The 114,835-nt window shown below is 59.7% G+C and carries 101 protein-coding genes, 2 tRNA genes, 4 pseudogenes and 1 riboswitch (1 of these 108 only partly in view); of the genes and pseudogenes, 50 read left to right on the top strand and 57 right to left on the bottom strand.

Annotated features, from left to right (window positions below; all coding sequences use genetic code 11):
* Window positions 1-132: 132 nt before the first annotated feature.
* The 3 genes from G3A56_RS03180 to G3A56_RS03170 form a co-directional block, all read right to left on the bottom strand.
* Window positions 133-1,443, bottom strand: coding sequence for a homoserine dehydrogenase (locus G3A56_RS03180; RefSeq protein WP_003495869.1), 1,311 nt, complete (start codon window positions 1,441-1,443; stop codon window positions 133-135).
* Between the two features lie 61 nt (window positions 1,444-1,504).
* On the bottom strand, window positions 1,505-2,725 hold the full coding sequence (locus G3A56_RS03175; RefSeq protein WP_003495867.1) for an LL-diaminopimelate aminotransferase: 1,221 nt from the start codon (window positions 2,723-2,725) through the stop codon (window positions 1,505-1,507).
* Between the two features lie 301 nt (window positions 2,726-3,026).
* Window positions 3,027-3,986 (bottom strand): nucleoside hydrolase, encoded by a 960-nt coding sequence (locus G3A56_RS03170; protein WP_003495865.1) that lies wholly within the window; start codon window positions 3,984-3,986, stop codon window positions 3,027-3,029.
* A gap of 183 nt (window positions 3,987-4,169) precedes the next feature.
* Here G3A56_RS03170 and G3A56_RS03165 point away from each other — a divergent pair, with 183 nt between their 5' ends.
* Window positions 4,170-4,973, top strand: a complete 804-nt coding sequence (locus tag G3A56_RS03165) for a TSUP family transporter (RefSeq protein ID WP_082184689.1) — start codon at window positions 4,170-4,172, stop codon at window positions 4,971-4,973.
* Window positions 4,974-5,030: 57 nt separating this feature from the next.
* Here the strand turns inward: G3A56_RS03165 and G3A56_RS03160 are convergent, their stop codons facing one another.
* The 8 genes and pseudogenes from G3A56_RS03160 to hemN form a co-directional block, all read right to left on the bottom strand.
* Window positions 5,031-5,729: a nitrogen regulation protein NR(II) gene (locus G3A56_RS03160; RefSeq protein ID WP_082184293.1), complete on the bottom strand. Its 699-nt coding sequence runs from the start codon at window positions 5,727-5,729 to the stop codon at window positions 5,031-5,033.
* 281 nt (window positions 5,730-6,010) lie between these two features.
* Window positions 6,011-6,940, bottom strand: coding sequence for a lipid A biosynthesis lauroyl acyltransferase (locus G3A56_RS03155; protein ID WP_035242794.1), 930 nt, complete (start codon window positions 6,938-6,940; stop codon window positions 6,011-6,013).
* Window positions 6,941-6,945: 5 nt separating this feature from the next.
* Entirely contained in the window at window positions 6,946-7,974 is a 1,029-nt protein-coding gene (locus tag G3A56_RS03150; RefSeq protein ID WP_082184294.1) for a zinc-binding dehydrogenase, read from the bottom strand.
* 149 nt (window positions 7,975-8,123) lie between these two features.
* Window positions 8,124-9,407 (bottom strand): beta-ketoacyl-ACP synthase, encoded by a 1,284-nt coding sequence (locus G3A56_RS03145; RefSeq protein WP_082184295.1) that lies wholly within the window; start codon window positions 9,405-9,407, stop codon window positions 8,124-8,126.
* Window positions 9,408-9,419: 12 nt separating this feature from the next.
* Window positions 9,420-10,616 carry a beta-ketoacyl-ACP synthase gene (locus G3A56_RS03140; RefSeq protein ID WP_082184296.1) on the bottom strand — a complete coding sequence of 399 codons (1,197 nt, stop codon included), beginning with the start codon at window positions 10,614-10,616 and terminating at the stop codon, window positions 9,420-9,422.
* Window positions 10,617-10,823: 207 nt separating this feature from the next.
* Entirely contained in the window at window positions 10,824-11,303 is a 480-nt protein-coding gene (locus tag G3A56_RS03135) for a 3-hydroxyacyl-ACP dehydratase FabZ family protein (protein ID WP_082184297.1), read from the bottom strand.
* Window positions 11,304-11,392: 89 nt separating this feature from the next.
* A complete protein-coding gene (locus G3A56_RS03130) occupies window positions 11,393-11,677 on the bottom strand; it encodes an acyl carrier protein (RefSeq protein WP_003495848.1) in 285 nt (94 codons plus the stop codon).
* A gap of 114 nt (window positions 11,678-11,791) precedes the next feature.
* Window positions 11,792-13,140 (bottom strand): annotated as a pseudogene (hemN, locus tag G3A56_RS03125) (oxygen-independent coproporphyrinogen III oxidase).
* 213 nt (window positions 13,141-13,353) lie between these two features.
* On the opposite strand from hemN, the gene fnrN reads away from it, so the two are divergent.
* The gene (gene fnrN / locus G3A56_RS03120; protein WP_082184299.1) at window positions 13,354-14,079 is read left to right on the top strand and encodes a transcriptional regulator FnrN; all 726 of its coding nucleotides are present in this window, start codon (window positions 13,354-13,356) and stop codon (window positions 14,077-14,079) included.
* 586 nt (window positions 14,080-14,665) lie between these two features.
* On the opposite strand, the gene G3A56_RS03115 is transcribed toward fnrN, so the two are convergent.
* Window positions 14,666-15,091, bottom strand: coding sequence for a hypothetical protein (locus G3A56_RS03115; protein ID WP_246231129.1), 426 nt, complete (start codon window positions 15,089-15,091; stop codon window positions 14,666-14,668).
* A 139-nt stretch (window positions 15,092-15,230) separates the two neighbouring features.
* On the opposite strand from G3A56_RS03115, the gene G3A56_RS03110 reads away from it, so the two are divergent.
* The 6 genes from G3A56_RS03110 (at window position 15,231) to G3A56_RS03085 (ending at window position 22,150) form a co-directional block, all read left to right on the top strand.
* Window positions 15,231-17,090, top strand: coding sequence for a PHA/PHB synthase family protein (locus tag G3A56_RS03110; protein ID WP_082184300.1), 1,860 nt, complete (start codon window positions 15,231-15,233; stop codon window positions 17,088-17,090).
* Window positions 17,091-17,397: 307 nt separating this feature from the next.
* A complete protein-coding gene (gene sfsA / locus G3A56_RS03105) occupies window positions 17,398-18,117 on the top strand; it encodes a DNA/RNA nuclease SfsA (RefSeq protein WP_003495842.1) in 720 nt (239 codons plus the stop codon).
* Between the two features lie 31 nt (window positions 18,118-18,148).
* On the top strand, window positions 18,149-18,988 hold the full coding sequence (gene map / locus G3A56_RS03100; protein WP_164056166.1) for a type I methionyl aminopeptidase: 840 nt from the start codon (window positions 18,149-18,151) through the stop codon (window positions 18,986-18,988).
* A gap of 14 nt (window positions 18,989-19,002) precedes the next feature.
* Window positions 19,003-19,839, top strand: coding sequence for a RadC family protein (gene radC, locus G3A56_RS03095; protein WP_082184301.1), 837 nt, complete (start codon window positions 19,003-19,005; stop codon window positions 19,837-19,839).
* A 147-nt stretch (window positions 19,840-19,986) separates the two neighbouring features.
* On the top strand, window positions 19,987-20,409 hold the full coding sequence (locus tag G3A56_RS03090) for a TadE/TadG family type IV pilus assembly protein (protein WP_035242473.1): 423 nt from the start codon (window positions 19,987-19,989) through the stop codon (window positions 20,407-20,409).
* Window position 20,410: 1 nt separating this feature from the next.
* Complete coding sequence (locus tag G3A56_RS03085) at window positions 20,411-22,150, top strand: TadG family pilus assembly protein (RefSeq protein ID WP_082184302.1); 1,740 nt, start codon at window positions 20,411-20,413, stop codon at window positions 22,148-22,150.
* 65 nt (window positions 22,151-22,215) lie between these two features.
* On the opposite strand, the gene G3A56_RS03080 is transcribed toward G3A56_RS03085, so the two are convergent.
* The 4 genes from G3A56_RS03080 to rpiA form a co-directional block, all read right to left on the bottom strand.
* Complete coding sequence (locus G3A56_RS03080) at window positions 22,216-23,592, bottom strand: class II 3-deoxy-7-phosphoheptulonate synthase (protein WP_082184303.1); 1,377 nt, start codon at window positions 23,590-23,592, stop codon at window positions 22,216-22,218.
* 251 nt (window positions 23,593-23,843) lie between these two features.
* Complete coding sequence (gor, locus tag G3A56_RS03075) at window positions 23,844-25,232, bottom strand: glutathione-disulfide reductase (RefSeq protein ID WP_082184304.1); 1,389 nt, start codon at window positions 25,230-25,232, stop codon at window positions 23,844-23,846.
* A 146-nt stretch (window positions 25,233-25,378) separates the two neighbouring features.
* Window positions 25,379-25,945: a DUF2059 domain-containing protein gene (locus G3A56_RS03070; protein WP_003495829.1), complete on the bottom strand. Its 567-nt coding sequence runs from the start codon at window positions 25,943-25,945 to the stop codon at window positions 25,379-25,381.
* 16 nt (window positions 25,946-25,961) lie between these two features.
* Window positions 25,962-26,657 (bottom strand): ribose-5-phosphate isomerase RpiA, encoded by a 696-nt coding sequence (rpiA, locus tag G3A56_RS03065; RefSeq protein WP_003495827.1) that lies wholly within the window; start codon window positions 26,655-26,657, stop codon window positions 25,962-25,964.
* A gap of 190 nt (window positions 26,658-26,847) precedes the next feature.
* Between rpiA and G3A56_RS03060 the strand changes: the two are divergent.
* Window positions 26,848-27,548, top strand: a pseudogene (locus tag G3A56_RS03060) (HAD family hydrolase).
* A gap of 312 nt (window positions 27,549-27,860) precedes the next feature.
* Here G3A56_RS03060 and G3A56_RS03055 read toward each other — a convergent pair.
* On the bottom strand, window positions 27,861-29,768 hold the full coding sequence (locus G3A56_RS03055; RefSeq protein WP_484573240.1) for a L,D-transpeptidase family protein: 1,908 nt from the start codon (window positions 29,766-29,768) through the stop codon (window positions 27,861-27,863).
* A 466-nt stretch (window positions 29,769-30,234) separates the two neighbouring features.
* On the opposite strand from G3A56_RS03055, the gene fumC reads away from it, so the two are divergent.
* Together fumC and G3A56_RS03045 are read left to right on the top strand one after the other, a co-directional pair.
* A complete protein-coding gene (gene fumC / locus G3A56_RS03050; protein ID WP_082184306.1) occupies window positions 30,235-31,626 on the top strand; it encodes a class II fumarate hydratase in 1,392 nt (463 codons plus the stop codon).
* Window positions 31,627-31,823: 197 nt separating this feature from the next.
* Window positions 31,824-32,594, top strand: a complete 771-nt coding sequence (locus G3A56_RS03045) for a hypothetical protein (protein WP_082184307.1) — start codon at window positions 31,824-31,826, stop codon at window positions 32,592-32,594.
* A gap of 74 nt (window positions 32,595-32,668) precedes the next feature.
* On the opposite strand, the gene pyrG is transcribed toward G3A56_RS03045, so the two are convergent.
* From pyrG to G3A56_RS03025, 4 genes are all read right to left on the bottom strand, one after another.
* A complete protein-coding gene (pyrG, locus tag G3A56_RS03040) occupies window positions 32,669-34,297 on the bottom strand; it encodes a CTP synthase (RefSeq protein WP_082184692.1) in 1,629 nt (542 codons plus the stop codon).
* Window positions 34,298-34,456: 159 nt separating this feature from the next.
* Window positions 34,457-34,915 carry a preprotein translocase subunit SecG gene (secG, locus tag G3A56_RS03035; RefSeq protein WP_035223455.1) on the bottom strand — a complete coding sequence of 153 codons (459 nt, stop codon included), beginning with the start codon at window positions 34,913-34,915 and terminating at the stop codon, window positions 34,457-34,459.
* Between the two features lie 115 nt (window positions 34,916-35,030).
* Window positions 35,031-35,801, bottom strand: coding sequence for a triose-phosphate isomerase (gene tpiA, locus G3A56_RS03030; RefSeq protein WP_082184308.1), 771 nt, complete (start codon window positions 35,799-35,801; stop codon window positions 35,031-35,033).
* Window positions 35,802-36,013: 212 nt separating this feature from the next.
* Complete coding sequence (locus tag G3A56_RS03025; protein WP_082184309.1) at window positions 36,014-36,895, bottom strand: alpha/beta hydrolase; 882 nt, start codon at window positions 36,893-36,895, stop codon at window positions 36,014-36,016.
* A 207-nt stretch (window positions 36,896-37,102) separates the two neighbouring features.
* Between G3A56_RS03025 and parE the strand changes: the two genes are divergently transcribed.
* Both parE and G3A56_RS03015 read left to right on the top strand, forming a co-directional pair.
* Window positions 37,103-39,223, top strand: coding sequence for a DNA topoisomerase IV subunit B (gene parE / locus G3A56_RS03020; RefSeq protein WP_082184310.1), 2,121 nt, complete (start codon window positions 37,103-37,105; stop codon window positions 39,221-39,223).
* Between the two features lie 67 nt (window positions 39,224-39,290).
* Window positions 39,291-40,181 (top strand): NAD-dependent epimerase/dehydratase family protein, encoded by an 891-nt coding sequence (locus tag G3A56_RS03015; protein WP_082184311.1) that lies wholly within the window; start codon window positions 39,291-39,293, stop codon window positions 40,179-40,181.
* Between the two features lie 10 nt (window positions 40,182-40,191).
* Here G3A56_RS03015 and G3A56_RS03010 read toward each other — a convergent pair whose 3' ends face one another.
* Genes G3A56_RS03010 through G3A56_RS03000 form a run of 3 tightly spaced genes read right to left on the bottom strand, consistent with a single transcriptional unit; the run spans window position 40,192 to window position 41,514 of the window.
* Complete coding sequence (locus G3A56_RS03010) at window positions 40,192-40,800, bottom strand: ATP-dependent Clp protease proteolytic subunit (RefSeq protein WP_082184312.1); 609 nt, start codon at window positions 40,798-40,800, stop codon at window positions 40,192-40,194.
* 43 nt (window positions 40,801-40,843) lie between these two features.
* The gene (locus tag G3A56_RS03005; RefSeq protein WP_082184313.1) at window positions 40,844-41,203 is read right to left on the bottom strand and encodes an SRPBCC family protein; all 360 of its coding nucleotides are present in this window, start codon (window positions 41,201-41,203) and stop codon (window positions 40,844-40,846) included.
* Window positions 41,200-41,514 (bottom strand): ArsR/SmtB family transcription factor, encoded by a 315-nt coding sequence (locus G3A56_RS03000; RefSeq protein WP_082184314.1) that lies wholly within the window; start codon window positions 41,512-41,514, stop codon window positions 41,200-41,202. Before G3A56_RS03000 ends, G3A56_RS03005 begins: the two co-directional genes overlap by 4 nt.
* A 278-nt stretch (window positions 41,515-41,792) precedes the next feature.
* Here G3A56_RS03000 and G3A56_RS02995 point away from each other — a divergent pair, with 278 nt between their 5' ends.
* Window positions 41,793-44,072 carry a methyl-accepting chemotaxis protein gene (locus G3A56_RS02995; protein ID WP_082184315.1) on the top strand — a complete coding sequence of 760 codons (2,280 nt, stop codon included), beginning with the start codon at window positions 41,793-41,795 and terminating at the stop codon, window positions 44,070-44,072.
* A 151-nt stretch (window positions 44,073-44,223) separates the two neighbouring features.
* Window positions 44,224-45,780 (top strand): phospholipase D family protein, encoded by a 1,557-nt coding sequence (locus G3A56_RS02990; protein ID WP_164056165.1) that lies wholly within the window; start codon window positions 44,224-44,226, stop codon window positions 45,778-45,780.
* 13 nt (window positions 45,781-45,793) lie between these two features.
* Here the strand turns inward: G3A56_RS02990 and G3A56_RS02985 are convergent, their stop codons facing one another.
* From G3A56_RS02985 to G3A56_RS02965, 6 genes are all read right to left on the bottom strand, one after another.
* On the bottom strand, window positions 45,794-46,627 hold the full coding sequence (locus G3A56_RS02985) for a response regulator (RefSeq protein WP_003495796.1): 834 nt from the start codon (window positions 46,625-46,627) through the stop codon (window positions 45,794-45,796).
* Window positions 46,628-46,783: 156 nt separating this feature from the next.
* Window positions 46,784-49,297, bottom strand: a complete 2,514-nt coding sequence (locus G3A56_RS02980) for a GcvT family protein (protein WP_082184316.1) — start codon at window positions 49,295-49,297, stop codon at window positions 46,784-46,786.
* A gap of 260 nt (window positions 49,298-49,557) precedes the next feature.
* Window positions 49,558-49,878, bottom strand: a complete 321-nt coding sequence (locus G3A56_RS02975; RefSeq protein ID WP_164056164.1) for a hypothetical protein — start codon at window positions 49,876-49,878, stop codon at window positions 49,558-49,560.
* The gene (locus tag G3A56_RS28730; RefSeq protein WP_246231117.1) at window positions 49,875-50,411 is read right to left on the bottom strand and encodes a hypothetical protein; all 537 of its coding nucleotides are present in this window, start codon (window positions 50,409-50,411) and stop codon (window positions 49,875-49,877) included. The genes G3A56_RS02975 and G3A56_RS28730 overlap by 4 nt, the downstream gene beginning before the upstream one ends.
* Window positions 50,411-51,127: a hypothetical protein gene (locus G3A56_RS28725; RefSeq protein WP_246231115.1), complete on the bottom strand. Its 717-nt coding sequence runs from the start codon at window positions 51,125-51,127 to the stop codon at window positions 50,411-50,413. Before G3A56_RS28725 ends, G3A56_RS28730 begins: the two co-directional genes overlap by 1 nt.
* Before the next feature lie 256 nt (window positions 51,128-51,383).
* Window positions 51,384-53,942, bottom strand: a complete 2,559-nt coding sequence (locus G3A56_RS02965; protein ID WP_425503356.1) for a mechanosensitive ion channel family protein — start codon at window positions 53,940-53,942, stop codon at window positions 51,384-51,386.
* Between G3A56_RS02965 and G3A56_RS02960 the strand changes: the two genes are divergently transcribed.
* From G3A56_RS02960 to G3A56_RS02950, 3 genes are all read left to right on the top strand, one after another.
* Window positions 53,923-54,150, top strand: a complete 228-nt coding sequence (locus G3A56_RS02960) for a hypothetical protein (protein ID WP_003495785.1) — start codon at window positions 53,923-53,925, stop codon at window positions 54,148-54,150. The two genes, G3A56_RS02965 and G3A56_RS02960, sit on opposite strands and share 20 nt — an antisense overlap.
* A gap of 26 nt (window positions 54,151-54,176) precedes the next feature.
* Window positions 54,177-54,431: a GlsB/YeaQ/YmgE family stress response membrane protein gene (locus tag G3A56_RS02955; RefSeq protein ID WP_035223217.1), complete on the top strand. Its 255-nt coding sequence runs from the start codon at window positions 54,177-54,179 to the stop codon at window positions 54,429-54,431.
* 155 nt (window positions 54,432-54,586) lie between these two features.
* Window positions 54,587-54,662, top strand: a tRNA-Lys gene (locus G3A56_RS02950).
* Window positions 54,663-54,815: 153 nt separating this feature from the next.
* On the opposite strand, the gene G3A56_RS02945 is transcribed toward G3A56_RS02950, so the two are convergent.
* Window positions 54,816-55,175 (bottom strand): energy transducer TonB, encoded by a 360-nt coding sequence (locus tag G3A56_RS02945; protein WP_246231113.1) that lies wholly within the window; start codon window positions 55,173-55,175, stop codon window positions 54,816-54,818.
* Between the two features lie 518 nt (window positions 55,176-55,693).
* On the opposite strand from G3A56_RS02945, the gene G3A56_RS02940 reads away from it, so the two are divergent.
* The 4 genes from G3A56_RS02940 to G3A56_RS02925 all read left to right on the top strand — a co-directional run bounded on the left by G3A56_RS02940 (window position 55,694) and on the right by G3A56_RS02925 (window position 57,297).
* On the top strand, window positions 55,694-56,026 hold the full coding sequence (locus G3A56_RS02940; RefSeq protein WP_003495781.1) for a hypothetical protein: 333 nt from the start codon (window positions 55,694-55,696) through the stop codon (window positions 56,024-56,026).
* A 150-nt stretch (window positions 56,027-56,176) separates the two neighbouring features.
* Window positions 56,177-56,428 (top strand): hypothetical protein, encoded by a 252-nt coding sequence (locus G3A56_RS02935; RefSeq protein ID WP_003495780.1) that lies wholly within the window; start codon window positions 56,177-56,179, stop codon window positions 56,426-56,428.
* Between the two features lie 202 nt (window positions 56,429-56,630).
* Window positions 56,631-57,074: a hypothetical protein gene (locus G3A56_RS29575; RefSeq protein WP_246231111.1), complete on the top strand. Its 444-nt coding sequence runs from the start codon at window positions 56,631-56,633 to the stop codon at window positions 57,072-57,074.
* Window positions 57,075-57,108: 34 nt separating this feature from the next.
* Window positions 57,109-57,297, top strand: coding sequence for a hypothetical protein (locus tag G3A56_RS02925; protein ID WP_020012681.1), 189 nt, complete (start codon window positions 57,109-57,111; stop codon window positions 57,295-57,297).
* A gap of 147 nt (window positions 57,298-57,444) precedes the next feature.
* Here G3A56_RS02925 and G3A56_RS02920 read toward each other — a convergent pair whose 3' ends face one another.
* Window positions 57,445-57,696, bottom strand: a complete 252-nt coding sequence (locus G3A56_RS02920; protein ID WP_003495777.1) for a hypothetical protein — start codon at window positions 57,694-57,696, stop codon at window positions 57,445-57,447.
* Between the two features lie 151 nt (window positions 57,697-57,847).
* Window positions 57,848-58,006 carry a hypothetical protein gene (locus tag G3A56_RS28370; RefSeq protein WP_167373899.1) on the bottom strand — a complete coding sequence of 53 codons (159 nt, stop codon included), beginning with the start codon at window positions 58,004-58,006 and terminating at the stop codon, window positions 57,848-57,850.
* Window positions 58,007-58,435: 429 nt separating this feature from the next.
* Between G3A56_RS28370 and G3A56_RS02915 the strand changes: the two genes are divergently transcribed.
* Window positions 58,436-58,870: a PACE efflux transporter gene (locus tag G3A56_RS02915; RefSeq protein WP_082184317.1), complete on the top strand. Its 435-nt coding sequence runs from the start codon at window positions 58,436-58,438 to the stop codon at window positions 58,868-58,870.
* A 33-nt stretch (window positions 58,871-58,903) separates the two neighbouring features.
* On the opposite strand, the gene G3A56_RS02910 is transcribed toward G3A56_RS02915, so the two are convergent.
* From G3A56_RS02910 to G3A56_RS02890, 5 genes are all read right to left on the bottom strand, one after another.
* Complete coding sequence (locus G3A56_RS02910) at window positions 58,904-59,872, bottom strand: alpha/beta hydrolase family protein (RefSeq protein WP_082184318.1); 969 nt, start codon at window positions 59,870-59,872, stop codon at window positions 58,904-58,906.
* A gap of 104 nt (window positions 59,873-59,976) precedes the next feature.
* A complete protein-coding gene (locus tag G3A56_RS02905) occupies window positions 59,977-60,570 on the bottom strand; it encodes an ABC-type transport auxiliary lipoprotein family protein (protein WP_425503355.1) in 594 nt (197 codons plus the stop codon).
* Between the two features lie 27 nt (window positions 60,571-60,597).
* Window positions 60,598-61,968, bottom strand: a complete 1,371-nt coding sequence (locus tag G3A56_RS02900) for an MlaD family protein (protein WP_059760131.1) — start codon at window positions 61,966-61,968, stop codon at window positions 60,598-60,600.
* An 8-nt stretch (window positions 61,969-61,976) separates the two neighbouring features.
* Window positions 61,977-62,813, bottom strand: a complete 837-nt coding sequence (locus tag G3A56_RS02895; RefSeq protein ID WP_003495768.1) for an ABC transporter ATP-binding protein — start codon at window positions 62,811-62,813, stop codon at window positions 61,977-61,979.
* A gap of 10 nt (window positions 62,814-62,823) precedes the next feature.
* Complete coding sequence (locus G3A56_RS02890; protein ID WP_082184320.1) at window positions 62,824-63,984, bottom strand: ABC transporter permease; 1,161 nt, start codon at window positions 63,982-63,984, stop codon at window positions 62,824-62,826.
* 143 nt (window positions 63,985-64,127) lie between these two features.
* Between G3A56_RS02890 and dgcA the strand changes: the two genes are divergently transcribed.
* A complete protein-coding gene (gene dgcA, locus G3A56_RS02885) occupies window positions 64,128-65,111 on the top strand; it encodes an N-acetyl-D-Glu racemase DgcA (protein WP_082184321.1) in 984 nt (327 codons plus the stop codon).
* A gap of 566 nt (window positions 65,112-65,677) precedes the next feature.
* Here dgcA and G3A56_RS02880 read toward each other — a convergent pair.
* Window positions 65,678-66,517 (bottom strand): UDP-2,3-diacylglucosamine diphosphatase, encoded by an 840-nt coding sequence (locus G3A56_RS02880; protein ID WP_003495762.1) that lies wholly within the window; start codon window positions 66,515-66,517, stop codon window positions 65,678-65,680.
* A 228-nt stretch (window positions 66,518-66,745) separates the two neighbouring features.
* Between G3A56_RS02880 and G3A56_RS02875 the strand changes: the two genes are divergently transcribed.
* Window positions 66,746-69,061: an NADP-dependent malic enzyme gene (locus tag G3A56_RS02875; RefSeq protein ID WP_082184323.1), complete on the top strand. Its 2,316-nt coding sequence runs from the start codon at window positions 66,746-66,748 to the stop codon at window positions 69,059-69,061.
* A gap of 135 nt (window positions 69,062-69,196) precedes the next feature.
* Window positions 69,197-70,303, top strand: a complete 1,107-nt coding sequence (locus tag G3A56_RS02870; protein WP_164056162.1) for a DUF2865 domain-containing protein — start codon at window positions 69,197-69,199, stop codon at window positions 70,301-70,303.
* Window positions 70,304-70,531: 228 nt separating this feature from the next.
* Here G3A56_RS02870 and bluB read toward each other — a convergent pair.
* Both bluB and G3A56_RS02860 read right to left on the bottom strand, forming a co-directional pair.
* Window positions 70,532-71,232: pseudogene (bluB, locus tag G3A56_RS02865) on the bottom strand (5,6-dimethylbenzimidazole synthase).
* 73 nt (window positions 71,233-71,305) lie between these two features.
* A riboswitch (cobalamin riboswitch) is annotated at window positions 71,306-71,490 on the bottom strand.
* A 197-nt stretch (window positions 71,491-71,687) separates the two neighbouring features.
* A pseudogene (locus G3A56_RS02860) lies at window positions 71,688-72,517 on the bottom strand (TolB family protein).
* 185 nt (window positions 72,518-72,702) lie between these two features.
* Between G3A56_RS02860 and G3A56_RS02855 the strand changes: the two are divergent.
* Window positions 72,703-73,080: a glyoxalase superfamily protein gene (locus G3A56_RS02855; protein WP_082184326.1), complete on the top strand. Its 378-nt coding sequence runs from the start codon at window positions 72,703-72,705 to the stop codon at window positions 73,078-73,080.
* 253 nt (window positions 73,081-73,333) lie between these two features.
* On the opposite strand, the gene G3A56_RS02850 is transcribed toward G3A56_RS02855, so the two are convergent.
* A complete protein-coding gene (locus tag G3A56_RS02850) occupies window positions 73,334-75,013 on the bottom strand; it encodes an NAD+ synthase (RefSeq protein ID WP_082184327.1) in 1,680 nt (559 codons plus the stop codon).
* A 244-nt stretch (window positions 75,014-75,257) separates the two neighbouring features.
* Between G3A56_RS02850 and G3A56_RS02845 the strand changes: the two genes are divergently transcribed.
* The 3 genes from G3A56_RS02845 to sthA all read left to right on the top strand — a co-directional run bounded on the left by G3A56_RS02845 (window position 75,258) and on the right by sthA (window position 79,994).
* Complete coding sequence (locus G3A56_RS02845; protein ID WP_164056161.1) at window positions 75,258-77,198, top strand: LTA synthase family protein; 1,941 nt, start codon at window positions 75,258-75,260, stop codon at window positions 77,196-77,198.
* A gap of 112 nt (window positions 77,199-77,310) precedes the next feature.
* The gene (locus tag G3A56_RS02840) at window positions 77,311-77,844 is read left to right on the top strand and encodes a DUF1003 domain-containing protein (protein ID WP_082184328.1); all 534 of its coding nucleotides are present in this window, start codon (window positions 77,311-77,313) and stop codon (window positions 77,842-77,844) included.
* 746 nt (window positions 77,845-78,590) lie between these two features.
* A complete protein-coding gene (gene sthA / locus G3A56_RS02835) occupies window positions 78,591-79,994 on the top strand; it encodes a Si-specific NAD(P)(+) transhydrogenase (protein ID WP_003495743.1) in 1,404 nt (467 codons plus the stop codon).
* Window positions 79,995-80,352: 358 nt separating this feature from the next.
* On the opposite strand, the gene G3A56_RS02830 is transcribed toward sthA, so the two are convergent.
* The 3 genes from G3A56_RS02830 to G3A56_RS02820 form a co-directional block, all read right to left on the bottom strand.
* Window positions 80,353-81,003, bottom strand: a complete 651-nt coding sequence (locus tag G3A56_RS02830) for a hypothetical protein (protein ID WP_003495742.1) — start codon at window positions 81,001-81,003, stop codon at window positions 80,353-80,355.
* 514 nt (window positions 81,004-81,517) lie between these two features.
* The gene (gene tig / locus G3A56_RS02825; RefSeq protein ID WP_082184330.1) at window positions 81,518-82,996 is read right to left on the bottom strand and encodes a trigger factor; all 1,479 of its coding nucleotides are present in this window, start codon (window positions 82,994-82,996) and stop codon (window positions 81,518-81,520) included.
* A gap of 238 nt (window positions 82,997-83,234) precedes the next feature.
* A tRNA-Leu gene (locus tag G3A56_RS02820) sits at window positions 83,235-83,317 on the bottom strand.
* A 643-nt stretch (window positions 83,318-83,960) separates the two neighbouring features.
* Here G3A56_RS02820 and G3A56_RS02815 point away from each other — a divergent pair.
* The 3 genes from G3A56_RS02815 to trmFO all read left to right on the top strand — a co-directional run bounded on the left by G3A56_RS02815 (window position 83,961) and on the right by trmFO (window position 86,714).
* On the top strand, window positions 83,961-84,107 hold the full coding sequence (locus tag G3A56_RS02815; protein ID WP_065115811.1) for a DUF1127 domain-containing protein: 147 nt from the start codon (window positions 83,961-83,963) through the stop codon (window positions 84,105-84,107).
* A gap of 479 nt (window positions 84,108-84,586) precedes the next feature.
* Entirely contained in the window at window positions 84,587-84,730 is a 144-nt protein-coding gene (locus G3A56_RS02810) for a DUF1127 domain-containing protein (protein WP_003495735.1), read from the top strand.
* Window positions 84,731-85,256: 526 nt separating this feature from the next.
* Window positions 85,257-86,714: a methylenetetrahydrofolate--tRNA-(uracil(54)-C(5))-methyltransferase (FADH(2)-oxidizing) TrmFO gene (trmFO, locus tag G3A56_RS02805; RefSeq protein ID WP_164056596.1), complete on the top strand. Its 1,458-nt coding sequence runs from the start codon at window positions 85,257-85,259 to the stop codon at window positions 86,712-86,714.
* A 46-nt stretch (window positions 86,715-86,760) separates the two neighbouring features.
* On the opposite strand, the gene G3A56_RS02800 is transcribed toward trmFO, so the two are convergent.
* From G3A56_RS02800 to G3A56_RS02790, 3 genes are read right to left on the bottom strand one after another with little or no spacing between them, the layout of a single operon-like run.
* Complete coding sequence (locus G3A56_RS02800) at window positions 86,761-87,339, bottom strand: TadE/TadG family type IV pilus assembly protein (RefSeq protein ID WP_137067540.1); 579 nt, start codon at window positions 87,337-87,339, stop codon at window positions 86,761-86,763.
* The gene (locus G3A56_RS02795; RefSeq protein ID WP_082184332.1) at window positions 87,336-87,875 is read right to left on the bottom strand and encodes a TadE/TadG family type IV pilus assembly protein; all 540 of its coding nucleotides are present in this window, start codon (window positions 87,873-87,875) and stop codon (window positions 87,336-87,338) included. Before G3A56_RS02795 ends, G3A56_RS02800 begins: the two co-directional genes overlap by 4 nt.
* A complete protein-coding gene (locus tag G3A56_RS02790) occupies window positions 87,856-89,130 on the bottom strand; it encodes a pilus assembly protein (protein WP_246231109.1) in 1,275 nt (424 codons plus the stop codon). The genes G3A56_RS02795 and G3A56_RS02790 overlap by 20 nt, the downstream gene beginning before the upstream one ends.
* 516 nt (window positions 89,131-89,646) lie before the next feature.
* On the opposite strand from G3A56_RS02790, the gene G3A56_RS02785 reads away from it, so the two are divergent.
* The 6 genes from G3A56_RS02785 (at window position 89,647) to G3A56_RS02765 (ending at window position 94,980) form a co-directional block, all read left to right on the top strand.
* The gene (locus G3A56_RS02785) at window positions 89,647-90,774 is read left to right on the top strand and encodes an S-(hydroxymethyl)glutathione dehydrogenase/class III alcohol dehydrogenase (RefSeq protein ID WP_003503003.1); all 1,128 of its coding nucleotides are present in this window, start codon (window positions 89,647-89,649) and stop codon (window positions 90,772-90,774) included.
* Between the two features lie 219 nt (window positions 90,775-90,993).
* Complete coding sequence (locus tag G3A56_RS28715; RefSeq protein ID WP_246231102.1) at window positions 90,994-91,566, top strand: hypothetical protein; 573 nt, start codon at window positions 90,994-90,996, stop codon at window positions 91,564-91,566.
* On the top strand, window positions 91,476-91,841 hold the full coding sequence (locus tag G3A56_RS28710; protein WP_246231100.1) for a hypothetical protein: 366 nt from the start codon (window positions 91,476-91,478) through the stop codon (window positions 91,839-91,841). The genes G3A56_RS28715 and G3A56_RS28710 overlap by 91 nt, the downstream gene beginning before the upstream one ends.
* An 85-nt stretch (window positions 91,842-91,926) precedes the next feature.
* Window positions 91,927-92,190: an acyl carrier protein gene (locus G3A56_RS02775; RefSeq protein ID WP_003495720.1), complete on the top strand. Its 264-nt coding sequence runs from the start codon at window positions 91,927-91,929 to the stop codon at window positions 92,188-92,190.
* A complete protein-coding gene (locus tag G3A56_RS02770) occupies window positions 92,187-93,719 on the top strand; it encodes an AMP-binding protein (protein ID WP_082184333.1) in 1,533 nt (510 codons plus the stop codon). The genes G3A56_RS02775 and G3A56_RS02770 overlap by 4 nt, the downstream gene beginning before the upstream one ends.
* On the top strand, window positions 93,703-94,980 hold the full coding sequence (locus G3A56_RS02765) for a type III PLP-dependent enzyme (protein WP_164056160.1): 1,278 nt from the start codon (window positions 93,703-93,705) through the stop codon (window positions 94,978-94,980). Before G3A56_RS02770 ends, G3A56_RS02765 begins: the two co-directional genes overlap by 17 nt.
* A 255-nt stretch (window positions 94,981-95,235) precedes the next feature.
* Here G3A56_RS02765 and G3A56_RS02760 read toward each other — a convergent pair whose 3' ends face one another.
* The 6 genes from G3A56_RS02760 to coaD all read right to left on the bottom strand — a co-directional run bounded on the left by G3A56_RS02760 (window position 95,236) and on the right by coaD (window position 100,593).
* Window positions 95,236-96,393: an aminodeoxychorismate synthase component I gene (locus tag G3A56_RS02760; protein WP_082184335.1), complete on the bottom strand. Its 1,158-nt coding sequence runs from the start codon at window positions 96,391-96,393 to the stop codon at window positions 95,236-95,238.
* 36 nt (window positions 96,394-96,429) lie between these two features.
* Complete coding sequence (tgt, locus tag G3A56_RS02755) at window positions 96,430-97,560, bottom strand: tRNA guanosine(34) transglycosylase Tgt (protein WP_082184336.1); 1,131 nt, start codon at window positions 97,558-97,560, stop codon at window positions 96,430-96,432.
* Complete coding sequence (queA, locus tag G3A56_RS02750) at window positions 97,560-98,642, bottom strand: tRNA preQ1(34) S-adenosylmethionine ribosyltransferase-isomerase QueA (RefSeq protein ID WP_082184337.1); 1,083 nt, start codon at window positions 98,640-98,642, stop codon at window positions 97,560-97,562. The genes tgt and queA overlap by 1 nt, the downstream gene beginning before the upstream one ends.
* A gap of 311 nt (window positions 98,643-98,953) precedes the next feature.
* The gene (locus G3A56_RS02745; protein WP_003495709.1) at window positions 98,954-99,463 is read right to left on the bottom strand and encodes a peptidylprolyl isomerase; all 510 of its coding nucleotides are present in this window, start codon (window positions 99,461-99,463) and stop codon (window positions 98,954-98,956) included.
* Window positions 99,464-99,499: 36 nt separating this feature from the next.
* Window positions 99,500-100,069 (bottom strand): peptidylprolyl isomerase, encoded by a 570-nt coding sequence (locus G3A56_RS02740; RefSeq protein ID WP_035223126.1) that lies wholly within the window; start codon window positions 100,067-100,069, stop codon window positions 99,500-99,502.
* A gap of 29 nt (window positions 100,070-100,098) precedes the next feature.
* Window positions 100,099-100,593, bottom strand: a complete 495-nt coding sequence (coaD, locus tag G3A56_RS02735; RefSeq protein ID WP_003495706.1) for a pantetheine-phosphate adenylyltransferase — start codon at window positions 100,591-100,593, stop codon at window positions 100,099-100,101.
* A gap of 417 nt (window positions 100,594-101,010) precedes the next feature.
* Between coaD and G3A56_RS02730 the strand changes: the two genes are divergently transcribed.
* The 8 genes from G3A56_RS02730 to G3A56_RS02695 all read left to right on the top strand — a co-directional run bounded on the left by G3A56_RS02730 (window position 101,011) and on the right by G3A56_RS02695 (window position 108,842).
* Window positions 101,011-101,190: a hypothetical protein gene (locus G3A56_RS02730; RefSeq protein ID WP_003495704.1), complete on the top strand. Its 180-nt coding sequence runs from the start codon at window positions 101,011-101,013 to the stop codon at window positions 101,188-101,190.
* Window positions 101,191-101,230: 40 nt separating this feature from the next.
* Complete coding sequence (locus G3A56_RS29285; protein ID WP_003495703.1) at window positions 101,231-101,365, top strand: hypothetical protein; 135 nt, start codon at window positions 101,231-101,233, stop codon at window positions 101,363-101,365.
* A 407-nt stretch (window positions 101,366-101,772) separates the two neighbouring features.
* The gene (locus tag G3A56_RS02720) at window positions 101,773-103,665 is read left to right on the top strand and encodes a peptidyl-prolyl cis-trans isomerase (RefSeq protein WP_082184339.1); all 1,893 of its coding nucleotides are present in this window, start codon (window positions 101,773-101,775) and stop codon (window positions 103,663-103,665) included.
* Between the two features lie 15 nt (window positions 103,666-103,680).
* Window positions 103,681-104,715, top strand: a complete 1,035-nt coding sequence (trpD, locus tag G3A56_RS02715; RefSeq protein ID WP_082184340.1) for an anthranilate phosphoribosyltransferase — start codon at window positions 103,681-103,683, stop codon at window positions 104,713-104,715.
* Window positions 104,716-104,734: 19 nt separating this feature from the next.
* Entirely contained in the window at window positions 104,735-105,550 is an 816-nt protein-coding gene (trpC, locus tag G3A56_RS02710; protein WP_082184341.1) for an indole-3-glycerol phosphate synthase TrpC, read from the top strand.
* Window positions 105,551-105,557: 7 nt separating this feature from the next.
* Window positions 105,558-106,049, top strand: coding sequence for a cyclic pyranopterin monophosphate synthase MoaC (moaC, locus tag G3A56_RS02705; RefSeq protein WP_082184342.1), 492 nt, complete (start codon window positions 105,558-105,560; stop codon window positions 106,047-106,049).
* On the top strand, window positions 106,050-107,267 hold the full coding sequence (locus G3A56_RS02700) for a molybdopterin molybdotransferase MoeA (protein WP_082184343.1): 1,218 nt from the start codon (window positions 106,050-106,052) through the stop codon (window positions 107,265-107,267).
* A gap of 504 nt (window positions 107,268-107,771) precedes the next feature.
* Window positions 107,772-108,842 carry a GGDEF domain-containing protein gene (locus G3A56_RS02695; RefSeq protein WP_082184344.1) on the top strand — a complete coding sequence of 357 codons (1,071 nt, stop codon included), beginning with the start codon at window positions 107,772-107,774 and terminating at the stop codon, window positions 108,840-108,842.
* 234 nt (window positions 108,843-109,076) lie between these two features.
* Here the strand turns inward: G3A56_RS02695 and G3A56_RS02690 are convergent, their stop codons facing one another.
* The 3 genes from G3A56_RS02690 to G3A56_RS02680 all read right to left on the bottom strand — a co-directional run bounded on the left by G3A56_RS02690 (window position 109,077) and on the right by G3A56_RS02680 (window position 112,159).
* Window positions 109,077-109,685: a pyridoxamine 5'-phosphate oxidase family protein gene (locus G3A56_RS02690; RefSeq protein WP_082184702.1), complete on the bottom strand. Its 609-nt coding sequence runs from the start codon at window positions 109,683-109,685 to the stop codon at window positions 109,077-109,079.
* 46 nt (window positions 109,686-109,731) lie between these two features.
* A complete protein-coding gene (locus tag G3A56_RS02685; protein ID WP_035223115.1) occupies window positions 109,732-111,543 on the bottom strand; it encodes a monovalent cation:proton antiporter-2 (CPA2) family protein in 1,812 nt (603 codons plus the stop codon).
* Between the two features lie 247 nt (window positions 111,544-111,790).
* A complete protein-coding gene (locus G3A56_RS02680) occupies window positions 111,791-112,159 on the bottom strand; it encodes a gamma-butyrobetaine hydroxylase family protein (protein WP_082184345.1) in 369 nt (122 codons plus the stop codon).
* A 112-nt stretch (window positions 112,160-112,271) separates the two neighbouring features.
* Between G3A56_RS02680 and moaA the strand changes: the two genes are divergently transcribed.
* The 3 genes from moaA to G3A56_RS02665 form a co-directional block, all read left to right on the top strand.
* Window positions 112,272-113,321: a GTP 3',8-cyclase MoaA gene (gene moaA, locus G3A56_RS02675; RefSeq protein ID WP_082184346.1), complete on the top strand. Its 1,050-nt coding sequence runs from the start codon at window positions 112,272-112,274 to the stop codon at window positions 113,319-113,321.
* A gap of 153 nt (window positions 113,322-113,474) precedes the next feature.
* A complete protein-coding gene (locus G3A56_RS02670; protein WP_082184347.1) occupies window positions 113,475-114,443 on the top strand; it encodes a DMT family transporter in 969 nt (322 codons plus the stop codon).
* 1 nt (window position 114,444) lies between these two features.
* Window positions 114,445-114,835: the beginning of a multidrug effflux MFS transporter gene (locus tag G3A56_RS02665; protein ID WP_082184348.1), read on the top strand. It continues 809 nt past the right edge of the window; 391 of the gene's 1,200 nt are visible here — the first part of the coding sequence; its start codon is at window positions 114,445-114,447; the stop codon falls past the right edge of the window.

Here is a 114,835-nt window from a genome sequence, read left to right as displayed (position 1 = left end):
CATCCTCGGGCTTGACCCGAGGACCCACCGCCACAAGAAACTGGATCCTCGGGTCGAGCCCGAGGATGACGTCGCGTTTGACGAGAGGCTGTCGTGTCCGGCATCAGACACGACGCTATCTTTTCTGATTTATCAGGTCCGCTCGATGCGGATGACCTGCGGCTCGCTGACGAGATATTTCTCGTTCTTGATCGCCTTCACGGCCTTGCGGATCGCATCTTCCATCGTTGCATGGGTAACGAGGATGATCGTCTGCGGCGCGCCTTCCACATGCACGCGCTGGCGCTGCACGATGGATTCCAGCGAGATGTTGTTGTCCGCCATGCGGCTGGCGATGGAGGCGAAGACGCCGGCCTGATCCTTCACCGTCAGGCGAATGAAATACCCGCCCTCATGGCTCTTCATCTTGGCGCGACGATATTCCGTCAACGACTTCGCTGGGCGGCCGAGCACCGGGACCTGCTGGGCACCGGGACGGCTCTTGGCGATATCGGCGATGTCGCCGAGCACGGCCGAGGCCGTGGCGTTGCCGCCCGCACCCGGACCGACCATCAGCAGCTCGCCGAGAATATCGGATTCGATTGCGACCGCATTGGTCACCCCATCAACCTGGGCAATGACGGAATCGAGGGGAACCATGGTCGGATGCACCCGTTGCTCGATGCCGGATTCGGTCACCTGCGCCACGCCGAGAAGCTTGATGCGATAGCCGAGGTCGGCTGCCGCCTGAATGTCCTCGCTGGAGATGTTGGTGATGCCTTCCAGATAGATGTCATCGGCCGAAATCTTGCTGCCGAAGGCAAGCGTGGTCAGAATGGCAAGCTTGTGGGCGGTGTCGTTGCCCTCGATATCGAAAGCCGGATCGGCTTCCGCATAACCCAGCCGCTGCGCTTCCTTCAGACAGGCCTCGAACGACAGCCCTTCCTTCTCCATCTTGGTCAGGATGTAGTTGCAGGTGCCGTTCATGATGCCGTAGATGCGCGACACATGGTTGCCGGTGAGAGACTCGCGCAGCGCCTTGATGACGGGAATACCGCCGGCCACAGCCGCTTCGAAATTGAGGAGCGCGCCCTTCTCTTCGGCAATCGTCGCCAGTTCCACGCCGTGCTTGGCAAGCAGAGCCTTGTTGGCAGTCACCACATGGAGACCGCGCGCAAGTGCGGAGCGGACGGCATTTTCCGCCTGCCCGGAAGCGCCACCGACGAGTTCGACGAATACGTCGATATCGGCTTCGCTCGCCATCTGCTCGGGCGTGTCGAACCAGGTAATACCCTTGAGATCGATGCCGCGGTCGCGCGAACGGTCACGCGCGCTGACGGCAATAATCTCAATCGCGCGTCCGCAGGTGTTTGCAAGTTCGTTGCTTCTCTGCTGGAGGATGCGCACGAGCGAAGCGCCGACAGTGCCGAGCCCCGCTATGCCGATTCTCAATGAATCTGCCATGGGTATGTTCCTGATTTGCTGATGATGGTGGCGGCCGGGACCCGGCCGCCTTCGGTTGCCCTTATCTGTGGGCGTTGAGCGAAACGACATTGTGCATCGTTTCGTCTGCGCTCGACAGGAAACGCTTCAGATTGCGCGCTGCCTGACGAATTCGATGTTCGTTCTCCACGAGCGCGAGGCGGACGTAATCATCGCCCATCTCGCCAAAGCCGATGCCGGGAGCAACGGCGATATCTGCCTTCTCGACGAGGATCTTGGAAAACTCAAGGCTGCCGAGATGACGGAACTTTTCCGGAATTTTCGCCCAGGCGAACATCGTCGCCGCCGGCGGCGGAACCTCGAAACCGGCCTTGCCGAAAGTATCGACCATGACGTCGCGGCGGCGGCGATAAACGCTGCGCACTTCCGCAATGTCGGAGCCGTCACCGTTCAGCGCATGCGTCGCCGCAACCTGGATCGGCGTGAAGGCGCCGTAGTCGAGATAGGACTTCACGCGGGTCAGCGCCGCGATCAGCCGCTCGTTGCCAACGGCAAAGCCCATGCGCCAGCCGGGCATGGAGAAGGTCTTCGACATCGAAGTGAATTCGACCGCAACGTCGATCGCGCCCGGGACCTGCAGCACGGAAGGCGGCGGGTTGTTGTCGTCGAAATAGATTTCCGAATAGGCAAGGTCGGACAGCACGATGATCTCGTGCTTCTTCGCAAACGCGATCACGTCCTTGTAGAAATCGAGCGAGGCAACATGCGCCGTCGGGTTAGATGGGTAATTGACGATCAGCGCAAGCGGCTTCGGAATGGAGTGGCGCACAGCCCGCTCCAGAGGCCCGAAGAAGCTTTCATCCGGCTCGACATTCATCGAACGGATAACGCCGCCCGCCATCAGGAAGCCGAAGGCGTGGATCGGATAGGTCGGGTTCGGACACAGGATCACGTCACCCGGCGCCGTGATGGCCTGCGCCATATTGGCGAAACCTTCCTTGGAACCGAGCGTGGCAACAACCTGCGTATCCGGGTTCAGCTTCACGCCGAAACGGCGGGCATAATAGGCTGCCTGCGCGCGGCGAAGACCGGGAATGCCCTTGGACGAGGAATAACGATGGGTGCGCGGATCCTGAACGACCTCGCAAAGCTTGTCGACGATCGCCTTGGGGGTCGGAAGGTCGGGATTGCCCATGCCGAGATCGATGATATCGGCCCCGGCCGCTCGCGCGCTCGCTTTCAAACGGTTGACCTGTTCGAAGACGTATTGCGGCAGACGCCGGACCTTATGAAACTCTTCCATCTCTTTCCTCATGGGAATGGACCGGTTCTTCCGGTCCATAACGAAGGTTCGTTTTTTGTTTTTAAACGCCGCCGACACGAACCGATCCGGCAGGCGTTATTCATTGTAGCGCAAAGCACGGGAAAACCTACAGGGCTTTTCTCGGTCTACGCGGCATCGCGATCATCCACCCGTGCCTTCGGCACGGCCTTTTCGGCCCTCCAGCAAGGCGGATCGCGCAACATGATCAGGAAACCTGCATAACGCCAGATTCTTGGAAAATGCAAGGCAAGCCATGCTCAAGAACGGCCATTCCTGGCGATCAGCCGCGCTCGCCCTTCACAATTGCTGCGCGGATGACCGAAAGCACCCGTTCAGGCTTGATATCCGTGCAGACCAGCTGGCTTGGATGCCCGTCCCAGTCGCCCGGCGGAAAGGCGCGGCCATCTGGTTTCTGAATGGTCTGTCCGTCGGCAAGCCCGCCGCAGACGACGCGGATAGGCCCGCTGCGGGTCTCGAACAAATCAGGCGCCACGAGATAGACGCAGGCGCAGCTGTCATGCACCACCATGCCATCGCCGGTCCGGGTCTTGTAGAAATCAATATAGAATTGCGACAGATCGGAAAGCAGCTGCACCGGCTTGCCGCCAGCCTCCGCCATTTCCGCCATGAAGGCGCTGGTCATCACCGTTTTCGTCGTCACGTCGAGGCCGACCACGACCACGCGCCAGGGTGCGGTGAAGACCAGATCGGCCGCTTCCGGATCACCGTGAATATTGGCCTCGGCCGCCGGCGAAACATTGCCGTTGATGTCGAAGGCGCCGCCCATGACGATCACCTGCTTCACCAAGGCCGCAAAATCCGGCTCCTCGCGCAGCGCCAGCGCCAGATTGGTCATGCGGCCGACTGCAATCAGGGTCACCTCGCCGGGATTGGCCTTGACCGTCTCGATGATGAAGCGGTGCGCCGGACGCAGATCGAGCGGCAGATCGACGGTCTCGGGGATGTCGATATCGCCAAGACCATTTTCGCCGTGGATGAATGTCGGCCAATGGCCTTCCTTGCGGGCAGGATCGAAGGTCACGCCCGCGCCCCTGGCGACCGGCGCCGTCATCTGCCATTCCCGTTTCAGGAAAAGCGCATTGCGGGTGGTGATATCGATGGGCGCATTGCCGAAGACCGTGGTGACGCCGATCAGATCGATATCGGGGTGGCGATGCAGGAACAGAAGCGCCATCGCGTCATCCACACCGGGGTCCGTATCGAATATCACTTTATGCATAATGCCCTCATCCGTATGTCCTGAGCCTCACCGCCGCTCCTGGCGATGCGCCACGGAAACATACCCATAAGCGGCAGCACCGCAATCCCCCCGACTGCAGCAGATCAGAGAGAAAAATATTGCGTGGCAGTCTTTTCGGTGAAAGAAGAGGTCCTCTCCCTTCCGCCTGCCCGGACATGCCAAGTGCAAGACATCGCCCTCAACGTTTTCCTCGTCCTTTTCTGCGTCGCCATCTTTGCCGGATTTATTGATTCCATCGCCGGCGGCGGCGGTCTCATCACCATTCCGGCCATGCTGATCATGGGAATTCCGCCGCTCGACACGCTCGGCACCAACAAGCTGCAATCGCAGTTCGGCTCGGCCTCCGCCACGCTTGCCTATGCAAGGCGCGGCCATGTCAATCTCAGGGAGCAATTGCCGATGGCCATCATGGCCATGGTCGGCGGAGGGCTCGGCGCTGTCACCGCCGCCTTCGTGCCGTCGGATCTCCTGCGCACCATCATGCCGTTTCTGCTGATCGCCATCGCCCTTTATTTCGCCTTCAAGCCGCAGCTCAGCGATATCGATAGCCACCGCCGTATCACGCCCTTCGTTTTCGGCCTGACGGTCGCACCGCTGGTGGGCTTTTATGACGGCGTTTTCGGCCCCGGCGCGGGTTCGTTCTACATGTTGGCCTTCGTGGCGCTTGCCGGGTTCGGCATGCTGAAGGCAACCGCCCATACCAAGCTTCTGAACCTCGGTTCGAACTTCGGCGGTTTCGTTGTTTTTGCAATTGGCGGCGCGGTTCTGTGGAAGCTCGGCCTTGCCATGGGTGTCGGCCAGTTCGTCGGCGCGCAGATCGGATCACGCTTTGCGATGAAGAACGGCGCAAAGATCATTCGCCCGCTGCTGGTTCTCTCCTGCCTGGCCATGGCGACGAAGCTTCTTGTGGATGCCTCATCTGCATGGTCGATCGCCACGATCTGGGATACGATTTTTTCGAAATGACAGGAAGCGGGAGCGTTTCCGTCCAAACCGGAAACGCATTCATTCTCAAGCGCTGGCTCAAGCGCTGGCGCGGCCACGTCTGCGGTCGGCGATTTCCCTGATCACCACCATCGCACCGACGAGCTTGTAGGTGGAGGAATAGCAGGGCGACATTTCCAGCGACTTCACGATCGTGTTGCCGTCGTGGTCTTCCGCATAGGTATATTTCGACGTGTCGCCCTTGAAGCAATTGTCGAGTTTCTCACGCAGGTCGTTCTGGAAACGGTGGACGCCGACAAGCTCGGCAATATGGCAGCCGACAATATCCTCCGGCGCGTTGCGCTGGAAGGCGTCGAGAGCGTTGGCGAAGGATACCCGGTAGCCGGGGGAAACGATGACAACGGGCTCGTCGAGATCGTTGAGCATGTCCTCATCGAGGACCAGATGCCTGTGGTGCCACTCCAGAGTGTCCTCGTCCTCGTCGCCGATGACCTTTGACTTGAGCGGCATGCCGACATATCGGTCAACCAGAGTTCTCAGAAGCTCGGAGTTGCGCTGCACGCAGCCGAGATCTTCCGCCTCATGGTTGAGGAGATCAATGGCGAATCGAAACTGCTCGCGAATGTCCTCGGAACTTCCAGTCTGACGCCCGACAACCCGCTCGAGAAGCTGCTCCAGTTCACGCTCCAGCACCGCGATCTTGTCGGCCTCGTTCTTACCAACGGCAGATTGCAGTTCCGTGTAACGCAGCCAGAACAGCTCAATCAAATCTTTCAACCCAACTCTCCCTGAACGGGCAAACACACACCGTTCCCGATCCGAACGGATGGACCCTTTATCCCCTTATTGTAGCGTCCGCGCCTTTAAAAATGAGGTAACGAAGCGCGCAAACGCCGCAGGGATTGTTGTCCAAAATATCACAGCCGCCTCTATTTTTTCAATTTCGATAATCCATGAGCGAAAAATGAGGTTCCACTAATATGGAAAAATATCGAAATATACAAATTCGCGGCCGAACTTTGTGAAAATCAAGCGCAAACAGGGATGCGGCAAACGCCTCAGATCTGGTGTTTGACGTCCCAGCGGTCGTGATACCAGAGCCATTGGCCGGGATATTCGCGGACCCAGCTTTCCACCTTGTCGTTCAGAAGCTGCGCCGTCGCCTGGATGTCGACATTGCCCTTTTCATCGCGCGGGATCTCGACCTTCGGCTCGATTTCCAGCCGGTACCGATTATCCGGCAGACGGATGCAGCGGGCGGGATAGACATCGCAGTTGAACTGCCGCACCAGCTTGGCAAGCAGCGGATTGGTGCGAACCTCAAGGCCGAAGAACTTCGTCGTCAGCCCCTTGCTGAACTTCTGGTCGACGAGCACGCCGACACCGCCGCCCCTTTCCAGCTGCCGCGCAAGCGCGAAGGACGAGCCGGCATGCGACGGCACGAGATTGCCCATGCGTTCCTTGCGGAACTTGAACACCTTGTCGGCCACAAAAGGATTGTTCGGCGGCCGGAACAGCACGGTCACATCGAGACCAAAGGCGGAACTGGCCACCGGCAACAGTTCGAAATTGCCGCTATGGGCGGTAAAGACGATGAAGGGCCGCGGATTGTCGCGCAGTTCGAGAAAAGTCGGAATGCCCTCGACCTGAATGCGACCGGGCTCGTTTTTCTCCGGATCGAAATCGAACAGCCGGTCGAGAAAGACATATTCCGCCGCAAGCCGACCCATATTGGCCCAGCTGTCCATGGCGATGGCGAGGCGCTCCTCCTCGGATTTTTCCGGAAAGGCGCGAGCGAGATTATACAGCATCAACCGGTGGCGGCCGGTTTTAGGCCCCACGAAGCGCGCCAGCCGGTCGGCAGCGCGAATGCCCGCATCCGCCGGAAAAAGCTTCAGCAGGTTGAGAAGGCCGAAGGCAAATGTCGCAATCAGCCATTGCCGGAAATGGTCCAGTTTCAGGACGATCCGCGTGAGGAATAATTTCACGATGGTCAATCCATCCGCAGAACGATCTTGCCGAACACCTGGCGCGTTTCCATGCGTTCCAGCGCCCGGTCGATATCATCGAAGGTGACTTCGGTGTCGATAACAGGATGAACGATGCCACGCGCCATCTTCTGCATGGCATTGGCCATGTTTTCCATGCGGCAGCCGAAGGAGCCGAGCAGCTTCAGCTGCTGCTGGAACAGCATCATCAGATTGATATCGGTGGAGACGCCGGAGGTGGAACCGCAGGTGACGAGGCGGCCGCCGCGTTTCAGCGAGAACATCGAGGCGACGAAAGTGTCCTTGCCGACATGTTCGAACACCACGTCGACACCCTTCTTTTTCGTCAGCTTGCGCACGACGCCTTCGAAACGGTCTGTCCGGTAGTTGATGACGTGATCGGCGCCAAGCGCCTTCGCCCGTTCGATCTTGTCGTCGGAACCGACCGTCGTGATCACGGTGCAGCCCATCTTCTTGGCAAGCTGGATCGCCGCCGTACCGATGCCCGAGCCGCCCGCATGCACGAGGATGGTTTCGCCGGGCTCAAGCTTGGCATTGTCGAACAGCATGTGCTCAACCGTGCCGAAGGTCACCGGGGCAAGCGCCGCGCCGATGGCATCCACGCCATGCGGAGCCGGAACGAGCTGGCGCGCGGGAATATTGATCTTTTCCTGCGCAAAACCGTCGAGATGGAAACCGTGCACGCCCTGAACATGTTCGCACAGATTGTCACGGCCTTCGCGACAGGGCTTGCAGAGCCCGCAGGTGCGCGCGCCGTAAACCGCGACGAGCTGGCCCGGCAGCACGTTCGACACGCCGGGACCGATGGCTTCCACCACGCCGGAGGCCTCGGCACCGATGGTGAGCGGCATCTTGCGCTTGGCGAAAGCCATGCCGCGCCAGCCCCACACGTCGATGTGGTTGAGCGCCACGGCCTTGACGCGCAGCGTCACCTCGCCCGGTCCCGGTGCGTCCGGTTCGGGCAGGTCCACTTTTTCGAGCTTCCGGTCGTCGACGAGTTGAAGAGCGCGCATGTTTCAGTCCTTCGCCCGAGGGCGTTTATCTCAAGAGTAATTCCAGCAAAACTCTGTAACGGTTTTGCGGTCGGAATGCGTAATCAAAGAAGCGAGAGCGTTTCCGGACGTCCGTTCGGGCCGGAAACGCTTCTGTCTGGCGGAACCGATTATGCCGGTTCCCGTGTCATGACAAGGCTTGCATTCTGCCCGCCAAAGCCGAAGGAGTTGGAAAGCACGGCATTCACCGTCGCGTCCCGCTTCACATTCGGCACCACGTCGAGCGAAATGGTGGGATCGGGATTGTTGTAGTTGATCGTCGGCGGCAGGGTGCCGGTCAGCATGGTCTGCAGCGAGAATACCGCCTCAACCGCGCCTGCAGCCGTCAATGTGTGCCCGATCATCGACTTGTTGGACGACAGCGGAATATTCTTCAGGCCCTCACCGAAGACGGCAAGCATCGAGCCATATTCCATCTTGTCGTTCTCCGGCGTCGAGGTGCCGTGGGCGTTGATGTAGCCAATATCGCTTTCAGCCACGCCTGCATCGGCCAGCGCCGCGCGGATCGTCGCAATCGCGGGTCCGCCATCGGGTGAGGAACGTGTGCGGTGGAAACTGTCGGCCTTTTCACCGGCACCCTTGATGATGCCGAGAACCTTGGCGCCGCGTGCGACGGCGGCTTCGAGCGATTCCAGCACCAGCGTGGCTGCACCTTCAGCGATGACGAAACCATCGCGATCCTTGCTGAACGGCTTGGAAGCCTTTTCCGGCGGGTCGTTCTGGGTCGACAGCGCCGACAGCAACGAAAAGCGGATCAGCGCCTCGGCGCTCACCGAACCGTCGGTCGCAACCGTCAGTGCCCGCTCGGTGCGGCCCTGCCGAATAGCCTCGACGCCGAGCTGGATCGCAGTCGCGCCGGATGCACAGGCGGTCGAGAGTGTTACCGGCAGGCCGCGGGTGCCGAAACGGTCGGAAAGACGTTCGGAAATCGCGCCGAAAAGTGCAGCTTCCTGGAACGCCGGATCGGGACGCTGACGGAAGGCCGTCAGGAAACGTTCATAGGCGTCACCCGGCTGGGCGGCCGGCGGAGACCGGTCTGCAAGCTCGAAACGTGCACTCCATTCCGGCTCGATCGGCGGCGCTGCCAGAAACAGCGGTCCGTCGAAATCGCCGGAGATACCGGCCTGCGCAAGCGCCTCGATGGTCGTCTCGCGCGCAAAGGCATAGGAGCGTTCGACGGAATTCGGTGCGGGAACGTCGATGAAATCGACCGTGCCGCTGATACGGGTGGAAAGCCCCTCCGTGGGGAAACGGGTGATCTTGTGGATACCCGATTTGCCTGATGTCAGCGCCGCCCAGTTATCGGCAAGCCCCTGCCCCAGCGAGGTGATGATGCCCATGCCGGTGACGGCGACGATCGGGCGACCGAGATGATCCTTGAAATTGGAAGTCATGGTCTTTTCTCCTCAAACGTCACGGGACAGAACGGCGACACCTTCGCCGCGCACATGGCCGACGGTGGTGACGACCGCTTCGCTAGCCGCCTCGCCCATCGGCTTTTCCGCGCCGGCATCGAAAGCCGGAACCTTCGCGCCGCTTTCAAGCGTCAGGGCAGCCAATGCGAGCCCAAGCGGAAACTGCGCCTCAAGCCCATGGCCGGTGACACCGCCAAAACCACGAATGACGGCCTGCGGCAGAGCCTTTTCGAGAATATCCTTCTCGCGCTGGGTAACCTCGTCATAACCGCTTGCGCCGGAAAACACGACGGTCGCCGCACTATCCTTTGCCGGAGCGAGGAGACGCTCCATACGCTTCTCCATCTTACCTTCGTCACGGCTGCCGCGATCGCCCTCGATGGCGTCGATGCGGGCATAGATCCGGGCGCCACGTTCCTGGGCGTGCTTGCGCGATTCCAGCACGAGGAAGGCGCCGAGCGAGCCGGAAATCATACCGCCACCGTCCTGGTCACCACGCGACCACAGCGGCTGCCAGCCCCCCTGCGCATGTGCGCCGATGGCTTCGAACAGCAGGATCATGTCGGGACGCTCGGCCGAGAAGGCGCCACCCACCAGCGCGTGGCTGGATTCGCCGGAGCGGATGCGGTGAAACGCGGTTTCAACGGCGGAAATGCCGGCCGCTTCCTCGCCCATGAAAGTGCGCGAAGAGCCGGTAACCTTGTGCACGATGGAAATATTGCCGGCCATCAGGTTGGAAAGCTGGGCGAGAAACAGCGTCGGACGCAGTTCGGTCGTCAGCTTCTCGTTCAGCAGCTTTTCGCGGTCATTGCGCTTCAGCGCCTCGTCGACGATCAGCGTATCGACATTGATGTCGCGCTCGCCGCCGCCGGCAGCAACGATCATGTCCATGGTGGCGCAGGCTTCGGCATTTTCCTTCAGCCCGGCATCGTCGAGCGCCAGACCAGCGGCGAACACGCCGAGACGCTGCCAGTTTTCCATCTGGCGCTGGTCGCCGCGCTTGGCGATCTGCGCGGACCAGTCGATTTCCGGCATGGGGTGAACCGGATAGGGTTTGAACTTTTCGGTCTCGACCACCGTCTCAGGCACCGCCGTTCCCGAAAGAAGCGCGACATGCGCCTGGCTTCCGACGCCGTGACAGGTCACGATGCCGACCCCTGTTATCACCACATCATTGTCAGATTTCATCGTCTGTCATCCTTTGCAGCCGGCCCCATCGAAACGGTCGCGGCTATCCAACAGCGGTTGCGAACAACCACTTCATGCGTTGCGGAATAAAGCGCGCGGTGCGGATTGGCAATGGTGAAGGCCCGATCCGCTGTCGCGAGCCCACGATTTTCATGCTTCGAAACCAGGCCGGTGGGAAAACGTCCTGCATCGAAGGGCCGGAAACGCTTATTTCTGCGCGTCCGCGGCGATTGCCGCCATCAGGCCGACTTCCTCAGCCCGCTTCTTCACGATGGGACCGAGCGGAATGTCGCTGAAGGGCATGGTCCTGAGTTTCAGCTGCGCATCGCAGACCTTCTTGCCGCCGGAAGTAATCTTCGCCTTGGTGACGGCGAAACCGGAACCGTCATGCTCAAGCACCGCCTCGATATCGAGAACGGCACCCGGCTCCACGAAGGTCCGCATCTTGGCGCCATCGACCGACATCAGGAACGGCATGGACGCAAAATCGCTGAATGCCAGAACCATCATGCCGGAGGCCTGCGCCATGGTCTCGATCAGAAGCACACCCGGAACCAGCGGCATGCCGGGGAAATGTCCCTCGAAAACCGGGCTCTTGTCGGGAACGACCGATTGCGCCTTCAACGTGCGCGTCGCCATGTCCACGGCCTCGACCTTGTCGATCATCTGAAAATATTCAAGCAGCATCCGTCCGGCCCGTTTCTGGTCGGTTGCGACCCGCCTCTAAAGGCAGGGTCCAGAAAGAGAAATGCCCGCGTGACGCGGGCATCGTCGCCTCAGCCCTTGGCTGCGCGCAATTCGTCGATCTTGGCGCAGAGGTTCTTCAGCACGAAATATTCTTCGGTGGAAACCTTGCCTTCGTTGACTTCCTGAGTCCACTGCTCGAGCGGAATCTTGATGCCGAATTCCTTGTCGATGGCGAAAACGATATCCAGAAAGTCGAGGCTGTCGATGCCCAGATCGTCGATCGTGTGGCTCTCCGGCGTAATGGTTTCGCGGTCGATTTCGCTGGTTTCGGCGATAATGTCGGCAACCTTGTCGAATGTAGCTGTCACGCCCATAATCCTTATTGTCGTTCGTATGAATTATCCTGTCTGACGCACCACATAGGCAAGTCGCACAAAAAAGCCAATGGTTTCGTGACGTAACTTTGAAATTTGCCTTGAAACTGTTGCCTAAACAGCAACCGAATGGCGGCCGCGTCCATTGCCGAGATAGGTGTCGAAGATTGCCGCGATATTACGGACGAAAGGCTTTCCCGCCTCCGTCACCGCAAAAATATCGGCGTCCAGCTGCACGACGCCATCCCTGTCGATTGCGGCAAAATGCTGCGCCTGCGTTCTCACCGACTGGCTGACCTTGCCGAAGCGATGCCGCAAATCCGCAAGATCAATCGAGAAATCGCACATCAGCCGTTCGATGACATGCGAACGCAGATGATCATCCTCTGAGAGCTCTATCCCTTTGACGACGGCAAGACCGCCCTCGCCCGCGAGACGCTGATATTCCCCGGTCGCCACCATGTTCTGCACATAGCCCTGCGGCAGCCGGCCGATCGAGGACGCGCCAAGCCCGATCAGCGCATCGGCCGTATCGGTGGTGTAGCCCTGAAAATTCCGCCGCAGCTCTCCCGCCTCCGCCGCCTGGCAGAGCGTATCGGCCTGCTTGGCGAAATGGTCGATCCCGATTGCCCTGTAACCCGCCTCGCCAAGCATCACCGCCACCATCGTCATCTGGCGGTAACGCTCGGCAATATCGGGAAGCGCCTGTTCGGGGATCAGCGACTGGTGCTTTTTCATCCAGGGAACATGGGCATAACCGAAAAGTGCGACCCGGTCCGGATCGAGCGAGACGATCTGCACCACCGTCTTTCGCAATGTCTCGCAGGTCTGGAATGGAAGCCCATAGAGAATGTCGCAATTGACGGAATGAACACCCCTCGCCCGCACGGCATCTACCACCGATTGCGTCTGCTCGAAGCTCTGTATCCGGTTGATGGTTTTTTGCACTTTGTCATCGAAGTCCTGAACGCCAAGGCTTGCACGCGTCATGCCGATGGCGGCAAGCGCATCGTATCGGCAGTCGTCCAGGTCGTTCGGGTCCATCTCCACGCTGATTTCCGGTGCCAGCCCAAAGGTGAAATGGCGTCTCAGACAATCCATCAGGCTCACCATGTCCTCAGGTCTCAACATGGTGGGCGAACCGCCGCCGAAATGCACCGCGCTTACCACCGCATCGGGGAAACCAGTGCTCCAACAGCTGCTATCTCCCGCTTAAGTGCCTCAAGATAAACGGCAATCGGTTCGTATTTCAGCGTGTGCCTGGTGTGACAGGCACAGAACCAGCACAGCCGGTCGCAATAGGGAATGTGGAGGTAAAGGGATATCCGATTCCTGTGGCCGAGCTCGCCCAACCATTGCCGGTAGGTGACGCTATTGACCGCTTCGTGAAAATGCGGCGCAGTCGGATAGCTCGTGTAACGCGGAACGGCACCTGAATATTTGCGAAGAAGTTCGGTATTCATCACCCGATTTGCCTTTTATCAAGAAAATGTCGATTTCCTCTCTTTCAGTAACGGCTGCGACAGTTTGCAACTTTGACTTCAATCAAATTGCGCCTTAAGTTCTTGCTAAAGTAGACGCTGGGGCGACGGCTACGCGGCGCAAGCCTTCGAAGAGACCGGATTTTAAACCCGCGGTCGCAATCGTTCCGAAAAAGCCAGCATTGGAAAAGGCTTATGGATACGCTGCAGAAGACCATCCACAATTCGGAAGATCCCGTCGTGTGCCGCTCCTGCGAGGCACGTCACGGCGGTCTTTGCAGCACGCTGACGCCACAGCAACTCTGCGACCTCAACCGCCACTCCAGCCGCAAAAAGCTGGAAGCGGGCAATGAGCTGCTGGGCCAGGGCGAACTCGTCACCTCCTACGGCAATATCCTTAATGGCGTGGTCAAGCTCTCGAAAATGATGTCGGATGGCCGCCAGCAGATCGTCGGCCTGCAATTCGCACCGGATTTTCTCGGCCGCCCGTTCATGGCGGAAAGCAAGATGACGGCGGAAGCCGCAACCGATGTGGAAATCTGTCTCTTCCCGCGCCGCATCGTCGATCGGATGATTTCAGAAGTTCCGGACATGGAGCGCAAGCTTCACAGCCAGTCTCTGAAGGAACTGGATGAAGCGCGTGACTGGATGCTGACGCTTGGGCGTAAATCCGCGCAGGAAAAGGTTGCCAGCTTCCTTTATATGATCGCCACCCATATCGACCCGGAAAACGACGATAAATCGTCCTTCGACCTGCCGCTTTCCCGCGCCGATATCGCCGATTTCCTTGGCCTCACCATCGAAACGGTGAGCCGGCAAATGACCAAGCTGCGCAAGGAAGACATCATCCGCATCGAGAACAACCGCCATATAACGGTGCCCGATCTCGATGTACTAAGCGACGCCGCCGGCAACGACTGACCGGCATCCCGCAAAGTTTTCATCGGCCCTGAAGGGCTGGTGTTCCGATGTTGATGTAAGGCGCCCGCGCCTGAGCGGGTGCGAGCGCAAAACCGGCAAGAACCAGCAAAGCAGCGATGCATCTCATGATATTTCACCCTGTATGCCGCCTTTTCAGCGGCCTGTTTGTTATGTCTGCATAATAGTCGGCAAACTTCATCCATCCGCTTAACAACTTGGGTAAGCGGATGGTTCAAATGCAGGGTAAAGAAGGGGTTATGATCGCCGCGCCGAGATGGCCCGTCAGCCGTAAATATCGCTGTAGAAACATCGGCATCGCGGCTTGTTTCTTCTCCCCACCGGGGAGAAGGTGGCCCGAAGGGTCGGATGAGGGGGCAACGTTGCCGTATCTCACGACCCTTGCCCCCCTCATCCCGCTGCCGCGACCTTCTCCCCGGCGGGGAGAAGAGGCACGACGCACGCGCTCGCTCCATATGCAGCCTCCTGGCTCATATGAGGCCGCCGTTTATGAGGCAGGTCTCGTCAGTTAAATGATTGTAGATGCTCGGGATAATCCCCGTGTCCGCACATCAGGCGCGGAGGAACCTCACTGCGAAGCAACAGGCGTCGCAACCGGCTTCTGATTTTCGCCAAGCGCCCGCAGTTCCGCGACCCGGCGCTTGTATTCGGCTTCCGAAATCTGGCCGTTGCGGCGTGCAGCACCGAGGCGCGACAGGTTTGATTCCATGGTGGAGGCCTCGTCGTCGCCCATCTGGGTGCCGGCGGCCGTCATCGGCGCTGAGAAGGTCGGATAGGTACCGGTGTCGCGCTTCTGGCTCACCGCATTGTCGCTGACGGGGCGCGGACCGACGATTTCGGCGGTCGGGCGGCGCATATGCGCGGGGGCGACGATCGGCTCCGGCGCCTTGCAGGCGGCAAGCGTTGTGACGAACATTGCGCCGGACAGCGAAAGAACGGCGATTCTTGCGGCGTTTTCCGCATATGTTCCCCATGTGCCCATCTGCTTGCCCATCGTCATGTTCCGCCTGTAAGGATATCTGCCGATATCGAATTCGACTGCGGTTCGGCCCTTTGCGGCCTCCCCTTGCTGGTGGAACTTGTATTCGTTTTCATGCAGAATGTGCAAACACAAATTTGGTGGAGGATGACGCATGGCAGGTGTTGACGGCGGGCCTAAGAAAAAGGGCGGCAAAACGCCCGGTTTCGATGCCAGGGCCGCCGAAGCCTACCTGATCCGCGATCCCGAAGCCTTCGCGGTCAACATCGCCCGCGCGCTGGAGAATCTCGGCAAGGCCGCGTCCGAATGGCTTGCTCCCCGAGAGCGTGGCGAAATTCCCCAGACGAGCGCCGATCCGGTGACCGATCTCGTCAAGACGCTGTCCGATGTCGCCGAATACTGGATGGCGGAGCCCAAGCGCTCCCTTGAAGCGCAAACCCATCTTCTGTCGAGCTACTACGATCTCTGGGCGAAGTCGGTGGCGCAATTTTCCGAGGATACCGATTCTGCCTCGGCAAAAAGTGCTGAAACCGGCTCTGCGGAGCGCAGGAACAGACGCTTTGCCGATGCGGACTGGCAGGCCAATCCGTTTTTCGATTTTCTCCTGAAAGCTTATCAGACCACCGCCGGTTTCGCCGACCGGATGGTGACGGAAGCCGAGGGGCTGGACGAACACACCCGCACCAAGGCGCTGTTTTACATGCGCCAGGTGACGGAGGCGCTCTCGCCGGCCAATTTCGTCTTCACCAATCCGCAGGTCTTCCGCGAGACGGTCGCCTCCAGCGGCGCCAACCTCGTCAAGGGCATGGCGCAGCTGGCAGAAGATGTCGCGGCCGGCCATGGTCACCTGAAACTGCGCCAGACGGATTACAGCAAATTTGTCATCGGCCAGAATATCGCCGTTACCCCCGGCAAGGTTGTTGCCAGAAGCCCGCTCTGCGAAATCATCCATTACGCGCCGACGACGAAAAAGGCCTTCAAACGGCCGCTGCTCATCGTGCCGCCATGGATCAACAAATTCTACATCCTCGATCTCAACCCGCAGAAATCCTTCGTCGGCTGGTGCCTGGACCAAGGCCACAGCGTCTTCATGGTCTCGTGGATCAACCCCGATGCGCAACTGGCCGAAAAAGGCTGGGACGACTATATCCACGAAGGCATCGATTTCGCCCTCGACACCATCGAGGAAAGAACCGGCGAAAAGGAAATCAACGCCATCGGCTATTGCGTGGGCGGCACGCTTTTGTCCTCGGCACTGGCGCTGCATGCGCAGGAAGGCAATGAGCGTATTCGGAGTGCGACGCTTCTCGCCGCCCAGACGGATTTCGTGCATGCGGGCGACCTCAAGGTTTTCATCGACGAAGGCCAGCTTGCGGCGCTCGACAGGCACATGCAGGCAGTCGGCTATCTCGACGGATCGGTCATGGCGACCGTGTTCAACATGCTGCGTGCGTCTGATCTCATCTGGCCCTATGTGGTCGATAATTACCTGCGCGGCACGGAACCCCTGCCCTTCGATCTCCTCTACTGGAATTCCGATTCGACGCGCGTGACCGCCGCCTGCCATTCCTTCTATCTGCGCAATTGTTATCTCGACAACAATCTCGCCCGCGGGCTGATGCGCGTGGCGGACAAGCGGATCAATCTCGGCGACATCACAATCCCGGTCTATGATCTTGCCACCCGCGACGATCATATCGCGCCGGCAAAATCGGTCTTCACGGGTGCAGCCCTGTTCGGTGGTCCGGTGGAATTCGTGCTCGGCGCTTCCGGCCATATAGCGGGCGTCGTCAATCCGCCGCAGCTTGAAAAATATCAATATTGGACAGGCTCATCACCGGCCGGAGACTTCGATGCCTGGCAGTCCGCCGCCACCGCCCATAAGGGCTCCTGGTGGATGCACTGGCAGAACTGGATCGAAAGCCAGAATGGTGAAAAAGTGAAGGCGCGGAAGCCGGAAGACGGCAAGCAGCCGGTGATCGGCGATGCGCCGGGAACCTATGTCCTTTCTTAGAATATCGGCGCAAAAGTGACCCATACGCGACAGCCCCCTCCCTCATTCCTGTGCTTGTCACAGGAATCCAGTCGACGCGCGTCGGCGCGGAGGAGAGGAGTTCTTTCAGCCCAAGGACTTGGGCTGGCTGGATCCCTATGACAAGCACAGGGATGAGAAACGGAACCGAATCGCGAAAAAGAAGAATTCTTTACCGACGCACCCGAGCACGAACCTCTGTATTATACCAATGAAATCAAAAGTATTTTTGTAAAAATCCTGTGCTCCAAAACGCGCAAGCCCACCCACCTCTCACCTTTCTGGCCCCATGCTCTTCACGCCCCCGCTCATTCCCGCCACGCTGATCGCCCGCTATAAACGTTTCCTCTTCGATGCCGTTCTGGAAGACGGTACGGAGATTACCGGTTCGTGCCCCAATACCGGCTCGATGCGCGGGCTCACCGCACCGGGTTCACGCATCTGGCTGTCCGAACATGACAGTCCCACCCGCAAGTACCGGCACATGCTGGAAATGGTCGAGGCCGACGACACCGTGGTCGGCATCAATACCGGCATGCCGAACCGGCTGGCGGAAGAAGCCATCATCAACGGACGCATCCCGCAGCTGATGGGATATTCGACGATCCGGCGCGAACAGAAATACGGTCGCAACTCCCGTATCGATTTCCTGCTTTCGCAAATCGGCCGGCCGGACGCCTATGTGGAAGTCAAGAACGTGCATTTCATGAGGGAAAAAGGTCTGGCCGAATTCCCTGATACCGCCACCAAACGCGGGGCCAAGCACCTTGAGGAACTGGGAGATGCTGCGGAAGCCGGTTACCGCGCGGTGATGCTCTACCTCATCCAGCGAAATGATTGCGACCGCATGCGCATCTGCGACGATCTGGACCCGGTCTATGCCATGGCATTCAACCGGGCCATGGCGCGTGGTGTCGAGGCCTATGCGGTGAAATGCGAGGTCTCTCCGGCACAAATTTCGGTCAGCGGAACGGTTGCGATGGACGAATGGCGTCCCGCTGCTTTATGAACGAAGATGTAAAAAGACAGAAAGCACGATCATGGTCACCTATATCGACGCGGCATCCGCTCCCTTGAAGAATACCGGCGTCATCCGCCTCTACACGGCGGAGGATTTCACGGGAATGCGCAAGGCGTGCCAGTTGACGGCGCGTTGCCTCGACGAGCTGGCCGCAATCGTCAAGCCGGGTGTTACGACGGATGCTATCGACCGTTTCGTGTTCGAATTCGGTGCCGACCATGGCGCGTTGCCGGCAACACTGAACTATCGCGGTTATACGAAGTCCGTCTGCACCTCGATCAACCACGTGGTCTGCCATGGCATTCCGGACGAGAAGCCACTGCGCGAAGGCGACATCGTCAATATCGACGTGACCTATGTACTGGATGGCTGGCACGGCGATTCGAGCCGCATGTATCCGGTCGGCCAGATCAAGCGCGCCGCCGAGCGCCTCATGGAAGTGACCTACGAGTGCCTGATGCGCGGCATCGCAGCGGTAAAGCCCGGTGCGCGCACCGGTGCGATCGGCGCGGCCATACAGGCCTATGCCGAGGCCGAGCGATGCTCGGTGGTGCGTGACTTCTGCGGCCACGGTGTCGGACGCCTCTTCCATGACACGCCCAATATCCTGCATTACGGCCGCCCGGACGAAGGCCCGGAAATCCGCGAGGGCATGATCTTCACCATCGAGCCGATGATCAATCTCGGCAAGCCGCATGTGAAGGTGCTCTCCGACGGCTGGACGGCGGTGACACGCGACCGCTCGCTCTCCGCACAATACGAACATGCCGTCGGCGTCACGGCCACCGGCTGCGAAATCTTCACGCTCTCGCCCGGCGGCTTCGACCGGCCGGGCCTGCCGCCGCTTCCCCCCGCATAAGGCCAGACCCGCCTATGGCAAAACGCCCCGCCCCGCCTTCCGCCGATCCTTCCCAAACGTCCGGCTTTCAGGCAGGCGAAGGCGATCTTTTCGACGGAGCGGATGAGCGCGGCTTTTTCGCCGAACCAAGAAGCGCCCCGAAAAAACCGGCCGCGGCCGTTGGGGAACAGGAAGCGGATGCCGCCCATTTTCACGGCCACCGGGACCGGTTGCGGGCGCGCTATCGCGATGGCGGCGACACGGCGCTTGCCGACTATGAATTGCTGGAACTTTTGCTGTTCCGGCTCATCCCCAGACGCGATACCAAACCCATCGCCAAGGCGCTGATAGCCCGCTTTGGAACCCTGGGCGGCGTGCTCGGCGCGTCGCTGCCGCTGTTGCAGGAGGTGAAGGGCGTGGGCGAGGCCGTGGCACTCGATCTGAAGCTCGTCGCCTCGGTTTCGCAGCGCATGCTGAAAGGTGAGATCCGCAACAAGCAGGTTCTCGGCTCCTGGTCTTCTGTCATCGATTATTGCCACGCGGCCATGGCCCATGAGACACGCGAACAGTTCCGCATCCTGTTCCTCGACAAGCGCAATGTGCTGATCGCCGATGAGGTACAGGGCCTGGGAACCGTCGACCACACCCCGGTCTACCCCCGGGAAGTCGTTCGCCGCGCGCTTGAACTTTCATCTACCGCCTTGATTTTAATCCACAATCACCCAAGTGGAGACCCCACCCCCTCGCGTGCGGATATCGAGATGACCAAAACCATTATCGATACGGCAAAGCCGCTCGGCATCGCCGTGCACGACCACATCATCATCGGCAAGGACGGCCATGCAAGCTTCAAAGGGCTTCGGCTGATCTGACATTGACTGACGCTGACGCGAAGATTCTTTCTCGCCTGCAACCCATAAGAGCGACATCAATACAAAATTAATACCTATAAATTAGCATTTCCGAAAATAATAAATCAAGGCATCGAACCTTGGTGCCTGAAGAAACGGGGGTGCTTTATGCGTAATGCAATGCGTTTCCTTCGCGATCGGTCCGGCTCGAACGCTGTCGAGTTCGCCATCGTCGCGCCGATCTTCTTTCTCGTCCTGCTGACCATGATCGCCTACGGCATCTACCTGATGGCGGCCTATTCGGTGCAGCAGATCGCCGCTGATGCGGCACGAACGGCCGTTGCCGGGCTGAATACGACCGAACGTCAGCAGCTTGCCCGGGATTTCATCACCAAGAGCAGCCTCAACTACGCTTTCATGGACAAGAAGCGTTTCACGGTGAATGTCTCCACCGATCCCGCCAATGCCAACCAGTTCACGGTCAAAGTCGAGTATGACGCCCGCGATCTGCCGATCTGGAGCCTCTACAGCTACACCCTGCCCGAGCCGGTCATCCGGCGTTTTTCCACCATCCGGATCGGAGGAGCATGACATGCTGACCATCTCTTCTTTGCTCTCCCGTTTCGCCAAGGACCGCAGGGGCAACATCGCCATTTCGGCCGGGCTCACCGCGCCGCTTTTCATCGGTATATTGGCGCTCGGTGTCGATTATGGCTACCTGACCCTGCAGAAACGGCAATTGCAACAGACCGCCGATCTTGCAGCCATTTCGGCGGCGGCCAATGCGGCCGATCCCGAAAAGGCGGTCCAGCAATATTTCGCCCTCAACGGCATGGACCTCGGGGTCAAAACGCCAAACGGCCTGTTGACCGCGACCGGTCTTGAACCTTTCGACCCCTTGAACGAATTTGCCAAAAGCAACGGTTATGCCGAGATCGTAAAAGGTCACTACGAACCCGACGCTACTCTTCCAGTCGACCAGCGGTTCGTTGACAATGCCCTGCCCACCAACGCGGTAAAAGTGAACATCGTCGAAAAAGGCCAGATATTCTTCGCCTCCGCCTTCACAACCCCTCCCAAGGTCTCAGCGGTCGGAACCGCCTCATCCCAAAAGATCGCTGCATTTTCGGTTGGGTCGCGGCTGGCAAGCCTCGATGAGGGAATCCTGAACAGTCTGCTTGGTGGTCTGCTCGGCACCACGGTTTCGCTCAAGGTTATGGATTACCAGGCGCTGCTTGCTGCCGATGTCAACGCATTGCATGTCGTCGAGGCGCTAGCCGTCGATCTCAAGCTCACTGCCGGCACCTACAAGGATGTTCTGAAAACGGAAATCACCTATGGCCAGTTCCTGAATGCACTGACGAAGACCACCGGCCTGCAGCCGGCTGTCGCCACCATTCTGACTGCGCTGCAAAAAACCGCCAACAAGAGCAATATCAAGCTCAAGCTCGAGGAAATCCTCAATCTCGGGCCGTTCTCCGACAAGCTGATCGGTAGCGGCGAAAACCTCAAGGTCACCGCCGGTGTCTTCGATCTCATCAATGCCGCCGCCGTGGCCGGCAATGGCGGCAACCAGCTCGCGCTCAATCTCAACGCCAACCTGCTGGGTCTCGCCTCGGTCAAGGCGACACTTGCCATCGGTGAACCGCCCGTCGAAACGCCGTCTCTCGCGGTCGGCGGTCCGGGCACCGTGGTCCGTACCGCGCAGACCCGGCTGGCGGTCAATGTCGTGGTCGATGGGCTTCAGGCGATTGCCGGCCTGAAGGTCAATGTTCCGCTCTATGTGGAAGTCGCCCATGCCGAAGCAAGGCTTGCCGATATTCGCTGCACGGGCGGCGGACAGGGAACCGTCGATGTCGAGGTCGTACCCGGCGTCGCGGAAGTCGCGCTCGGTAATGTCGATACCTCGGCCTTCGCCAATTTCGGCAAGGACCCGCGCGTTACCAAAACCGCGATCGTGGATTCCGCACTGCTCGCCATCAATGGCAGCGCCCTCATCAACGCCACCAACATGAAGAAAACCAAGCTGACTTTCACGCAGTCGGATATCACCCAGGCAAAGATCAAGAGCGTCTCCACCAAGGACACCGTTACCACTCTTGTCAGTTCCCTGTTAAAGAACCTCGATCTCGATATCAGGCTCCTCTTCCTCAACCTCGATCTGGGAGGGCTGGCGGGAATTCAGGCCGCGCTTGCCAATACGCTTTCGGTGGTCACGGCTCCGGTCGATCAGCTGCTCTACAACGTGCTTCTGGTTCTCGGCGTCAAGATCGGCGAGGCCGATGTACGGGTCACGGATGTTCGGTGCCAGCAGCCGGCGCTGGTGCAATAGTCAGCACCGCGCATGAAAAAGCCGCCGGATGGTCTCCCGGCGGCTTTTTTGTTTATGGCTTTACATCACGCAGTGGCAATCGCCAGGCGCTTCTCGTCCCGGCCGCTCTTCATGCGCTCCGACAGAAGGAAGGCCAGTTCCAGCGCCTGATCGGCGTTGAGACGCGGATCGCAATGGGTGTGGTAACGGTCGGACAGCGAATCCGCCGTCACGGCGCGCGCGCCGCCCGTGCATTCCGTCACGTCCTTGCCAGTCATCTCGATATGGATGCCACCCGGATGCGTGCCTTCGGCGCGGTGGATCTGGAAGAAGCTTTCGACTTCCGACAGAATGCGCTCGAACGGACGCGTCTTGTAGTGGTTGAGCGTGATCGTGTTGCCATGCATCGGATCGCAGGACCAGACGACCTTGCGGCCTTCCTTCTCCACCGCACGGATGAGCTTCGGCAGGCTGTCCGCCACCTTGTCATGACCGAAACGGCAAATCAGCGTCAGACGACCCGCCTCGTTCGCCGGGTTCAGAGCGTCGATCAGTTCGATCAGATTGTCCGGCGTCAGCGACGGACCGCACTTCAGGCCGATCGGGTTCTTGATGCCGCGGAAATATTCCACATGCGCATGGTCGAGCTGACGCGTACGGTCACCGATCCAGATCATGTGGCCGGAGGTGGCATACCAGTCGCCCGAGGTGGAATCGACGCGGGTAAGCGCCTCTTCGTAACCCAGCAGCAGGGCCTCATGGCTGGTGAAGAAATCGGTCTCGCGCAGGCTCGGATTGTTTTCCGCGCTGATGCCGATCGCCTTCATGAAATCCATGGTTTCGGAAATGCGGTCGGCCAGCTTGCGGTAACGGTCCGCCTGCGGGCTGTCCTTGATGAAGCCGAGCATCCACTGGTGAACGTTTTCAAGGTTGGCATAACCGCCCATCGCGAAAGCGCGCAGCAGGTTCAGCGTCGCCGCCGACTGGCGGTACGCGTCGAGCTGGCGCTCCGGGTTCGGAATGCGCGAAGCCTCGTTGAATTCGATACCGTTGATGATGTCGCCGCGGTAAGACGGCAGCGTCACGCCATCCTGCACTTCCACGTTGGAAGAGCGCGGCTTGGCGAACTGACCGGCAATGCGGCCAACCTTTACGACAGGCAGCTGCGCGCCATAGGTCAGAACAACGGCCATCTGCAGGAAAGCGCGGAAGAAGTCGCGGATATTGTCCGCGCCATGCTCGAGGAAGCTTTCAGCGCAATCGCCACCCTGCAGCAGGAAGGCGTTGCCTTCGGCCACATTGGCAAGCTGCTTTTTCAGGCGACGGGCTTCACCGGCAAAAACCAGCGGCGGATAGGTCGCAAGTGTGGCTTCCGTCGCCGCAAGCGCCGCCGCGTCAGGATATTCGGGAACCTGCTGGATTGGCTTCTGCCGCCAGCTGCCGGGGGTCCAATTCTGTGCCATGTTCTTACCCTTTTCTCGCCCGCGCGATTTTCGCGCGGCCGCCTCGAAAAATTGAGCGGCTTATAGCTCCAAGCATCTGCTTTGCATAGCCGATCCCCAGGCTAACGGGCTCATTCTGCCCGTTTTGGGCGCTCCAGATGCACAAAAGTCAATTCAAACGATTTAGTAAACCCGCCGCCACCTGAAAATCATCCGTTTTCAACGGGCGGCGGGCAATTTGGAAGAGCGAATATATCACGCTTGCAACGGCGTTACACACGCCCGCCATTCACCACGCGGTAGCTCGGCGAATACATCGTCACCAATTCCTCGGCCGCCGTCGGGTGAACGGCCATGGTGCGGTCGAAGTCGTCCTTGGTGCAGCCGGCTTTCAGCGTGATGCCGAGAAGCTGCGCCATCTCGCCCGCCTCGTGGCCGAGAATATGCACGCCGACGACCTTGCGGTCGCTGGCATTGACAATCAGTTTCATGATCATCTTTTCCTGGCGGCCGGAAAGCGTCGCCTTCATCGGGCGGAACTGGGCGCGATAGACTTCCAGCTCCGGGTATTTCTTGCCCGCTTCCTCTTCGGAAAGTCCGACCGTGCCGATTTCCGGCTGCGAGAACACCGCCGTCGCAATCAGCTCGTGATCCGGCTTGGTCGGGTTGTTCTTGTATTCGGTTTCGATGAAGCACATGGCCTCGTGGATCGCCACCGGCGTCAGCTGTACCCGGTCGGTGACGTCACCGAGAGCGAAGATATTCGGAACGTTGGTCCGCGAATAGTCGTCGACGATGATCGCGCCGCGCGCATCCACCTTTACCCCGGCATTTTCAAGGCCAAGACCATGGGTATTGGGATCGCGGCCGAGCGCCAGCATCACCAGGCCGACATGCAGCGAGTTGCCCTGCTTCGTGCGCGCCACAAAGCCGCCCGTACCATCCTTGCTGACTTCCTGAATGACGTCTTCAAGAATGATGCGAATACCCTTTGCTTCCATCGCTTCATGGAGGCCATTGCGCATGTCCTGATCGAAGCGCGAAAGGATTTCCCTGCCGCGATAGATCAGCGTCGTTTCAACACCAAGCCCGTGGAAGATATTGGCGAATTCCACGGCGATATAACCGCCACCGGCGATCAGGATCGACTTCGGCAATTCTTCCAGATCGAAAGCCTCGTTGGATGAAATCGTCAGCTCATGGCCGGGCAGCGCCTTGTGCTCATTCGGCGTGCCGCCGACAGCGATCACGATGCGCTCGGCCGTGAACGTCTCACCGGTTTTTGTGAGCTTCACGGTATGGGCATCGACCAGTTCCGCCCGGCTGTCGAAAATATCGGCCTTGGCGTTTTCCAGACCCTTGCGGTACAGCCCCTCGAGACGGGTGATTTCCTTGTCCTTCGCCGCGATCAGCTTCTTCCAGTCAAAGCGGCGCTCACCCACGCTCCAGCCGAAACCTTCGGCATCTTCGAAATGCTCGGGGAATTGCGAGGCATACACGAACAGCTTCTTCGGCACACAGCCGCGAATGACGCAGGTCCCGCCGTAACGATATTCCTCGGCAATCCCCACGCGCTTGCCAAGCGAAGCCGCCACACGGCCGCTGCGAACGCCGCCAGAGCCGCCACCGATGACGAAAAGATCGTAGTCATAAGCTGTCATAGTCAAAACCCCTGATCAAAACCACGCCATCAGCCTTGAGGCGGACAGTGGCATCTTCACGGCACATATAGGTGCTGCGACGCACAAATGAAAAGCCCGGTCTTGCGGCCGGGCTTTGAATATTTCTGAACTGTCCGTTCATTCAATCAGGGCTTGGGAGCCGGAGCGCCGCCCGTGGCGTTCTGATCGGCCGGAAGCGGCTTCAGATCGGCGCCGGCAACCTTCTGCAGTTCGGTCATGCTGGAAGCGTTCAGGTCACGGTTGATGCCGGCGGCCCAGATATCGGCAGCCTTCATCAGTTCGCGCGTGGCGATCGGGCCGTCCTTCAGAAGCTTCTTGCCGGCTTCGCTGCTGTAGAAGGTGGAAATGGCGTTCAGCTCTTCAACGGTGAAGGCGCGCGCATAGGTGAGTGCAGCCTCACGCTCCAGATCGGCGCGGCGCGGCGCAAGCTCGAGCGCCTTGGCATCGACGGTCTCGGTGATCGCGTCCTGAACATTCGGCGATGCCTGAATGAGTTCGGCCTTCAGACGCTCCGCCAGACCCGGCAGGATGTCGTCGAAACGGTCGGTTACGCCAAGAGAGGCGATCGCCTGCCGTGCGGCAGCAATATGCGCTTCCGAAATTTCCTGAGCGCGTGCGGCAGTACCGAACACGATGCCGGAAATAAGGATCGAAGCAGCGGCAGCTTTGCCCAGTCCCGCTAGTTTGATCATGAAAATCTCGCTCCTGTTATACTGCCTGCATCACGCGGGCGCCTTCAGGTCCCGCGATAATGGCAAGCGATGCCAAATTTATGAAAAGTCCGTGCTCGACAACACCGGGGATAGTGTTCAGCTCGCGTGCAAGCGCTTCTGCATCAGGAATACGGCCAAAAGATGCGTCGAGAATAAGGTGTCCGCCATCCGTCATGAAGGCGCCGTCGCCGGACGAACGCATCGTCAGCGTGCCCGAAAGGCCAGACCGCGCCGCCAGCTTCTCGATGGCGATCCGTGTCGCCACCTGGCCGAACGGGTTGATTTCGATGGGCAGCGGAAAGGCGCCGAGCGTCTCCACGACCTTGCTCTGGTCGGCAATCACGATCACGCGGGCAGATGCCGCCGCCACGATCTTTTCGCGTAAGAGCGCGCCGCCGCCGCCCTTCACAAGCCGCAGTGCATGGTCCACCTCATCGGCGCCGTCAATGGTCAGGTCCAGTTCCGGCAATTCATCGAGGGATTTCAGCGGCACGCCAAGCTCCACGCAGAGACGCGCGGTGCGCTCGGAGGTCGGCACGCCCTCGACTTTCAGACCGGCTGCAACCTTTTCGGCCAGAAGCCTGACAAATTCCTCAGCCGTGGAACCCGTGCCGATACCAAGCCGCATGCCGTCCTGGACATGGGACAATGCGGCCTCGGCGGCCTTGATCTTCATCTGGCGGGCATCCATGTGCCTGAAACTCCGGTAGCTTTGTCGTCGCCGTGCTGTTTACACGGGTCGAAAGCCAAACGAAAGCCTTTTTCAAGGCAACGAACAGAACGTTGTGGTGCGGTTGCAAAGACAAGGCCGTTTGCCTAGGCTTGGCGTCCATGAAAGCACCGATAGCTTCACCAGAAGCATACCCAAGAGGCCCGTTTCCGTGACATCCCGCCCGCTCTCCCCGCTCGCCATCTTCGACCTCGACGGCACGCTCGTCGATACCGCCGCCGATCTCGTCTCTAGCCTCAATTACACCATTGCCGTCGCCGGCCTTGCCCCGTCACCTATGAAGACCTCACCCATCTCGTCGGCCAGGGCGCGCGCGTGATGATCAAGCGAGCTTTCGCCCTCCGTCAGGTGGAATTGCCGGAAGCCGAGCTGGAACCGCTCTATGAGCGCTTCATCACCTATTACCGCGCCGAAATGCCCGGCGAAAGCCGCCCCTATCCCGGTATCGTCACTGCACTGGACGCGCTCTCGGCCGCCGGCATCACGCTTGCCGTTTGCACCAACAAGACGGAAATCCTCGCCTTGCCGCTGCTCGAAAAACTGGGCCTCACCCAATATTTCGCCGCCATAACCTGCGGCGATACGTTCGAATTCCGCAAGCCGGATGCCCGCCATATTCTCGGCACCATCGAAAAAGCCGGCGGCGATGTCCAGCGCTCCATCATGGTCGGCGACAGCATCAACGACATTCTCGCCGCAAAGAACGCCGCCGTCCCGTCGATTGGCGTGACCTTCGGTTATTCGGATGTGCCAATGGTTGAACTCGAACCGGATGTGGTGATCGACGATTTCACTGAATTGACGCCGGCGCTGTTCGAAGAACTGGTTGCGAAGGGTGCAGCGGCCGCCTGAGAGGCTGGACCAGACAAGTAGAGCGCCAGAGAACGGCGATTCCGACGTCAATGAGAACTGAACAACCTCTCTTCCGTCATGCCGGACTTGATCCGGCATCCAGCCACGGCGCGTCTGCGCCGTGAAAAGACTCTTTTGCGATCAAGGACTTGATCGCGCTGGACCCCGGATCAGGTCCGGGGTGACGGAGTACGGTGTTGCCGTTAACGCCAAATGTAGCTGGCGGATTCCAGTACCAAACAAATTGGGCAGGCCTTTCCTTCAAACAAAAAAGCGCCGTTTCCGGCGCTTTTTTTCTCGATGCTATTCTGATCAGATCGACGCAGCCCGCGCCTTCGTCGTCACGGCGAACGCCTTCTGCACATAGCTGTCGCGGTCATAGACATCGTCGAAGAACTGCACCTTGCCGTCCTTGTCCGGCCAGGCGGTGAAGTAGGCCACGTAGACCGGAATCTTCTCCGGCACCTGCACGGCGCGGTTCTTGCCAGACGCGATCTGCTCGCCGACCTTTTCGACGCTGGTGCCGAGAACGGCAGCCGCCATGCGGCGCGGCTCGACGAGACGGATACAGCCATGGCTCAGCGCCCGCATGTCGCGGTTGAAGAAGCTCTTGGCAGGCGTATCGTGCATGTAGATGGCATGCGCATTGGGGAACAGGATTTTCAGGTCGCCCAGCGCGTTGTCGCTGCTCGGCGGCTGGCGAACGGACACGGCATTGGTCGAACCATACCAGTTGACGCTGGTGGAAGAGACCGCACGGCCGCCCACCTGAACCTCATAACCCATCCGGTCGAGATAGGACGGGTCGCGGCGCAGCTTCGGCAGCATCTCATTGACGATGATAGACTGCGGCACGCCCCAATAGGGGTTGAACTCGACGGTCTGGATCTCGTCCTGGAAGAAATAGGTCTGGTTGGCCTTGGAGCCGACCACGACCTTCATGCCGAACTGTTCTTTGCCCTCATTGTGATAATAGGCCATGAAAGCGGGCTGGTTGATGAAGACGTAGCGCTGGCCGAGATCGGCCGGCAGCCAGCGGACCTGCTCCATCGCCACCTGTACCTTGGCAATCTTCGCGTCATTGCTTTCGCCGACCATGGCGCGCACGGTAGCGCGGCCGATGACGCCATCCGGCTTCAGGCCGTTTGCGCTCTGGAAGGCCTTCACGAGATCAACGAGATCGGGCGTGTAGTCCGGCGTCTGCTGATAGCCGGAAATGATCGCCGCATGCTCCGCCTTGAAGGCCGGAGTAGCGCGATGTTCGATGGCCTTGACGACATTGGCCATATCAGCGCTGCTATTGCCGGGCTTCAGCACCAGATCGGCCGGAACGCGGACGACATGCGCCGCATCGCCTTCGCCACGCAGGCGCGCAAGTTCCGCCTTCAGCGCAAGATACTCAGTGCTGGATGGTTCGCGGCTGCGCAGATAGGCGCCGACATCGGGGCTGAGGCCCGCAAGCTTCAGCACGGGTGTGAGGTTCACCGTCTTGCGCTTGAAATCATGGTAGCCCGACAGCCGGTTCGGATCGACGCGGCCACGGGTGGTGTCCTGCACATAGGCCAGAACCTTGGCAGAAAGCGCCAGCTCGAACTGCATCTGCGCCCGCTGATAGGCGTCGGAGGTAGAGGCGGAAGCCGTCTCCACCGGCGTGCCGGAGGCGGTCGTTCCGGAAACATTCGCATTGGGAGCACTGTTGCCGATGCTGGCGGTCACGTCCCGCGCGGGGACGGAAATGCTGTAATCGGCCGGATCGAGTCCACTTTCGCCGACCGTGTCAAAAAACGCGATGACGGCGTTGGCGCGCTCGGTCAGCTCGCCTTCGGAAACCCACAGCGTCTTGCCGCCCGCGCCGTAATAGGCCTCGAGCGCCTTCGCAATTTCGGGCGTGGCGCTGAACTTCAGATTGGCAAGACCCTCGCCGAAATTCGCCGTGTTCACCATACGGGCGGCATCAGCCTTGTAATCGTAATAACGCGGGCCGGAAACGCGCGGCAGGGGCTCGGGGTCGGAGGCATCGGCGCTCGGTCCTGAAACCGGTGGCGAGGTGACGATGCCGGCCGGCGGCAGCTCACCGCGATCACGCGCGACCTTGCCCGGGCCGCCACGCAGAAGGTCCATCAGCGTCACCGCGCCGGCGCTGCCGGGAAGAGCGGTGGAGACGGAAAGACCGAGAGCCAGCACCAGCGCTGCCGATGATTTTCCAGAAGTGACTTGCAATTTGATCCTCGTAGCACCCCAGCACCGCCAGTCAAACGGCGGGCATCAGTTTCATGCTTGTCTAGCCGATCGACGGCCCGTTGAAAAGAAAACGCCCAAAGCCCACAACCATGCCGAAATGAACCTTATGATACAGCCAAAGCCGTAAAAACGTAATTTCCAGAATTGGCGAGAATGGTTAAATTTCTATTTATTTCATTAACTTTGCCAGAGGCAGCGGCGCGCCCTGCCCGCCCCTGAAACGCCGGTTTTCCGGCCATTTCAGGACGTAGTAAAAATGACACGCAGCAGCCTTTTTCTCGCTTGGGCGATCCGCACCCCATAATCGCTTTTGCACGACCGGAAATATCTGCCTCTGCCGCATTGCAGCGCTTTCATTGCCGGCGCGATGATTCTATATATCGGCCGCGCAAGGCGGGCGAAGGCGCCGTTTTGGCGGAGGAAAACAAGTAAAAAGGCAAGATTGATGACAGCCACACGGACGGAAACCGATACATTTGGACCCATTGAAGTTCAGGCCGATCGCTATTGGGGCGCGCAGGCGCAGCGCTCGCTCGGCAACTTCAAGATCGGCTGGGAAAAGCAGCCCGCCTCTGTCGTTCGTGCGCTGGGCATCGTCAAGCAGGCAGCCGCTCGCGCCAACATGGCGCTGGCAGGCCTCGACCCCAAGGTCGGCGACGCCATCATTGCCGCCGCACAGGAAGTCATCGACGGCAAGCTGACAGAGCATTTCCCGCTCGTCGTCTGGCAGACCGGCTCCGGCACCCAGTCCAACATGAACGCCAATGAGGTGATTTCCAACCGCGCCATCGAAATGCTCGGCGGCGAAATGGGCACCAAGAAGCCCGTTCACCCCAACGACCACGTCAATATGAGCCAGTCCTCGAACGACACATACCCGACGGCGATGCACATCGCCTGCGTGGAAGAGATCGTCCACCACTTGCTGCCGAGCCTCAAGCACCTGCACCAAGCGCTGGAAGCCAAGGTCAAGCAGTTCGAAAAGATCATCAAGATCGGCCGCACCCATACGCAGGATGCAACCCCGCTGACGCTCGGCCAGGAATTCTCCGGTTATGCCGCGCAGGTGGCCTCCGCCATCGCCAACATCGAAACCACCCTGCCCGCGCTCTCCAAGCTCGCCCAGGGCGGCACCGCCGTCGGCACGGGCCTCAACGCCCCTATCGGCTTCGCCGAAAAGGTCGCCGAGGAAATCTCCAAGATCACCGGCCTGCCCTTCGTGACCGCGCCGAACAAGTTCGAGGCGCTCGCCTCGCACGATTCCATGGTCTTCTCGCATGGCGCGATCAATGCGGCAGCCGCTGCACTCTTCAAGATCGCGAACGACATCCGCTTCCTCGGCTCCGGCCCGCGCGCCGGTCTCGGCGAATTGTCGCTGCCGGAAAACGAGCCCGGCTCGTCGATCATGCCGGGCAAGGTCAACCCCACCCAGTCGGAAGCACTGACCCAGGTTTGCGCCCACATCTTCGGCAACAATGCGGCCCTTTCCTTCGCCGGTTCGCAGGGCCACTTCGAGCTCAACGTCTATAACCCGATGATGGCCTACAACTTCCTGCAGTCGGTCCAGCTTCTGGGCGATGCGGCCGTCTCCTTCACCGACAATTGCGTCGTCGGCATCGAGGCCCGCGAAGACAATATCAAGAAGGGCGTCGAGAACTCGCTGATGCTCGTCACTGCGCTCAACAGCAAGCTCGGCTACGACATCTGCGCCAAGATTGCCAAGACCGCGCACAAGAACGGCACGACCCTGCGCGACGAGGCCGTTGGCGGCGGATACCTCACCAACGAGGAATTCGACCAGTATGTGCGCCCGGAAAACATGATCGGCCCGAAGTAAACCCGTCGAGGTTTATCGCTGGAATAGAAAGCGGGCCTTCGGGCCCGTTTTTGTTTGCGGTTTAAACGCTTCACTTCAATTAAATTTAAGAAAAAAACAATACAAACAACACATAAGGATAACAATATTAAGAGCAGAAAACAAAATCTAAAAATATAAATACAATATATATTAATATTATATTTCCGGATGCACATATGGCAATAAAAGAAATTTTCGACGAAGGCGCAATGACCATTGCGTTCCGAATTCCATTTAAAAGAAACAAGAGCAAGGTAATTGCGGAGCTCAACGAAGTAATTCCGCGAATTAGGGAGAGCCTGTCCCGCGAAAACGTGTGGTACAGGGTCGTCGATATATCCGGGAAGTGGCGTTCAGATAACGAGGCTTTCGACGACCCGTGGACATCACCAAATGCGGAAGCCTGGGTTCAGTTGGCCGGCCATGGCGAGTTTCTGGAAGGCCTTCGCATCTGGGTTGATGAATTGGAAAACCTGCTCGCGCTTCACTTGCGAGAAGAGCATGTCTCGATCAGGGAAACCGACGAAGTCCTGTTGGGTGAAGTGCCTGTAAGCATTCTGGCTGTCATGTATTCGGACTTCGTTCCGGTTTTTACCCGTTTCCTGGACGTTTGGGACGATCCTAATCTGGATCAGCAGTACAGTGTGGTGGCAGAAATCGTTCAATCGCATGGCCGATGCCAGGAAGTCGAGGACCTGCTGGTTAAACTGGCGGCCCATGAAGGCGGGGACGGTGATCTCATTCAGTCCGTGCTGAGGCCGCAGTTGGAAAAGCTATATGGCGACTTCCCCAATTCAACGCTTTTCCGCACCATGGTGGAGACGATGCATGCGAGGGGAGCCGAACTGGAGGACAGTGACGGCAATCGCCATATATTCCACTATTGCCCGAACTGGCCTGAACTGACGGCGAACGCAACCACAATATTGGCCGAACTCGATACATAATCGCCGCTGGACCGCGAACATCCCCGTAATAAAAAAGGGCCGCAAAAGAGGCCCTCTTCATCTCATTCAAACCATCAAACCAGCCGGCTCTGCTCCACCGCCGCTTCAATAAAGCTGGCGAAAAGCGGATGCGGGTCAAGCGGACGGCTCTTGAGTTCAGGGTGATACTGCACGCCGATGAACCACGGATGGTCAGGATATTCCACCGTTTCCGGCAGGACACCGTCCGGAGACATGCCCGAGAAGACGAGGCCGCAATTTTCCAGCCGGTCCTTGTAGTCCACATTCACCTCGTAGCGGTGACGGTGGCGCTCGGAAATATCCGTGGTGCCGTAGATTTCGGCGATCTTGGTGTCCTTCTTCAGCGCTGCCTTGTAGGCGCCGAGGCGCATCGTACCGCCGAGATCGCCCTTGGAGGAACGCTTCTCCAGCTCGTTGCCCTTCACCCATTCGGTCATCAGGCCGACGACCGGCTCGGAGGTCGGACCGAATTCGGTGGAGGAGGCATTTTCGATGCCGGCGAGGTGACGGGCCGCTTCCACGACCGCCATCTGCATGCCGAAGCAGATGCCGAAATAGGGCACGTTGCGCTCACGCGCAAACTGCGCCGCCATAATCTTGCCTTCCGAACCGCGCTCGCCGAAGCCGCCGGGCACCAGAATGCCGTTGACCTTTTCGAGATAAGGCGTCGGATCTTCTTTTTCGAAGACTTCCGACTCGATCCACTCGAGCTTCACCTTGACACGGTTGGCGAAACCACCGTGATGCAGCGCCTCGATCAGCGACTTATAGGCATCCTTGAGGCCGGTATATTTGCCGACGATCGCAATGGTCACTTCGCCTTCCGGCGTGCGGATGCGGTTGCAGACCTCTTCCCACTGTTCCAGACGCGGCTTGGGCGCCGGCTCGATACCGAACGCGGCCAGCACTTCCGAATCGAGGCCTTCCTTGTGGTAGGCAATCGGAACGTCATAGATATTCGCTACATCCAGCGCCTGGATGACGGCGGAAGGACGCACATTGCAGAACAGCGAAAGCTTGCGGCGTTCCGCTTCCGGGATTTCCCGGTCGGCGCGCACCAGCAGGATGTCGGGGTGAATGCCGAGCGCCTGCAGTTCCTTGACGGAATGCTGGGTCGGCTTGGTCTTCAACTCGCCGGCTGCCGGGATGTAAGGCATCAGCGTCAGGTGAAGATAGATCGCGGTGCCGCGCGGCAGGTCGTTGCCGAGCTGGCGGATCGCCTCCATGAACGGCATCGCCTCGATGTCACCCACCGTGCCACCGATTTCGCAGATGACGAAGTCGTAATCGTCATTGCCTTCGATCACGAAATCCTTGATCTCGTTGGTGACATGCGGAATGACCTGAACCGTTGCGCCGAGATAGTCGCCGCGCCGTTCCTTGTCGATGATGTTCTTGTAGATGCGACCGGTGGTGATGTTGTCGGTCTTGGTGGCCGAACGCCCCGTGAAGCGCTCGTAGTGGCCAAGGTCGAGGTCCGTCTCGGCACCGTCATCCGTCACGAACACTTCGCCGTGCTGTGTCGGGCTCATGGTGCCGGGATCGACGTTCAGATAGGGGTCGAGTTTACGAAGCCGCACCCGATAACCACGGGATTGCAACAAAGCTCCGAGTGCTGCCGCGGCGATGCCCTTACCTAGAGAGGAGACCACGCCGCCTGTGATGAATACATATCGCGCCATGGGATTCACCGGATACCTTTTTACCTCTGATTCCGCCAGCCCAAATTTCATGCTGTTGCAAATTCGCTGTTGACGAATTCACAATTCAGCTGGCCGGAATACGAACAAAAGAAAACCGGCAGGCTTTTGGCCTGCCGGAGCGTTAAATCGAAACCGGGCTTATTGACCGGTCGGAACTGCGTTCGGATCGGCGGGCTGCGCCGGTGCCGGGGCAGCCGTGCCGGAAGCGGCAGGAGCCGGAGCCGTCTGCGCGGGCGCTGCCGCACCATTATTGGTCGGAACGCCATTTCCAGCCGGAGCCGGTGTTGCGGGCGTCGTCGCCGGGCCGAGCGTGTCGAGAATGCCGTTGCCCTGGCCCTGCGTGGCCGGAATACGGTTCAGAATATCGGTCGGGCGCGCTTCGTAGCGGGTCAGAAGACCAAGCCCGAGCGACGTCAGGAAGAACAGCGCGGCGAGGATGCCCGTCGTGCGGGTCAGCGCATTGGCCGTTCCGCGTGCGGACATGAAGCCCGAACCGCCGCCGATACCGAGGCCGCCGCCTTCGGAACGCTGGATCAGGACCACGCCGACGAGCGCCAGCACGATCATGAGGTGAATAACAATCAAAACGGTCTGCATGACAATCCATTCCATGCCCCGCGCGGAGCACTACAAAGAAGGTTTCGCGGCTCTTTACATGAGGCGAAGGTTTATTCCAAGCCCCTTTCCCGCCACTGTGACAGGAAAGCTTGTCTCAGGCCGTCAGTTGCTCGTATGCCGCATAGATGGAAAGGAAGTCGGAGGCTTTCAAGCTCGCGCCGCCGATCAGCGCGCCATCGACATTCTCGACGCCCATCAGTTCCAGCGCATTGGCGGGCTTCACCGAGCCGCCATAAAGAATGCGCATCGTCTTGCCTTCTTCGCCGAAACGCTTGACGAGTTCGTCGCGCATGAAGGCATGGGCCTCGCGCACATCCTGCGTGGTCGGGGTAAGACCCGTACCGATCGCCCACACCGGCTCATAGGCGATGACAGTGTTTTCCGCGGTTGCCTCATCCGGCAGCGAGCCGGCCAGCTGCCGCTTGAGGATATCGAGTGTCTGGCCCGCCTTGCGCTCATCCGCCGTCTCGCCGATGCAGACGATGGCGATGAGATCCGCCTGATGCGCGGCAACGGCCTTGGCGCGCACCAGATGATCCGTCTCGGCATGGTCGGTGCGACGCTCTGAATGGCCGACGATGACATGGGTGCCGAAGCAATCGGCGATCATCTCGGCGGAAATATCACCCGTATGCGCGCCGGAAACGTTCTGGTGGCAATCCTGCCCGCCGATCATCAGCGGGCTGTCGTCGCACAGCGCGGTCGCGACATAAAGGAGCGTGGATGGCGGGCAGATCAGCGCGTCCACCTTTTCGGACAGCGCGCCCTTGACGCCCTCTGCCATGGCCTTGATCTGATCGAGCGACGAACGGGTGCCGTTCATCTTCCAGTTTCCGGCTACAAGCGGTCGAACATTCGGCGTCATGCGTATCCCATTCCCTTTGTCTCGAGTGCCGCCATTGGCGGCCCCCTTCCCTCAGCCAGTCACGGCCCCATAATCGCGACAGAAAGCCTGCCGGAAATCCCGGGATATTCCTTTAAACGCAGCCGGCAATAAATGGTACAAAAAAGCGGCCGAAAGGTTCAAAACGGCGGTCAATTTCGTCAATTTCGCCGGCGCTGACCCAAATCGGAGCCTCAGCGGCTCAAAATCCAGTTCAAAACCGCCCGCCAGTCGGTCATGCGCACCGGCGTCCCGTGGCTGCCTGTTTCGAAACGGGTGAAACGTGCTGGCTCACCCGCCTTCAGCAGGGAGCGGAATATCGTCGCCTGCTGATCGGCCGAATAGACCTTGTCGGCGCTGCCATGCGTGAACCAGACCGGCTTTTTAGCCCTGGCAAAGGCGCTCTTCGGAAAATCGGGATCGACCGCACCGCCAAGGATCGCCATGCCCTTGAGATTGGCGACAGCGGCCTTGTCGCGGCTGATACCGTAGCAGATGAAACTGCCCATGGAGGCGCAGGTCAGCACCACCGACCTGCCGCCCGATTTGCGGGCCGCATCGGCAATCAGCGCGGCGACATCGGCAACGCCCTTTTCATCGAAGGACCGCACGCTCGGCACGTAATAGGTGCCGCCATTGGCCACAGCGAGGTTTTTCAGCCGGTTGAAATTGCCGCCGAACGTATAGTCGTTCATGCCGAGCCGCCGGTCGCCGCCGCGCCCGTGTATGAAAATCACCGTGAAGGCCTGCCCGGAAGATGGCCCGGCGCGACCGACCTCAAGCGCCCTGCCCTCGACGGTCAGGGTTTCCAGCGCCTGCGCGCTCTTCGGCGCAATATCCACATATTGCCGCTTCACCCGGCGTTCCGGCACCTCGTCGCGGCCGTTGATGTCGCGCATCTCCTGATAATCGATCACCTCCGACGCGCCGCCATCTCCGGTGGAAAGCACCGTCTGACTGGAAAAAAGCTCGTCCTTGAAGGGGCGCAGCGGCCCGTCCGCCGCCCCGGCACCGCCCGGCATCGCCGCAACAGTCAGGCAGAAAAGAGTACAAAACGTGAAATGAGCTGTGGACATGCCTTGGTTAACCGTTCATTCGTGGCTGCGAGACTTGCCATTGCAAGGCCGGCAGCGCAATCCTCCTGTTGCGAAACCCTGACACAATCGTGGCATAAGGTGCGCCGCGTTCGGCCACACGCCTTACACGTTTGGCGCTATAATCGCCCCTATTGGCATACTGATTCGCTTGGCGAAATTCTGACGACACGAATTTTGAACTTGGACATGATGGACGACAGCAACGATCTCTTCTCCGGTCTTCCGGCAGCACGAAACAGCGAAACGGAAACGAATGATGACGCGGTCAAACCCGTGAAGGCCCCGTCGACAGTTCCCGCCAACGCGAACGTGCAGCCGAAACCCGCAGCCGTTGCGGCCGTCACGTCGCCTGCGCCACCCGCACCCGTGTCTCCTTCCGGTGACGATTACGGCGCCTCGTCGATCCGCGTGCTTGAAGGGCTGGAGCCGGTGCGCATGCGGCCCGGCATGTATATCGGCGGCACCGACGAGAAGGCGCTGCACCACCTCTTTGCCGAAGTCATCGACAACTCCATGGACGAGGCCGTCGCCGGCCACGCCAATTTCATCGAGGTCCATCTCGACGCCGAAGGCTTCCTGACCGTCACGGACAATGGCCGCGGCATTCCGGTGGAAAACCACCCGCAGGTTCCGGGCAAGTCGACGCTTGAAGTCATCATGACCAAGTTGCATGCCGGCGGCAAGTTTGACGGCAAGGCCTATGAGACATCGGGCGGCCTGCACGGCGTCGGCGTTTCCGTGGTCAATGCGCTGTCCGATCTTCTGGAAGTGGAAGTGGCGCGTAACCGCAAGCTTTACCGCCAGCGTTTTTCGCGCGGCGCGCCGATCGGCGGCCTCGAGGAACTTGGTGACGTGCACAACCGTCGCGGCACCCGCGTGCGTTTCCATCCCGATCCGCAGATTTTCGGCGATCACGCGAAATTCGAACCGGCGCGCATCTTCCGCATGGCCCGCTCCAAGGCCTATCTCTTCGGCGGCGTCGAAATCCGCTGGAGCTGCGATCCCGGCATGGTCCCGGCCGGCGGTGAAATCCCCGAAAAGGCCGTGTTCCATTTCCCCGGCGGCCTGAAGGATTATCTCGCCGCCACGCTCGGCAAGGAATTCACCGTCACACGCGAGATTTTCTCCGGCCGCACGGAAAAGACCGGCGGCCACGGCGCGCTCGAATGGGCGGTGACCTGGTATGGCGGCGACACGCAGATCCATTCCTATTGCAATACCATTCCCACGCCCGAAGGCGGCACGCATGAGGCCGGTTTCCGCATCGCGCTCACCAAGGGCCTGAAGAATTATGCGGAGCTGACGCAGAACAAGCGCGCCAAGGAAATCACCACAGACGACGTGATGATTTCGGCGGCCGGCATGCTCTCGGTCTTCATCCGCGAGCCGGAATTTGTCGGCCAGACGAAGGACAAGCTCGCCACCGTCGAAGCCCAGCGCATCGTCGAAAACGCACTGCGCGATCCTTTCGACCATTATCTCGCCGGCAATCCGGGCGAAGCGGCCAAGCTGCTCGACTGGGTGATTGAACGGGCCGAAGAGCGCCTGCGCCGCCGCAAGGAAAAGGAAGTCAACCGCAAGACGGCGGTGCGCAAGCTGCGCCTGCCCGGCAAGCTGGCGGACTGCGCCCAGAACACGGCGGAAAATGCGGAACTTTTCATCGTCGAGGGTGACTCGGCGGGCGGCTCGGCCAAGCAGGCGCGTAACCGCGCCAATCAGGCCATCCTGCCGCTGCGCGGCAAGATCCTCAACGTCGGCAGCGCAAGCCGCGAAAAGCTCTCCGCCAACCAGCAGATCGCCGATCTCATCCAGGCGCTCGGCTGCGGCACGCGCACCAAATACCGCGAAGAAGATCTGCGTTACGAGCGCATCATCATCATGACGGATGCCGATGTCGACGGCGCCCATATCGCCTCGCTGCTCATCACCTTCTTCTATCAGGAAATGCCGGAACTCATTCGCGGCAACCACCTCTATCTGGCGGTGCCGCCGCTTTACGTCATCCGCCAGGGCGCAAAATCCGCCTATGCGCGCGACGACGCCCACCGCGCCGAGCTGATGGAAACCGTCTTCAAGGGCAAGAAGGTTGAAATCGGCCGCTTCAAAGGCCTCGGTGAGATGATGGCCGCGCAGCTGAAGGAAACCACCATGGATCCCGAAAAGCGCACCCTGCTGCGTGTCGAGATCGATGATGTGGATTTCGAAGGCACCCGCGAAGCCGTCGACAATCTGATGGGCACCAAGGCCGACGCCCGCTTCCGTTTCATTCAGGAACGGGCGGCCTTCGCTGATAATCTGGATATCTGATCGTCCGGATGAACTTTTGAAAGGCAGCGCATGGCGCTGCCTTTTATGTTGATGTGGAGGCAACATCATGCGGATTGTGCTGACGGGCAGTTCCGGTCGGGCCGGCCGCGCGATTTTCAGTGCGCTGGCCGGCAGGCACGATGTCATCGGCATGGATCGCTCCCCCTTTTCCACCACCCATATCGTCGGCGATTTTGCGGACGAGGCGCTCCTGCGCTCTACTTTCAAACAGGCGGATGCGGTGATCCATACGGCAGCGCTCCACGCTCCGCATGTCGGCATCGTCCCGGACAGGGAATTCCAGCGCATCAATGTCGAGGGAACCCGCATGGTGGCGCAAGCGGCAATGGTCGCGGGCGTGCCGCGGCTGGTTTTCACCAGCACCACAGCGCTTTACGGGCACGCGGTTTCCGCAGGGGCCTGCACCTTCATCGATGAAAAGACGCCGCCCCGGCCGAAAAGCATCTATCATCGCACCAAACTCGAAGCGGAGCAGATGCTCGAGGCGATGGCGGGCCCGCATCTCGCCGTGCGCGTGCTTCGCATGTCCAGAAGTTTCCCGGAGCGCGCCGACGTGATGGCGGCTTACCGGCTGCATCGCGGCGTCGATATGCGCGATGTCGCCGATGCCCATGTACTGGCGCTGACCAATGCGGGAGACGATTTCCAGCGCTATATCATATCGGCAACCACGCCGTTTTCCGCCGATGACTGCGACAGCCTCGCCGAGGATGCCGCTTCCGTTCTCCGGCAGCGGACCCCGGCCCTCGCTGAAGCTTTCACGCAGAGGGAATGGGCGCTGCCTGAAACGATTGACCGGATCTATTCACCCGCTCGCGCCGCCGAGCGTCTGGGCTGGACATCCCGCTTCGGTTTCGGCGAGGTACTTGCACAATTGGACCGGCGCAGTCTGGAGGTCCTGCCTGTGGGCGCCAATATCAGCAGGAAATCCGAATAGGCGTCCGGCCCTATGCCGCGACATCCTCACGAACGCCCAGAATGCGATCGATCAGGCCCCATTCCAGAGCTTGCTCCGCCGTCATGAAAAAATCCCGGTCCATGGCCGTTTCGAATTTTTCATAGCTGTGTTTGCAATGTTCGGAATAAAGCCGCGTCATGCGGTGCTTGGTCAGCCGCATCTCCTCGGCATGGATCAGCATGTCCGAAGCCTGTCCCTGGAAACCACCCAGCGGTTGATGAATGTGGATGCTGGCATTGGGAAGGGCGCTCCGCTCGCCCGGTGCACCCGCCATCAGCAGAAACGATCCCATGGAGCGGGCCGTTCCCATGCAGAGCGTATGAACCGGTGCGCGGATATAATGCATGGTGTCATACATGGCGAGACCGCTGGTCACGACGCCGCCCGGTGAATTGATGTAGAGATGGATCGGCTTTTTAGGATTTTCCGCTTCAAGAAACAGCAGTTGCGCGCAGACAAGCGCGGACACCGTGTCGTTTACCTCTCCATTGAGAAAGATGATCCGTTCCCGCAACAGGCGGGAATAGATGTCGAAAGACCTTTCTCCCCGTGCGGACTGTTCGACTACCATGGGGACGAGTTGCATCGCTTCGCGCATCGGCGAACTCCTGTCGTTTGACAATGTAAGGGAATGTGGCGGATCAGGCGGCGAGCTTGATCGGCGAACCATTGTGGTTTGCGGCAGCCTTTGTCATCCGGCCGGGCTTCATGCTGGGCAGGTCATGAATGACCCGCAGGCTGGTGCCGCCCCGGTCATTCGATGCGATCCTGAAGGTGACGGTGCTTTCCAGAAATGGCGGGATATCCTCCCGCAGCCTGTAGCAAACTTCCTGACCGGGCGTGACATTGATCGCCTCGGGTTCCGCCAAAGCCTCCTTCGGCAACCAGTGTTCGCGAAACGCCGGAATGCTGATCGCGCGCCAGACCTTTTGTGGTGGCTCATCGAGATCATATTCAAGCTCGAGACCGTTTTTCATCGCTTCGGGTGTTTGCCTGTTCATTGGTCCATATCCTTCAGCAAGAGCTTGAGAGCATCGATGCGCTGTGGCCAGTAGGCGCGGTATTTGCCAAGCCATACCGCAATGCGGGTCAGCCCATCCGGATCGACCTCGTAATTGACGAAACGACCCTGCCGCCTCTCAACCACCAGCCCCGCCCCGCGCAGTACCGAAAGGTGCTGCGACATGGCCGGCTGGCTGATTTCCATGCCATCGCGCAAGGCGGAGGCGTTCATGGCGCCATCCGCCAGCTTTTCGAAAATTGCCCGTCGGGTCGGATCGGCAAGCGCCCGGAAAATATCATTCTCTGTCATGAGAACACATAAGCACACACTTATACGATTCGCAAGCCCCTGTCTTCGTTCGGCAAGCCGGCTTCAGCCCGGCCCACCTCGAATAATACTTGTCCTAGTAAGTATTACCGCAAGAATTCCTGCCCGCCTTATCGATTCTTAAACGTTCAACCAGTAACTCATACACCTGCGCGAAATGGTCTCGCTGTCTCTCGCCGGCCGGTCCGGCATGTCCTTGCATCCCCCTATGAAGCAATAGCTAGCGCCGTGCTCCGATGCCGGTGTTTTGGAGAATGAGGATGTTTTTGAAAACCGCTACCGCCCGCAACATGTTCGCCATCGTTTTCGCGGGTGTCTTGACGACCGTCGCGACTGCCGGTGTGCTTTTATGGCTTTCCTATCGGGCGGTGGAAGAACGCTCGATCTCCGAGATGCACAACGCCGCCAATACCAGCGCCGCCAACGTCGAAACCTTCTTTGCGCATGCAACGACGCTGGGCGCGAACATGCGCTCGGCACTCCATACCGAGAAGGAAACCGGCAACCCGAGCCGCGAGTCCATCGATCGCCTGTTCAAACGGCTTCTCCAGGACAGCCCCTTTGCCGTGGGCATCAGCACCGGCTGGGAACCCAACGCCTTTGACGGCAGGGACAAGGAATTCGCCAACGCACCGGGCCACGACGCGACCGGCCGTTTTGTACCCTATTATGCCCGCAAGGACGGAAAGGTGATCGAAGAGGCGCTCGTCGACTACGAGACCCCAGGAGCCGGCGACTACTATCTCGTACCGCGACGGACCGGCAAGGACCTCATGACCGAGCCTTATGTCTATCCCATCAACGGCAAGGATGTCTTCATGACGTCGTTCATGGCGCCGCTGATGTTTGACGGCAAGTTCGGTGGCGTGATCGGTGTCGACATCGCGCTCGACTCCCTGTCGTCCGACCTTGCAAAGCTGAAACCGCTTGGAGAGGGATATATCGCGCTTCTCAGCAAGGACGGCAGTATCGTCAGCCATCCTGATACCAAAACACATGGCAAAGCCCTGAAGGATTCCGGCCTGGACGCGGCCGCATGGCAGGCCATGATCGATAATCCGGGTGTTGCCCGCGAACTGACGGATGCCGCCGGCATCCGCCACATGATGCTGGCCGTGCCCGCCCATGTCCTGCCGGATACGACCTGGTTCACCATCGTCTCGGTACCGAAATCGGTGCTTTTCGCCCATCTCTCGACGCTTGCCCTCACCTCCATTGCCGTCATCGCCATCGCTGCCGGGCTCATGGTCGCGATAGGCTGGTTGCTTGCCGCCCGCTTTGGCAAGCGTCTCAACAGGGTCATCTCCGCAACCAGCCAGATTGCAGAGGGACAGACGGATGTGGATTTGTCCGAAGCCCGCCACCGCGACGAAATCGGCGAAATGGCCCGCTCGCTTGCCGTATTGCGCGATGCGACGATCGCCAAGGTGCGTCTTGAAGACGAGGCCGAGCGCAACCGGGCGCTTTCCGATGAGGAACGGGCGGAACGCGCAGCGGAAGCCGCCGAACGCGACCAGCAGACGCGCGCCGCGGTGGAGGCGCTGGCCGAGGGCCTGCAGAAGCTCGCCGATGGCGACATGACCCACCGTATCGAAAAGACCTTCGCGGGATCGCTCGATCAGGTTCGCCATGACTTCAATGCCTCGCTCGAAAAATTGCAATCGGCACTTTCCGCCGTCAACAGAAACGCCGAGGCCATCCGGTCAGGCTCCGAGGAAATCCGCACGGCTTCCGATGATCTTGCCAAGCGCACCGAGCAGCAGGCCGCCTCCGTGGAACAAACGGCGGCTGCACTGGAGGAGATAACCACATCTCTCAAGGATGCGACGCTGCGCGCCGACGAGGCAGGCCAGCTGGTGGAACGTACCCGCACGGGAGCGGCGAAATCCGGCGAGGTCGTGCGCCGCGCCGTCGAAGCGATGAGCTGCATCGAAAGCTCGTCGCGCGAGATTTCCAACATCATCGGCGTCATCGACGAGATTGCTTTCCAGACCAATCTTCTGGCGCTGAATGCTGGCGTCGAAGCGGCACGTGCCGGCTCGGCCGGCAAGGGCTTCGCCGTTGTTGCTCAGGAGGTGCGCGAACTTGCGCAACGCTCCGCCAATGCCGCCAAGGAAATCAAGGCGCTCATCACCAAGTCCGGCGAGCAGGTCCATATGGGCGTCAGCCTTGTCGGAGAAACCGGCGCGGCGTTGGCGGAGATCGTTGATCAGGTGCAGGAGATCGACCGCAACGTGACGGCGATCGTCCGCTCGTCGCGTGAGCAGACGACCGGGCTGAACGAGATCAGCTCGGCCGTGAACTCCATCGATCGCGGCACGCAGCAGAATGCCGCCATGGTCGAAGAACAGACGGCCGCCAGCCACGCGCTTGCAAACGAGGTGGCAGCGCTGAACCGGCTGATCGCGCAGTTCCGGCTAAGCGAGGGTGAGGTTTCATCCGCTCGGCCGGTCCAGACCGACGGGGCCAGCCAGCATCCTGTCCTCTCGGGCGCCCGCGCCCTCGGCAACAGACTAGGCAGGGCTTTCGCCGCGAAATAGGCTGCCACAGGGCTGCAAGAGACCCGAAGGGTTGCCAAGGGTTTGAAACGCTGAATTGCCATGGCATTTTGCAACCTTGTATGAACGCATTCTGCCCTCGCGCGTTTTCACCCGGCCTGATAATCTTCAGGCCGGGGAGCGATCAAAACAAGTGACTGCATTTACGGTCTTCATTGCCATTCTTCTGCTGGTTGTCGGATCCGGCCTGTTTGTCGTCTTCGGCAAGCAGCGGGAAAAGGCCATTCCCAAACGCCCCTCCACCGCCCTGCCGGTTGCGGAGGATGAAACCAGGCTTGACCGGCACTGGCAGTCGATAAGGAACGGCTGGAGCGAAAAAAACGCACTCTGCCTGCTGCATTCCAACCTTGATGCCTTTGCGGTACGCGTGGCGGCTGCACGCGCGGCGGGACGCAGCCTCGATCTCATGTATTACATGTGGAATGCCGATCTTACCGGACGGCTAATGATGCGCGAAGTTATCACCGCCGCCGACCGTGGCGTGCATGTAAGGCTGCTCCTGGATGATCTCGGCGTTTCGATCTCCGACCGCATCTTCCACGCCATCGACAGCCACCCCAATATCGAACTACGGTTGTTTAATCCCACGAGAGCGCGGGAAAACATTCTCTATCGCAGCCTGGAACTCATCCTTCGCTTCCGGAGCGTCAACCGGCGCATGCACAACAAGGCGTGGATTGCCGACGGACGCGCGCTCATTGTCGGCGGGCGCAATATTGGCGATGCTTATTTCGATGCCGCAGAGCGGGCGAATTTCCACGATTTCGATGTGCTCGGTTTCGGCAGGATCGTTGCCGATGCCACCGAAATCTTCGATGACTACTGGAACAGCGCGGTTTCCGTTCCGGTGCGCTCGCTTCTGGCAAGACGACCGAGCAAGCTTGCGAGATTGCGACGCGAGCTTGACGCCCTGCCGCAAAGCGAGGCCGCTAAACCCTATCTGGAGCGCGTCGAAAGCCAGTATGGCAGCGGCCATTTCCTGATGTCGGATCGCCTTCACTGGGTCGATACCGCCGATGTGCTTGCCGATCCCCCGGAGAAAGCGGCGGGAAAACGCCGCAAGGGTCATAATTTCCTGATGGAAAGCCTGCTGCCGCTGATGCAGGCGGCAAGCGAGAGCCTGCACATCACCTCCCCCTATTTCATTCCCGGCAAACAGGGCGTGGACATTTTCCTGAATCTGGCCGAGCGCGGCGTGTCGGTCGCCATCCTCACCAATTCGCTGGCCGCAACCGATGTGGCCGCCGTTCACGCCGGTTACGCCCGTTATCGAAAACCGCTTCTGCTGGGCGGCGTGAACCTGCATGAATTACGCTCCCAGGCGGACCAGGGCAGCTTCACGCTACGTGGTTCGGGACAGGCGAGCCATCACACAAAGGCCTTCACCCGCGACGGCAAGACCGGCTATATCGGCTCGCTCAATTTCGATCCGCGCTCCGCCTCGCTCAATACCGAAATGGGCGTCGTCTTCAACTCAGCCCCGCTGGTTGCCCGCATGGACGAGATATTCTCCGATGAAATCCGCCGCATGATGAGTTTCGAGCTGGGTATGGACAATGACAACCGTCTCCTCTGGATGACGGAAGAACAGGGTCAGCCAAAAATATACCGGCGCGAACCCGACGCTGCCATCAGCCGTCGGATCATCGCCGGTATCATGCGCATCCTGCCGCTTGAATCACAGCTTTGAGAATGAACGCCGGTCAGGCTGCGGGTCTCACCCCGGCCTTGGCCAATTGTATCTGCACCAGCGTATCGAGGTTCTGGTTCACGCGGCAGTAGAATTCCTCGTCGATGAAGGGCCGCAGCATGAAATCATTGCCGCCCGCCTTCAGGAACCGGGCCGACAGCAGCCGGTTGGTGGAAGAGGAAACGCCGATGATGCGCAGCTCATGCGACCCGCGCACGGTGCGAATGCGCCGCGTCAGTTCGAAACCGTCAATATCCGGCATGTTATAATCCGTCACCACCAGCCCGATGTCGGGATTGGCCTTCAGTATCTCGAGCGCCTTGGCGCCGCTATCAGCAAGGCTGACGCGGAAATTATAACGTTTGAGGCGGCTGGAAAGCAGCGCCCGCGCCGTCGGGCTGTCATCGACGATCAGCACATGGTGGCGGTGGTTGGTGAGAAACCGGCAGACGGATTCCGTCAGCATGTCCACGGCGAAGATATTGTCTTTCAGAATATAATCGACCACATCCTTGGCGATCAGCGTCTCGCGCGTCGCCTCGTGGAAGGTGCTGGTGAAAACGATGGTCGGGATCGAAAGATCGATCAGATATTCCAGCGCCTCGCCCTTTTCCGCCCCCGGCAGATTGATGTTGGAGATCGCCAGCGTCACCGGTTCGGGCGAATGTTCGTAACAGGCCTGCAGCTCTTCAAAAGAGCGGCACACTTCCACCGTGACGCCCAGCATCTCCTTCAGGCGCATGCTCACCATCTGGGTGAAAACGTTGCTGTCTTCCGCAAGCAAGATGCGGTTATTGGTAAAAGGCACGCCCGAATATTGCATGCCCGTAATGCCGAGAAAATTCATCCTGCCCCAGTCCCCCGTCGTATTTAAGGGAAAATAGCAGGCGCGTTTTGCAGAATAATTAATGACACTTTTGCCGGCAAACGAGTTACGCACATGCTTACCTAAACGGAAATACGGCCCGCAAGGGCCGTATCGTCAGTGCGGATAGAAGCGGTCTCAGGCGCGCAGCAGCGCATTCTCCGTATCGAACGGGCTTTCTTCCACCACTTCGGCATCATAAAGCGTGCCGAGAATGCGGATTTTCAGCTTCGTGCCGATTGCCGCATATTCCGGTTTGAGCATGGCGAGCGCAATCGACTTGCCGATGCGCCAGCCAAAACCGCCGCTGGTGACACGGCCGGCAAGAGCGCCGCTCTCGTCGGAGATCGCTTCAGACCCACGCGCGTCCACATCCGTATTGCCGGTAACGGTCAGCGTCGAGAACACCCATTTCACCCCGGACTCCTTGTAGGCCACAAGCGCATCGCGGCCGATGAAGCTCTTTTCCGGACGCAGAAAGCGGTCAAGGCCGGATTCATAGGCGTTATATTCCACCGAAAGCTCGCGCCCCATATTGCGATAGGACTTTTCAAGCGACATGGACACCATGGCGCGGATGCCGAACGGCTTGATGCCGAATTCCGCACCTGCCTCCATCAACCGGTCGAAGATGTAGTTCTGCATTTCGATCGGATGGTGGAGTTCCCAGCCAAGTTCACCCACGAAATTGACACGCAGCGCATGCGCCGTCGCAACACCGACGGAAATCTGCTTTGCCGTCAGCCACGGGAAATCCTTGTTCTCGAGGCTGGTGCGGGTCAGTTTTTTCAAAAGATCGCGCGACTTCGGACCGGCAAGCACCAGCACGCCGTATTTCTGGGTGATCGGCTGCAGCACCACGGAACCGTCGGTCGGGGCAAGCCGACGCAGCACGTCGTGGTCATGCGCCTCCAGACCACCGGCCGAAACGAGATAGAACCGGCCCGGAGCCCATTCATAAACGGTGAATTCCACCTTCACGCCACCATTCGGCGTCAGAAGATGCGTCAGTGCGATGCGGCCGCGCTTCTTCGGCACGATGTTGGCCAGAATGCTGTCCAGCCATGCGCGCGCACCCGGGCCGGAGACTTCCATTTTTGCGAAGGCCGACATATCAAGCACGCCGACATTCTGGGTGACGTTCTTCACCTCATTGCCGACATGTTCGAAATAGTTCGAACGACGGAACGACCATTTCTCGACGATACGGCCATCATCCAAGGCCGGCGCATGGTTGTGGCTGGTGATGACATCGGCACCCACGCCAAGGTCTTCCTCGCGCAGCGCATAACCTTCCGGCGCATACCAGTTGGCACGCTCCCAGCCATAAACGGAGCCGAACACGCCGCCAAGCTTCTTCAGACGGTCATAAACCGGTGTCGTCTTCAGCGGACGCGCGGCGGAGCGCTCTTCGTCCGGATAATGCATGGTGAAGACGTTGGCATAGGCTTCTTCGTTCTTGGCGATGAGATAGCCTTCCGTAGCGTAAGGCCCGAAACGACGCGGATCGACACCCATCAGGTCGAGCGTCGGCTCACCATCGACGATCCATTCGGCCAGCTGCCAGCCGGCGCCACCGGCGGCCGTGATGCCGAAGGAATGGCCTTCGTTCAGCCAGAAATTCTTCAGCCCCGGTGCGGGACCGACGATCGGATTGCCATCAGGTGTATAGGCGATAGCGCCATTATAGACCTTCTTGATACCCACTTCGCCGAAGGCTGGAACGCGCACCATCGCCGTTTCGATATGCGGCATCAGGCGGTCCAACTCCTCCTGGAACAGCTCATATTCGCTGTCATCCGAGGGACCGTCGACATAACAGACCGGCGCGCCAACCTCGTAAGGACCGAGGATCAGGCCGCCTGCCTCCTCGCGCATATACCAGGCCGAGTCGGATTCACGCAGGACACCCATTTCCGGCAGGCCCTGACGGCGGCGTTCCTGGATGGCCGGGTGCGGCTCGGTGACGATATATTGATGCTCGACCGGGATGACCGGAATATTGATGCCGACCATCTCGCCGGTCTTGCGGGCGAAGGAGCCCGTGCAGGAGATGATATGTTCGGCGATGATCTCGCCCTTGTCGGTCGTCACCTTCCAGTGACCGTCTTCCAGCTGCTCGATGGCGGTGACGGTGGTATTGCGATAGATCGTCGCCCCACGGTCACGCGCGCCCTTGGCCAATGCCTGCGTCAGATCGGCAGGCTGGATATAGCCGTCATCGGGGTGCTGGATGGCACCGAGCAGGCCGTCCGTCTCGCAGAGCGGCCAGATTTCCTTCACCTGCTCCGGCGTCAGCATGTTGACACGCACGCCGATGGTCTCGGCAATACCGGCATAATACATATATTCGTCCCAGCGATCCTTGGTGCGGGCGAGACGTATGTTGGAGACCTTGGAGAAGCCGACATTCATGCCGGTCTCTTCCTGAAGCTCCTCATAGAACTTCACGGAATATTTGTGGATCTGGCCGACGGAGTAGCTCATGTTGAACAGCGGCAGGAGACCGGCCGCATGCCAGGTGGAGCCAGACGTCAGTTCTTTGCGCTCAATGAGAACGCTGTCGCTCCAGCCCTTTTTGGCAAGATGATAAAGCGTCGAGACGCCGACAACGCCGCCACCGATCACCACCGCCCGTGCATGTGTCTTCATTTCCAGAACCCCTAAAAAGCGCCGGCATAACCTGCCGTGCCGCCAAATCGATGGGAGGAATATGAAGCGACCGGCCGCCGTTCAGCCGCCTGATTGCGACATGGCCATAGGGTGCTGCGACAGGGGAGAAAATGCCTGCGCCAGACTGGCTTTCACACCGCCGACGCCCTTGCGAGCAGCGGCGAAGGTTTCAGGAATATTCGGTGCAAAACAGTTCGAGGATGTCGACCCGTTCAGAACAAGCAATTCAAGGATCGACTTCAGCGACTACCTGTTCTGAAGCTGCATTTGCAGCCCCGGACATCCGGGCCGTCCAGCTTCAAACCTTTGAGGACGTCATTGCCGGGAACGATGATCGTGTCCCTGAACATTGGGCCTCCCGGCAGATTGTGTATCCCGCCGCCACCACCCGGCGGAGGAGGTGGCGGAGGATTACCACCACCGCCGCAGGGCGGAATGCGATAGATGCAGTCGGCCGTGAATTGCTCAAGGCCTCCGGCAGTTACAGAGGGACTAGCCGCATCCTGCGCATTTGCCAGAAACGGAAAAAACACACCGAAGAGAAAAATGGTCTTTCTCATTTCGCAACCTCCTGCGAAGATGCACAAATCTTCGCGCGATCTTTCACATCCTTACCGGCAGCGGCTTTTGCCGCGGCGTCCAGCCACGCTGGCGTACTGTTGCGCATACCGATGGAAACGCTCTTGAAGCCGATGACGAGCGGTCGCGCAAATTGGCGGTCGGAAAAGAGGCCGGAACTGTTTATGCTGCTAATACTGTTGTCTTTGCCCGACATATCCTCGGCGTTAACCTGCCCGCCCTGCGGCTGACTGGTCGCCGCCGCAGCCGCGTCAGCCATTTCCTTTGATGTATCCCTCTTGACACCCCGCGCATCGAGAAAGGCCGAGCGGCCCCGGCCATTGGTCACCTTCACCCCACGCGTCAAAAATGCCTGGCGCACAACCAGCAAGCGGATATCGTAAATATAGCGCGAACCACAATCTTCAGTTTCTGCGGTTCTCAAAATGTCACGGCTGAGAATATAGGACAGTTTTTCGCGAAGATATTCGTCGGCACAATAGACCTTGGTATTTTCATCATCGCAAAAGCTCATCAGCGCGCTTTGCGCATGAAAAGGGTTGATCGCGTAGGTCTGGACATTCTGAAGCTCGATCTCTTCGATATCCGCCCGCGCACCGCCAAAGGCGATATTGCGCAGAACCCCGCCATGCCTTCTTTCCGTTCTATCTTGATGACCGGAAAGAGCGCATCCTTCACCTGCAAGCCCGACGTCGTTCCTTCGGTTGTGACCTCAGTGCGGGGCTGAGACACCGTCAGCCCCTTTTTATCGTCCAGCCACGTGCTGTCACCAAAATAGGGCGCGTCTGATTTAACCGCCAGATATCCCCTCAAATTCGGTATTTGAGTGATCTTGACGTAGCGCCCGATAAAGGATTCGCTTTCCAGATCGCGCGGCAGGGACTTGAACTTGTGGCCGGAATCCACAACCTCCGCAATGATATCCCCCACATAAATATCCTCCTGCGGCGGATAGACCGGCTCTATTCCCAGTCTGCGGATAGACTCGTTCCAGCGTTTCGGCAGGTAATCGTCGGTCACATCCGTCTCGCCCATCAGGAAAAACAGACCCGCGGAGCCGATAACGATGCCTGCCGCCAGCAAGGACGCCCTGGTGGCATGGGGTTTTCCCCATGCCCAAACACCCTTCAGCTTTTCCATCAGAGACGCTTTTACTGGAACTTGGCCCGGAGGCTGGGCAGGCTGGGCAGGCTGGGCAGGCTGGGCAGGCTCATCGACTGGATCCGGCATGTGAACCCCGACAGAAAAATAAACTAAAGAATAACCACAATATATCTACTTAAAGTTTATTCATCAATACAGTCATTACGGGTATTTCGATTATATTTTTGCGACAGGCGACGGGCAGATCGTTGTGAAATCCGCAGGCGATACATCCCTCAGCAGCCAGGCCGGGTTTTGCCAGCCACCCATCCCGCGTCCGCCATTTTCCAACACCGGCAAGGCTACGGCGCAGTCGCCAGAACCCTGCCGATGCAGCCCACCATCATTTATCCTTGCCAACCAGCTTTGGTGTCGCCTTCGTTTCCGAAGCGGTCTTGTCGCCCACCCCGGCGACATCTTTTTCCGTCGTTCCAGAGGCGGGCGATGCGGCGCCCGTATGCGCGGCCACCGCCTTCTCGCCCTCTTCCGCAAGCAGCGCCGCCAGCATTTGCGGGTTGGCGTCGCCTTCCACGTGGATATTGAGGTTGCGCTGCGGGAACGGAATATCGATCCCCTCCTCGCGGAAACGTTTGAGGATGGCGATCCTCAGCGCGTTTTTCACGCCAAGCCCGTTTGACAGATCTGCAAGGTGGAAACGCAATTCGAAATCCAGCGAAAAATCGCCGAAACGCAAAAATTCCACATGCGGCTCGGGGTTGCGCAGCACCGGCGGCTGGGCGCGCACCAGTTCCAGCAGGATATCCATGACCTGCTGCGGATCGGAATCGTAAGCCACGGAAACCGGAATTTCCGCGCGCATGATACGGTTGCGGTGTGTCCAGTTGCCGACCGATGAATTGATGAATTCGGAATTCGGCACGATGATCGACTGGCCACGGAAGGTTTCGATTTCCGTCGCGCGCACGGAAAGCCGTTTGACGGTGCCTTCCGTCGTACCTGTCACCACCCAGTCTCCCACCTTGAAGGGGCGTTCGACCAGCAGGATGAGGCCGGAGACGAAGTTCGAGACGATGTTCTGGAGGCCGAAACCGATACCGACGGAAAGAGCGGAGGCGACCAGCGCCAAGCTGGATAGGTTGAGGCCGGCGGAGGACACGCCGAAGATGGCCGCAACCGCGATGCCGAGATAGCCGATGCCTGTTTTGACCGAGTTGCGCACCCCGGCATCCACCTGCCCGCGCGCCATGACGTTGTTGTCCAGCCACTTCTGGAACCAGCGCGTGATGATGTAGCCGATGGCGAAGACGAGGACGCCGCCGAACAGGCCGATCAGCGAGATGGAGGCATTGCCGACGGTGATGCCGGTCAGCAGGCGATAGGCCCAGCTTTCAATGTCGCCCGGCTGGAACCCCCAGGAAAACAGGATGAGCGGCACGCCGAAGGCAAGTGCCACGGCATAGATGCCAAGCCCCGCGGCAAGACCGGCCTGATCGAGCGCAACCGGACCGAGACCGAAACGACGCCCGAGATAACGGCCGGCAAGGGATTCCGCAAAGGCCCCCTGCCTCGAAATCGCCTTGCCCGAGAGAATGCCGATATACATCGTTGCGAGCACCGCACCCGTGGCGACGATCTGCGTGGCAAGGAAGCGCGCCAGCCCGACATAACCCGTGAGGCAGGCGCCGATGAGCACGAGGCCGCCGACACGCAGCAGGATGACGAGCCAGCGCGGCAGGCGCTGGTTGGCGGTCTCGTAATCCTGCCCCTCGCCGATCATCGGGCGCAGGAACGAAACGGTGAGCAGGATGATGCCGATGATGATGGAGGCAACGAAGCTCTTGGCGACGGTGACGATCAGCGGCGAATAAAGCGTCTCGCTGATCGTGCCGAACAGATAGTCGAGGCCGTTGACCAGCGCCATCAACAGCACTGCCGAAGACAGCGTATGCGCGCCCTTGTTGGAAACCTGCAGCAGCCGCCATTCCGGCTGCGTCGGCGCAAAGATCGCATAGCTCAGACGCGACACGAAATAAACGAAGCCGGTGATCGCCATGGCCCCGAACAGGATCGGCGCTATATCGGAGCGAAGCACGTTGAAATTATCGAGGAAGAACGCCGATGTCACCAGGAACAGGAAAAGCGAGAGCGACTGCACCATGGTTGACCAGAAGGCCACCGAAAGCCGCCGAAGATAGGAGGGCTCGCCGGTAAAGGCGCGCCTGTCCATGCGGCTGCCGAAGAAGCGATAACCACCCACCAGAAACAGCAGCGCCGCCATGATCGACAGCACCACGGCCCCGAACATCGGCAGGCGCTTGTAGTTCCAGACGAAGCCCGCCCAGCTGCTGAAGGCATTGTTGAGGTTAGTCAGTTCGGTCAAGAAGGCGGAAGACGCATCGCCCAAAGTCTGGGCGGAGACTTCCGTGCGTTTGAACAGGGTGGCGGCGAAAAGCGCACGGCGCACCGCGGTGATATTGTTGGATATCTGCGCGGCATTGGTGGCGGTGCTCTCCACCTCGCCGGCAATCGCGTTCACCTCCGCCCGCTCCGCCGTCAGCCTGGCGCGCTCTTCGGTCACCATGCTCGCTTCCGGCGGCTGGCCATCGGCAGGTGGCTCGCCAAGCGCCTCAAGGCGCGTCTTTATCTGGTCGAGACGGGTGCGCAGCTTGGTGTTGGTGGCGGAGGCATCGGCTGCAATGGTATCTGCGCGTCCCTTCAGGTCCACCAGCTGCGCGTCGTCGCTGCCGCCCGCCTCCACCTGCTTGGCGATCGCCGAAACATCGGCCTTCCATTTTTCCAGATCCGCTCTTGCCTGCTCGACGGCGGAGGCCTGGATCACGACCGGTGCGGACGGCGTTGTCCCTTCCTGTGCGGAGACAGGCATTGCCGACAGGAAAAACCCGCCAAGCAGGGAAAGCATCATGGCCATTATCGCGGCCATGGCGGTCTTTCGCCGCCGGCCGGACGCCTGTCCGCCCATCACGCGCCTGTCGTTTATCAATCCGCCAACCATCAACCGCACATCCATGCCTTTCGTCTCTGAACACCGCTTCAGGCTATTTACCGCCTGCAGCGAGGAAAACCACCCGCATAAAGCGAGGTTTTCGGGTGTCTGCCTTGCTTTTCACCACGAGAATCATCACCTTTGATAGTGCAGCAAACATGGGAGGAAATCATGGAATCTGCTGGTATTGGCTGGATCGCAGCTATCATCATCGGTGGTGTCGCCGGGTGGCTCGCCGAACAATTCATGAAAAGCAATATGGGTGTTTTCATGAACATCCTTCTTGGAATCGTCGGCGCGATCGTCGCCAACGCCATATTGTCGGTTTTTGGAATCGTTTTGACCGGCTGGATCGGTTACCTCATCGCCGGCTTCATCGGCGCCTGCATCCTCATCCTTATCGGCCGAGCGTTCAGACGCGGATGAGGAAAATGAAAAATCCGTAAAAGCCCGGATTTCCAGACTTTTCCAGCGCGACTGAAATTTTTTCGTCACAAAAATCGAAGAAATTTCATTTCCGCGCTGGACAAGCCCAAACTTCCCCTTTATAGCCCCCCTCACACCGCCACACGGTGTCGGTCGGGTGATTAGCTCAGTTGGTAGAGCAGCTGACTCTTAATCAGCGGGTCGTAGGTTCGAGCCCTACATCACCCACCAAATTCTCTTGAAATGATAAGACGTTGCGATGCTTACTTGAAGCATCGCCTTAGCGTATGCGGGTACGCGTCGCGCTCTCGGCAATGCCTGCGCGAGAGGCGCCACCCGTCACCCAAGACACCGGGCACCCCCGTCAGATCCCCCCCGCAAAGTCTACAACTTCGTTTCCGTCACGCTTTTTGCGCCGATGAATCGCGGCTCCAATGGTCGACCGGCAATACGGCCGCCGAATTCCTCGGTGAAAGGAACCGGCGCGGCCTGCTTCACCGCATTGATGGCGGAATCGATAAAGGCCTGCCGTCTCGGGCTCTCCTCCTGCGGGCGCGAGGCAACGACGACGACCTTGCCCCTTATCTCCCCGTCCTTGTGCAGAACGAAGCGCAGCGTCACCACAAGACCCTCGGTATCTTCCGGCGGCACCCAGCAGGCGTATATCGCATCGAACATTTCATTGAGGTTGCTGGCCGGCGTCGGATCCTTGCATTGCCGCGACTGGCCTGAAGCCTGCGTCAAAGCACCTCCAGCCAGGATGGCCAAGGCCACGAGCCCCGACAGATGAAGGCCGCGTGACACCAAAAACAAGCGATTGAACAAATCAAATATCCTTTATCGAAGAAGGCGCCTCGGTGGCCGTTGCTCATAAATTTCTAAAATCTTTGCCGCCAGTAAAAAGCTTGAAAGCGCCGTGCATCGGAAATGTTCAAACACCTAACTTCACCGTAACAACGAAATACATCATGAAATAATAGATAAAAATAACAATAAAACAAATAAATTGGAAATTTATACGGAAATAAAAATCGATTATATGAAAATATATTAATTAAGAAACCGAAATAAGTAAAAATTACCGAAATCATAATTTTAAAAACTCATGCTATATTTATGTGCTGTCAAATATCGTAATATCTTCAGAATACAACGCCATAAACACGACTTCGCCCCTTAACCAAAGCGCGCAGTTTGCATTGCAAGCCGCCTGTTTGGCTGTATGCATTGCCCTGCCAAAACATTGGGCAAAGGGGGACTTCATGAAATCGAAATGGGTAATGGCGGCATTTTTCGGCGCGGCGATGACGGTTGCGGGTGCGGCACAGGCGGAAGACCTTGTCTTCACGCTGAAGAACGGGACAAGCTCCGTTCTCAACGCCTTCTACACGTCGCCGGTGGGCGTCAATGACTGGGAAGACGATGTTTTCGGAAAGAAGGCGCTTGGTCCCGGCGAAGAGATGGAAATCACCATCGCCGACGGCCGCAGCGTCTGCAAATACGACATGCGCTTCGAATTCCAGGGCGACGCGCTGGAAGACCTCGAGGATACGCAGAACCTCTGCGAACTCGGCGAATATACCATCACCGAGTAACATCTCCGGTAATGGCGGCCCTGCCCGACAGAGGCAGGGCTCGCACAGGCACAACGGCGTTCAACGCCAGCTTTTCAGCAAACTCGACAAAACGATAAATATCGGCGTCACAGCACTGCCGATCTCCCCAAAGCCGTCTCAATCATCCCTATGATTGGCGTCATGAGATTGATCATCAACATATTGCTGTTCGTCCTCGGCGCAGTCGGGAGCGGGGTATGTGCGTTTTTGTTGTCGGCGGCGCTTGCCGATTCCGGACTTCTCGGTTCCTGTTTTGAGGGCAACTGCGCCTATGCGGCGCTTTTTATGGTGCTGCCCGTCGCGTGGTTCGTGCTTTTTGCGCTTTACGTCATGGCCCTGCTGGTCTGGAGGCGAAAGCCGTTCCGCAATGGAAGGCTCTGAAAAAGCGCATGGCAGCGTCACCGCTACCGCGCGTTCGTTGACAGCGATCAAGACTTGCCGGTAACGTCCGCCTGCTGGGGGATTCGCTGCCAGTGATATGGGAGCCTTAGGGCATACCCGATATCACCGGCCTCTGAATGTGCATGTTCCGATTTGCGTTTCGCGTAACGATCGGCATGACGGAAAACAGGGAGACCAAACGATGCGGGCGGCTATTAATTCTCCATCGCTTTCTATCGACACCATGGACTATCAGGCCGAGTGCCAATTCGCGCTGGAACCCTCCATTCAGGGGCTGATTGAAAAAGCGGAACATGCCGGCTGGAACCGCCAGCAGGCCGCGCTCGCCATCGTCGCGCTCGCCAGCGAACATTTGACCGATCTGCTGTCGGCAGGAATTCCCTTACCGGATCAACGCCCCTGTCCTGATATCCCCCGCCAGTCGCGGCGGATCAGCGCCCGGCATCCCTGGCACCTCATTCCAAAAATCGATCGACCAGACCGGAGCTCACCGTCCTATCCGCAGGGATATTCGGCGCTCCGCTGCCTCGACCCGCGACGTTGTGGCGGCGGCCAGCTATTGCTCCGGTCCGCACAAGCCGCCCGCCGGCGATCCTGCCACACTGTTGACATAAGCGGCCATTAATGAGAACATAAAGTGAACATTATGGAGGTCAGCGATGAACACAGCAGACGCAACCATAGAAAATGCCCTCTCGGTCGTCGCCCGGTCCCGCGATATGCGCGAGCGCGCGCTTGAGCGCCGCCGCGAGTTGCAGCGGCGAACGGAAGTCATCATAACCCGGCCGCTCTACGTGCTAAAAAAGAACGAAGGGCCAAAGCAATTGTCGTTGAAACTCGACAGTTAGACGGTGTCATCAGAAATGGCGGACCGGGTTGCAGGATGCAGCACCGCAAAAGCGAAGATCGCTCGTCCACCTGCCTCGCAAAAACAAAATCCCGTGCGGATCATGTCACGCACGGGATTTTCAGAATGAAGAGGTCATTGTCTCGTCTTATTGCATGCGCTGCATTGCAGCTTCTGGCTCACCGGTCGTTGCAACCGTTGCCGCGGGAAGGCGATCGGTCTTTTTCAGGATGACGACTGGCTTTTCCACCGGATCAGTGGGTGGAACGATGCTTGCGGTTTTGAATTCACGGTCGACGGCAGGAACGGACGCGTTGATCTTTTCATGACCGGCGCATTCCGCAAGCGCTGCACTGGCGGAAAAACCAAAGACAGCGGCGATAATGAGAACTGATTTCATGTCATTCTCCCTTCGCTTTTATGGCGATCTCCAGTCTAGGTGGAGACGACCCTGATTGAAAATCACACTTTAGAGACATCTAAAGCTCTGAATCATTTCGGCAGTCGTCGTCTTTGATGGGCGGTGGAGCACCGATACTGTCCTGGCGCCCTTATTTTTTCCGCACATCCAGCGGATTTCGGCAAAGCGGCCTGCGAAATATCATCGCCACATAACTTCCTTTCAGGGAAATCAGGCTTGGTGTGTAAGTCGAGGCCTTTGCTGCGTTGGCGGCCTTTATCGTTCTTCCTTCAGAGGAATTCTGCTGCATGGCACGCCTCCTTCCATGAGCGATAACGAAAAAACACTCGTCTTGTTCCGATCACGGTTTCGTTGGTGTGCGCAGGAGAAACAAACGCGTCGCCGCGTGTTTCTTCTCCCGTCGGGGAGAAGATGGCCCGAAGGGTCAGATGAGGGGGCAAGCTCTCCGCACACCTCTACCCTCTACCCTCTACCCTCTACCCTCTACCCTCTACCCTCTACCCTCTACCCTCTACCCTCTACCCTCTACCCTCTGCCGCGACCTTCTCCCCGGCGGAGAAAAGAAACAGGCGGCATCCTGCCCGTGACATCGACTGCCTTAGCAATGCCTCGCGCTTGAAAATTTCGCCCAAAACCTCTATATGACCCAGCGCGAGGACGACCTCGGCCATCATGGCGACAGCATGCGGGACGGCCCGGTCACATACCGGAGAATAAATTGCGTTCCCTGCAAGATCGTATCCGCCACGCTCTCAGCTTTGAAATCATCGGCCTTCTGCTCGTCGTGCCGCTGGGCGCGCTCATCTTCGGCATGCCCATGGAGGATATCGGCATCGTTGGCCTCGTCAGCGCCACGCTCGCCACGGCCTGGAACTACATCTACAATCTGGGATTCGACCACGCCATGCAGCGGCTGAAAGGCACGACGCTGAAGACGCCGGCCATCCGCGTCGCCCATGCGCTGCTGTTTGAACTTGGCCTGCTGATCGTGCTGATGCCCTTCATCGCCTGGTATCTCGGCATCACCCTCGCCCATGCGCTGGTCATGGATATCTCGTTCGCGCTGTTTTACGTAGTCTATGCCTTCGTCTTCAACTGGAGCTACGACCGGCTTTTCCCGCTCCCGGAATGGCAATCGCAGGATGCCGTCTGAACAGCGGCGCTGCCGGCAGGAAACGGCTGCGTTTCAGCGCAGCGATGCCTTGAAAAAGCTGACGACATCCGCGTTGAAGCTGCGGTGAAACGCCATTCGGTCAAAGCCGGAAGCATCGCTGCAGATCTGCGGCACGGCTTTTTCCATCTCGGCGGGGCAAGGTGCAATGAACGAAAAGTGCCCCGCACCCGTCACCGTCCGATAATCCGGTTTCACCGGCAGATCATCGCGCAGCCTGACAATATCCTGCGGCATGACGCCATCGCCACCGCGCTCCGAACTCCAGAGCTGGACGGGGACCTTGATGCCGAGCAGATCGCTGGCGCCGGGAAAGGCGTTCAGAGGGTCTGCAACGACCACAGCCTTCACGCGCGCATCGTGAACCCGGTCTTTCGCAGTAGCGCCCTTGTCCCGCATCTGCGCACAAAGCGCCGCTTGTTCATCCGGACACGGCAGCCCGGCATTTGCGAAATCCGGCACAGCACCGGCAAGCACCAGTGCGGTATATCCGCCCCGTGAAAATCCGAAGACACCGATCCGTCCCGCATCGATGGAACCGGCCTCTTTCCAGTTTGCCAGCATATGGTCAAGCAGGCGCACAATGTCTGCCGGCCGGTCGGTCAGCGCAGAGAGTTCGCCTGCCCGCTTCATGTCAATCGCATTGTCGCCGGGATGATTGAGCGCTGCGACAATGAAACCGGCATCCGCCAGCGCCGCCGCCGTATCCCTATGGCTGAAATAGGTGCCGGCGAAACCATGGGAAATGACGACAAGCGGATATTGCCCCTCAATGATCGGGCAATCGCGCACGGCAGGCAGCACGAAGGGACCGATCCGTATCTCCACCGGCGCTGCCGCACAGGGTGACCAGACGGCAGCCCGGATCGGGGCTTTGCCGTCAGCGGATGGAACCTCGATCAAGCGCAGGCCGGCCGCCATGGCGGCATTGGTCCCGAAGAGCGCGGAAACGAGCAGAAGGCAAAACGGCACCAGAAATCGCATGATGAACCTGCAGATCGAGAGATTGCACGCAAGGCAAGCCTATGGAGCGGCCTCACCGCACCATAGGCTGATTTCTTAAATCCGGTATGACCCGCCCGCGAGGCTTAAAGCGACTTCAGCGTCCAGGCCACGATCTCGCGGGTGGCGGCGGCAAAGGCCTGATCCAGCGCCTTCACGAAATTGGCGTTGCCAGAACCGCTGACGCGGGCGCTGGCGCGAAATACCTCCTGCGCCTTTACCGTGCCGTTGCGATCATTCAAGAGCTTCACCGATATTTCGATATTCGCAATATTTTTTGCCGTATCCACCTCGAAGGCGCGGATATCGCTGACGACCTGGTAGTCGATTGCCAGCCCCTGCCCCGGCCGGCCGACGCCGCCAAGCTTGCCGGTATCCTCGAAGGCTTCCACGAGCTTGGACTGCACCATGCGCGGCAGGCGGTCGCTCCATTGCGAATTGCCGAGATATTGCACCTCCGAGCCCGAAAGACGCACCACGATGTTTTCGCTGTCGAGCGCCTTGAGCGCGGTCGGATCGGCGATCAGCAATTGCCGGTTTTTGAGCGAGGGTCCCTGCATCACCGTTGCCGAAGACACGGAAAGGTCGAACGTGTCGTTCTTCGGCGCACCCGCGCAGCCTGCCAATGCCACGGCAAGCAGCGGGGCCAGAAGCAGGGCGCGGCGTTTGTGGCCGCTCATCAATCGTGTCATTGGCCCATACCCCTCTTAGCGCCTTGTTCTGCCGTCATATTGTTTCACGGTTTCGCCGCCGAAAATCAACCGCTGCGGATCCCGGTCAATATTGGTGATGGCATTGTTCAGATTGTCGACGGTCACCCGCGTGCTGCCGATCAGCGCCTGGAAATCCTTCAGGCCCGAGCTGGAGAAACGGGTCAGGTTGTCGGCAATCGGCCCGATGCGGGCATTGAGATTGTCGGCCACGGCCTTGAACGATGTGAGCGTTTCACGCGCCTTGGCAAACAGCGAATTGGCGTCATCGGTGCCGAGCATGCCGTCCACCTTGGCGAGAATGCCGTCGACGCGGCTGGAGGCAAGGTTCAGCTTGCGGCCCATTTCGGTAAAGTCGGAAACCGCCTGATCGATATCGGCGCGGCGGGCACCGACGTCATCGGCGATCCGTTTGAAGTTCGCCACGGCGTCACGCGCATCGGCGGTCGCCGCGGAAACATCGCCCACCACGGTGCTGACCTTGGCGGGATCGACGGAGGCCAGAAGCTCATCCGCGCGCTTCACCACGGTCTGCACTTCGGTGCTCGCCGCCTCGAAATTGCGGGCCGTGCTCTGCACCGTTTCCATGATGCCCTGAATATCGCTGGAAGCAGAAGCGACGTCCTTCGTCACCTTGTCGACATTCGACAGGATGGAATCGATCTTGCCGGCATCCACGGCCTTCACCAGATCCTCGATGGCCGTCAGCGTGCCGTCGAGACGCACCGAGACCGACTGCACGGTGGTGGACAGCGAGCTGAGGCTGGCGATGAAATTCTTGATGCCGTCGGAATTGGCCGCCAGCGCATCGGAGAATTTCTCGGCATTGCGCACCGTCTGCGTCAGCGGGCCACGCGCATCCTGCACGAAGCCCTGCAATTCGCCGATGGCGCCATCGGCACGCTTCAGAATCTTGTCGGCGGTGGCAAGAAGGTTGGTGACGCTGGAAAGGTCGGCCGTCAGCTCGGCGGGAACGCCGCTTTCGACAGCCTTCTGCAGAATGCGCTCGCCATCCTTGTTGCCGCCGGAAAGCTCGATATAGGCCGCACCCGTCAGGCCCTGGATTTCAAGCACGGCGCGCGTGGACGGGAAAACCGGGGCATCGGCCTGCACTTCGGTAAAGGCGATGGAATAGGCCGGGTCGTCGCGGTCGATGGCAAGGCCGCGCACGGTGCCGACAGGAATACCGTTGAAGCGCACGGGAGAACCGACGGACAAGCCGTTGGCCGAACCGGGAATACGCACGACAAGCTGCGCCGTCGGGCCACCACGGCCGAATTCCGCCATCCAGTAAACGAAGCCGAATGCGGCAGCGATCACGATCAGCGTGAAAATTCCGACTATGGTGTAGTTCGCCTTGGTTTCCATGCTTCTTGTTACTCCACCGGATTTTCGTGTCTGCCGTCCGGAAGAACGACAGAGCGCGCCCGTTTGCCGCGGAAATAGGACTGCACCCATGGGTCGTCACAGGCAAACATGTCCTGCAATGTCCCTTCCACCAGCACCTTCTTCTGGCCGAGAACCGCGATGCGGTCACAGACGGAGAACAGGCTGTCGAGGTCGTGCGTCACCATATAGACGGTCAGGCCGAGCGAATCGCGCAAGCGCGCGATCAGCATATCAAATTCCGCCGCCCCGATGGGATCGAGGCCGGAAGTCGGCTCATCAAGGAAGACGAGGTCGGGATCGAGCGACAGCGCCCGGGCAAGCGCCGCGCGCTTGATCATGCCGCCGGAAAGCTCGGACGGGTATTTATCGCCCGCATCCGGTTTCAGCCCCACCATCTCGATCTTGAGATAGGCAAGTTCATCCATCAGCTTTTTCGGCAGGTCCAGATATTCCCGCATCGGCAGCTGGATGTTTTCCTTCACCGTCAGGCCGGAAAACAGCGCCCCCTGCTGGAACAGCACGCCAAGACGCTGGTCGAGCATCATGCGGTCGTCTTCACTCGCCTTGTCGTAATCCTTGCCGAGAATGCGGATCGCACCCGCCTGCCGCGGCAGGAGCCGCAAAATCGCACGCATCAAGACGGATTTGCCCGCCCCGGATGGGCCGATGAAGCCCAGGATTTCGCCGCGATAAACATCGAGATCAAGGTCTTCGAGCACATTCCGACCGTTGAAACCGACGGTCACGCCCTCGACGGAAAGCACCACCTCACGGCCGTCTTTTCCGGTTTTGGTCTCATGCGGTTTCTGGTCCAGGGTTTCCAACGCGCCCTCCTTAAAAATCGATGGCTGCGTAGAAGATGGCGAAAAGACCATCCACCAGAATGACGACGAAGATCGACTTCACCACCGAGGAGGTGACGTGCTGGCCAAGCGATTCCGCCGAACCGCCCACCTTCATGCCCTCCACCGCCGCAACGATGCCGATGATGAGCGCCATGAACGGCGCCTTGATCATGCCGGCGGCAATGGTCGATTCCTCGACAGCGCCGTGCAGGCGCGACAGGAAGACCTCAAACGTGATGCCGGAATAAAGCAGTGCCACGATAGCAGCACCGAAAAGGGCTGCAAAATTGGCGAGAATGGTCAAGAGCGGCAGCGCGATAGTCAGCGCTACCAGCCGCGGAAACACCAGCACGCCGACAGGGTTGAGACCGATCACCTTCAGCGCGTCGATCTCCTCGCGCATCTTCATCGAGCCGATTTCCGCCGTGATCGCGCTTCCGGACCGGCCGGCGATCATGATCGCAGTCAGGAGAACGCCGATTTCGCGCAATTGCAGAATGCCGACCAGATCGACGACGAAGACTTCCGCACCGAAATATCTGAGCTGGAACGCGCCCTGCTGGGCAATGATCGCGCCGATCAGGAACGACATCAGCATGATGATCGGCACGGCGCGCACGCCCATATGGTCGATCTGGTTGACGATCGCCGCAGGCGACACGCCTCGGCCGCGACCGAGCTTCATCTGCGCGCCGCGCACGGCGGAGCCGAGAATATACATGCCGGCGAGGAAATCCGCGCCGTTCTGAACCACGGCCTGGCCGATCGGCGCGAAAATACGCTCCACCAGCCCCGGCCTGGCGACGGGCTCGGCCTCCATCTCCGCCTTGTCAGGCAATTGGCCGATGACGTCTTCGATCCGGTCGTTGCCGGTCAGCGTAACGGTTGCGCCGTTTGCCTCAAGGTCCCTGCGCAGACGCTGGATAATCCACGCGCCTGTCGTGTCGATGGCTTCGACGGCGGAAAGATCGATCTCGACGGCGCCGCCGGATTTGCTTTTTTCGATCCGGTCGAGGCTTTCAAAAATTCCGGAGAGATTGCTGTTGCGCCAGGAACCACTCATGACATAACGCAAACCGCCGCCGGAGACGCTGTCGTCTTCGGTGATTGCGGCCGGGTTCGCCTGTTGCCGTGTGTCCTGTTCTTGCATAATGCTCCGAGCGAGTGCAGCCGTCACGAGATTCTTAAAGGTTTCATAACGTTTCGGTCTCCGGCAAGCCACAGTGACGGCCGACAATTCGTGATAAATTTGGCGTCATGTGTCTTTTGTCGCCCAATCGGAAGTGAAAAAACATGCCCCGTTACCTGCAAGCCACAACACAACGCTTCCCCGTCGCCGGCAGCTTCACCATTTCGCGCGGCACCCGCACGCATGCGGATGTCGTAACGTGCTCCATCCGCGATGGTTCCTTCACCGGCCATGGCGAATGTGTGCCCTATCCGCGTTATGGTGAAAGCATCGACGGCGTCATTGCCGATATCGAGGCTATCGCGGAGCAGATCGCCGACGGCCTGACGCGGCAGGAACTCCAGCAGGCGATGCAACCGGGCGCCGCCCGCAATGCCGTCGATTGCGCGCTGTGGGATCTCGAGGCCAAGATCAGCGGTAAAAGCGCTTCCGAGCGCATCCTCGGACGGGCTGCAGAACCGCTCGTCACCGCCTACACCATCTCGCTGGCCGACCCCGAGACCATGGCCGCGAAAACGGCGGAAAATGCAGGCCGCCCGCTGCTGAAGATCAAGACCGGCACGGCGGACGACGAAGCGCGCCTGCGCGCCGTGCGTGCCGCAGCCCCGCAAGCGCGCATCATCATCGATGCCAATGAGGGCTGGAATGATTATAATATCGAATATTATCTGCGGCTTGCAGCGGAACTGAAGATATCGCTGATCGAACAGCCGCTTCCCGCCGGCAAGGACGCCATCCTCGCCCGCATCGACCATCCGGTGCTGATCTGCGCCGACGAAAGCGTGCATTCCACCCGCGACCTCGCAGGCCTGCGCGACCGTTACGATGCGATTAACATCAAGCTCGACAAGACCGGCGGGCTGACCGAAGCGCTCGTCATGAAGGCGGAAGCGGAGCGCCTCGGTTTCACCATCATGGTCGGCTGCATGCTCGGCACCTCGCTCGGCATGGCGCCTGCGGTGCTGGCCGCTCAAGGGACAGCCTTCGCCGATCTCGACGGGCCGCTGCTGCTGGCCGAGGACCGGCAGCCGGGCCTCGTTTATGAGGGTTCGCTGGTTTATCCCGCACGGCCGGAATTGTGGGGGTAAGCCCCGGCTATTGAAGGCGGAGAAACAAGGCGCGACATCACCGCTGGTTTCTTCTCCCCACCGGGAGAACATGGCCCGAAGGGTCGGATGAGGGGGCAAGCTCTCTGAATATCTCTACCCTCGCCCCCTCATCCCGCTGCCGCGACCTTCTCCCCGGCGGGGAGAAGACACAAGGGGTACGCACTCGCCTCGCATGAAGGAGCTGAGGCATGTCTCTAAAGGGTCGCTGATTTATCCGGCCTGCTGGAAATTGAGGGCGCCGCTCTCGCGCGGGCCAAGGCTCTCGCACGCTAAGAATGACGAGACTGCGCGCCGTCATTCCATCCGCGCTCGCTTTCACGAAAAGCAAACGGCGAATCTAAACCTCACCGTCGTCTTCCTCGGGCTTGACCCGAGGATCCATCGCTCCGGGTTGTGGACCCTCGGGTCAAGCCTGAGGATGGCGTAGCAAGTTATTCGGAGCATGTAGGCAACACCCGCGAGGTCACACCATCGCCGTCGCCCGCATTACCCAGCCAGCACATCCCTGTGAAACGCACCGTCGCGGCAGAGGTTGGCATGCCCAATCAGGCCGCATGCTTCCCGATCAGACCCGGAATATCCACCGGCTCCATCTCATCCGATGTCTGTTCGGCGGTAACGTCGCTTGTCTGCATCCAGGTGATCAGCTCGAAGCTGCCATCGGCGTTCTCGGCGATTGCCGTGCAGCTTTCCACCCAGTCGCCGGTGTTGATGTAGCGGATGCCGTCCATGTCTTCCATCACCGCATGGTGAATGTGCCCACAGATGACGCCGTCGACATTGTTGCGGCGTGCCTCGTCGGCGACCACGCGCTGGAATTCGCCGATGAAGTTGACGGCGTGCTTCACCTGAAGCTTCGCCCAGGCCGAGAACGACCAGTAAGGCAGGCCGATGCGACGGCGCACGGCGGCAATGGCGATGTTGATCGCAATCGCCGCGTCATATGCCCAGTCTCCGAGATAGGCGAGAAGGCGGGCATTGCGCACCACCACGTCGAACTCGTCGCCATGGATGACCAGATATTTCTTGCCGTCGGCAGCCTCGTGGATCATGCGCTCGGCCACTTCGATGCCGCCGAAATGCATGCCCGGAAATTCCCGCAGGAATTCGTCGTGGTTGCCAGGAATATAAACGATGCGCGTTCCCTTGCGGGCCTTGCGCAGGATCTTCTGCACCACGTCGTTGCAGCCCTGCGGCCAGTACCAGCTGCGGCGCAGGCGCCAGCCATCGACGATGTCGCCGACCAGAATGATCGTCTCGGCCTCGTGATATTTCAGGAAGTCGAGCAGATAATCCGTCTTGGCCGCCTTGGACCCAAGATGGACATCCGAAATGAAAAGCGTTCTGAACTGTCTGGTTTCGATTTGACCGGCCACGGATTTCATCCCCCTGTTCGGTTGCGTCCCTGCGGCTTTCTTACCTCTCAGAACCAGACTCGTGTTTCAGCAACATGACAGACGTCGGATTTTATATGAAATATGACGAATGGCTTCACGAAAACGCGAATAAGTCATGCCTGTATTTGCATGAATGCGCGGCAAATAACGGCTGTACCACGGGGAAGTTTGTTGTATTCAGGGGGCCGGAATGAAACCAGATATGACGGTGGAAGAATGACCTCTCACGATAAGAACAATACGCCCGCCAACACGGCAAAGGCCGACATCGAGGAACAGGCGCTCTTTTTCCACCGCTATCCGCGTCCCGGAAAGCTGGAAATCCAGGCCACCAAACCGCTCGGCAACCAGCGTGACCTGGCGCTCGCCTATTCGCCGGGCGTTGCCGCCCCCTGCCTCGCCATCCATGAAAATCCTGAGATGGCGGCGGAATACACCGCCCGCGCCAATCTTGTCGCGGTCATTTCCAACGGCACCGCGGTGCTTGGTCTTGGCAATATCGGCCCGCTTGCCTCCAAGCCGGTCATGGAAGGCAAGGCCGTCCTCTTCAAGAAATTCGCCGGCATCGACGTCTTCGACATCGAGATCGACGCACCCGGCATCAATGACATGGTCTCCACCATCGCGGCGCTGGAACCCACCTTCGGCGGCATCAACCTTGAGGACATCAAGGCGCCGGAATGTTTCGAGGTGGAACGCCAGCTGCGCGAAAAGATGAACATCCCCGTCTTCCACGACGATCAGCACGGCACGGCGATCATCGTCGCCGCCGCCGTCACCAATGCGCTGGAACTGGCCGGAAAATCGCTCTCGAGCGTCAAGATCGTCGCCTCGGGTGCAGGTGCGGCAGCCCTTGCCTGCCTCAACCTTCTCGTCGCCATGGGCGCGAAGAAAGAAAACATCTGGGTCCACGACATTGAAGGCCTCGTTTATGACGGCCGCAACACGCTGATGGACGAGTGGAAGGAAGTTTACGCCCAGAAGACCGACAAGCGCGTCCTTTCCGAAACCATTGACGGCGCCGATGTCTTCCTCGGCCTTTCCGCCGCCGGCGTGCTGAAGCCGGAACTGCTGGAGCGCATGGCGGAAAACCCGCTGATCCTCGCACTTGCCAACCCCAATCCGGAAATCATGCCGGAGGCGGCACGTGCGGCCCGGCCGGATGCCATGATCTGCACCGGCCGTTCGGACTTCCCGAACCAGGTCAACAACGTTCTCTGCTTCCCCTATATCTTCCGCGGCGCGCTGGATTGCGGCGCAACCACGATCAACGAGGAAATGAAGATGGCCGCCGTGCAGGCCATCGCCGAGCTTGCCCGTGAGGAAGTCTCCGAAGTCGCGGCAAAAGCCTATAGCGGTGAAACCCCGATCTTCGGCCCGAACTACCTCATTCCCTCGCCCTTCGATCCACGCCTCATCCTGCGCATCGCCCCGGCGGTTGCCCGCGCGGCTGCGGCAAGCGGCGTCGCCGCCCGGCCGATCACCGATTTCGAAGCCTATCTCGACCAGCTGAACCGCTTCGTCTGGCGCTCCGGCTTCATCATGAAGCCGGTCTTCAATGCCGCCAAGGCCGCCGAAAAGAAGCGCATCATCTTTGCCGAAGGCGAAGACGAGCGCGTGCTGCGCGCAGCCCAGGTGCTGCTGGAAGAAGGTACCGGCATCCCGATCCTCATCGGCCGTCCGCAGATCATCGAAACGCGCCTGAAGCGCTTCGGCCTGCGCATCCGTCCGCATACGGATTTCGCCGTGGTCAACCCGGAAGACGATCCGCGCTACCGCGATTACGTGGATGACTATTTCGCCCTCGTCGGTCGTGCGGGCATCAACCCGGAAGCGGCCCGTACCATCGTGCGTACCAACTCCACCGTCATCGGCGCGCTTGCGGTGAAGCGCGATGAGGCGGATGCGCTGATCTGCGGCCTCGAAGGCCGTTATGACCGCCACCTGCGTGACGTGAACCAGATCATCGGCAAGCAGGAAGGCGTGCGTTCCTTCGCGGGCCTCAGCCTGCTCATCACCCAGCAGGGTGCGCTGTTCCTCACCGACACTTTCGTCAATTACGATCCGACATCCGAGGAAGTGGCTGAAATGGCCATTCTCGCGGCCAAGGAAATCCGCCGCTTCGGCATCACGCCGAAGATCGCGCTCGCCAGCCATTCCAATTTCGGCTCGCGCGATTCCGAAAGCGCCCGCAAGATGCGCCGCGCCCTGAAGATCGTGCAGGAAGCCGCACCGGAACTGGAAGTCGATGGCGAAATGCAGGGTGGCTCGGCGCTGTCGGAAGCGCTGCGCAAGCGCGCCATGCCCAACAGCGTGCTGACCGGCGAGGCGAACCTCTTGGTCTTCCCGAACCTCGATGCCGCCAACATCACGCTCGGCGTCACCCGCACCCTGACGGAAGGCCTGCATGTCGGCCCGATCCTGCTCGGCACGGCCCTGCCCGCCCATATCCTGTCGCCCAGCGTCACCTCGCGCGGCGTGGTCAACATGGCGGCCTTTGCCGTGGTGCAGGCATCGCATCCTTCGGTGTGATGCGGGCCGCATTAACGCAATTTTGAACATGCTGTTGCCGCATTGCGGCAACAGCTTATGTTATCTTCCTGAAACACGGATTTCGTGAAGTATAACGCCCCTGCCACCGGCCGGGACATCGAACGGATCGAACAATTGACCCGGCGCCAAAGCCGCATCATCGGCCTCCTGCTTCCCCTCGTCTTCATCACTCCGGCCGCCGCTTTTGCGGATCAGGTCTGTGACACTCTCTACGCGCAATTGCGCGAGCCGCCGCGCGTCATCGGCAACACGGCCGAGGTGCGGCGTTATGCCAATGCGCTCACCCGCCAGAACATAGAAATCCGCAGGATCAAGAACGATCTGCGCCGTTACGGCTGCTCGTCAGGCAGCGTCATCATTTATGGCAGCCCCAATGCCGGGCTCTGCGCCGAGATCGGCGATGCGCTGGTCGATGCGCAGAGCGAACGCGCCGCCATCATCCGCGACCGTGACGATGCGATGGCAGCGCAGCGCAGCGACGACGGCGACATCAGACGCCAGCGCATTCTCGCCGCGCTCGACGCCAATGGCTGCAGCCCCCTTCCGGAAACGGAAGCACAGCTGCCGCCGGCTCCCGATGTCACGCGTTACCCCGATGCCTTCCGCCAGCAGGAAAATCAGCCGGGACAGGCCGGGCTTTCGCCCTATCCCGGCTCCGCCGGGGAAGGTGGGCTTAGAACCCTCTGCGTGCGCACCTGCGACGGCTCGTTTTTCCCCATTGCCGCCAATGCCTCGCCGCTTGATTTTCGCGCCCAGGCGGAGCAATGCCAGAAAATGTGTCCGGGAACAGAGACGGAGCTTTATTTCCACTCCATGACAGATCAGGAAACCGCCGACATGGTGTCTGCCGAAACCGGAAAACCCTACAAGGACCTGCCAACCGCCTTTGCCTATAAAAATGCCTCGGCAAAGGCACCGGGCTGCGCCTGCAACATGGCCGCCTATCACGACGAGATGCAGAAGCAGGAAGAGGCAGCCCGGCCGGAAGCCGAAAAACCCTATTCCGGCATCACCACCATCCCATCACCGCAAGGCGACAAGGCTCAGAAACCCGCAGAGCAGCAGCAGGCCGCAAAGCCGCCGGAACAACCGGTACCGGAACGGGACTACGATCCGAACAACAGCAAGGTCCGTGTCATCGGCCCGAAATTCCTGCCCGATCAGACTGGTCGGATCGACCTGAAGAACCCCGCGCTGAAGGGTATACAGCCGCAGCAATAGCGTGCTGTGGGGCCTCCCCCCTTAGGGCGGTCAGTTATGGAGCGAGCGCGTGCAGCTTGTTTCTTCTCCCCGACGGGGAGAAGGTCGCGGCAGCGGGATGAGGGGCAAGGGTGAGGTTTCATCGCTGACGTCGCCCCCTCATCCGACCCTTCGGACCACCTTCTCCCCGGCGGGGAGAAGAAACAGGCGGCAACGCTTTGCCTCTCACAGGCGAGCCCCAGCCTCCCTCTACCGCCCGCCCCACCGGTTGCGAAACACCAGTTCCTCCAGCGGCACGCGCTGACGCCAGCCCTTCACCGCCAGTTCCGGTTCGGTGTAAAGCTCATCGACGCGGCCGAGGCAGAGCCAGGCGACGATTTCGATATGGTCGGGGATTTCCAGAATGGCGCGAATGTCGCTGTCGTGGAAAATGCTGACCCAGCCGACGCCGATGCCTTCGGCGCGGGCCGCCAGCCAGAGGTTCTGGATGGCGCAGACGGTCGAATAGACATCCGTGCGCGGATTGTGGGTGCGACCCAGCACCACCTTGCCGCCACGCGTCGGATCGCAGGTGACGCAGATGCTGAGCGGCGCCTTGCGGATGCCCTCGAGCTTCAGGCTGCTATAAAGCGCCTGCTGCTCGCCTTCAAACAACGCCGCCGCTTCCTCATTGGCGCGGCGGAACGCCACCCAGGCCGCCTGCCTGACCGCGCCGTCGGTCACAAGCGTGAAATTCCACGGCTGCATGAAGCCGACCGAGGGGCGGAATGCGCCGCCTTCAGCAAACGCTCCACCACATCATCCGGCAGCGGATCGGGCAGGAACTGATCGCGCACATCGCGGCGGGTTTCTATGGCACGGTAAATCGCCTCGCGCTCGGCGCTGGAAAACGGGCGGGCAGGCGAAAGCGCGTCATCTGACGGGTTGCGCGCAGACGGATCGATCGGCATCGTTTATCCCCAACAATGCGAAGGCCGGGTGAAACACCCTGCCTTTTTCAACAACCTGCCGCCGTCCGCGCGGTGCGGTCTATCCTGTCAGGCCGGTCTTCTGACTAGGCTTCATCCGCCCCTCTCGCCTTCCCGAATAACTTCAGTGGCATTAAGAAAAAGGGCATCCACCTCACAGCGTTGGGCACGTTCCGGTCTTTCACCGGATTCCCGATTCTCCCGCCATAAACGGCGGGCACCTGACAAAAGAGCTATGGGCAAGAAACCTTGCCAATGCAAGCATCTTGGCGGGTGGTGCGGCAATGTGGCCATGGCATGCCTCACCCGTCATTCCGGCCTTGAGCCGGAATCCAACCAGCCCAAGTCCTTGGGCTGAGACGAGTCTTTTCACCGCGCAGACGCGCGTCTACCGGATTCCGGCTCAAGGCCGGAATGACGGGTCCTCCTTTACCGCATCACTCCACGGGGAAATAACGCACATACGCAAACTCATCCCCATCCGGCGACCAGTTGGGGGAATTCATCGTTCCCTGCCCGCCAAACAGCTCGAACAGCGTCTCCACATTGCCGCCATCCATGTCCATCAACCGCACGCGCACATCAAGATCGCGCGGGTGGTCGAAGACATCGGCGTCGTAGGAAACGAAGACTACCTTGTCACCCCTGGGGACGGGTGCGGGAACCAGTCGCCATAAGCGCTGTCGGTGATGCGCTCGACGCTGGAGCCATCCACCCGCACGCGCCAGATCTGCATCAACCCGGTGCGGCTGGAATTGAAATAGATCCACCCGCCATCCGGCGAATAATCCGGCCCGTCATTGCGGCCCTCACCATGGGTAAGGCGCGTTTCAACACCGCTGGCTATATCCATGGAATAGATGTCGAAAACCTGATCGCGAATGCCGCAATAGGCAAAGCTTTTCCCATCCGGCGACCAGCCGTGCCAATAGGACGGAAGGTTCCTTGTCATCAGCCGCGGCGTGCCGCCCGTCGATGGCAAAAGGTAGATGGCGCTCTTGCCAAACTCCACCTTGTCGGAAATGGCATAGAGCGAACCATCAGGCGAAATGCCGTGGTCGTTGTTGCAGATCGTGGCAAAGCCGGTATCGACTTTCTCCGGCGCAGCATCACCGGCAAGAGACAGGCGATAGAGCAGCCCTTCGGCGTTCAACAGCAGATATCTGCCGTCCGGCGACCAGTTCGGCGCCTCGAACAGCTCGGATGTCTGCCACACCACCCGCATCTGCCGGGTGCGGATGTTGAAGATTTCGATTGAGCTGCGCATGCTGCCTCCCGGGCCTGTCGATAGTTCGGAACGGCGCGACGCAGATATTCCATTTGCATCCGCCACCACCGTGATTATGATCCTAGGGCCGCAGGCACCGTCCTGCAAATTCAAATCGGAAAAAACGCCAGCGCTCCGGCACCGCCCGCACCGCTTCCCGTTTCTCCCAGATCCGAGGTTCCGCGATGAATACCATCGCCGATCACGGCATCCGGTTCGGCCGGATCGCCGCAATGCTTCCTGTCAAGAACATCGAAAAAGCCCGTGATTTTTATGTCGGCGTGCTGGGTTTCGAAAAGACCTTCGAAAACGGCAATCCCGTCGGCTTCATGATCCTGAAACAGGGCAATGCCGAGCTGCACCTGACATTGCAGCCCAGCCACAAGGCTGCGCCCTTCAACGTGGCGCATATGATGGTGAGCGATGTCGATGCGCTGCATACGCTCTGCAAGAGCCAGGGCTTGCGCATCATCAAGGGCCTGCAGGACAAGGATTACGGCCTGCGCGCCTTTGTGTTTGAAGACCTGGATGGCAACCGCATCGATGTGGGGCAGGCTATTTGAGATGAGCGAACGGCGCGGGGTTTTCTCCGCGCCGCTTGTTTAAACACGAAGGTTTGTTGTGGAACGAGCGCATGCCATTTGTTTCTTCTCCCCGCCGGGGAGAAGTCCGCGGCAGCGGGATGAGGGGGCAAGGGTCGAGATATTCGGCAACGTTACCCCCTCATCCGACCCTTCGGGCCACCTTCTCCACGGCGGGGAGAAGAAACGAGCGGCAACCCCGAGCAAAACATCCCCTACCAGCGCCTTCCTTCAATCACCGATCCCGAAACCGGTTGGTAATCGGATAACGCCGGTCACGCCCAAAGTTCTTCTTGGTGATCTTCACGCCCGGCGCCGATTGCCGGCGCTTGTATTCGGCGAGATAGAGCAGATGCTCCACCCGGTGTACCGTCGCCACGTCATGGCCGCGCGCCAGAATCTCCTCAACCGACATTTCCTTCTCGACGAGGCATTCCAGAATGTCGTCCAGCACCGGATAGGGTGGCAGCGAATCCTGGTCGGTCTGGTTGGGACGCAATTCGGCCGACGGCGCCTTGGAGATGATGTTGGCGGGGATCACCTCACCCGAAGGCCCGAGCGCGCCCGGCGGCACATGGGCGTTGCGCCAGGCGGAAATGGCGTAGACCTGCATCTTGTAGAGGTCCTTGATGGGATTGAAACCGCCATTCATGTCGCCGTAGAGCGTGGCATAACCCACCGACATTTCCGACTTGTTGCCCGTCGTCACCACCATGGAGCCGAACTTGTTCGAGACGGCCATCAAAATGGTGCCGCGTGTGCGGCTTTGCAGGTTCTCCTCGGTAATGCCCTCTTCCGTACCTTCGAAGAGATCTGACAGTGCCGAGAGGAAGCCCTCCACGGGCTCGACGATCGGCACGATATCGTAACGGCAGCCCAGCGCTTTCGCGCAATCGGCGGCGTCCTTCAGCGATTCCTCCGATGTATAGCGGTAAGGCAGCATGATGCAGCGCACCCGTTCCTCGCCCAGCGCATCAACCGCAAGTGCCGCACAGATCGCCGAATCGATGCCGCCGGAAAGGCCGAGAACCACGCTCTTGAAGCCGTTCTTGTTGACGTAATCCCGAAAGCCCAGCATGCAGGCGCGGTAATCCGCTTCCTCGCCTTCCGGAATTTTCGAGAATGGCCCGCTTTCGCAGCGCCAGCCTTCTTCGGTGCGTTTCCAGTCGGTGACGGCAAGTGTCGCCTCGAACTGGCTCATCTGGAAGGCGAGCGTCTTGTCGGCGTTGAAGGCGAAGCTGGCGCCATCGAACACCAGCTCGTCCTGCCCGCCAAGCTGGTTGGCGAAGACCAGCGGCAGTCCGCTTTCGATCACCTGTTTCAGCGCCACCTGATGGCGCACATCCAGCTTGCCGCGATAATAGGGCGACCCGTTCGGAACCAGCAGGATTTCCGCCCCGCTTTCGGCGAGCGTTTCGCACACGCCCATCTCGTTCCAGATTTCCTCGCAGATCGGAATACCGATCCTGACCCCACGGAAATTATAGGGACCGGAGATCGACCCCTCGGCGAAAACACGCTTTTCGTCGAACTCGCCGTAATTCGGCAGGTCGATCTTGTCGCGCAGCGAAATGATCTTGCCGCCATCCAGAAGCGCCACCGAATTGTGCCGTCCCGCCTCGCCCTGGCGCGGAAAACCGATGACGATGCCTGGCCCGCCATCGGCAGTCTCCGCTGCCAGTTCTTCCACCGCCTTCAGGCAGGCTTTCAGAAAAGCCGGCTTCAGCACCAGATCTTCCGGCGGATAGCCGGATATGAACAGCTCGGTCAAAAGCAGAAGATCGGCGCCCTGCGTTGCCGCATCGGCCCGTGCCTCGCGCGCCTTGGCGAGATTGCCCGCCACGTCGCCAACAGTCGGATTGAACTGCCCGACGGCAATTCTGAGATGGTTCTTGATGTCGTGTCTGTCGCTCATGGCTTTTCAATACCGCGCCCGTGTCCGCTCCGCAACGCGGCAATTGCATGCCGCGCCACCTTCACGTTCCAGCCACAGGGCACATTCGCGCCTTCGGTCCGCATTCACGCTAAGGTTATCGCTGTACCTGCCAGGTTGCGCAAAGTTCATGTCGCGTTCATCGCGCTTATGTGACAGTTACATGACACTTTTGCGACACCCGATTCACCTCCCCGATCGGCCGTGCCGCCTGCAATACCGGAGTATGAGTTTGAGACATTCGGCGCCAAAAACAACGGCTTCCGAAAAGGCTGGTTTTGTCTTTTCGCCTGCATGGACGCGGAGCCTTTTAAAGCTTTCGGGCACGGCCTATACGCTTGCCAATCTGACCTTTTCGTCAGTCATGCTTGTCGTTGCGCTGGAATGGATCGCCCGTGGTTCCCTCACGGATGTCGGCGCTTTCCTCACCTCATCCGCCCGCCCGGGCTTGACCACCATTGCCGCCATGCTGCTGCTGCTTGTGGCGCTGGATTCGATCCTTGGCCGTCGTTATCTGTCGCTGATCGCGGTTGCGCCGCTTTGCCTGCTGACGGGCCTGATCTCCGCGCAGAAACAGACCTATCTTTCCGATCCGCTTTACCCTTCCGACCTGCTGTTCGGCCGACAGATTCTCGAGCTTCTGCCCACCATGCTGAAAGCCCAGCCGCTGACGGCCGTACTGGTCGGCCTTGGCCTTTGCGCCACGGTTGCGGCCCTTGCCGCTCTCTGGCTGCTGGCACGCCGCCATTCGCCGGGGCTGAGCTGGCGTGAACGCTTCGCAGGACTGGCGCTGGCGCTGCCACTTCTGGCCAGCCTCGCCTCCCTGATGGACTATTCGCATTATTCCTGGGTACGCGATCGCCTCAACATCATTCCCATGATGTGGGACCAGCAGGAAAATTACCGCCATAACGGTTTCCTGATGGCTTTTGCCTTCAACATTCCGATGGCGAATGTCTCGGCACCGCAGGGTTACGGTGAAAACAGCATCGCCGACCTGACGGCGCAACCCGCCGCCTTCGCCGCCAACAAGGGCGATTATCCTGATGTCATCATGCTGATGAGCGAATCACTCTGGGATCCGACCCGGATTGAAAAGGTGAAGCTCTCGGCAGACCCGATGCCGACCATCCGCGCCAAGCAGTCCGGCAACGTGTTCTCGCCGGAATTCGGCGGCATGACGGCGAATGTGGAATTCGAGGCGCTGACCGGCTTTTCCAACGCTTTCCTGCCCTATGGCAGCATTCCCTACCAGCAATATATCCGCCGCCCGGTGCCCTCGCTTGCCAGCTTCTTTCGTGGCGAGGGTTATTCAGCCATCGCCATGCATCCGTTTCAGGAATGGTTCTGGAACCGCAAGCAGGTCTATCAGAATTTCGGCTTCGAGGAATTCCGTTCCGAAGAGACGCTGCCGGCCATGGAAAAACGCGGCAACTTCGCCTCTGACGATGCACTGATGGACGAGATCATGGCGACGGCCGAGCAGGCCCGCAACCCGCTCTTCCTCTTCGCCGTCACCCTGCAGGGACACGGTCCCTACGAGGCGGGTCGTTATGCCGCCGACACCATCGGCGTGGAAGGCGATCTCTCCCCCTCGGCATCGCAGGCGCTCACGACCTATTCGCAGGGCGTGGTGGAGGCTGACGAAGCGCTTCTCAAACTGATGCGTTGGGCCAAGAAGCGCGACCGTGAGACCATCATCGTCCTCTTCGGCGATCATCTGCCACCGCTTGGCCAGACCTTCGTCGAAAGCGGCTACATGCCGGGCATGGTGGCCAGCCGCCGCGCGCCGCTGGAGGTCATGAAGAAGGAACACGAGACGCCGCTCGTCGTCTGGTCCTCGAAGAAGGGCGTGCGCAAGAATATCGGCACGATCAGCCCGGCGCTGTTGCCCTACCATGTGCTGAAGACCGCCGGCTTTTCCGATCCCTTCTACACCGGAACGCTCGGCGAGGTTCAGCAGGCATTTTCAGTCATCGACCGGCACATGCTGGTCGGTACGGACGGCGAGGCCCTGCCCGACTGGTCCATCGCCCCGAATTCCATTCCCGACGTGGTGCGCGATTACCGCCTGCTGCAATTCGACATGATGTTCGGCGAACAATATGGCCGCGAGCGCTTCTTCCCCGGTTTCAACTGGGTCAATGAGGGCACGCCCTCCGTCTGAGGTTTTGGCGTGGGACGCGTGAACCGCATGGTGGTGGAAATCGTTTGAATTCCATCGCCATGCGGGTTTATCTCGAAACCCGTACCGAACCATCCGCAAACGGAGAAACACCGTGACCGATATCTCCGATTATATCGTTTCGCATTTCAAGCGCTCCTCCCGTGAAATCGGTGAGGTGGAACGCCGCATTCTGGAACTCTCGCACCAGAAAAAGTTGGTTTCGAGCGACATCAATGCGGAATTTTCGGCCGGTGCAAGTCTCGGCGACAAGCTGGCCGACAATATAGCCAAGGTTGGCGGCTCCTGGGGTTTCATTCTCAGCTTCTGCCTGTTCCTGGTGTTCTGGGCGGTCGTCAACACCATCGTGCTGGCAACGCGGGCCTTCGACCCCTACCCCTTCATCTTCCTCAACCTTCTGCTTTCCATGCTCGCCGCCATCCAGGCGCCGATCATCATGATGTCGCAGAACCGGCAGGCCGCCCGCGACCGCTTCGAGGCCGCCAAGGATTATGAGGTGAACCTGAAGGCAGAGCTTGAGGTTCTCTCCCTGCATGAAAAGATCGATGTGAAGGTGCTGGCCGAACTTGCGGCACTGCGGCAGGACCTCGCAAACCTCCACCACCATGTCACCCGGAAAGAGGACTGACAGAGGTAAAATTCTTCCCCAATTTTCCCCGCGTCGGCAGGTGCTGTTATCCTCTGTTCAGTCCTGCCGGGTGGATGCCAGACGTGGCGCAAACCGGGGACGGTTCTGATGGGGACGGTGGCGCGTTCGTGACGACAGAATCATTTCGCAAAGTGCGGTGCACTGCCCTTTGCGAGATTCGGCATGGTGAAAGGCCCGGCTGCGCAACGCATCCCACCCACACCAACCTCAACCAAAGCGCAGCCGGCCAATCGCCCGACGCACCCTGACAATCCCCCGTCCGGCATCGCCGTGCGGGATGAAGCTGTTGGGTTTTTCGAGCATAGTGGACGGAGGCGCGTGGAGCTTTACCCCCCTCTGCCCTGCCGGGCATCTCCCCCTCAAGGGGGAGATCGATCTGCGGCATGGCCTCGCCCAACTCAACGCTTGCGAATGGAGTTGTAAAAGAGCTTCTTGCCGATCTCCCCCTTGAGGGGGAGATGCCCGGCAGGGCAGAGGGGGTAAAGCTCCAACCACCCCCGCTCCACTACAAATCGTACAACCTTCTGAAAGTTCACACCCAGTTACGAATCCGTCAGATTCTTGCGCTACAGATTGACGCAGGCGTTTGTTGCATTGCACTCTTGCGGGCAAGGCTGACTGGGGAATCACTCCCCATCGTCAAAATGGCATCACGACCATTTCGCGGCGACGCCACACCGGACACCACCGTTCGGTCAACGCAATGCATTCTACCGGGGTTTTTCATGCACCAGTTCGATCTGATAGTTGTCGGCAGCGGTCCGGCCGGAAGACGGGCCGCCATTCAGGCCGCCAAGCTCGAAAAGAAGGTTCTGGTCATCGAGAAGGGCAGCCGCGTCGGCGGCGTTTCCGTGCACACCGGCACCATCCCTTCGAAGACCCTGCGCGAGACCGCGCTCAACCTCACCGGCTGGCGCGAGCGCGGCTTTTACGGCCGCTCCTACCGAGTCAAGCAGGAGATCGACGCGGACGATCTGCGCCGCCGCCTGCTCATCACGCTCGATCACGAAGTCGAGGTGCTGGAACACCAGTTCGCCCGCAACCGCGTTCAGCACATTCGCGGCACGGCCAGCTTCGTTGACGCCAACACCATGAAGGTGGTGAAGAGCGACGGTGAAATCATGACCGTCACCGGCACCTCCATCCTGCTGACCATCGGCACCCGCCCCTACCGGCCGCCGCATATTCCCTTCGATGGCGAGGCGGTGCTCGATTCGGATGAAATTCTCGAGATCAAGGAATTGCCGCGCTCCATGGTCGTCGTTGGCGCCGGCGTCATCGGCATCGAATATGCCACCATCTTCAGCGCGCTCGACACGCAGGTGACGGTGGTGGAGCCGCGCGAAACCATGCTGGAATTCATCGACAAGGAAATCGTCGAGGACTTCACCTATCAGCTGCGCGACCGCAACATGAAGCTGATCTTCGGCCAGAAGGCGGAAAAGGTGGAGCGCGACGAGACAGGCAAGTGCCTGGTCACGCTCGGCAATGGCCGTGTCCTGAAAGCCGAGACGGTGCTGTTTGCCGCCGGCCGCGTCGGCGCGACCGATACGCTCAATCTTTCGGCCTGCGGCCTTGAGGCCGACAGCCGTGGCCGCCTGAAGGTCGATCCCGAGACCTTCCAGACCTCGGTGCCGAACATCTATGCCGCCGGCGACATCATCGGTTTCCCGAGCCTTGCCTCCACGTCAATGGAACAGGGCCGCATCGCCGCCCGCCACGCGGTGGGTGCGCCAGCCGGCGAGCCGCCGCAGTTCTTCCCCTACGGCATCTATGCCGTTCCGGAAATCTCCACCTGCGGCCTGACGGAAGAAGAAGTCATCGAACGCGGCATTCCCTATGAATGCGGTATCGCCCATTTCCGCGAAACCTCGCGCGGCCACATCATGGGTCTCGACAGCGGCCTCTTGAAGATGATCTTCTCGCTCAAAACCCGCCGCCTGCTGGGCGTCCACATCGTCGGCGAAGGCGCAACGGAACTGGTGCATATCGGCCAGGCGGTGCTGAACCTGAAGGGCACTGTGGAATATTTCGTCGAGAATACGTTCAACTATCCGACGCTTGCCGAAGCCTACAAGATTGCCGGACTGGATGCGTGGAACCGTATGGGTGAGCTGAAGAAGGATTGAGCGGAGTATCCAGCGGGGGCAAAATACCATACGGGCGCTTGTGGCAAGGTCGCAGCATCCCCACTCCGTCACCCCGGACTCGATCCGGGGTCCAGCCGGCCCGAGTCCCTGGGCTGGAAAGACTCTTCACGCCGCGCGGACGCGCGTCGGCTGGATGCCGGATCAAGTCCGCATGACGGAGGAGGTTTTCACCGCCACTTCCCCTAGAAGCATAGCCCGCCGCCGCCATGCCAAAACCTCTGCGTCGTCATCCTCGGGCTTGACCCGAGGATCCATAGCGCCGGATTGTGGATCCTCGGGTCAAGCCCGAGGATGACGTCGAATTTTACGCAGAACAGTCGGAAGCCGGACCACGGTCTCACCACCGAATACTATACCGCGCACTGACCCCCGGCCGGAAATGATCCGCATAACCCTGATCCAGCGTCCCGCGCACCGTCAGATTATCGCCGATCTTCTGCTCCACCGCGACACCGCTGCTGAACTCGTTGAAGCTGTTGCGGCTCGCGCCCGTCAGCACGAAGGCGGTGCCGGTTTCGGAGCGGGAAAGGCGCAGCGATTGGGAAACATCGAGGCCGTTCCACTGCTGCGCCGTGCCATCATAGCGAACGGTGAAATTGCGGTTCGCCTCTATATCCAGTTCGGGCGTGACGATGCGCTTCTGCTGCGAGGTCATGGAAACGCTGCTCGATCCCGTCAGTGCGTTGAAGATGACGCCGACATCGCGGGCAAGCGAGACGCCGGGCAGCTGCTCCGCCAGCAGCGTCACGTTACCCCAAAGCCGCACCGGCGTATCCACCACCTGCCCCGTCCTTGAGGCGTTCATGCCCATTTCCAGCCCCGCCCTGATCGGCGTATCGACCGGCAGCTTGGCGCCGATGCGCGCCGTATAGGAACGGTCGGAATTCTTGACTGGCTTCCAGATCAGCCCTGCCTCATCGGCATGGGCGGCAGTGCCGGTGACGGCAAACAGGGAAAACAACAGGGCAAAGCCCGTTCGTGGCGACATATCTTGTCCCCTGGCAAATTAAGGGCGCACCGGGAGAACCCGGCAGGCACGGTAAAAGCGGAGGCCAATGGTTTTGGCAGCGATGTCGGCCGCGCGACGGCGGCCCATGTTTCCTTCACGGCTGCACCCGGCAGCCAAGGCAAATCATGCTGCGCAGGGTGCCAGATGAACGGGAGATGAACAAGAGCAGATGCAGCAAAAATTCATGCTGCACCGCATTGTGATCAGGGAGCAGCAAAAAAGTTTTTCGACGGCTCGATCCGTAAGTGCGTCCCCACCCCTCATTCCTGTGCTTGTCACAGGAATCCAGCCGACGCGCGTCTGCGCGGCGAGAGACTTCTTTCGGCCCAAAGACTTGGGCTGTCTAGTTTCCTGTGACAAGCACAGGAATGAGGAAGAGGAAAGGCCCGGGATGACCGGGTACGGATGTTTTCAGTCTTGCCAAATCTCAAAAACGAAAAAGGCCGCAGCTTTCGCCGCGGCCCTTTGTTCGATCAGCTGTCGCTGAAGAAGATTATTCGGCGTCGCCTTCAGCGGCCTTCTTCTTGGCCGGAGCCTTCTTCTTCGGAGCGGCTTCTTCGCCTTCAGCGGCGTCGTCAGCCTTGGCAGCAGCCTTTTTCTTGGCCGGAGCCTTCTTCTTGGTTTCCGTTGCTTCTTCGCCGTCGTCAGCCAGAAGCTCTTCCTTGGAAACGGTCTTGTCCGTTACCGAGATTTCGGAGAGCAGCTTGTCGATGACCTTTTCTTCGAAGATCGGAGCGCGCAGCGAAGCGGAAGCGCCGGGCGTGTTACGGAAGAAATCGAGGATTTCCTTCTGCTGGCCGGGGAACTGCTGCAGCTGCTGGAACAGTGCGCGCTGCATTTCTTCTTCGGTCACTTCAACACCGGCCTTTTCGCCGATTTCGGAGAGAACGAGGCCGAGACGAACGCGACGTTCAGCAAGCTTGCGATATTCTTCGCGGGCTTCTTCTTCGGTCGTGTCTTCGTCAGCAAAGGTCTTGCCGGACTGGGCGAGATCGGTGTTGATCTGGCGCCAGATGTTGTCGAACTCGGCGTCAACGAGGCCAGCCGGTGTGTCGAACTTGTACATTTCGTCCAGCTGGTCGAGGATCTGACGCTTGACCTTCTGGCGGGTGACGTTGCCGTACTGGCTTTCGATCTGGCCCTTGACGATTTCCTTCAGCTTTTCAGCCGATTCGAGACCGAGCTTTTCAGCCAGTTCGTCGTTGATTTCGACGGCAGCAGCAGCAGCAACTTCCTTGACGGTGATGTCGAAGGTGGCGTCCTTGCCGGCCAGGTTCGCAGCCGGATAATCGGCCGGGAAGGTCACGGTGATGGTCTTTTCGTCGCCAGCCTTGACGCCGACGAGCTGGTCTTCGAAGCCGGGGATGAAGCGGCCGGAGCCGAGAACCAGTTCGGCATCTTCGGCAGCGCCGCCATCGAAGGCTTCGCCGTCAACCTTGCCGAGATAGTTCATGGTAACGCGGTCGCCATCGGCAGCCTTGCCCTTCTTGGGTTCGAAGGTGCGGGCGCTTTCGGCGATCTTCAGGATCTGCTCGTTGATTTCGTCTTCGGAGACTTCAACAACTTCGCGGGTAACCTTGATGCCGTCATTGGCCTTCAGTTCGATGGCCGGAATGATTTCATAGGCAACGGTGAATTCGAAATCGGATTCGGCCGACAGGATCTTTTCAGCTTCCTGCTCGTCTTCGGTCATGGAGATGGCCGGCTGCGTTGCAGACTTTTCGCCGCGGCTGGAAAGGATTTCAGACGGCTTTTCACGAACCAGCTCGTTGACGAGGTCGGCCATGATGGACTTGCCATACATCTTCTTCAGATGGCCCATCGGCACCTTGCCGGGACGGAAGCCGTTGATGCGAACCTTGTCCTTGGCGTCAACCAGGCGCTCGTCCAGACGGGCCTTCATGTCGGCGGCCGGAATAACGACCTTGAGTTCGCGCTTCAGCCCTTCAGCGAGCGTTTCGATAACCTGCATTTTCCTAACCTTCACATCATGGCGGCGGTGCTCAGACAGCCGTTGGTTTACTTTCGAGCACTGCGCCGGAAACTTCGCTCCCCGGCCGTGGCTTCCATTATTTCTTCACACAAAGCGCCTGCCCGACGAAATTGCGCCAGCGCCCAAGATAAAGGCGCAAGGGGATGATGAACCCCAAAGCCCTTGCATCATCAAAGATGCACCCTGGCGCAAGCGTGGCACAGCCATGCTTTGCTAGTGGTGCGGGTAGAGAGACTCGAACTCCCACGCCGAAGCGTTGGTACCTAAAACCAATGCGTCTACCAATTCCGCCATACCCGCACGTTGGGCGGCGGTATGTCACAATGTTCAGAAAGGGTCAAGCACGCCTTGTCGCCGCCTTTCGTTTCATCCGGACTTTTATTGGCCCCTGCTCCGGAAGCGTAAGGACCCCCGCCGCGCTTTTGCCCACGCCGGAAGGGAATGGACCCGCGACGGACAGGAAAACGGCTGCACCCCTCTTGCCTCCGCACCGCCTGGCAGCAGCCGAAAGGACAGCCACGCCGCATGCGTGGAAGCACATAACATTTATGCGGCTACCTGACATTATATATAGGGCGTTCCGCATGGGCTTCCGTGAGGGCCATGCGCCTGCCCCGGATCAGGGACCGTAACGGCCCTGCCCTGCCGCCGACATGTTGTAATCGCCCACGCATTCGCCTTGATCGCACGGCTTTACATCCGCCCGATCGGATCGCTTCACCAAAAGCACACAAAATGGTCACAAATTATGCATGAATCGCCGCAATCGGGTCGATTTACGGGCTTGCATTGCATCCCGTGCATAGGTGGCATCTTGCATTGTCTGTTTTTGTTTTGATTAAACCGATTATATTCATGGTCATACAGACATCGAGTTCAGCCCCGGTCCAAAGCCTCCCAAGACTGGCCGTGGAGACTGAACAGCACGAAGAGGAAGATGACCATGAACATTGCACGCTCGCTGACCAACTGGCGCAAGTATCGTCAGACCGTAACCGAACTCGGCCGTATGACCGACCGCGAACTGAGTGACCTCGGCATTGGCCGTCAGGACATCCGCCGCGTCGCCCGTACCGCCGTCGGCATCTAATACGCCCCGCCGCTTGAATGCGGCGGATGCGAGACTACCCTTTCAAAAGGCCTGAGGCTCCCCGCCTCTGGCCTTTTTTCGTTTTGGGCAATGCCTTGAGATCGAACCAGCCCCCACACTCTGGAAGGCGCTGGAAGGAAACCGATCAAAAATGCATCGGCAGGCCGGTCGCGTAGCGTGATTTTGAGAGCCTGAAGGCGCCATCGACACTCTCTGACATCGAAAAAGGCCCGCTTACTGTCGCCAAAGGCCACGGAGCCCTCCAAAAACGCCCGAAAGACAGGCATTTCCGCTCATATTTTGCTCAGATGATACTCAAAGCCGTAAAATTAGCCGACATAGTGCACAAATGCATGGCAGTAGCCTAAATTCTGCACTGCACAACATAGCTGAATGTCTATATATAAACCTCAACAGCCGAGAGCACAGAAACACTGAGCCGGCAGACGAATTCACAAAGAAAGATTGAGGAAACGACCATGAACCCTATCCGCATCGCAAAGAACTGGATCTCCTACCGCCGCACGATCAACGAACTCGGCAGCCTCTCCAACCAGGCTCTGAGCGACATCGGCCTGACCCGTTACGACATCCGTAACGTAGCAGCCCGTTCGTTCCGCTAAGGCGTAAACGGTCGTCCCGCTGCCCGACCTCCAGGGCGCGACGATCGAGCGACAGGTTTTAAGAAAACGGCGCCTCTGGCGCCGTTTTTGATTCTGGCGGTATTTGCGGGGAATTGGTTCTCCGTCGCGGCTTATACCGAGCGCCAAAGGCGACCGATAAAGTCTCGGCAGCGCGGCACATGTCTTGTCCCCGCCCGGGGAGAAAGTGGCCCGAAGGGGTCGGAGGGGCAAGCTCTCCGCATCTCTCTACCCTCGCCCCCTCATCCCGCTGCCGCGACCTTCTCCCCGGCGGGGAGAAGAAACAAGCGGCGACCGCTCGTCCCACAAACGCTTGCCCAGATCTCGGGCTTCGCCAAAACTCCGGCCGCCGCCTGCCCCTGGTTATCTCCCACCCGCAAAAACATTTGGCTGCCCCGGCCATGCATGCTAGTGCATCCGCAAACAATGCCGCGTCCTTCGGGGCCCGTGCAAAACAATCACTCGAAAGACAGCCGCCGGACGGGAGCCCTTGGCAACCGCGCGGCTCATGGACGCCAGCATGCAAGACAAGACCACTTCTCCCATTCACGTCGTGGGCGGCGGACTGGCCGGTTCGGAAGCCGCCTGGCAGATTGCTGAGAGCGGCGTGCCCGTCATCCTGCACGAAATGCGCGGCGTGCGCGGCACGGATGCGCATAAGGGCGACACGCTGGCGGAACTGGTCTGTTCCAATTCCTTCCGCTCCGACGATGCGACGGCGAATGCGGTCGGTGTCATTCACGCCGAAATGCGCCTTGCCGGCTCGCTGATCATGGCCTGCGCCGACAGGCATCAGGTGCCGGCCGGCGGCGCGCTCGCCGTCGATCGCGACGGGTTTTCTGAAGCAGTGACGAAAGAGCTAGAAAATCACCCGTTGGTGACAATCGTCCGCGAAGAGGTTTCCGGCCTGCCGCCAAAGGAATGGGGCAACAGCATCATCGCCACCGGCCCGCTTACCTCGCCGGATCTGGCCGCAGCCATCCAGTCGCAAACGGGTGCGGATGCGCTCGCCTTTTTCGATGCCATCGCGCCCATCGTGCATCGCGACAGCATCAACATGGATATCTGCTGGTACCAGTCGCGCTACGACAAGGTCGGCCCCGGCGGCACTGGCAAGGATTACATCAACTGCCCGATGGATGAGAAACAATATAACGCCTTCATCGACGCGCTGATCGCCGGCGATACGGTGGGTTTCAAGGAATGGGAAGGCACGCCCTATTTCGACGGCTGCCTGCCGATCGAGATCATGGCCGAACGTGGCCGCCAGACGCTGCGCCATGGCCCGATGAAGCCCATGGGCCTGACCAACGCCCATAACCCGACCGTCAAGGCCTATGCCGTCGTCCAGCTGCGACAGGACAATGCGCTTGGCACGCTCTACAACATGGTCGGTTTCCAGACCAAATTGAAATACGGCGTCCAGGCGGATGTGTTCCGCATGATACCGGGCCTCGAAAATGCGGAATTCGCAAGGCTTGGCGGCCTGCACCGCAACACCTATATCGATTCCCCGATACTGCTCGATCCGTCGCTGAAGCTGAAATCGCGTCCGGACCTGCGCTTCGCCGGCCAGATCACCGGCTGCGAAGGTTATGTGGAAAGCGCCTCGGTCGGCCTTCTGGCCGGCCGCTTCGCCGCCGCCGAACAGAAGGGCGAGGCCCCAAGCCTGCCGCCCGCAACCACCGCACTCGGCTCGCTTCTCAACCACATCACCGGCGGCCACCTCTCTTCGAATGATGAGCCGGGCAAGCGCTCCTTCCAGCCGATGAACATCAATTTCGGCCTCTTCCCGGAACTGGAACCCGGCTCCATCGTCAAGCCGGAAGGCGTCAAGCGCTTCCGCGGCAAGGACAAGACGATCATGAAACGCCAACTGGTTGCAGCGCGGGCATTGAGGGATTGTGCGGAGTGGTTGAAGGAGGGCGAAGCCGCCACGACCGCTGGTATCGTTCAAGGCCCCTGATAGACATGGTATTGGAGCGCCAAGAGCAACTTACCCAATGTTCCCGTCAGCGAACGTTCCAGAACTTCCAGTCAGAATTGCCCTTCTGATACTTATAGTGCCGCGAGAAATAAGGGTTGACAGTCGCCACATATTGGAACTCGAGGGTCGTATTGCTGAGAAACGAAAAGAGCGGTCGATATTTGTAACGGCCCGAAATCACGATGACGGCCTCTTCTTCCTTGAAGTTCCCCGCCTTCAACATCTTATCCCATTTCACGTTTTCGGCGGAGCCGAAGAAGTTGTAAGGCGCAAATTCGGTGACGGCGACCCCCCCCACCAGTCTGGCACTTCGCAAGGTCAAATCGAGCTTTTCGGGGTCGAGAGGCCGGCCGGCGGCGATGACAAAGGTTTTGACGCCCGTCCGAACACGCTCTTCGAATTCCGGGAAACGGGCGGACCAGCGGGCTGTATTGTCGACGACCGTTACGAATCGATCGTAACTCAACCAACCCCGACCGGTTTCGATCATCACCGCCAGAAGGACGACCAGCATTGGCAACAACAGGGAAAATTCCACGGCAGCCACGCCGGCGCGAGATCGCATCATGGTGGTGAAAATGGATTGCAACCGGACGACCATCATTCCGTCACCCGATTTGCGGTGATCGCCAGAGAGAGATTTTGCAATTGCGGCCGGTTACCCCCACCTTGGACCAGCAAACGGGTGGTGGGAAGAATGAATCGCCAATTATAACCGAGTGCCAGAAGATATTGCCCGGTCTTCCTGTCTGGCGCCTGAAACTTGTTCTCGATCGGAAACGTCAGCGGCGCGGCGGTGAAGTCCGCATCCGGGATGGGAATGAGCGCTATTTTCATATCCTTTTCCGTTGTACCAAGCAGGAAATTTGAGGCTATTACCCGCCTGAGCTCTGCCTCGGTGACCGCTTTCTGGCTTACCGCAGCCTTGCGCAGCAATTCCCCGCCAGCATTGGCCGCGGTCGCCAGATTGAGACTAAGCAGCAGGGCCAATCCGACTTCGAAAATACCGAAGACCAGCAAAAAATAGACCGGCATCAGCAAGCCGAACTCGACGGCGGTTGCGGCCCGGATATCGGCGACGCAGGACCTGAGCAGACAACAACAACGGAGGGAGACAATACTACTTCGGCGAGTCGACATACTTCACCTCGAAAGCCGTAATGATGCCGCCGATGCTGTCGCTTTTCCCGCCTGCGGCAATCGTTAGCTTGTAGACGGAATAGGTATCAACCGTGATCGAGTAGCTTCTGCGCTCCCAGAAGACCTTACCCTTTTGACTCATTTCAATAATCTTCTTCTCGGGGCCTAATTGCGGGCGCTGGACCTGCAGAAAGATATCGATGTCGTTGGTGCCCCCATAGGCGTCGTTGCGGCCATTATACCAGACCGAAACCTCGTATTCTCCGGGATGCAGTTCAACAATTTTGAAAATGGAGCTGTTGGCGTCTCTTCTCTTCTGCCCATCCCAATTGCTGTCGAGTTCGACCACGTATTTGGTCGGCGGTATTTTCTGTACACTCAGCATAGATGCTTTCTGCGGGTCATCCGTCTTGGCCGGGCACTGGTTGGCTTGCTGGGAACTAGACCCGCCCTTGTCGTTTTCTTTCTGCTGGTCGACTTCCTTTGATTTGTCGTTCTTTTTTGTATCCTTGGGATCTGTCGATGTGGTGCCGCAAAGGGCAGCATCGCCCTTCTCAGGCTCCTCATAGCCTTGCCAGCCGTGTCTTTTGCGGCATTCGGCATTGCTCCAGTCCTGAAGCTCGATGCCTGGACCAGCACCGCCATCCCACCCAAGCTCCTCGTAGCTATAAACGCCCCAGCAACCGTTAGGGGTAGTGGGGCTTTTGCCGTGTTTGAGAATGCGGTTGGCACCATTCAACACATCGAATGTGTTATTGACGATCACTTCACCGTCATAAGGATAGGGGGGAATACCGCCACACCGATAAGTCAGCTCGTAGTCCATCTTTTCGACGTCGAACATCCCACCCAACATCGTTTTGTAGGTGAATTTAGCGTTGATGTTCGTGGTCAACCAATCGATTTTCACCTCCCGGCTCACCACCTTCTGATTGGTGGAACGGATGAGCGCATCGAAGGTATCGAGCACGTTTTTACGACGTACCTCATCAAGGGGTACATTCGTCCGCGTCGGTTTCGTGGAGCGCTCACAGGCTTGTGCGATCACCCGTTTTGACTGGCTGTAATAGGCCAGCCCCGGCCGCCTTCGAAAAGCATGCCGAAAGTCAAAAGGAAAACCGGCATGAGCAATGCCGTAATAATGGCGAAATTTGCCCGCCGATCCCTCAGAAACGAGCGGAAGCCATTCGTCAATGCGTTCAATATTCTTCCAATATGCAACATCTAAAACTATCGCTTTTCGTCCAACCGCCACGGATCACCCGAGTTCGTTCCACCCGGACAGACAAAGGCCTGCAGCCGGACGAAACACCCGGACCGCAAGAAAATAAATTCAGCAAAACCGCTGATGCAGGCCGCTCTCATGGCGGCGCGACACAAATGGCCGGAACCAATCGGGCTCAGGAGATTTAAAACATCTTCTCGGACTGGCGGCTGGGGCAACCGCAGGCCAATTGCATTCGTCATTCTATATGGCGAATTAAACACTGGATTCGTAAATTAAAGATCACTTCAAAATCAAAAATAATATGCAAAATCATATTCTTAATTCGAATATTTATAATACATTATTATCGAAAAAATGAATTGAACACGACAGGTAGAAATTCGATCGCAGGGACACAACTTCCCCGATCCGCGCTTCTTTGCAGCAGCTTTGAAAGGATCTTTCATTTTGTGTGCGACAGATACACGAAAGACCTCTTGCCCCTCCCGCCTAGCTCGGGCAAAAAGCCCTTTCCAATCATGAGACAACGCCAGGAGATCGAAAATGGACGTTCGCGCCGCAGTTGCCATTCAGGCCGGAAAGCCGCTTGAGGTCATGACCGTTCAACTCGAAGGCCCCCGCGCCGGCGAAGTGCTGGTTGAGGTCAAGGCGACCGGCATCTGCCATACCGACGATTTCACGCTCTCGGGCGCGGATCCCGAAGGTCTGTTTCCGGCCATCCTCGGCCATGAGGGCGCCGGTATCGTTGTTGATGTCGGCCCCGGCGTCACTTCGGTCAAGAAGGGCGACCATGTCATTCCACTCTATACGCCGGAATGCCGCGAGTGCTATTCCTGCACCTCACGCAAGACCAATCTGTGCACCTCCATCCGCGCCACCCAGGGCCAGGGCGTGATGCCTGACGGAACAAGCCGGTTCTCGATCGGCAAGGACAAGATCCATCATTATATGGGCTGCTCGACCTTCTCGAACTACACCGTTCTGCCCGAGATCGCGTTGGCCAAGATCAACCCGGACGCTCCCTTCGACAAGGTCTGCTACATCGGCTGTGGCGTGACGACCGGAATCGGCGCCGTCATCAACACCGCCAAGGTGGAGATCGGCTCCACCGCCATCGTCTTCGGTCTCGGCGGAATCGGCCTCAATGTCCTGCAGGGTCTGCGCCTTGCGGGCGCCGACATGATCATCGGCGTGGATATCAATCCGGACCGAAAGGCCTGGGGCGAGAAGTTCGGCATGACCCACTTCGTCAACCCGAAGGAAGTGGGCGAGGACATCGTGCCTTATCTCGTCAACATGACGAAGCGCAATGGCGACCTGATCGGTGGCGCGGACTATACGTTCGACTGCACGGGCAATACAAAGGTCATGCGCCAGGCGCTGGAAGCTTCGCATCGCGGCTGGGGCAAGTCTGTCATCATCGGCGTTGCCGGCGCCGGCCAGGAAATCTCGACGCGTCCGTTCCAGCTGGTCACCGGCCGCAACTGGATGGGCACGGCCTTTGGCGGCGCACGTGGCCGCACCGATGTGCCGAAGATCGTCGACTGGTACATGGAAGGCAAGATCCAGATCGACCCGATGATCACCCACACCATGCCGCTTGAAGACATCAACAAGGGCTTCGACCTGATGCACAAGGGCGAAAGCATCCGCGGCGTCGTTGTTTATTGATCAATTGATATGATCAGGCCCCGCCTTTGATCAGACAAACACAAGGGCAGGCGCGCGGGCGCGGCTGTCCTTCATGCAAATGTGATCGTCCTCCCGCACCCTGCTCTCACTGTGATTAACGGGACGGTAAATCTATCGTCGTAAGCCGATACTGCGTGGAGTTGAAAACGCTCCACGGGCCAGAACGACGCCAGACAGCGGGAGCGACCTCTGAGAATCGTGCCGATCGACAACGGAAACCGCGTCGCCGCCGTTGCGCTTTTGACGAAGGGTTTCCCGGAAAAAAGCGAGGCCTTCTGGTCTCGCGGGCTGTCGTTCGTCAGCGCACATCACGCGCGGCTAAATTTCGGCGAGATCGGGCAATTGCTGATGAAGGGCGATGATGCCGTCGGTGTGCTTTTGACGATCAAAAGCCGCCTGCCCGACGAAGACAGGATGGTCGTCAATCTGTCGAGTTGGTACGTCGAGCCTTCCAGCCGGTGGTTCGCGCCACGCATGCTGCAAATGGCCTCGTCCTCGCAGGAAGAAACCTTCACCGACCTCACCCCTTCCCCGGAAGCCTGCAAGCTGAACGAAAGGCTGGGGTTCTCGACGGTGACGGATTATACGCTCTTTTATCCGCTGCTGCCAAAGGCGCTCGGTCCGGCAAGGGCGCGGCTTCGCCCGCTTGCCGACGTGCCCCGGGCGCGCTGCCGGCGGCGATGCGTGACATGCTGGAGGATCATGCGCGTTTCGGCTGCATGGTGGCGGTTATGGAGGCGGATGGACGTCATCATCCCCTGGTGTTCTTAAAAACCATGACCAAGCGGCTGCCCACCGCCCGCCTCATCTATTGCGAGGACAGGCAGCTCGCGCAAAGGCACATCTCCGCGATCGCCCGCCATCTTCTTCGCAAGGGCCGGCTCGCCATGACCATGGCGGCCTCTGACGAGGAGCGCGACGCCGGCGGATTTGCCGTTCTCAAATCCGCGCCAATGCAAGTAAAGGGCGTATGGAACCCACGGTTTATTAACGAAACATACTCAGAATTGGTGTTATTGCCACCCTGGGTATTGGGACGCTCTTGAAAAGACCGCGTTGAACCTTGCCTGCAAAGAAGAAAAGGCGCTTCGGCCACTCTATCCCGAGAGCGCGAACGAGCGGAGAACAAGCATGGTTTCAGCGCAACTCAGGGAAGCGGATGTGTCAGAGACCATCTATTCCTACCTCTCGCAGCGTTTTCCGGCTCACGCCCCCTTTGCGGCGGATACGCAATTGCTAGAAGGCGGCGTGATCGATTCGCTCGGCTTTCTCGAGCTGATGATCTTTCTCGGCGAAGGCTTCGGCATCATTCTCAGTGACGAACATTTCACGCCGGGCAATCTCGGCACGCCGGCGGATCTGATCGCCTTCGTCATGCAGGAACGCCGGAAATGACACCCCACGTGCTGCTGCACCACCTGCTCACCGCGCGGGCTGAAAGCAGCGGTGAGGCGCTTGTCTTCAAAGAAAAATCACTGAGCTACCGCGAATTTTCGCAGGCGGCCGAACGCTGCGCGGCAGCCTTGCAGGATGCAGGGGCGGAGCGTGGTGACCGCGTCGTCATCTTTCTGCCACGCGGCATCGAGGAATGCTGGTCGATCTTTGGCGTGAGTATGGCCGGCGGCGTTTTCGTGCCTGTCAACGCGCTCCTGAAAGCGCAGCAGATCCGCCATATCGTCAGGGATTGCGGCGCGAAAATCGTCATCAGCAGTGCTGCGATGACGGATGAGCTGAAAGCGGCGCTGGAAGATCTGCCGCATGTCAAAGTGCTGCAGGCGGAAGATATGGATAACCGCCCGGCCGCGCCCGCCAAAGCCTCGGCGGCAATCGGCGAGGACCTCGCGGCGATCCTTTATACCTCCGGCTCCACCGGCTCGCCCAAGGGCGTGATGCTGTCGCACCGCAATCTTCTCGCCGGTGCGCGCATCGTGCGCACCTATCTTGAGATCACCGAAAAAGATCGCATCCTCTCCATCCTGCCCTTCAGTTTCGACTATGGCCTGAACCAGCTGCTGACGGCGGTGGAACAGGGTGCAACGACGATCATCTCCACCTTTAGGCTGGGCGACGATATCGTCAGGGATCTGCGTGACCATGCCATTACCGGGCTTGCCGGCGTTCCGACCGTCTGGGCGATCCTCACGAGAGCAGCACCATTGCTGGCGAAGACGCCGCTGCCGCATCTGCGTTACATTACCAATTCCGGCGGGCGTGTGCCGCAGGAAACCGTGAGGGCGTTGCGCGAAAAGCTGCCGGACACCAAAATCTACCTGATGTATGGCCTCACCGAAGCCTTCCGCTCCACATTCCTGCCGCCGGAAGAGATCGACCGCCGCCCGACCTCCATCGGCAAGGCCATTCCGGAATGCGAAATCTTCATCGTCACCGCTGAGGGACAGCGCGCCAAACCGGGCGAACCCGGCATTCTCGTCCATCGCGGCCCGACCGTCTCGCTGGGTTACTGGAACCGGCCGGAAGATACCGCCAAGGTGCTGCGTCCTCACCCTTTCATTCCGGCTGAACGTGGCGGCGAGACCGTGTGTTATTCCGGCGATCTGGCGGTGGAGGACGAGGACGGCTTTTTCAGCTTCGTTGCCCGTAATGATGCGATGATAAAATCCTCCGGTTATCGCATCAGCCCGACCGAGGTGGAAGAAAGCCTGATGTCGACAGGCCTCTTCCAGCAGGTTGCGGTCATCGGCCTGCCGGACCCCTTTGCTGGCGAAAAGGTGCATGCCGTGGCAACCGCCGCAAACGAGAATATCGATCTTTCGACAGCGCTCAAAAAAGCCGCCGAAATGCTCGCTCCCTTCATGATCCCGCGCGCCATAGAACTGGTCGACCGGCTTCCGGTCACGGCCAATGGCAAGGTGGATTACCGCGCGCTGGTGCGCGAACGGACGGACAATGGCGCCCACGGATAAACCCCAAAGCCACGGCCCGGCCCTTGCCGCCGCGCAATTCGCAGTCGACGAAAACGATCTCGTCATCGGCGGCCTTGCGGTGCGCGATATCGTTGCCGAGACCGGAACGCCGTGCTTCCTCTATGACGCGAGCGCCATGCGCCGCGCCTATCGGGATCTCGCAACCGCGCTCAGCGGTTTTGCCGATATCTTTTATTCGGTGAAGGCCAATCCCCTGCCCGCCATCATCTCGCTCTTCCGCGAAGAAGGCGCCGGCGCGGAAATCGCCTCCGTCGGTGAATATCACGCCGCCATCAAGGCGGGCATGCCGCCGGAAAACATCATCTTCGCCGGCCCCGGTAAACGCGCGGCCGAATTACTGGAAGTGATCAAGGGCGGCATCGGCGAAATCCATATCGAAAGCGCCGAGGAAATTGCCCGCATCGAGGCAATCGGCAGGCCGGTCAAGGCCTCCATCCGCATCAATCCGGTGCCGGATACGCAGGCCGGCGCCATGCGCATGGGCGGCAAGGCCACCGCCTTCGGTTTCGATGAGGAAGAGCTGGAAAACGTCCTGCCGCTGTTCAAAGACATCAGGCATATCGATCTCGTCGGCGTCCATATTTACGGTGGCACGCAGATCCTCGATGCTGAGATGCTTATCTCCCAATGGAGACACTCCATTCTGCTTGCGGCGCGCATGGCGGAAATGCTCGGCAGGCCGCTTCGGACCATCGATCTCGGCGGCGGCCTCGGCATCCCCTATTTCACCGGAGAAACGCCGCTCGATCTTGCAGCGGTCAGCGCCGCCATTCCCGACCTCAAGGCCTTGATGCAGGCGCATCCGCTGATCGCCGACGCCCATGTCATCGTCGAACCGGGCCGTTTCCTGGCAGGCCCCGGCGGCGTCTATGTGGCGGAAGTCAATTCGGTAAAGACCTCGCGCGGCACCACCTTCGTGGTAACGGATGGCGGCATGCACCACCATCTGGCGGCCTCCGGCAATCTCGGCCAGATCGTCAAGCGCAACTACCCCATCGTCACACCGGCCATGATGCAGGCGGATTACGGGGAAACGGCAACCATCGTCGGCCCGCTCTGCACACCGCTCGACACGCTCGCCCGCAATGCGACCCTGCCGAATCTGAAGGCCGGCGATCTCCTCGCCATCCTGCAATCGGGAGCCTATGGCGCCAGCGCCAGCCCTTCGGGTTTTCTAAGCCATCCGGCGGCAAAGGAAGTGCTGGTGGAAGATGGTGCGTTTGGGGTGATTGGGCGCTGAAGACGTGTGGTCGCGAAACCCGTAGCCGGTTTTCTTACGAACGCGTATCTGGCTGCTGATATTGGAGCCTCCTCCAACCTCCCTCATTCCTGTGCTTGTCACAGGAATCCAGTCGGCGCACGTCTGTGCGACGGGAGGAATCTTTTCAGCCCAAGGACTTGGGCTGGCTGGTTTCCTGTGACAAGCACAGGAATGAGGGAGGAGAGAGCATTGCCGAAGACAGAACACTTCGAGTTTGCCGCACCTCTCTCCCGATCACTCCCGCAACAACCTGTCGCCCACCGCAAACTTGGATTTCAGCAGACACTCATCATATTCCGCCTCGGCCACGGAATCGAAAATGATACCACCGCCAACGTTGAAGACCGCGCGGCCATCATCAAACAGGCTGAGCGTGCGGATCGCCACGGAGAACCGCATCTCACCATGTGGAGACATGAAGCCGATCGCACCGCAATAGGCGTCGCGCGGCGTCTGCTCCAGTTCGCGCAGGATCTTCATCGCCCACATTTTCGGTGCGCCGGTCACCGAGCCGCAGGGAAACAGCGCCGCAAAAATATCCTCCACCGTCACACCGGGCAAAAGCTTCGCCCGCACATGGCTGACCATCTGGTGCACGGTGGGATAGGTCTCAATATCGAACAGTCGCGGCACATCGAGGCTGCCGACCTCGGTGATGCGGGAAATATCGTTGCGCAGGAGATCGACGATCATGCGGTTTTCGGCGAGCGTCTTTTCATCCTCAAGCATCGCCGCGATGATCGCCCGGTCCTCTTGCGCATTCGCGCCACGCGGCGTCGTACCCTTCATCGGATGGGTCTCGATGAAACCTTGGGCATCAACCGCGAAAAACAGCTCCGGTGAGCGTGACAGGATGACAGGTCCGCCGAGATCGACCAGCGCGCCATATCTGACCGGCTGGCGCTCGACCAATGACCAGAAGGCCGTCAGCGGATCGCCGCTCCAGCGGGCATGGACCGGCATGGTCAGATTGCCCTGATAACAGTCGCCCCGGCGTAGATGCCCGTGCAGCCGCTCGAAGCGCTGGCAATAATCTTCAAGGCTCCATGCGGGCACAGGATCGGACAGAAAGGCATCTGCATCCGGCAGGTCTGTAGGCCGCGCGAACCGACCCTCATCCGGCTGCGGGCCGGAAAAGACGCCGAATCGCAAGAACGGCACATTGCGGGGCTCGGCCGCAAGAGGCGCAAGCTTCGGCTCGAACAGGAAACCCGCCTCGTAAGACATATAGCCGGCAAGATATTTCCCGTCGCGACGCAGCTGTTCCATACGCTTCAGCGCCGCGAAAAATGCCTCAGGCTCGTCCGCGACGATGATCTCCTCCGGCTCGGTGAAGGCTGTCACCGTGCCGGTCGTGTCATCCCGGAAAAGAACGTAAGGCGCATGTGCCAATGAAAGCGTCCGAAACAGGAGAAAGGTCGGGAAACGTCAGACCGGGTCTATATCGCCCCGCGCCCACATCTCTATGGTTTCCGCATAAAAATCGGCGAAACGGCCTTCCTCGATCGACTTGCGGATACCCTGCATCAGCTCCTGATAATAGGCAAGATTGTGCCAGGAGAGCAGCATGCCGCCCAGCGCCTCGTTGGAGCGCGTCAGATGATGCAGATAGGCCCGGGAATAATCGCGCGAGGCCGGGCAGTTGGACTGCTCGTCCAGCGGCCGCTTATCCTCGGCGTGGCGGGCATTGCGGATATTGACCCTGCCACGGCGGGTAAAGGCAAGCCCGTGACGGCCGGAACGGGTCGGCATCACGCAGTCGAACATGTCGATGCCGCGCGCTACCGACTTCAGGATATCGTCAGGCGTACCGACGCCCATCAGGTAACGCGGTTTCTCGGTGGGCAGCACCGGCAGGGTGATATCGAGCATGCCGAGCATCACATCCTGCGGCTCTCCGACGGCAAGACCGCCGACCGCATAGCCCTTCAGATCAAGCTCTTTCAGCCCTTCGGCGGAGCGGATGCGCAGATCCGGCTGGTCGCCGCCCTGCACGATGCCGAACATGGCCTTGCCCGGCTGTTCTCCGAACGCGACACGGCAGCGCTCCGCCCAGCGCAGCGACATTTCCATGGCGCGCTCGATTTCCTTGCGCTCGGCCGGTAGCGCAATGCATTCATCTAGCTGCATCTGGATATCAGAATCGAGCATGCCCTGGATTTCGATCGAGCGTTCCGGCGACATGTGGTGCAGCGAACCGTCCACATGGCTCTTGAAGGTTACGCCCTGCTCATCCAGCTTGCGCAGGCCGGAAAGCGACATGACCTGAAAACCGCCGCTATCGGTGAGGATCGGATGCGGCCAGCGGATAAGCTCATGCAGGCCGCCAAGCCTTGCCACGCGCTCCGGGCCGGGCCGCAGCATCAGGTGATAGGTATTGCCGAGAATGATATCGGCCCCCAGCTCGCGCACCTGATCGAGATACATGGCCTTGACGGTACCAACCGTGCCAACCGGCATGAAGGCGGGCGTGCGGATGACGCCGCGCGGCATGGCAACTTCGCCAAGACGTGCGCCGCCACTCGTGGCTTTCAGGGTGAAGGTGAATTTCTCGTGCATCAGTTCTTCCGGAACAACAGGCTGGAATCGCCATAGGAATAAAAACGGTATCCGGTTTCGATGGCGTGCTTATAAGCGTCACGCATCGTTTCGAGACCGCAGAAAGCCGAAACGAGCATGAACAGCGTCGATTTCGGCAGGTGGAAATTCGTCATCAGAATATCGACCGCGCGGAAGCAGTATCCCGGCGTGATGAAAATCCCGGTGGCATCGGACCATGGATGGATAACACCATTCTCATCGGCCGCACTTTCGATCAGGCGCAGCGATGTCGTGCCTACGCAGACGATGCGTCCGCCGCGCGCCTTTACCGCATTCAGCCGGTCGGCGGTTTCCTGCGACACATGGCCGATCTCGAAATGCATCTTGTGACCGTCAGTATCGTCGGACTTCACCGGAAGGAAGGTGCCTGCCCCAACGTGAAGCGTCACGAAATGCCGCTCGATGCCGGCTTCGTCCAGCGCCGCAAACAGATCGGGCGTGAAATGCAGGCCGGCAGTGGGTGCGGCAACGGCGCCCTTTTCGCGGGCATAAATTGTCTGGTAATCGGTCTGGTCCTGCGCATCTTCCGGCCGCTTGGCGGCGATATAGGGCGGCAGGGGAATATGGCCGACGGAGGCGATCGCCTCGTCCAGCACCGGGCCGGAGACGTCGAACAGCAGCGTGATCTCGCCCTCCTCGCCCTTCTCCTCGACGGTGGCTTCCAGATGGGCAAGGCCGCAGGCATTGTCGCGCTCGTAACCGAAACGGATGCGGTCGCCCTGCTTGATGCGCTTGCCGGGACGCGCGAAGGCCTTCCAGCGGGATTGATCGGCGCGCATGTGCAGCGTGGCCGAAACCGCCGTCTCCGGCGCACCTTCACGCAGCCTGACACCTTCAAGTTGGGCGGGAATGACGCGGGTGTCGTTGAAGACAAGCGCATCGCCGGGCTTCAGGAAGGACGGCAGATCGAAGACGCGGTGGTCCTCCATGCGGTTTTCATTCGGATCGACCACCAGCAGGCGCGCACTATCGCGCGGGTTCGCCGGTCGAAGGGCGATATTCTCCTCGGGCAGATCGAAATCGAACAGGTCTACACGCATTGCAAGGGCTTCCAGAAATTCGATGACACGGCACGGTGTTTTGCATCCCGACGCATCCGCCCCCTCATTCCTGTGCTTGTCACAGGAATCCAGTCGACGCGCGTCTGCGCGACGAGAAGAGTCCTTTCAGCCCAATGACTTGGACTGGCTGGATTCCTGTGACAAGCACAGGAATGAGGGAAGAAGAGAACGACGCGACGGATGGCAGGCTCCAAACCTGTCGCCCCGCCGCCTGCATCATGTACCGTCAATAAACATCAAAACCCGCCCCGCATAAACTGCGAGACGGGTCGAACTGCAATTTCCGATGATCAGGCCGCAGAAGCGAGCTTGATGGAAACGATCGAATCGGGGTCCTTCACCGGCTCGCCGCGCTTGACCTTGTCGATGGCTTCCATGCCTTCGATGACCTGGCCCCAGACGGTGTACTGTTTGTTGAGCCAGGGCGAATCGGTGAAGCAGATGAAGAACTGCGAGTTGGCGGAGTTCGGGCTCTGCGAACGGGCCATGGAGCAGGTGCCGCGAACGTGCGGAATGGCGGAGAATTCAGCCTTCAGGTCCGGCTTGTCGGAGCCGCCCATGCCGGCGCGGGCCGGGTTGAAGCTTTCCGCACCCTTCTTGCCGAACTTCACGTCGCCCGTCTGGGCCATGAAGTCTTCGATGACGCGGTGGAAAACGACGCCGTCATAAGCGCCTTCAGAAACGAGTTCCTTGATGCGGGCAACGTGGCCCGGAGCAACTTCCGGAAGAAGCTGGATCACGACCTTGCCGGTCGTCGTTTCCATGATGATGGTGTTTTCCGGATCCTTGATCTCGGCCATGATTATTCTCCTCTGTTCGGGCTCTATTGCCCTACCTTACTTCTTGCCGACGGTGACCTTGATCATCCGGTCGGGGTTGGAAACTTCGCCATTGCCGCCGGCGCCGCGCTTGATCTTGTCCACGGCTTCCATGCCGGACACGACCTTGCCGACCACGGTGTACTGACCGTTCAGGAATGGACCATCGGCAAACATGATGAAGAACTGCGAATTGGCGGAATTCGGATCCTGCGAGCGGGCCATGCCGACCACGCCGCGCGTGAACGGCACCTTGGAGAATTCAGCCGGAATATCCGGCAGGTCGGAGCCGCCGGTGCCGGCGCGCTGGGCGCTGAAGCCCTTTTCCATGTTGCCATACTGCACGTCGCCGGTCTGCGCCATGAAACCGTCGATGACGCGGTGGAAGGCGACGTTGTCATAAGCGCCCTTTTTGGCCAGCGCCTCGATCTGCGCCACGTGCTTGGGCGCAACCTCAGGCATCAGCTCGATGACAACGGGGCCGTCCTTCAGCTGGACAGTCAAGAGTTCGGCGGCAGATGCAAGGGTGCTGGCGGCAAGCGCGCCCGCAAACAGGGCGCCGGCAAAGGCAAATCGAACGAGTTTCATCGGATTGGCTCCAGAATGTGAGGCTGAAGTCAGCGCTTCAGCTTGGCGTTGAGGGCTTCAAGCACGGCTTTGGGCACGAAGGCGTCCACATTGCCGCCCATGGCGGCGATCTGCCGGACCAATGTGGCTGTAATGGGTCGCGACGAGGTGCCGGCGGGCAGGAATACGGTCTGGATGTCCGGCGCCATCTGGCGGTTCATGCCGGCCATCTGCATTTCATAATCAAGATCGGTGCCATCCCGCAGGCCGCGCAACAAAAGACGTGCGCCATGCTGACGGGCGGCATCGACAACCAGATTATCGAAGGAAACGACTTCCATGCGCGCCGCTTCGCCCGGCAGGGTCTCGGAAAGGGCCTGGCGTATCAGCGCCGCCCGCTCCTCGAAACTGAACATCGGCGCTTTTCCGGGATGGATGCCGACGGCGACGATGACTTTGGACGCCACGTTCAGTGCCTGGATAAGCACATCCAGATGTCCGTTGGTCATCGGATCGAAGGATCCTGGATAAAAGGCAATCGTCATATCGCTCTCAGGTGGTGGGCGTTATGTGCCGCCTTTTGTCATGGAGACGGGCTCGGCGCAAGACTTTTACCACCCAAGCCCGTGTTCCGGGCGGCCTGAACCACGGATGAATGGGCCGTTCAGTGCGGTTTCAGGGCTATTTTCTATAAATGCACACCATCAGGAAACCGAAACGCCCCTCACCCGTTAAGCATCCGGAGAATTGAAAATGCTGGCCTTCATGATCGTCCTTTCGATCGTCGCATCATTCGCTGCCGAGTACCTTTTTCTCGAATGATGCCCACAGCCAGTTTCCTGAACGCCAGATGAACAAGCCATTCAAGGAAGTTTCACAGGCGCGATGCTAATCGATTTTTACGATTGACGCGGAACATGATCGCACATGGCGCGTTAAGAAAGAACCAAAGGAACGGACAGATGTTTGTAAGAGAAAAACAGTCTACTTCGGCAAAGATCAGTGTCATCAGCACCGCCTGGACAGTACTGGTCATCGCCATGGTGGCAACGACGTTTAGTATTTATGAACAGAAGCCTGAGAAGCAGGGTCCGGACTATCCGCAGCTGACCGCCCGTTACCAGTATATGAATTATTACTGATAGAGGGCGAGAATTTCTCGCACCAGATGGAGACACTATCATGTTCACATTTTTGACGCTGCTTCTTGCCCTGATCAGCATTATGTTCGTGACATCGATGATCTCCGTCGTCGCCGAGATGCGGCGGGAAGACGAGGAATTCAAAGCCATGATCAGGCGCGACCGCGCTTTTTAAGCGCGACATTTCGGCTTAAACGCCGCTTAAAAAACGATTCTTCGCAGCCGCCTGGGCCCTCCGGGCGGTTTTATTTTGCCAAGGCACCGGCCTCTCCTTCTCTCATTCCTGTGCTCGTCACAGGAATCCGGACGACGCGCGTCTGCGCGGCGAGAGGTGTCCTTTCAGCCCAAGGACTTGGGCTGGCTGGATTCCTGTGACGAGCACAGGAATGAGGGCGGACAGGCGCCCGATATCGAACCATCGCCTCCATTTCACGCCTCCCAATCACACAAGCGTTTTCAAAACCCCGTTTTTCCAAGGCAAATTCCCTTCAATTTCCGTTTGGATTGATTTAAGGAACGCCGATACGTTGCGGGCCGGACGGCTGGCGACCGCAATGACGTTCCTGTGAGGTTTGCATAACGATGCTCGATTCCCTGAGAAATGCTTCTCGAACCATGGCAGCCAAGCTGCTGCTTCTCCTGCTTGTTGTTTCGTTTGGCGTCTGGGGCGTCTCGGCATCACTCGTCACCGCCAATTCCCATGCCGTCATGACGGTGGGCGACCAGACGGTCAGCCCGGAGGAATTCCGCCTCGCCTATCAGCGTCAGATTTCCGACCTCAGCCGCCAGTTCGGCACCCGTCTGACAACGGAACAGGCCAAGGCCTTCGGCATCGACCGTCAGGTGTTCAGCCAGCTTGCCGCCGGCGCCGCCCTCGACGAGCTGGCCTCGAAGATGAATCTCGGCCTTTCGGAAGACCGCCTTGCCAACCTCATCGCCGAAGACCCGGCCTTCAAGTCGGTCAATGGCCAGTTCGACCGTAATCTCTTCAGCGAGCGCCTGCGCAATTCCGGCTTCCGCGAAGACGACTATATCAAGGAACGCAGCAAGGTTGCCGTCAGAAGCCAGATCGTCGAAGCCGTCTCGGATGGTTTTGCCGCACCGCAGGTGCTGGTGGATGCGCTGAAGCAATACCGCAACGAGCAGCGTGCGGTCGATTACGTCATCCTCTCCAACGCCGTCATCCCGCCGGTCAAGGCGCCGGGCGATGACGTTCTCACCCCCTGGTTCGAGACCAACAAGACGAAATATCGCGCACCGGAATTCCGCAAGTTCACCTATGTGAAGCTGGAACCGTCGGACATTGCCGATCAGGCCTCGGTAACAGATGCCCAGATCGCCGATTATTATGAGAGCCACAAGGACAGCTTCCGCACCGCCGGCCGCCGCACGGTGGAGCAGCTGACCTTCCCGGGCAAGGAAATGGCCGAAGCCGCTGCCGAGCAGATCCGCCTCGGCAACACCACCTATGATCAGGTGGTGAAGGATCAGGGCAAGACGCCGTCCGACGTGACGCTCGGCGAATTCACCAAGGACACCATTCCCGACCAGTCGATTGCCGATGCAGCTTTCGCCATCCAGAAGGATGGCGGCGTCTCCGCGGTCGTTGAAGGTTCCTTCGGCCCGGTCATCCTGCGCGTCACCGGCATCAAGCCGGAAACCACCCGCACGCTGGAAGAGGCGAAAGAGGACATCCGCAAGGACCTCGCCACCGCCGCCGCCGCGGAAGAAATCACCAACGTGCATGATCGCTACGAAGACCTGCGCGCCGGCGGCTCTTCGCTTGCCGATGCCGCACAGCAGCTGAACCTGAAGCCCGTCACCATCGCCGCCATCGATGCGGCCGGCCTCGATGAAAAGGGCGATGCAGTTCAGGGCCTGCCCTCCCCGCAGCTGGCGCAGGAAGTCTTCAAGACCGAGCCCGGCACGGAAGCCCTGCCGATCAATCTTGGCCGTGAAGGTTACATCTGGTTCGACGTCGACCAGATCATTGCCGCCCGCGACCGCACGCTTGCCGAAGTGCGCGACGATGTCGTCGCCGACTGGACGGCGGAGCAGCAGCGGATGGCGCTGGCCACCAAGGCCGATGAGCTGAAGGCGCGCGTCGAAAAGGGCGAAACGCTGGAAGCCGTGGCTGGTGAACTGAGCCTTGCCGTCGAGCAGAAATCCGGCCTGCGCCGCACCAGCGAAGACGCTATTTTCGGCCAGCAGACGATCGCGGCGGTCTTCTCCGGTGCTGAAGGCAAGGTGGGTACGGCTGCCGATGCAGATGGCTCCAGCCGCATCCTCTTCAAGGTCACCTCCGTTGACACCAATGCGCCTGCCGATGCGCTCGCCAATGACGACCAGCAATTCGCCGCCATCGCCCGCGCGGCCGGCGACGACATGCTGGACCAGATGGTCAACCGCCTGCAGAATGATTATGGTGTGACCATCAATCAGGCCCTCGCCGACCAGGCGATGGTCGGCTTCTAACCGGGGGCGATAAAGATGGCCGAACTGAAGCCGCTGATCGCCAAGGTCGCGAACGGAGAAAGCCTGAACCGCGAGGATGCGCGCACGGCTTTCGACATTCTGATGTCGGGCGAAGCCACCCCGTCGCAGATCGGCGGTTTCCTGATGGCGCTGCGCGTGCGCGGAGAAACGGTGGACGAAATCGTCGGCGCCGTCTCCTCCATGCGCGCCCGCATGCTGCCTGTCTCGGCCCCCGCCAATGCCATCGATATCGTCGGAACCGGCGGTGACGGCATCGGCACCTACAATATCTCGACGCTGGCCTCGATCATCGTCGCCGGCACGGGCCTGCCGGTCGCCAAACATGGCAACCGCGCTCTGAGCTCCAAATCCGGCACGGCGGATGCGCTTTCCGCACTCGGCGTGAAGCTCGATATCGGCCCCGACCTTATCGCCCGCTGCATCAGCGAGGCGGGTCTCGGCTTCATGTTCGCGCAGCTGCACCACTCCGCCATGCGCCATGTCGGCCCGAGCCGCGTTGAACTCGGCACACGCACGATCTTCAACCTGCTTGGCCCCCTTTCCAACCCGGCGGGCGCCAGGCGGCAATTGCTCGGCGTCTTCTCGCCGCGCTGGCTGGTGCCGCTTGCCGAAGTGCTGCGTGATCTTGGCTCGGAGAGCATCTGGGTCGTGCATGGCGATGGCATGGATGAGGTGACCACCACGGGTGTTACCCATGTGGCGGCGCTGGAAGATGGCAAGATCCGCACCTTTGATCTGACGCCGAAGGATTTCGGCGTTCAGCCGGCCCAGATGAACGATCTGAAGGGCGGCGACGGCATTGCCAATGCGGCAGCGCTGCGCGAGGTTCTTTCCGGGAAACGCAATGCCTATCGCGACGTGTCGCTGTGCAATGCGGCCGCGGCCCTCGTCATTGCCGGCAAGGCCGAAACGCTGGGTCAGGCGATGACGATCGTCAGCGAGGCGCTCGATAGCGGCGCGGCAGCCGCAGCCCTCGACCGTCTTGTTGCCGTATCCAACGAAGCCGACCCCGCGCAGGCCGACCATTAAAAGGAATGAGAGCGAAACCATGAGCGACATTCTGAAAAAGATCGAACTCTACAAGCGCGAGGAGATCGCTGCCGCCAAGGCGAAGGTTTCCCTTGCCGATCTCAAGGCGATGGCCGCGGGCCAGACTGCGCCGCGCGGCTTTTACAGGGCGCTCAGGGCAAAACAGGCTGAGGGCAAGTTCGGCCTGATCGCCGAAATCAAGAAGGCCAGCCCGTCCAAGGGCCTGATCCGCCCGGATTTCGATCCGCCGGCGCTGGCGGCCGCCTATGAAGCGGGCGACGCCGCCTGTCTTTCGGTGCTGACGGACAGCCCGAGCTTTCAGGGCGCGCCGGAATTCCTGACCGCCGCCCGCAATGCCTGCGCCCTGCCGGCGCTGCGCAAGGATTTCATGTTCGACACCTATCAGGTGCATGAGGCCCGCGCCTGGGGCGCGGACTGCATTCTCCTCATCATGGCGTCACTCTCCGACGACGAGGCAAAACGCCTGGAAGACGAGGCTTTCGCACTCGGCATGGACGTGCTGGTTGAAGTTCACGATGCGGAAGAAACCGAACGGGCCCTGAAGCTCACCTCGCCGCTTCTCGGCATCAACAACCGCAACCTGCGCACCTTCGAAGTCAGTCTCGAAACCAGCGAGAAGCTGGCTGGTCTCGTGCCCGCCGACAAGCTGCTGGTCGGCGAAAGCGGCATCTTCACCCATGAGGATTGCAAGCGGCTGGAAAAGAGCGGCATCAGCACCTTCCTCGTCGGCGAAAGCCTGATGCGCAAGGACGATGTGACGGCGGCCACCAGGGCGCTGCTGACCGGCAGCACCGGCGTTCTGGCAGCGGAATGATCGCCCCATGAGCGAGGCGGGCAAGCTGACCCATATAGATGCTGCCGGTGAGGCGCATATGGTCGATGTCGGCGACAAGGCCGAGACCGTCCGCGTCGCCGTCGCCGAGGGTTTCGTGAAGATGAAACCGGAAACGCTCGCCCTTATTCGCGACGGCAACGCCAAGAAGGGCGACGTCATCGGCACCGCCCGCCTGGCAGGCATCATGGCCGCCAAGCAGACCGCCAATCTCATTCCGCTCTGCCACCCGCTGATGCTGACCAAGGTTTCGGTGGACATTACCGAAGATGCTTCCCTGCCCGGCCTGCGGGTGGAAGCCATGGTGAAACTATCCGGCAAGACCGGCGTGGAGATGGAAGCGCTGACCGCCGTGTCCATCGCCTGCCTGACGATCTACGACATGGCCAAGGCCGCCGACAAGGCGATGGAAATCGTCAATATCCGCCTTCTCGAAAAAAGCGGTGGCAAATCTGGCGATTTCAGACGACAGGAGAGCTGAATGAAACCGCTGCTGCCGGTGGACGAGGCCACAAGGCGCCTTCTGGAGGCGGCGGCTCCGGTCGCGGACAGCGAGACATTGCCGCTTGCCGAATGCGATGGCCGCATTCTTGTGGCTGACCTAGCGGCGCGGTTGACGCAGCCGCCATTCGACGCTTCCGCCATGGACGGCTATGCGCTGCGCAGCGCCGACGCGCCTGAAATCGGCTCGGTTCTCACCGTCATCGGCCAGGCCGCCGCCGGCCATGCTTTTACAGGTACGGTGGGGCAAGGCGAGGCCGTGCGCATCTTCACCGGCGCGCCGGTTCCCACAGGGGCCGACACCATTCTCATTCAGGAAGACGCCGAAGTGCTGGAGGGCGGAAAAATCCGCACCACCTTCGAAGTCGCCGCAGGGCGACACATTCGCCCGCGCGGACAGGATTTTGCCGAGGGTGAAACGGTTCTGAAGGCGGGGCGAGAACTCGGTTTTACCGATCTCACCGTCGCGGCGGCAATGAACCATGCCACGCTTCCCGTCTATCGCAGGCCGCTCGTCGCCATCCTTGCCACCGGCGACGAATTGCTGCCGCCCGGAAGCACGCCGCAGCCGGCGCAGATCATCGCCTCGAACACCTTCGGGGTCGCGGCCCTTGCCCGGACTGCCGGAGCCGACATTCTCGATCTCGGCATCATCGCTGATGATGACGCGCTGATCCGCGCCGCCATCGGCAAGGCCGTGGCGGCAAAGGCCGACGTGCTGGTAACGCTCGGCGGCGCATCGGTCGGCGACCACGATCTCGTGCAGGCGGCGCTGAAGGCCGAAGGCATGCAGCTTGATTTCTGGCGCATCGCCATGCGCCCGGGAAAACCGCTGATGGTCGGCGCCATCGGAACCATGCAGGTGCTGGGCCTGCCCGGAAACCCGGTCGCGAGCCTCGTCTGCAGCCTGCTTTTCCTCGAGCCCCTGCTCCGCCGCATCGCCCGCCGCGCGCCCCTGCAACGCGTTGCCACCGCCCGGACCGCCACGCCGCTGAAAGCAAACGACCACCGGCAGGATTATCTTCGCGCCCGTTTCCACACCGACGAGAACGGCGTACTGATGGCGGAAGCCTATACCAAGCAGGATTCATCGATGATGAAGATATTGGCCCATTCCGATGGCCTGATCGTGCGACCGCCGCACACGCCGGCGGTGGAAGCCGGGACGGTGTGCCAGGTGATAAGGCTCAAGGCCTGACGAGAGCGGGGCTACACCATACGATGCCTGCCGAGGCGATGTCCTGTTTCGAAAGTTCGCCTGACGGACACTCCATGCAGGCGCGGCCTATTTGACCGCACCGAAACGTGCTGAGCCGGCGGATTAAAACTATAAGATTGTTATATCTCGATATGTTGAAGAAGTGTGCGACCTATAGGCGACGTTTTGCCTAAATGAAATAAGCCGCCGCCTAACCATTTCCCGCCTATTTCCCCACATTGTTGTGCCAAAATAAATCACTCGAATCCCATTCTCGGGATTGACAGAATAAATACGATGCTGTCACCAAGACGAATAGTAGAGGGAAAAAATTCCGGAAATCCTAGAAAATGAAAATTACTTATAATTATCAATTAAATAAGATAAAAATCGGCGAAAATGGAATTTCCGGGAACAAAAATTAGTTTCCCATAAATTAAGCTTTCCAAAACGGGCTTCATAATAATAATCATAGTCGATAAGCAGACTCACTGGAGTTTCTTGATGAACACGGCATCCACGCCCAAAACCACGGGACCCGACATTGCCGGGCAGATTGCCTACGCCATGCGGAGCATGGGTGTTTCGCCGATCCCGCGTAACTACAGCCTTTTTTACGAAGCCTATATCGGCTCGAACCCTGCTTTGACAAAGGATTTGGCGGCGCTTGGAAACCGCGTCACGCAGGAGGATCTGGACGAGCTTTCCACGCGTTACGGCGAAGGCACTCCCGGACGGGCCATCGACGACGCGCATGAGAAGCTGCGGCGCGAACTGGAGGGCCTTCTGGGCACGCTGAGGCGCGAACAATCCTCCATCGAGAACTACAACCGGATTCTCGGCGAAACCCGCCAGCGCATCGATGACAAGAATGCCTCCAGCACCAATATTCTGAGGAATGCGATTTCATTGCTGGCCGAGGCGACCGGCTCGAAGATCATCGATGGCGAAAAGGCGTTCAACGACGTCAACCGCCATGCCGAGGAAATGCATCAGGTTCGCCTGGAGCTGGATGAATATAAGCGCATTGCCAATACCGACTCGCTGACCCGCCTTTCCAACCGGCGCGCTTTCGATGACAGGCTGGCCTCCGTTTATGACAGTTCCATCGGCCTGCAATATACCACGCTCGTCCTGCTCGATATCGACCATTTCAAGCGCATCAATGACACATTCGGCCACCCGGTCGGCGACAAGATTCTCGCCACCGTCGCCTCGGTCATCCGCGCCAATGTGCGCAAGGACGGTTTCGTCGCCAGAAGCGGCGGCGAGGAATTCGCCATCATTCTCGATGGCAATACGCCCGAGGAAGTCATGGTGATGTGCGAGCGCATTCGCCTGTCGCTGGAAAGCACGCCGTTCCGCAATTCCAGATCAGGCGCGGACTATGGCACGGTGACGATCTCCATCGGCTTTGCCTCCGCCGCGCAGGCCAACAATCCGAGCGAGCTTTACGGCCACGCCGACACGGCGCTGTACCACGCCAAGGAAACCGGCAGAAACCGCTCCATCTTTTATGAAGACGGCATGCAGAAGAATTATACCGGCAAGAACTGGCTAATTTACCGGACGTAAGCCGGGTGGCATTTACCCCACGATCTCCTCCGTCATGCCGGACTTGATCCGGCATCCAGCTTCAGCGCGTCTGAGCCGTGAAAGACGCCTTCTCGCAATCAAGGACTTGATCGCACTGGACCCCGGATCTAGTCCGGGGTGACCGTGTGCGGATGCGTGGTTTCGCCAAGCAAATAGATGCTGCGGCGCTTTCCCGACGTTTTGATTGGGCCACCTAACCGAGCAGGTTCCCTTTCACCACATCGTCTTCGCCGCCCGCGCCGCCCATTCCCGGTCATAGGTTTCCTGATCGAATTCCGCCTTAGCGGCTTTCAGCAGGACGCCCGGTGTGGGCAGCGATGCGGGTTCGACGAAATTGGCGGGGTTCCAGAGTTCGGAGCGCATGAGGGCCCTGGCGCACTGGAAATAGACCTCGTCGATCTCCACCACGATCACCGTGCGCGGATGTTTGCCGTCCATTTCGAAACTCTGCAGCAGGTCGGCATCGACCGAAACCACGGCACGGCCGTTGACGCGCATCGTGGTATTCGAGCCGGGGATCAGAAACATCAGCGCCACACGTGGGTCGCGCACGATGTTCAGGAGCGAATCGACGCGGTTGTTGCCACGCCAGTCGGGCAGAAGCAGCGTCTTGTCGTCACCCACCCGCACCACACCGCCCTTATCGCCGCGCGGCGAACAGTCCATGCCTTCAGGCCCCACCGTCGCCAGCGCCAGAAAGGGCGATGCCTCGATCATCAGCCTATATTCGGCCGTCAGCGCGCCCGTTACCTTGGCGATCGACGCTTCGCTGGTGCCATCATAGATGGCCTTCAGTTCCTCAACCGTGCGAATGATCGTCATGCCGGCTCCAATCCCGTAAAACAACCTGCACCCCGCCAGATGGGGCTTAATCTTCCGCTGCCTCTGCCTTCTCCCGCTCCGCCCGCTCGCGTGCGGTGCGGGCGGCAACAAGGTCGGCCGGCTGGGCATTGCCGCGGATCAGCGAACGGCCGGCATAGATGCCGCCGACGACTTCCATCGCGAAACGCTCCTCGTCGCGGTCGCGGAATTCCTCGACCAGACGGGCCGCATCCTCGCGTTCCTCACCCATGGCGCCCAACACTTCCTCGCTGAAATTCAGCGCCGATTCCAGCGTCTCGCGGATCTGGTAATCGACACCGGCCTTCAGAAGATCGATGGCATGGCCACGGTCATAGGCGCGGGCGAGAACCGGAACCAGCGGGAACTCGTGCTTGACGATCTCCGCGATCCGCACCGCCGCGTCCTTGTCATCAACGCAGATAAGCACGGCACGCGCCGTGCTTGCACCGGCAGCATGCAGGATTTCCGCCCGCGAGCCATCGCCATAATAGACCTTGAAGCCGAATTCCGCCGCATCGCGCACGAAGTCGGCATCCTTGTCGATGAGCGACAGCGTGTAGCCCCGGGCCAGCAGCGGCTGGCTGACGATCTGCCCGAACCGCCCGAAGCCGATCAGGAGAATGCTGCCCTCGACATTTTCAGGCACGTCGAGATCGTCGGTATTGGGAACCGCCGCCGGCACCAGCCGGTCATGCAGAATGACCATCAGCGGCGTCAGCACCATGGAGATGATGATGGTCGCGGTCAGGATGGCGTTGGCTTCACGATCCAGAATACCGGCACTGACGGCGGCCGAATAAAGCACGAAGGCGAATTCGCCGCCCTGCGCCATCAGCACCGCCCGCTCCAGGCTTTCGCGCCGCGTGGTGCCGAGTGCGCGTGCCACACCGTAGATCAGGAAGGCCTTGAGCAGCATGTAACCCGCGACGCTGACGACCACGAGCTGCCAGTTGGAGGCGATGACGGCAAGATCGATCGCCATGCCGACGCCAAGAAAGAACAGGCCAAGCAGAATGCCGCGAAACGGCTCGATATCCGCCTCAAGCTGATGGCGGAAGGAGGATTCGGACAGCAGCACGCCCGCCAGAAACGCGCCCATCGCCATGGAAAGACCGCTGACCTGCATCAGAAGCGCCGAACCGAGCACCACCAGCAGAGCCGCCGCCGTCATCACCTCGCGCGCACCGGAGGCCGCCAGCAGCCGGAAGAACGGGTTGAGAAGATAACGCCCGGCGAGAATGAGCGCTCCCACGGCCGCAAGCGCGATACCCACCGAAATCCAGCGCTCCGAGGGCGTCACATGTTCACCGCCGGAACCGAGAAAGGCAACCAGCGCCAGCAGCGGCACAATGGCCAGATCCTCAAACAGCAGGATGGCGATGATGCGCTGACCTTTCAGGCTCGACATGCTGTTGCGTTCCTGCAGCATCTGCATGACGATCGCCGTCGAGGTCAGCACGAAGCCGGTACCGGCGACGAAGGACATGATGACGGGAAAACCGAGCCCAACGCCGATCAATGTCAGGCCCGCCATACAGACCAGCACCTGCAACGCGCCGAGCCCGAAAATATCCTGACGCATCGACCAAAGCCGAGACGGCTGCATTTCAAGCCCGATGATGAACAGGAACATCACCACGCCGAGTTCGGCGATGTGGAGGATCGCCTGCGAATCGGAAAAGAAACCGAGACCATAAGGCCCGATCACCAGGCCGGCGGCCAGATAACCCAGCACCGAGCCGAGGCCGATGCGTTTGAAGATCGGCGCAGCCACAACGCCCGCCGCCAAAAGCACGACCACCTGGGCCAGATCATTTCCGTTCGCTTCGACAGCCACACGCCACCCCGTTTAAATTGATAGGACGAGGGTGCTCCCTCGCCAGATTGCCCGAAAGCGCCAGAACCCTTCTTCCGTCATGCCGGACTTGATCCGGCATCCAACCACGGCGCGTCTGCGCCGTGAAAGTCTCTCTCGCGATCAAGGACTTGATCGCGCTGGACCCCGGATCAAGTCCGGGGCGACGGAGTGGGGATGCAACAACATTGCCAAACGTCATTCTCACGAGGGCGTCTCCCTCCATGTTTTACCGGGATAGCGGCTCCCTGCTCAAGCCCTTTTCAGCGAGCTGCCGTTCATAATCGGCAAACAGCGCCTCACCGGTCTCGCCCAGTTCCTTGAGGTATCTCCAGGTAAAGATGCCGCTGTCGTGGCCGTCGTCGAAAACGATGCGCACGGCGTAGTTGCCGGTCGCGACCATCGAGCGGATGGCGACATTGCGCTTGCCGGGAACGGTGACCTTCTGCCCCGGCCCGTGGCCCTGCACTTCCGCCGAGGGCGAAAGCACCCGCAGCATCTCGGCGTCAAGCCGGTAGGCGCTGCCGTCATCGAAGGAAACGGTCAGTTGCCGCCGGTCTTTCGACACTAGCAGCTCAGTCGGCCAGGCATCACTCATTTTTCACTTCCGCAAGCTCGTCATATGCGTCAGAATTACGGACTTGCCTCACGATAGGCAAGCCACTACATCACCGTGTGTGCCAGGGGCATCGCGCAATGAGGATGGAGACGTGAACAGTTTCCCCGGATCGCTTGAAAGAGCGCAATCCCTGACGGAAAACAACGCACCGATGGTCGACCCCTTCGGTCGGGCGATAAGCTATCTGCGCGTTTCGGTGACCGACCGCTGCGATTTCCGCTGCACCTATTGCATGTCCGAACACATGACTTTCCTGCCGAAGAAGGACCTTCTGACACTGGAGGAACTCGACCGGCTCTGTTCCCTCTTCATCACAAGGGGCGTGCGCAAGCTAAGGCTTACCGGCGGCGAACCGCTGGTGCGCAAGAACATCATGTCGCTGGTGAGGAACCTCGGCCGCCATCTGCGCACTGGCGCGCTGGACGAACTGACGCTAACCACCAACGGCTCGCAGCTTGCCAAATTCGCCGGGGAACTCGCCGATTGCGGCGTCAGGCGCATCAACGTCTCGCTCGACACGCTGGATGCTGACAAATTCCGCCAGATCACCCGCTGGGGCGATCTCGACCGTGTGATGGAAGGGCTGGACGCCGCACAGGCCGCCGGCATCAAGATCAAGCTCAACGCCGTGGCGCTGAAGGATTTCAACGAGACGGAAATTGCCGAGCTCATGCGTTTTGCCCATGGTCGCGGCATGGATCTGACGGTCATCGAAACCATGCCGATGGGCGAGATAGAGGAAGACCGGACAGACCGTTATCTGCCGCTCTCCAAGCTGCGCGCCGATCTGGAGCAAAGCTTCACGTTCATCGACAGCGACTACCAGACCGGCGGCCCCGCCCGTTACGTCACGGTCAGGGAAACGGGCGGCAGGCTGGGTTTCATCACGCCGATGACCCATAATTTCTGCGAAAGCTGCAACCGCGTCCGCCTCACCTGCACCGGCACGCTTTATATGTGCCTCGGCCAGGATGATGCGGCCGACCTGCGCACCGCGCTGCGCGCTTCCGACAGCGACGCCTATCTTTCCAGCGCCATAGACGAGGCCATTCTGCGCAAGCCGAAGGGTCATGATTTCATCATCGACCGCACGCATAAGCGCCCCGCCGTCGCCCGCCATATGAGCGTGACCGGCGGCTGAGCCTGTTTCTCCTTCCCCCACCCATATAAGCGGTTGAATTACCGGCCTCACCGTGTCACGTCTCTTGGCATGGAGGAATGCGCAGTTGCGCCCGGCGGGCAGCCCTTGAGAGGCAATCGGGGCAAGATTGCGTATGGTCTGGGATCATATGGAATGGCATTGACGGATAATACGCGCGGCGCCCTCTTGATGGCGCTCGCCATGGCAAGCTTCACGGCCAACGACGCGCTGACGAAATCCGTCACCCCCTACATCAACACCGGCCAGATCATGTTCGTGCGCGGCATCATGACGGTGGTGCTGATCTATATCGCCGCACGGCATTTCGGCGCGCTCCGGCCCCTGAAAACCCTGCTCCGGCCCATCATCATCCTGCGCTGTCTCTGCGAGGTGACAGCGGCCGTTCTCTATCTGACGGCGCTCGGCCTCATCGAATTTTCCAACGCCTCGGCCATATTGCAGTCCCTGCCGCTGATCGTGACGCTGGGTGCCGCACTCTTCCTGCGCGAACCGGTCGGCTGGCGGCGCTGGGCGGCGATCATCACCGGTTTCATCGGCGTGCTCATCATCATCAGGCCCGGCCCGGAAGGCTTCACGTCAGGCGCCCTGCTGGTCGTCGCCTCGCTGGCCGTTACCGCCGCACGCGATCTTCTGACCCGGAAAATGTATGCCGATGTGCCCTCGCTCGCCATCACCGTCATTACCGCCTTCGTCAACATGGCGGTGGGTGGCCTGCTGATCCAACCTTTCGGCGGCTGGCAGCCGATGAACTTCATGATCCTGTCGCATCTTGCCGGGTCCGCCATTCTGGTGCTGGTCGGCTATCAGGCGATCATTCTGGCAATGCGAACCGGCGAAATCTCCTTCGTCGCGCCGTTCCGTTACACCAGCCTGCTCTGGGGTTTCATGATCGGCGTGTTCTTCTTCAATGAAAAGATCGACAGTTTCACCATCGTCGGCGCCATGATCGTCATCGGTTCGGGTCTCTACACCTTCTACCGCGAAAGCCTGCGCAAGCGTTCGCAGATGGCCAAGCGCGCCGCCGCGACGCCCACGGCCGCAACCACGGTGCGGCCGGCTTCCGTAACGAAAACTGCCGTTACGGAAGAGGCGGGAGAGTGACATGAACAACGGCCGTTTTCTTGACCGGACCACCCCGCCCCACATCATCACGCTGGTCGTCATCGCCGGCGTCGCAGCGCTGTGCATGAATGTGTTCCTGCCCTCGCTTGCGGCCATGGCGCTTTATTTCGAGATCGATTACGCGGTCATGCAATTTGCCGTATCCGGCTATCTCGCCGCCACCGCCTGCCTGCAGCTCATCATCGGCCCGCTATCCGATCTCTTCGGACGCCGCCCGGTCATGCTCGCCAGCATCGCGATCATGATCGTCGCCACCCTCGTCTGCATGCTGGCGCCCAATATTACCGTCTTCATGATCGGGCGCGTGGCGCAGGCGGCCGTCGTTTCCGGTTTCGTGCTCGCCCGGGCCATCGTGCGCGACATGGTACCAA

Source organism: Rhizobium oryzihabitans (assembly GCF_010669145.1).
Taxonomy (GTDB): Bacteria; Pseudomonadota; Alphaproteobacteria; order Rhizobiales; family Rhizobiaceae; genus Agrobacterium; species Agrobacterium oryzihabitans.
This window is presented reverse-complemented; position numbering and strand designations above follow the sequence as displayed.

What these genes read in the sequence shown, in the direction of transcription:
- G3A56_RS02955 (WP_035223217.1), top strand. Translation starts at nt 54,177, where the DNA reads ATGGAATCTGCTGGTATTGGCTGGATCGCAGCTATCATCATCGGTGGT.
- G3A56_RS03005 (WP_082184313.1), bottom strand. Translation starts at nt 41,203, where the DNA reads ATGAACAGGCAAACACCCGAAGCGATGAAAAACGGTCTCGAGCTTGAA.
- G3A56_RS03135 (WP_082184297.1), bottom strand. Translation starts at nt 11,303, where the DNA reads ATGCTGCTTGAATATTTTCAGATGATCGACAAGGTCGAGGCCGTGGAC.
- queA (WP_082184337.1), bottom strand. Translation starts at nt 98,642, where the DNA reads ATGCGTGTAGACCTGTTCGATTTCGATCTGCCCGAGGAGAATATCGCC.
- G3A56_RS02900 (WP_059760131.1), bottom strand. Translation starts at nt 61,968, where the DNA reads ATGGAAACCAAGGCGAACTACACCATAGTCGGAATTTTCACGCTGATC.
- G3A56_RS03025 (WP_082184309.1), bottom strand. Translation starts at nt 36,895, where the DNA reads ATGTCCACAGCTCATTTCACGTTTTGTACTCTTTTCTGCCTGACTGTT.
- rpiA (WP_003495827.1), bottom strand. Translation starts at nt 26,657, where the DNA reads ATGGATGCCCGCCAGATGAAGATCAAGGCCGCCGAGGCCGCATTGTCC.
- G3A56_RS02810 (WP_003495735.1), top strand. Translation starts at nt 84,587, where the DNA reads ATGAACCCTATCCGCATCGCAAAGAACTGGATCTCCTACCGCCGCACG.
- G3A56_RS03130 (WP_003495848.1), bottom strand. Translation starts at nt 11,677, where the DNA reads ATGGGCGTGACAGCTACATTCGACAAGGTTGCCGACATTATCGCCGAA.
- G3A56_RS02980 (WP_082184316.1), bottom strand. Translation starts at nt 49,297, where the DNA reads ATGAAGACACATGCACGGGCGGTGGTGATCGGTGGCGGCGTTGTCGGC.
- G3A56_RS02935 (WP_003495780.1), top strand. Translation starts at nt 56,177, where the DNA reads ATGATTGGCGTCATGAGATTGATCATCAACATATTGCTGTTCGTCCTC.
- trpC (WP_082184341.1), top strand. Translation starts at nt 104,735, where the DNA reads ATGAGCGACATTCTGAAAAAGATCGAACTCTACAAGCGCGAGGAGATC.
- G3A56_RS02690 (WP_082184702.1), bottom strand. Translation starts at nt 109,685, where the DNA reads ATGACGATCATTCGCACGGTTGAGGAACTGAAGGCCATCTATGATGGC.
- G3A56_RS03010 (WP_082184312.1), bottom strand. Translation starts at nt 40,800, where the DNA reads ATGCGCGAAGCGATGCAACTCGTCCCCATGGTAGTCGAACAGTCCGCA.
- G3A56_RS02940 (WP_003495781.1), top strand. Translation starts at nt 55,694, where the DNA reads ATGAAATCGAAATGGGTAATGGCGGCATTTTTCGGCGCGGCGATGACG.
- G3A56_RS03110 (WP_082184300.1), top strand. Translation starts at nt 15,231, where the DNA reads ATGGCAGGTGTTGACGGCGGGCCTAAGAAAAAGGGCGGCAAAACGCCC.
- G3A56_RS03080 (WP_082184303.1), bottom strand. Translation starts at nt 23,592, where the DNA reads ATGGCACAGAATTGGACCCCCGGCAGCTGGCGGCAGAAGCCAATCCAG.
- G3A56_RS02995 (WP_082184315.1), top strand. Translation starts at nt 41,793, where the DNA reads ATGTTTTTGAAAACCGCTACCGCCCGCAACATGTTCGCCATCGTTTTC.
- G3A56_RS02925 (WP_020012681.1), top strand. Translation starts at nt 57,109, where the DNA reads ATGAACACAGCAGACGCAACCATAGAAAATGCCCTCTCGGTCGTCGCC.
- G3A56_RS02785 (WP_003503003.1), top strand. Translation starts at nt 89,647, where the DNA reads ATGGACGTTCGCGCCGCAGTTGCCATTCAGGCCGGAAAGCCGCTTGAG.
- G3A56_RS03000 (WP_082184314.1), bottom strand. Translation starts at nt 41,514, where the DNA reads ATGACAGAGAATGATATTTTCCGGGCGCTTGCCGATCCGACCCGACGG.
- G3A56_RS02920 (WP_003495777.1), bottom strand. Translation starts at nt 57,696, where the DNA reads ATGAAATCAGTTCTCATTATCGCCGCTGTCTTTGGTTTTTCCGCCAGT.
- G3A56_RS02730 (WP_003495704.1), top strand. Translation starts at nt 101,011, where the DNA reads ATGTTTGTAAGAGAAAAACAGTCTACTTCGGCAAAGATCAGTGTCATC.
- G3A56_RS03170 (WP_003495865.1), bottom strand. Translation starts at nt 3,986, where the DNA reads ATGCATAAAGTGATATTCGATACGGACCCCGGTGTGGATGACGCGATG.
- G3A56_RS02845 (WP_164056161.1), top strand. Translation starts at nt 75,258, where the DNA reads ATGAGTTTGAGACATTCGGCGCCAAAAACAACGGCTTCCGAAAAGGCT.
- G3A56_RS03150 (WP_082184294.1), bottom strand. Translation starts at nt 7,974, where the DNA reads ATGCGCGCTCTTCAACTCGTCGACGACCGGAAGCTCGAAAAAGTGGAC.
- G3A56_RS28730 (WP_246231117.1), bottom strand. Translation starts at nt 50,411, where the DNA reads ATGAGCTTTTGCGATGATGAAAATACCAAGGTCTATTGTGCCGACGAA.
- G3A56_RS02800 (WP_137067540.1), bottom strand. Translation starts at nt 87,339, where the DNA reads ATGATGGTCGTCCGGTTGCAATCCATTTTCACCACCATGATGCGATCT.
- sfsA (WP_003495842.1), top strand. Translation starts at nt 17,398, where the DNA reads ATGCTCTTCACGCCCCCGCTCATTCCCGCCACGCTGATCGCCCGCTAT.
- tpiA (WP_082184308.1), bottom strand. Translation starts at nt 35,801, where the DNA reads ATGACGCCGAATGTTCGACCGCTTGTAGCCGGAAACTGGAAGATGAAC.
- moaC (WP_082184342.1), top strand. Translation starts at nt 105,558, where the DNA reads ATGAGCGAGGCGGGCAAGCTGACCCATATAGATGCTGCCGGTGAGGCG.
- parE (WP_082184310.1), top strand. Translation starts at nt 37,103, where the DNA reads ATGATGGACGACAGCAACGATCTCTTCTCCGGTCTTCCGGCAGCACGA.
- G3A56_RS02875 (WP_082184323.1), top strand. Translation starts at nt 66,746, where the DNA reads ATGACCTCTCACGATAAGAACAATACGCCCGCCAACACGGCAAAGGCC.
- G3A56_RS02775 (WP_003495720.1), top strand. Translation starts at nt 91,927, where the DNA reads ATGGTTTCAGCGCAACTCAGGGAAGCGGATGTGTCAGAGACCATCTAT.
- G3A56_RS02695 (WP_082184344.1), top strand. Translation starts at nt 107,772, where the DNA reads ATGAACACGGCATCCACGCCCAAAACCACGGGACCCGACATTGCCGGG.
- G3A56_RS28710 (WP_246231100.1), top strand. Translation starts at nt 91,476, where the DNA reads ATGCGTGACATGCTGGAGGATCATGCGCGTTTCGGCTGCATGGTGGCG.
- G3A56_RS02910 (WP_082184318.1), bottom strand. Translation starts at nt 59,872, where the DNA reads ATGCGATTTCTGGTGCCGTTTTGCCTTCTGCTCGTTTCCGCGCTCTTC.
- tig (WP_082184330.1), bottom strand. Translation starts at nt 82,996, where the DNA reads ATGCAGGTTATCGAAACGCTCGCTGAAGGGCTGAAGCGCGAACTCAAG.
- G3A56_RS03140 (WP_082184296.1), bottom strand. Translation starts at nt 10,616, where the DNA reads ATGAAATCTGACAATGATGTGGTGATAACAGGGGTCGGCATCGTGACC.
- coaD (WP_003495706.1), bottom strand. Translation starts at nt 100,593, where the DNA reads ATGACGATTGCCTTTTATCCAGGATCCTTCGATCCGATGACCAACGGA.
- G3A56_RS03070 (WP_003495829.1), bottom strand. Translation starts at nt 25,945, where the DNA reads ATGATCAAACTAGCGGGACTGGGCAAAGCTGCCGCTGCTTCGATCCTT.
- G3A56_RS02795 (WP_082184332.1), bottom strand. Translation starts at nt 87,875, where the DNA reads ATGTCGACTCGCCGAAGTAGTATTGTCTCCCTCCGTTGTTGTTGTCTG.
- G3A56_RS02965 (WP_425503356.1), bottom strand. Translation starts at nt 53,942, where the DNA reads ATGGCCGCGATAATGGCCATGATGCTTTCCCTGCTTGGCGGGTTTTTC.
- G3A56_RS29575 (WP_246231111.1), top strand. Translation starts at nt 56,631, where the DNA reads ATGCGGGCGGCTATTAATTCTCCATCGCTTTCTATCGACACCATGGAC.
- gor (WP_082184304.1), bottom strand. Translation starts at nt 25,232, where the DNA reads ATGACAGCTTATGACTACGATCTTTTCGTCATCGGTGGCGGCTCTGGC.
- fnrN (WP_082184299.1), top strand. Translation starts at nt 13,354, where the DNA reads ATGGATACGCTGCAGAAGACCATCCACAATTCGGAAGATCCCGTCGTG.
- G3A56_RS02985 (WP_003495796.1), bottom strand. Translation starts at nt 46,627, where the DNA reads ATGAATTTTCTCGGCATTACGGGCATGCAATATTCGGGCGTGCCTTTT.
- G3A56_RS02880 (WP_003495762.1), bottom strand. Translation starts at nt 66,517, where the DNA reads ATGAAATCCGTGGCCGGTCAAATCGAAACCAGACAGTTCAGAACGCTT.
- dgcA (WP_082184321.1), top strand. Translation starts at nt 64,128, where the DNA reads ATGCCCCGTTACCTGCAAGCCACAACACAACGCTTCCCCGTCGCCGGC.
- G3A56_RS02745 (WP_003495709.1), bottom strand. Translation starts at nt 99,463, where the DNA reads ATGGCCGAGATCAAGGATCCGGAAAACACCATCATCATGGAAACGACG.
- radC (WP_082184301.1), top strand. Translation starts at nt 19,003, where the DNA reads ATGGCAAAACGCCCCGCCCCGCCTTCCGCCGATCCTTCCCAAACGTCC.
- G3A56_RS02740 (WP_035223126.1), bottom strand. Translation starts at nt 100,069, where the DNA reads ATGAAACTCGTTCGATTTGCCTTTGCCGGCGCCCTGTTTGCGGGCGCG.
- G3A56_RS29285 (WP_003495703.1), top strand. Translation starts at nt 101,231, where the DNA reads ATGTTCACATTTTTGACGCTGCTTCTTGCCCTGATCAGCATTATGTTC.
- G3A56_RS02700 (WP_082184343.1), top strand. Translation starts at nt 106,050, where the DNA reads ATGAAACCGCTGCTGCCGGTGGACGAGGCCACAAGGCGCCTTCTGGAG.
- G3A56_RS02960 (WP_003495785.1), top strand. Translation starts at nt 53,923, where the DNA reads ATGGCCATTATCGCGGCCATGGCGGTCTTTCGCCGCCGGCCGGACGCC.
- G3A56_RS02765 (WP_164056160.1), top strand. Translation starts at nt 93,703, where the DNA reads ATGGCGCCCACGGATAAACCCCAAAGCCACGGCCCGGCCCTTGCCGCC.
- G3A56_RS02855 (WP_082184326.1), top strand. Translation starts at nt 72,703, where the DNA reads ATGAATACCATCGCCGATCACGGCATCCGGTTCGGCCGGATCGCCGCA.
- G3A56_RS02670 (WP_082184347.1), top strand. Translation starts at nt 113,475, where the DNA reads ATGGCATTGACGGATAATACGCGCGGCGCCCTCTTGATGGCGCTCGCC.
- G3A56_RS02815 (WP_065115811.1), top strand. Translation starts at nt 83,961, where the DNA reads ATGAACATTGCACGCTCGCTGACCAACTGGCGCAAGTATCGTCAGACC.
- trmFO (WP_164056596.1), top strand. Translation starts at nt 85,257, where the DNA reads ATGGACGCCAGCATGCAAGACAAGACCACTTCTCCCATTCACGTCGTG.
- G3A56_RS02830 (WP_003495742.1), bottom strand. Translation starts at nt 81,003, where the DNA reads ATGTCGCCACGAACGGGCTTTGCCCTGTTGTTTTCCCTGTTTGCCGTC.
- pyrG (WP_082184692.1), bottom strand. Translation starts at nt 34,297, where the DNA reads ATGGCGCGATATGTATTCATCACAGGCGGCGTGGTCTCCTCTCTAGGT.
- G3A56_RS03175 (WP_003495867.1), bottom strand. Translation starts at nt 2,725, where the DNA reads ATGGAAGAGTTTCATAAGGTCCGGCGTCTGCCGCAATACGTCTTCGAA.
- G3A56_RS03115 (WP_246231129.1), bottom strand. Translation starts at nt 15,091, where the DNA reads ATGGGCAAGCAGATGGGCACATGGGGAACATATGCGGAAAACGCCGCA.
- G3A56_RS28370 (WP_167373899.1), bottom strand. Translation starts at nt 58,006, where the DNA reads ATGCAGCAGAATTCCTCTGAAGGAAGAACGATAAAGGCCGCCAACGCA.
- G3A56_RS03085 (WP_082184302.1), top strand. Translation starts at nt 20,411, where the DNA reads ATGCTGACCATCTCTTCTTTGCTCTCCCGTTTCGCCAAGGACCGCAGG.
- G3A56_RS03015 (WP_082184311.1), top strand. Translation starts at nt 39,291, where the DNA reads ATGCGGATTGTGCTGACGGGCAGTTCCGGTCGGGCCGGCCGCGCGATT.
- G3A56_RS03090 (WP_035242473.1), top strand. Translation starts at nt 19,987, where the DNA reads ATGCGTAATGCAATGCGTTTCCTTCGCGATCGGTCCGGCTCGAACGCT.
- G3A56_RS28725 (WP_246231115.1), bottom strand. Translation starts at nt 51,127, where the DNA reads ATGCCGGATCCAGTCGATGAGCCTGCCCAGCCTGCCCAGCCTGCCCAG.
- G3A56_RS02975 (WP_164056164.1), bottom strand. Translation starts at nt 49,878, where the DNA reads ATGAGAAAGACCATTTTTCTCTTCGGTGTGTTTTTTCCGTTTCTGGCA.
- G3A56_RS02720 (WP_082184339.1), top strand. Translation starts at nt 101,773, where the DNA reads ATGCTCGATTCCCTGAGAAATGCTTCTCGAACCATGGCAGCCAAGCTG.
- G3A56_RS02680 (WP_082184345.1), bottom strand. Translation starts at nt 112,159, where the DNA reads ATGAGTGATGCCTGGCCGACTGAGCTGCTAGTGTCGAAAGACCGGCGG.
- G3A56_RS03045 (WP_082184307.1), top strand. Translation starts at nt 31,824, where the DNA reads ATGGCAATAAAAGAAATTTTCGACGAAGGCGCAATGACCATTGCGTTC.
- G3A56_RS02770 (WP_082184333.1), top strand. Translation starts at nt 92,187, where the DNA reads ATGACACCCCACGTGCTGCTGCACCACCTGCTCACCGCGCGGGCTGAA.
- G3A56_RS02890 (WP_082184320.1), bottom strand. Translation starts at nt 63,984, where the DNA reads ATGCAAGAACAGGACACACGGCAACAGGCGAACCCGGCCGCAATCACC.
- G3A56_RS02850 (WP_082184327.1), bottom strand. Translation starts at nt 75,013, where the DNA reads ATGAGCGACAGACACGACATCAAGAACCATCTCAGAATTGCCGTCGGG.
- fumC (WP_082184306.1), top strand. Translation starts at nt 30,235, where the DNA reads ATGACAGCCACACGGACGGAAACCGATACATTTGGACCCATTGAAGTT.
- tgt (WP_082184336.1), bottom strand. Translation starts at nt 97,560, where the DNA reads ATGCACGAGAAATTCACCTTCACCCTGAAAGCCACGAGTGGCGGCGCA.
- G3A56_RS02905 (WP_425503355.1), bottom strand. Translation starts at nt 60,570, where the DNA reads ATGAGCGGCCACAAACGCCGCGCCCTGCTTCTGGCCCCGCTGCTTGCC.
- G3A56_RS03180 (WP_003495869.1), bottom strand. Translation starts at nt 1,443, where the DNA reads ATGGCAGATTCATTGAGAATCGGCATAGCGGGGCTCGGCACTGTCGGC.
- map (WP_164056166.1), top strand. Translation starts at nt 18,149, where the DNA reads ATGGTCACCTATATCGACGCGGCATCCGCTCCCTTGAAGAATACCGGC.
- sthA (WP_003495743.1), top strand. Translation starts at nt 78,591, where the DNA reads ATGCACCAGTTCGATCTGATAGTTGTCGGCAGCGGTCCGGCCGGAAGA.
- G3A56_RS03145 (WP_082184295.1), bottom strand. Translation starts at nt 9,407, where the DNA reads ATGACTTCCAATTTCAAGGATCATCTCGGTCGCCCGATCGTCGCCGTC.
- trpD (WP_082184340.1), top strand. Translation starts at nt 103,681, where the DNA reads ATGGCCGAACTGAAGCCGCTGATCGCCAAGGTCGCGAACGGAGAAAGC.
- secG (WP_035223455.1), bottom strand. Translation starts at nt 34,915, where the DNA reads ATGCAGACCGTTTTGATTGTTATTCACCTCATGATCGTGCTGGCGCTC.